116 protein-coding genes, 1 pseudogene and 1 riboswitch (2 of these 118 running past the window's edge) are annotated in these 110,971 nt (G+C 67.0%); of the genes and pseudogenes, 55 read left to right on the top strand and 62 right to left on the bottom strand.

Annotation, left to right across the window (positions count from 1 at the left end; genetic code table 11):
• Window positions 1-968 carry the 3' portion of a GMC family oxidoreductase gene (locus tag QE379_RS06410; protein ID WP_306998952.1) on the top strand. Its footprint begins 715 nt before the window's first position, so 968 of the gene's 1,683 nt are visible here — the last part of the coding sequence; its start codon lies beyond the left edge, outside the window; it ends in the stop codon at window positions 966-968.
• 28 nt (window positions 969-996) lie between these two features.
• Window positions 997-2,046 carry a LacI family DNA-binding transcriptional regulator gene (locus QE379_RS06415; protein ID WP_306998954.1) on the top strand — a complete coding sequence of 350 codons (1,050 nt, stop codon included), beginning with the start codon at window positions 997-999 and terminating at the stop codon, window positions 2,044-2,046.
• Between the two features lie 136 nt (window positions 2,047-2,182).
• Here the strand turns inward: QE379_RS06415 and QE379_RS06420 are convergent, their stop codons facing one another.
• Entirely contained in the window at window positions 2,183-3,202 is a 1,020-nt protein-coding gene (locus QE379_RS06420; RefSeq protein WP_307003107.1) for a class 1 fructose-bisphosphatase, read from the bottom strand.
• 174 nt (window positions 3,203-3,376) lie between these two features.
• On the opposite strand from QE379_RS06420, the gene epsC reads away from it, so the two are divergent.
• The 5 genes from epsC (at window position 3,377) to rnc (ending at window position 7,661) form a co-directional block, all read left to right on the top strand.
• On the top strand, window positions 3,377-4,351 hold the full coding sequence (gene epsC, locus QE379_RS06425; RefSeq protein WP_306998956.1) for a serine O-acetyltransferase EpsC: 975 nt from the start codon (window positions 3,377-3,379) through the stop codon (window positions 4,349-4,351).
• Complete coding sequence (locus QE379_RS06430) at window positions 4,348-5,088, top strand: gamma-glutamyl-gamma-aminobutyrate hydrolase family protein (RefSeq protein ID WP_306998958.1); 741 nt, start codon at window positions 4,348-4,350, stop codon at window positions 5,086-5,088. Before epsC ends, QE379_RS06430 begins: the two co-directional genes overlap by 4 nt.
• 120 nt (window positions 5,089-5,208) lie before the next feature.
• The gene (locus tag QE379_RS06435; protein WP_306998960.1) at window positions 5,209-6,054 is read left to right on the top strand and encodes a fumarylacetoacetate hydrolase family protein; all 846 of its coding nucleotides are present in this window, start codon (window positions 5,209-5,211) and stop codon (window positions 6,052-6,054) included.
• A 150-nt stretch (window positions 6,055-6,204) separates the two neighbouring features.
• Window positions 6,205-6,999 (top strand): signal peptidase I, encoded by a 795-nt coding sequence (gene lepB, locus QE379_RS06440; protein ID WP_306998962.1) that lies wholly within the window; start codon window positions 6,205-6,207, stop codon window positions 6,997-6,999.
• A complete protein-coding gene (rnc, locus tag QE379_RS06445) occupies window positions 6,996-7,661 on the top strand; it encodes a ribonuclease III (RefSeq protein ID WP_306998964.1) in 666 nt (221 codons plus the stop codon). Before lepB ends, rnc begins: the two co-directional genes overlap by 4 nt.
• A 120-nt stretch (window positions 7,662-7,781) precedes the next feature.
• Here the strand turns inward: rnc and QE379_RS06450 are convergent, their stop codons facing one another.
• Entirely contained in the window at window positions 7,782-7,997 is a 216-nt protein-coding gene (locus QE379_RS06450; protein WP_267434418.1) for a hypothetical protein, read from the bottom strand.
• A gap of 138 nt (window positions 7,998-8,135) precedes the next feature.
• On the opposite strand from QE379_RS06450, the gene era reads away from it, so the two are divergent.
• A complete protein-coding gene (era, locus tag QE379_RS06455; protein ID WP_306998966.1) occupies window positions 8,136-9,032 on the top strand; it encodes a GTPase Era in 897 nt (298 codons plus the stop codon).
• Between the two features lie 184 nt (window positions 9,033-9,216).
• Here the strand turns inward: era and queG are convergent, their stop codons facing one another.
• Window positions 9,217-10,266 carry a tRNA epoxyqueuosine(34) reductase QueG gene (gene queG / locus QE379_RS06460; RefSeq protein WP_306998968.1) on the bottom strand — a complete coding sequence of 350 codons (1,050 nt, stop codon included), beginning with the start codon at window positions 10,264-10,266 and terminating at the stop codon, window positions 9,217-9,219.
• 40 nt (window positions 10,267-10,306) lie between these two features.
• Here queG and QE379_RS06465 point away from each other — a divergent pair, with 40 nt between their 5' ends.
• The 3 genes from QE379_RS06465 (at window position 10,307) to msrB (ending at window position 13,015) form a co-directional block, all read left to right on the top strand.
• Window positions 10,307-11,224 carry an ABC transporter ATP-binding protein gene (locus tag QE379_RS06465; protein ID WP_306998970.1) on the top strand — a complete coding sequence of 306 codons (918 nt, stop codon included), beginning with the start codon at window positions 10,307-10,309 and terminating at the stop codon, window positions 11,222-11,224.
• Complete coding sequence (locus QE379_RS06470) at window positions 11,221-12,447, top strand: ABC transporter permease (protein WP_306998972.1); 1,227 nt, start codon at window positions 11,221-11,223, stop codon at window positions 12,445-12,447. Before QE379_RS06465 ends, QE379_RS06470 begins: the two co-directional genes overlap by 4 nt.
• A gap of 73 nt (window positions 12,448-12,520) precedes the next feature.
• Window positions 12,521-13,015 (top strand): peptide-methionine (R)-S-oxide reductase MsrB, encoded by a 495-nt coding sequence (gene msrB, locus QE379_RS06475; protein ID WP_373461737.1) that lies wholly within the window; start codon window positions 12,521-12,523, stop codon window positions 13,013-13,015.
• A 146-nt stretch (window positions 13,016-13,161) separates the two neighbouring features.
• On the opposite strand, the gene QE379_RS06480 is transcribed toward msrB, so the two are convergent.
• Both QE379_RS06480 and QE379_RS06485 read right to left on the bottom strand, forming a co-directional pair.
• A complete protein-coding gene (locus tag QE379_RS06480; RefSeq protein ID WP_306998974.1) occupies window positions 13,162-13,656 on the bottom strand; it encodes a CHAP domain-containing protein in 495 nt (164 codons plus the stop codon).
• A gap of 224 nt (window positions 13,657-13,880) precedes the next feature.
• A complete protein-coding gene (locus QE379_RS06485; RefSeq protein WP_306998977.1) occupies window positions 13,881-15,743 on the bottom strand; it encodes a M1 family metallopeptidase in 1,863 nt (620 codons plus the stop codon).
• 99 nt (window positions 15,744-15,842) lie between these two features.
• On the opposite strand from QE379_RS06485, the gene QE379_RS06490 reads away from it, so the two are divergent.
• The gene (locus QE379_RS06490; RefSeq protein ID WP_306998979.1) at window positions 15,843-16,253 is read left to right on the top strand and encodes an HIRAN domain-containing protein; all 411 of its coding nucleotides are present in this window, start codon (window positions 15,843-15,845) and stop codon (window positions 16,251-16,253) included.
• A gap of 111 nt (window positions 16,254-16,364) precedes the next feature.
• Here the strand turns inward: QE379_RS06490 and QE379_RS06495 are convergent, their stop codons facing one another.
• The 3 genes from QE379_RS06495 to QE379_RS06505 all read right to left on the bottom strand — a co-directional run bounded on the left by QE379_RS06495 (window position 16,365) and on the right by QE379_RS06505 (window position 17,902).
• A complete protein-coding gene (locus QE379_RS06495; RefSeq protein WP_267434425.1) occupies window positions 16,365-16,601 on the bottom strand; it encodes a hypothetical protein in 237 nt (78 codons plus the stop codon).
• A gap of 246 nt (window positions 16,602-16,847) precedes the next feature.
• Window positions 16,848-17,228 (bottom strand): hypothetical protein, encoded by a 381-nt coding sequence (locus QE379_RS06500; protein WP_267434426.1) that lies wholly within the window; start codon window positions 17,226-17,228, stop codon window positions 16,848-16,850.
• Entirely contained in the window at window positions 17,225-17,902 is a 678-nt protein-coding gene (locus QE379_RS06505; protein WP_306998981.1) for an EI24 domain-containing protein, read from the bottom strand. Before QE379_RS06505 ends, QE379_RS06500 begins: the two co-directional genes overlap by 4 nt.
• 141 nt (window positions 17,903-18,043) lie before the next feature.
• Here QE379_RS06505 and QE379_RS06510 point away from each other — a divergent pair, with 141 nt between their 5' ends.
• The gene (locus QE379_RS06510) at window positions 18,044-19,036 is read left to right on the top strand and encodes an adenosine kinase (RefSeq protein ID WP_306998983.1); all 993 of its coding nucleotides are present in this window, start codon (window positions 18,044-18,046) and stop codon (window positions 19,034-19,036) included.
• A 128-nt stretch (window positions 19,037-19,164) separates the two neighbouring features.
• Here QE379_RS06510 and QE379_RS06515 read toward each other — a convergent pair whose 3' ends face one another.
• From QE379_RS06515 to hisB, 8 genes are all read right to left on the bottom strand, one after another.
• A complete protein-coding gene (locus tag QE379_RS06515) occupies window positions 19,165-20,787 on the bottom strand; it encodes an amino acid permease (protein WP_306998986.1) in 1,623 nt (540 codons plus the stop codon).
• A gap of 280 nt (window positions 20,788-21,067) precedes the next feature.
• Window positions 21,068-21,445 (bottom strand): histidine triad nucleotide-binding protein, encoded by a 378-nt coding sequence (locus QE379_RS06520; RefSeq protein WP_306998989.1) that lies wholly within the window; start codon window positions 21,443-21,445, stop codon window positions 21,068-21,070.
• A gap of 18 nt (window positions 21,446-21,463) precedes the next feature.
• Window positions 21,464-21,778, bottom strand: a complete 315-nt coding sequence (locus tag QE379_RS06525; protein WP_306998992.1) for a phosphoribosyl-ATP diphosphatase — start codon at window positions 21,776-21,778, stop codon at window positions 21,464-21,466.
• Window positions 21,779-21,809: 31 nt separating this feature from the next.
• Window positions 21,810-21,965: a hypothetical protein gene (locus QE379_RS06530; protein ID WP_306998994.1), complete on the bottom strand. Its 156-nt coding sequence runs from the start codon at window positions 21,963-21,965 to the stop codon at window positions 21,810-21,812.
• A 375-nt stretch (window positions 21,966-22,340) separates the two neighbouring features.
• Window positions 22,341-23,102 (bottom strand): imidazole glycerol phosphate synthase subunit HisF, encoded by a 762-nt coding sequence (gene hisF, locus QE379_RS06535; RefSeq protein WP_306998996.1) that lies wholly within the window; start codon window positions 23,100-23,102, stop codon window positions 22,341-22,343.
• Complete coding sequence (gene hisA, locus QE379_RS06540) at window positions 23,099-23,833, bottom strand: 1-(5-phosphoribosyl)-5-[(5-phosphoribosylamino)methylideneamino]imidazole-4-carboxamide isomerase (protein WP_306998998.1); 735 nt, start codon at window positions 23,831-23,833, stop codon at window positions 23,099-23,101. Before hisA ends, hisF begins: the two co-directional genes overlap by 4 nt.
• Complete coding sequence (gene hisH / locus QE379_RS06545; protein WP_306999000.1) at window positions 23,830-24,435, bottom strand: imidazole glycerol phosphate synthase subunit HisH; 606 nt, start codon at window positions 24,433-24,435, stop codon at window positions 23,830-23,832. The genes hisA and hisH overlap by 4 nt, the downstream gene beginning before the upstream one ends.
• Window positions 24,432-25,019 carry an imidazoleglycerol-phosphate dehydratase HisB gene (gene hisB, locus QE379_RS06550; protein ID WP_306999002.1) on the bottom strand — a complete coding sequence of 196 codons (588 nt, stop codon included), beginning with the start codon at window positions 25,017-25,019 and terminating at the stop codon, window positions 24,432-24,434. Before hisB ends, hisH begins: the two co-directional genes overlap by 4 nt.
• Window positions 25,020-25,090: 71 nt before the next feature.
• Here hisB and QE379_RS06555 point away from each other — a divergent pair, with 71 nt between their 5' ends.
• A complete protein-coding gene (locus QE379_RS06555) occupies window positions 25,091-25,576 on the top strand; it encodes an SspB family protein (RefSeq protein WP_306999004.1) in 486 nt (161 codons plus the stop codon).
• 356 nt (window positions 25,577-25,932) lie between these two features.
• Entirely contained in the window at window positions 25,933-27,324 is a 1,392-nt protein-coding gene (gene fumC / locus QE379_RS06560; RefSeq protein WP_306999006.1) for a class II fumarate hydratase, read from the top strand.
• A gap of 141 nt (window positions 27,325-27,465) precedes the next feature.
• Here fumC and QE379_RS06565 read toward each other — a convergent pair whose 3' ends face one another.
• Complete coding sequence (locus tag QE379_RS06565) at window positions 27,466-28,104, bottom strand: trimeric intracellular cation channel family protein (protein WP_306999009.1); 639 nt, start codon at window positions 28,102-28,104, stop codon at window positions 27,466-27,468.
• 136 nt (window positions 28,105-28,240) lie between these two features.
• Here QE379_RS06565 and QE379_RS06570 point away from each other — a divergent pair, with 136 nt between their 5' ends.
• Together QE379_RS06570 and QE379_RS06575 are read left to right on the top strand one after the other, a co-directional pair.
• Window positions 28,241-28,549 (top strand): glycine zipper 2TM domain-containing protein, encoded by a 309-nt coding sequence (locus QE379_RS06570; protein WP_306999011.1) that lies wholly within the window; start codon window positions 28,241-28,243, stop codon window positions 28,547-28,549.
• Window positions 28,550-28,729: 180 nt separating this feature from the next.
• Window positions 28,730-29,233 (top strand): glycine zipper 2TM domain-containing protein, encoded by a 504-nt coding sequence (locus QE379_RS06575; protein WP_306999013.1) that lies wholly within the window; start codon window positions 28,730-28,732, stop codon window positions 29,231-29,233.
• Between the two features lie 59 nt (window positions 29,234-29,292).
• Here QE379_RS06575 and QE379_RS06580 read toward each other — a convergent pair whose 3' ends face one another.
• Window positions 29,293-29,514, bottom strand: coding sequence for a hypothetical protein (locus QE379_RS06580; RefSeq protein WP_267434441.1), 222 nt, complete (start codon window positions 29,512-29,514; stop codon window positions 29,293-29,295).
• Window positions 29,515-29,652: 138 nt separating this feature from the next.
• Here QE379_RS06580 and QE379_RS06585 point away from each other — a divergent pair, with 138 nt between their 5' ends.
• The 3 genes from QE379_RS06585 (at window position 29,653) to QE379_RS06595 (ending at window position 31,960) form a co-directional block, all read left to right on the top strand.
• Window positions 29,653-30,378: a hypothetical protein gene (locus QE379_RS06585; RefSeq protein ID WP_306999015.1), complete on the top strand. Its 726-nt coding sequence runs from the start codon at window positions 29,653-29,655 to the stop codon at window positions 30,376-30,378.
• A gap of 116 nt (window positions 30,379-30,494) precedes the next feature.
• Window positions 30,495-30,869: a fluoride efflux transporter CrcB gene (crcB, locus tag QE379_RS06590; protein WP_306999017.1), complete on the top strand. Its 375-nt coding sequence runs from the start codon at window positions 30,495-30,497 to the stop codon at window positions 30,867-30,869.
• Window positions 30,866-31,960, top strand: coding sequence for an RluA family pseudouridine synthase (locus QE379_RS06595; protein WP_306999019.1), 1,095 nt, complete (start codon window positions 30,866-30,868; stop codon window positions 31,958-31,960). The genes crcB and QE379_RS06595 overlap by 4 nt, the downstream gene beginning before the upstream one ends.
• Before the next feature lie 133 nt (window positions 31,961-32,093).
• Here QE379_RS06595 and QE379_RS06600 read toward each other — a convergent pair whose 3' ends face one another.
• The 3 genes from QE379_RS06600 to QE379_RS06610 form a co-directional block, all read right to left on the bottom strand.
• Complete coding sequence (locus QE379_RS06600; protein ID WP_306999020.1) at window positions 32,094-32,660, bottom strand: hypothetical protein; 567 nt, start codon at window positions 32,658-32,660, stop codon at window positions 32,094-32,096.
• A complete protein-coding gene (locus tag QE379_RS06605; RefSeq protein WP_306999022.1) occupies window positions 32,657-32,992 on the bottom strand; it encodes a PadR family transcriptional regulator in 336 nt (111 codons plus the stop codon). Before QE379_RS06605 ends, QE379_RS06600 begins: the two co-directional genes overlap by 4 nt.
• 155 nt (window positions 32,993-33,147) lie before the next feature.
• Window positions 33,148-33,537: a glycine zipper 2TM domain-containing protein gene (locus tag QE379_RS06610; RefSeq protein ID WP_230481276.1), complete on the bottom strand. Its 390-nt coding sequence runs from the start codon at window positions 33,535-33,537 to the stop codon at window positions 33,148-33,150.
• Window positions 33,538-33,701: 164 nt separating this feature from the next.
• Between QE379_RS06610 and QE379_RS06615 the strand changes: the two genes are divergently transcribed.
• Genes QE379_RS06615 through QE379_RS06625 form a run of 3 tightly spaced genes read left to right on the top strand, consistent with a single transcriptional unit; the run spans window position 33,702 to window position 35,265 of the window.
• Window positions 33,702-34,367 carry an HAD-IA family hydrolase gene (locus QE379_RS06615; RefSeq protein ID WP_306999025.1) on the top strand — a complete coding sequence of 222 codons (666 nt, stop codon included), beginning with the start codon at window positions 33,702-33,704 and terminating at the stop codon, window positions 34,365-34,367.
• The gene (locus QE379_RS06620; RefSeq protein ID WP_267434449.1) at window positions 34,364-34,582 is read left to right on the top strand and encodes a hypothetical protein; all 219 of its coding nucleotides are present in this window, start codon (window positions 34,364-34,366) and stop codon (window positions 34,580-34,582) included. Before QE379_RS06615 ends, QE379_RS06620 begins: the two co-directional genes overlap by 4 nt.
• The gene (locus QE379_RS06625; protein ID WP_306999027.1) at window positions 34,579-35,265 is read left to right on the top strand and encodes an ATP12 family chaperone protein; all 687 of its coding nucleotides are present in this window, start codon (window positions 34,579-34,581) and stop codon (window positions 35,263-35,265) included. Before QE379_RS06620 ends, QE379_RS06625 begins: the two co-directional genes overlap by 4 nt.
• A gap of 155 nt (window positions 35,266-35,420) precedes the next feature.
• On the opposite strand, the gene gmk is transcribed toward QE379_RS06625, so the two are convergent.
• The 7 genes from gmk to rsmI form a co-directional block, all read right to left on the bottom strand.
• Entirely contained in the window at window positions 35,421-36,080 is a 660-nt protein-coding gene (gmk, locus tag QE379_RS06630; RefSeq protein WP_306999030.1) for a guanylate kinase, read from the bottom strand.
• A gap of 81 nt (window positions 36,081-36,161) precedes the next feature.
• On the bottom strand, window positions 36,162-36,371 hold the full coding sequence (locus tag QE379_RS06635) for a hypothetical protein (RefSeq protein WP_267434452.1): 210 nt from the start codon (window positions 36,369-36,371) through the stop codon (window positions 36,162-36,164).
• Window positions 36,368-36,577 (bottom strand): hypothetical protein, encoded by a 210-nt coding sequence (locus tag QE379_RS06640; RefSeq protein ID WP_306999032.1) that lies wholly within the window; start codon window positions 36,575-36,577, stop codon window positions 36,368-36,370. The genes QE379_RS06635 and QE379_RS06640 overlap by 4 nt, the downstream gene beginning before the upstream one ends.
• 201 nt (window positions 36,578-36,778) lie before the next feature.
• Entirely contained in the window at window positions 36,779-37,741 is a 963-nt protein-coding gene (gene gshB, locus QE379_RS06645; RefSeq protein WP_306999034.1) for a glutathione synthase, read from the bottom strand.
• A gap of 63 nt (window positions 37,742-37,804) precedes the next feature.
• Window positions 37,805-38,242 carry a YraN family protein gene (locus QE379_RS06650; RefSeq protein ID WP_306999036.1) on the bottom strand — a complete coding sequence of 146 codons (438 nt, stop codon included), beginning with the start codon at window positions 38,240-38,242 and terminating at the stop codon, window positions 37,805-37,807.
• 64 nt (window positions 38,243-38,306) lie between these two features.
• Complete coding sequence (locus QE379_RS06655; RefSeq protein WP_306999038.1) at window positions 38,307-38,675, bottom strand: STAS/SEC14 domain-containing protein; 369 nt, start codon at window positions 38,673-38,675, stop codon at window positions 38,307-38,309.
• 62 nt (window positions 38,676-38,737) lie between these two features.
• The gene (gene rsmI / locus QE379_RS06660; RefSeq protein WP_306999040.1) at window positions 38,738-39,607 is read right to left on the bottom strand and encodes a 16S rRNA (cytidine(1402)-2'-O)-methyltransferase; all 870 of its coding nucleotides are present in this window, start codon (window positions 39,605-39,607) and stop codon (window positions 38,738-38,740) included.
• 55 nt (window positions 39,608-39,662) lie between these two features.
• On the opposite strand from rsmI, the gene QE379_RS06665 reads away from it, so the two are divergent.
• Both QE379_RS06665 and cutA read left to right on the top strand, forming a co-directional pair.
• The gene (locus tag QE379_RS06665; RefSeq protein WP_307003111.1) at window positions 39,663-40,838 is read left to right on the top strand and encodes a penicillin-binding protein activator; all 1,176 of its coding nucleotides are present in this window, start codon (window positions 39,663-39,665) and stop codon (window positions 40,836-40,838) included.
• Window positions 40,835-41,155: a divalent-cation tolerance protein CutA gene (gene cutA, locus QE379_RS06670; protein ID WP_306999042.1), complete on the top strand. Its 321-nt coding sequence runs from the start codon at window positions 40,835-40,837 to the stop codon at window positions 41,153-41,155. The genes QE379_RS06665 and cutA overlap by 4 nt, the downstream gene beginning before the upstream one ends.
• 58 nt (window positions 41,156-41,213) lie before the next feature.
• On the opposite strand, the gene hemW is transcribed toward cutA, so the two are convergent.
• Window positions 41,214-42,395: a radical SAM family heme chaperone HemW gene (hemW, locus tag QE379_RS06675; RefSeq protein ID WP_306999044.1), complete on the bottom strand. Its 1,182-nt coding sequence runs from the start codon at window positions 42,393-42,395 to the stop codon at window positions 41,214-41,216.
• Between hemW and QE379_RS06680 the strand changes: the two genes are divergently transcribed.
• Together QE379_RS06680 and QE379_RS06685 are read left to right on the top strand one after the other, a co-directional pair.
• Entirely contained in the window at window positions 42,394-43,029 is a 636-nt protein-coding gene (locus QE379_RS06680; RefSeq protein WP_306999046.1) for a CAP domain-containing protein, read from the top strand. The two genes, hemW and QE379_RS06680, sit on opposite strands and share 2 nt — an antisense overlap.
• Before the next feature lie 31 nt (window positions 43,030-43,060).
• A complete protein-coding gene (locus tag QE379_RS06685) occupies window positions 43,061-43,447 on the top strand; it encodes a hypothetical protein (RefSeq protein WP_306999048.1) in 387 nt (128 codons plus the stop codon).
• A gap of 136 nt (window positions 43,448-43,583) precedes the next feature.
• Here QE379_RS06685 and rdgB read toward each other — a convergent pair whose 3' ends face one another.
• Both rdgB and rph read right to left on the bottom strand, forming a co-directional pair.
• The gene (gene rdgB, locus QE379_RS06690) at window positions 43,584-44,210 is read right to left on the bottom strand and encodes an RdgB/HAM1 family non-canonical purine NTP pyrophosphatase (RefSeq protein WP_306999050.1); all 627 of its coding nucleotides are present in this window, start codon (window positions 44,208-44,210) and stop codon (window positions 43,584-43,586) included.
• Window positions 44,207-44,923: a ribonuclease PH gene (gene rph, locus QE379_RS06695; RefSeq protein WP_306999052.1), complete on the bottom strand. Its 717-nt coding sequence runs from the start codon at window positions 44,921-44,923 to the stop codon at window positions 44,207-44,209. The genes rdgB and rph overlap by 4 nt, the downstream gene beginning before the upstream one ends.
• Before the next feature lie 293 nt (window positions 44,924-45,216).
• Here rph and hrcA point away from each other — a divergent pair.
• Window positions 45,217-46,258: pseudogene (gene hrcA, locus QE379_RS06700) on the top strand (heat-inducible transcriptional repressor HrcA).
• 12 nt (window positions 46,259-46,270) lie between these two features.
• Window positions 46,271-46,816, top strand: coding sequence for a nucleotide exchange factor GrpE (grpE, locus tag QE379_RS06705; protein WP_307003112.1), 546 nt, complete (start codon window positions 46,271-46,273; stop codon window positions 46,814-46,816).
• 85 nt (window positions 46,817-46,901) lie between these two features.
• Here the strand turns inward: grpE and QE379_RS06710 are convergent, their stop codons facing one another.
• Window positions 46,902-47,360 (bottom strand): vgr related protein, encoded by a 459-nt coding sequence (locus tag QE379_RS06710; RefSeq protein WP_306999054.1) that lies wholly within the window; start codon window positions 47,358-47,360, stop codon window positions 46,902-46,904.
• The gene (locus QE379_RS06715; protein WP_306999056.1) at window positions 47,357-47,797 is read right to left on the bottom strand and encodes a copper chaperone PCu(A)C; all 441 of its coding nucleotides are present in this window, start codon (window positions 47,795-47,797) and stop codon (window positions 47,357-47,359) included. The genes QE379_RS06710 and QE379_RS06715 overlap by 4 nt, the downstream gene beginning before the upstream one ends.
• 179 nt (window positions 47,798-47,976) lie before the next feature.
• On the opposite strand from QE379_RS06715, the gene dnaK reads away from it, so the two are divergent.
• The 4 genes from dnaK to QE379_RS06735 all read left to right on the top strand — a co-directional run bounded on the left by dnaK (window position 47,977) and on the right by QE379_RS06735 (window position 52,850).
• Window positions 47,977-49,875, top strand: coding sequence for a molecular chaperone DnaK (gene dnaK, locus QE379_RS06720; RefSeq protein ID WP_306999058.1), 1,899 nt, complete (start codon window positions 47,977-47,979; stop codon window positions 49,873-49,875).
• Window positions 49,876-50,041: 166 nt separating this feature from the next.
• Entirely contained in the window at window positions 50,042-51,172 is a 1,131-nt protein-coding gene (gene dnaJ, locus QE379_RS06725) for a molecular chaperone DnaJ (protein WP_306999060.1), read from the top strand.
• Window positions 51,173-51,282: 110 nt separating this feature from the next.
• Complete coding sequence (locus QE379_RS06730) at window positions 51,283-52,266, top strand: hypothetical protein (RefSeq protein ID WP_306999062.1); 984 nt, start codon at window positions 51,283-51,285, stop codon at window positions 52,264-52,266.
• A 71-nt stretch (window positions 52,267-52,337) separates the two neighbouring features.
• The gene (locus tag QE379_RS06735) at window positions 52,338-52,850 is read left to right on the top strand and encodes a thioredoxin family protein (protein ID WP_306999064.1); all 513 of its coding nucleotides are present in this window, start codon (window positions 52,338-52,340) and stop codon (window positions 52,848-52,850) included.
• A 187-nt stretch (window positions 52,851-53,037) separates the two neighbouring features.
• Here the strand turns inward: QE379_RS06735 and purB are convergent, their stop codons facing one another.
• Window positions 53,038-54,351, bottom strand: coding sequence for an adenylosuccinate lyase (gene purB, locus QE379_RS06740; RefSeq protein ID WP_306999066.1), 1,314 nt, complete (start codon window positions 54,349-54,351; stop codon window positions 53,038-53,040).
• Between the two features lie 243 nt (window positions 54,352-54,594).
• On the opposite strand from purB, the gene QE379_RS06745 reads away from it, so the two are divergent.
• On the top strand, window positions 54,595-55,014 hold the full coding sequence (locus tag QE379_RS06745; RefSeq protein WP_306999068.1) for an EF-hand domain-containing protein: 420 nt from the start codon (window positions 54,595-54,597) through the stop codon (window positions 55,012-55,014).
• Window positions 55,015-55,227: 213 nt separating this feature from the next.
• Here QE379_RS06745 and QE379_RS06750 read toward each other — a convergent pair whose 3' ends face one another.
• The 5 genes from QE379_RS06750 to QE379_RS06770 all read right to left on the bottom strand — a co-directional run bounded on the left by QE379_RS06750 (window position 55,228) and on the right by QE379_RS06770 (window position 58,099).
• On the bottom strand, window positions 55,228-55,830 hold the full coding sequence (locus QE379_RS06750) for a 50S ribosomal protein L25/general stress protein Ctc (protein WP_306999070.1): 603 nt from the start codon (window positions 55,828-55,830) through the stop codon (window positions 55,228-55,230).
• 136 nt (window positions 55,831-55,966) lie between these two features.
• Window positions 55,967-56,854, bottom strand: coding sequence for a TraB/GumN family protein (locus tag QE379_RS06755; RefSeq protein ID WP_373461738.1), 888 nt, complete (start codon window positions 56,852-56,854; stop codon window positions 55,967-55,969).
• Window positions 56,855-56,906: 52 nt separating this feature from the next.
• On the bottom strand, window positions 56,907-57,344 hold the full coding sequence (locus QE379_RS06760) for a hypothetical protein (protein WP_306999075.1): 438 nt from the start codon (window positions 57,342-57,344) through the stop codon (window positions 56,907-56,909).
• 172 nt (window positions 57,345-57,516) lie between these two features.
• Window positions 57,517-57,918, bottom strand: a complete 402-nt coding sequence (locus QE379_RS06765) for a hypothetical protein (protein WP_306999077.1) — start codon at window positions 57,916-57,918, stop codon at window positions 57,517-57,519.
• Window positions 57,896-58,099 (bottom strand): helix-turn-helix transcriptional regulator, encoded by a 204-nt coding sequence (locus QE379_RS06770; RefSeq protein ID WP_076709757.1) that lies wholly within the window; start codon window positions 58,097-58,099, stop codon window positions 57,896-57,898. The genes QE379_RS06765 and QE379_RS06770 overlap by 23 nt, the downstream gene beginning before the upstream one ends.
• Window positions 58,100-58,346: 247 nt before the next feature.
• Between QE379_RS06770 and QE379_RS06775 the strand changes: the two genes are divergently transcribed.
• The 3 genes from QE379_RS06775 to ppdK all read left to right on the top strand — a co-directional run bounded on the left by QE379_RS06775 (window position 58,347) and on the right by ppdK (window position 64,307).
• Window positions 58,347-59,186, top strand: a complete 840-nt coding sequence (locus QE379_RS06775) for a glycine--tRNA ligase subunit alpha (RefSeq protein ID WP_294310866.1) — start codon at window positions 58,347-58,349, stop codon at window positions 59,184-59,186.
• 160 nt (window positions 59,187-59,346) lie between these two features.
• Complete coding sequence (glyS, locus tag QE379_RS06780; protein WP_307003114.1) at window positions 59,347-61,521, top strand: glycine--tRNA ligase subunit beta; 2,175 nt, start codon at window positions 59,347-59,349, stop codon at window positions 61,519-61,521.
• Window positions 61,522-61,646: 125 nt separating this feature from the next.
• On the top strand, window positions 61,647-64,307 hold the full coding sequence (gene ppdK, locus QE379_RS06785; protein WP_306999083.1) for a pyruvate, phosphate dikinase: 2,661 nt from the start codon (window positions 61,647-61,649) through the stop codon (window positions 64,305-64,307).
• A gap of 260 nt (window positions 64,308-64,567) precedes the next feature.
• Here the strand turns inward: ppdK and QE379_RS06790 are convergent, their stop codons facing one another.
• The 8 genes from QE379_RS06790 to QE379_RS06825 form a co-directional block, all read right to left on the bottom strand.
• Window positions 64,568-64,930 carry a hypothetical protein gene (locus tag QE379_RS06790; protein ID WP_306999085.1) on the bottom strand — a complete coding sequence of 121 codons (363 nt, stop codon included), beginning with the start codon at window positions 64,928-64,930 and terminating at the stop codon, window positions 64,568-64,570.
• Between the two features lie 67 nt (window positions 64,931-64,997).
• Window positions 64,998-65,990 (bottom strand): type II secretion system F family protein, encoded by a 993-nt coding sequence (locus QE379_RS06795; protein ID WP_306999087.1) that lies wholly within the window; start codon window positions 65,988-65,990, stop codon window positions 64,998-65,000.
• Window positions 65,991-66,974, bottom strand: coding sequence for a type II secretion system F family protein (locus QE379_RS06800; RefSeq protein ID WP_306999091.1), 984 nt, complete (start codon window positions 66,972-66,974; stop codon window positions 65,991-65,993).
• Between the two features lie 4 nt (window positions 66,975-66,978).
• Window positions 66,979-68,244 carry a pilus assembly protein CpaE gene (locus QE379_RS06805; protein WP_306999093.1) on the bottom strand — a complete coding sequence of 422 codons (1,266 nt, stop codon included), beginning with the start codon at window positions 68,242-68,244 and terminating at the stop codon, window positions 66,979-66,981.
• A complete protein-coding gene (locus tag QE379_RS06810; protein ID WP_306999095.1) occupies window positions 68,241-68,912 on the bottom strand; it encodes a CpaD family pilus assembly lipoprotein in 672 nt (223 codons plus the stop codon). The genes QE379_RS06805 and QE379_RS06810 overlap by 4 nt, the downstream gene beginning before the upstream one ends.
• Before the next feature lie 26 nt (window positions 68,913-68,938).
• Window positions 68,939-70,480: a type II and III secretion system protein family protein gene (locus QE379_RS06815; protein WP_306999097.1), complete on the bottom strand. Its 1,542-nt coding sequence runs from the start codon at window positions 70,478-70,480 to the stop codon at window positions 68,939-68,941.
• An 8-nt stretch (window positions 70,481-70,488) separates the two neighbouring features.
• Window positions 70,489-71,478, bottom strand: coding sequence for a Flp pilus assembly protein CpaB (cpaB, locus tag QE379_RS06820; protein ID WP_306999099.1), 990 nt, complete (start codon window positions 71,476-71,478; stop codon window positions 70,489-70,491).
• 51 nt (window positions 71,479-71,529) lie between these two features.
• Window positions 71,530-72,024, bottom strand: a complete 495-nt coding sequence (locus QE379_RS06825; RefSeq protein WP_306999101.1) for a prepilin peptidase — start codon at window positions 72,022-72,024, stop codon at window positions 71,530-71,532.
• Window positions 72,025-72,074: 50 nt separating this feature from the next.
• On the opposite strand from QE379_RS06825, the gene QE379_RS06830 reads away from it, so the two are divergent.
• Both QE379_RS06830 and QE379_RS06835 read left to right on the top strand, forming a co-directional pair.
• Window positions 72,075-73,010, top strand: coding sequence for an alpha/beta fold hydrolase (locus tag QE379_RS06830; RefSeq protein WP_306999103.1), 936 nt, complete (start codon window positions 72,075-72,077; stop codon window positions 73,008-73,010).
• On the top strand, window positions 73,007-74,086 hold the full coding sequence (locus QE379_RS06835; protein ID WP_306999105.1) for an FAD-binding oxidoreductase: 1,080 nt from the start codon (window positions 73,007-73,009) through the stop codon (window positions 74,084-74,086). The genes QE379_RS06830 and QE379_RS06835 overlap by 4 nt, the downstream gene beginning before the upstream one ends.
• An 87-nt stretch (window positions 74,087-74,173) precedes the next feature.
• Here QE379_RS06835 and QE379_RS06840 read toward each other — a convergent pair whose 3' ends face one another.
• From QE379_RS06840 to ispH, 4 genes are all read right to left on the bottom strand, one after another.
• Window positions 74,174-74,605, bottom strand: a complete 432-nt coding sequence (locus QE379_RS06840; protein ID WP_306999107.1) for a hypothetical protein — start codon at window positions 74,603-74,605, stop codon at window positions 74,174-74,176.
• Window positions 74,606-74,880: 275 nt separating this feature from the next.
• Window positions 74,881-75,318, bottom strand: a complete 438-nt coding sequence (gene rnhA, locus QE379_RS06845; protein WP_306999109.1) for a ribonuclease HI — start codon at window positions 75,316-75,318, stop codon at window positions 74,881-74,883.
• A complete protein-coding gene (gene thrB, locus QE379_RS06850; RefSeq protein WP_306999111.1) occupies window positions 75,315-76,268 on the bottom strand; it encodes a homoserine kinase in 954 nt (317 codons plus the stop codon). The genes rnhA and thrB overlap by 4 nt, the downstream gene beginning before the upstream one ends.
• A 3-nt stretch (window positions 76,269-76,271) precedes the next feature.
• Window positions 76,272-77,228 (bottom strand): 4-hydroxy-3-methylbut-2-enyl diphosphate reductase, encoded by a 957-nt coding sequence (ispH, locus tag QE379_RS06855; RefSeq protein ID WP_306999113.1) that lies wholly within the window; start codon window positions 77,226-77,228, stop codon window positions 76,272-76,274.
• Between the two features lie 102 nt (window positions 77,229-77,330).
• Here ispH and QE379_RS06860 point away from each other — a divergent pair, with 102 nt between their 5' ends.
• From QE379_RS06860 to gcvPB, 5 genes are all read left to right on the top strand, one after another.
• Window positions 77,331-77,969, top strand: coding sequence for a hypothetical protein (locus QE379_RS06860; RefSeq protein WP_306999115.1), 639 nt, complete (start codon window positions 77,331-77,333; stop codon window positions 77,967-77,969).
• 249 nt (window positions 77,970-78,218) lie between these two features.
• A riboswitch (glycine riboswitch) is annotated at window positions 78,219-78,326 on the top strand.
• A 162-nt stretch (window positions 78,327-78,488) separates the two neighbouring features.
• Window positions 78,489-79,664 (top strand): glycine cleavage system aminomethyltransferase GcvT, encoded by a 1,176-nt coding sequence (gcvT, locus tag QE379_RS06865; RefSeq protein WP_306999117.1) that lies wholly within the window; start codon window positions 78,489-78,491, stop codon window positions 79,662-79,664.
• Window positions 79,665-79,666: 2 nt separating this feature from the next.
• A complete protein-coding gene (gene gcvH / locus QE379_RS06870; protein ID WP_306999119.1) occupies window positions 79,667-80,038 on the top strand; it encodes a glycine cleavage system protein GcvH in 372 nt (123 codons plus the stop codon).
• A 207-nt stretch (window positions 80,039-80,245) separates the two neighbouring features.
• Window positions 80,246-81,604, top strand: coding sequence for an aminomethyl-transferring glycine dehydrogenase subunit GcvPA (gene gcvPA, locus QE379_RS06875; protein WP_306999121.1), 1,359 nt, complete (start codon window positions 80,246-80,248; stop codon window positions 81,602-81,604).
• Window positions 81,601-83,157: an aminomethyl-transferring glycine dehydrogenase subunit GcvPB gene (gene gcvPB, locus QE379_RS06880; RefSeq protein ID WP_306999124.1), complete on the top strand. Its 1,557-nt coding sequence runs from the start codon at window positions 81,601-81,603 to the stop codon at window positions 83,155-83,157. Before gcvPA ends, gcvPB begins: the two co-directional genes overlap by 4 nt.
• Before the next feature lie 131 nt (window positions 83,158-83,288).
• Here the strand turns inward: gcvPB and QE379_RS06885 are convergent, their stop codons facing one another.
• Window positions 83,289-83,528 (bottom strand): SemiSWEET family transporter, encoded by a 240-nt coding sequence (locus tag QE379_RS06885; protein WP_373461848.1) that lies wholly within the window; start codon window positions 83,526-83,528, stop codon window positions 83,289-83,291.
• 117 nt (window positions 83,529-83,645) lie between these two features.
• On the opposite strand from QE379_RS06885, the gene bluB reads away from it, so the two are divergent.
• On the top strand, window positions 83,646-84,269 hold the full coding sequence (gene bluB / locus QE379_RS06890; RefSeq protein WP_306999129.1) for a 5,6-dimethylbenzimidazole synthase: 624 nt from the start codon (window positions 83,646-83,648) through the stop codon (window positions 84,267-84,269).
• 93 nt (window positions 84,270-84,362) lie between these two features.
• On the opposite strand, the gene QE379_RS06895 is transcribed toward bluB, so the two are convergent.
• Window positions 84,363-85,259: a DMT family transporter gene (locus tag QE379_RS06895; protein WP_306999130.1), complete on the bottom strand. Its 897-nt coding sequence runs from the start codon at window positions 85,257-85,259 to the stop codon at window positions 84,363-84,365.
• A 92-nt stretch (window positions 85,260-85,351) separates the two neighbouring features.
• On the opposite strand from QE379_RS06895, the gene proS reads away from it, so the two are divergent.
• Window positions 85,352-86,884: a proline--tRNA ligase gene (proS, locus tag QE379_RS06900; protein ID WP_306999134.1), complete on the top strand. Its 1,533-nt coding sequence runs from the start codon at window positions 85,352-85,354 to the stop codon at window positions 86,882-86,884.
• A gap of 111 nt (window positions 86,885-86,995) precedes the next feature.
• Here proS and QE379_RS06905 read toward each other — a convergent pair whose 3' ends face one another.
• Both QE379_RS06905 and rnr read right to left on the bottom strand, forming a co-directional pair.
• Entirely contained in the window at window positions 86,996-87,973 is a 978-nt protein-coding gene (locus QE379_RS06905) for a glutathione S-transferase family protein (RefSeq protein ID WP_306999136.1), read from the bottom strand.
• Window positions 87,974-88,152: 179 nt separating this feature from the next.
• Window positions 88,153-90,351 (bottom strand): ribonuclease R, encoded by a 2,199-nt coding sequence (rnr, locus tag QE379_RS06910; protein WP_306999138.1) that lies wholly within the window; start codon window positions 90,349-90,351, stop codon window positions 88,153-88,155.
• Between the two features lie 206 nt (window positions 90,352-90,557).
• On the opposite strand from rnr, the gene QE379_RS06915 reads away from it, so the two are divergent.
• Window positions 90,558-91,592: a carbohydate-binding domain-containing protein gene (locus QE379_RS06915; RefSeq protein ID WP_306999141.1), complete on the top strand. Its 1,035-nt coding sequence runs from the start codon at window positions 90,558-90,560 to the stop codon at window positions 91,590-91,592.
• Window positions 91,528-93,060: a family 20 glycosylhydrolase gene (locus QE379_RS06920; protein ID WP_306999143.1), complete on the top strand. Its 1,533-nt coding sequence runs from the start codon at window positions 91,528-91,530 to the stop codon at window positions 93,058-93,060. The genes QE379_RS06915 and QE379_RS06920 overlap by 65 nt, the downstream gene beginning before the upstream one ends.
• On the opposite strand, the gene QE379_RS06925 is transcribed toward QE379_RS06920, so the two are convergent.
• The gene (locus QE379_RS06925; RefSeq protein ID WP_306999145.1) at window positions 93,044-94,990 is read right to left on the bottom strand and encodes a beta-N-acetylglucosaminidase domain-containing protein; all 1,947 of its coding nucleotides are present in this window, start codon (window positions 94,988-94,990) and stop codon (window positions 93,044-93,046) included. The two genes, QE379_RS06920 and QE379_RS06925, sit on opposite strands and share 17 nt — an antisense overlap.
• Before the next feature lie 313 nt (window positions 94,991-95,303).
• Window positions 95,304-97,088 carry an ABC transporter transmembrane domain-containing protein gene (locus tag QE379_RS06930; protein WP_306999147.1) on the bottom strand — a complete coding sequence of 595 codons (1,785 nt, stop codon included), beginning with the start codon at window positions 97,086-97,088 and terminating at the stop codon, window positions 95,304-95,306.
• 208 nt (window positions 97,089-97,296) lie between these two features.
• On the opposite strand from QE379_RS06930, the gene QE379_RS06935 reads away from it, so the two are divergent.
• Window positions 97,297-98,514: a polyhydroxyalkanoate depolymerase gene (locus QE379_RS06935; protein WP_306999149.1), complete on the top strand. Its 1,218-nt coding sequence runs from the start codon at window positions 97,297-97,299 to the stop codon at window positions 98,512-98,514.
• A 189-nt stretch (window positions 98,515-98,703) separates the two neighbouring features.
• Here the strand turns inward: QE379_RS06935 and QE379_RS06940 are convergent, their stop codons facing one another.
• Window positions 98,704-99,183: a pyridoxamine 5'-phosphate oxidase family protein gene (locus tag QE379_RS06940; RefSeq protein ID WP_306999153.1), complete on the bottom strand. Its 480-nt coding sequence runs from the start codon at window positions 99,181-99,183 to the stop codon at window positions 98,704-98,706.
• A gap of 569 nt (window positions 99,184-99,752) precedes the next feature.
• Between QE379_RS06940 and QE379_RS06945 the strand changes: the two genes are divergently transcribed.
• Window positions 99,753-102,683 (top strand): L-glutamate gamma-semialdehyde dehydrogenase, encoded by a 2,931-nt coding sequence (locus QE379_RS06945; RefSeq protein ID WP_306999155.1) that lies wholly within the window; start codon window positions 99,753-99,755, stop codon window positions 102,681-102,683.
• A gap of 45 nt (window positions 102,684-102,728) precedes the next feature.
• Window positions 102,729-103,772 carry a DUF2167 domain-containing protein gene (locus tag QE379_RS06950; RefSeq protein WP_306999157.1) on the top strand — a complete coding sequence of 348 codons (1,044 nt, stop codon included), beginning with the start codon at window positions 102,729-102,731 and terminating at the stop codon, window positions 103,770-103,772.
• On the opposite strand, the gene QE379_RS06955 is transcribed toward QE379_RS06950, so the two are convergent.
• Together QE379_RS06955 and QE379_RS06960 are read right to left on the bottom strand one after the other, a co-directional pair.
• Entirely contained in the window at window positions 103,754-104,932 is a 1,179-nt protein-coding gene (locus QE379_RS06955) for a mechanosensitive ion channel family protein (RefSeq protein WP_306999159.1), read from the bottom strand. The genes QE379_RS06950 and QE379_RS06955 overlap by 19 nt on opposite strands.
• Before the next feature lie 24 nt (window positions 104,933-104,956).
• Entirely contained in the window at window positions 104,957-105,958 is a 1,002-nt protein-coding gene (locus QE379_RS06960; protein WP_306999161.1) for a DNA topoisomerase IB, read from the bottom strand.
• A gap of 121 nt (window positions 105,959-106,079) precedes the next feature.
• On the opposite strand from QE379_RS06960, the gene QE379_RS06965 reads away from it, so the two are divergent.
• On the top strand, window positions 106,080-106,652 hold the full coding sequence (locus tag QE379_RS06965) for a type 1 glutamine amidotransferase domain-containing protein (RefSeq protein WP_306999163.1): 573 nt from the start codon (window positions 106,080-106,082) through the stop codon (window positions 106,650-106,652).
• A 250-nt stretch (window positions 106,653-106,902) separates the two neighbouring features.
• Window positions 106,903-107,829, top strand: coding sequence for a right-handed parallel beta-helix repeat-containing protein (locus QE379_RS06970; protein WP_306999165.1), 927 nt, complete (start codon window positions 106,903-106,905; stop codon window positions 107,827-107,829).
• Here QE379_RS06970 and QE379_RS06975 read toward each other — a convergent pair.
• Window positions 107,804-109,180 carry a putative O-glycosylation ligase, exosortase A system-associated gene (locus QE379_RS06975; RefSeq protein WP_306999167.1) on the bottom strand — a complete coding sequence of 459 codons (1,377 nt, stop codon included), beginning with the start codon at window positions 109,178-109,180 and terminating at the stop codon, window positions 107,804-107,806. The two genes, QE379_RS06970 and QE379_RS06975, sit on opposite strands and share 26 nt — an antisense overlap.
• Window positions 109,173-109,325, bottom strand: a complete 153-nt coding sequence (locus tag QE379_RS06980; protein ID WP_306999169.1) for a hypothetical protein — start codon at window positions 109,323-109,325, stop codon at window positions 109,173-109,175. The genes QE379_RS06975 and QE379_RS06980 overlap by 8 nt, the downstream gene beginning before the upstream one ends.
• Before the next feature lie 96 nt (window positions 109,326-109,421).
• Between QE379_RS06980 and QE379_RS06985 the strand changes: the two genes are divergently transcribed.
• Window positions 109,422-110,645, top strand: coding sequence for a TIGR04063 family PEP-CTERM/XrtA system glycosyltransferase (locus QE379_RS06985; RefSeq protein WP_306999171.1), 1,224 nt, complete (start codon window positions 109,422-109,424; stop codon window positions 110,643-110,645).
• Window positions 110,642-110,971: the beginning of a hypothetical protein gene (locus QE379_RS06990; protein WP_306999173.1), read on the top strand. It continues 369 nt past the right edge of the window; only the first 330 of its 699 coding nucleotides appear in the window; it begins with the start codon at window positions 110,642-110,644; its stop codon lies off the right edge, out of view. Before QE379_RS06985 ends, QE379_RS06990 begins: the two co-directional genes overlap by 4 nt.

Consider the following 110,971-nt stretch of genomic DNA (forward strand, 5'->3'; position numbering starts at 1 on the left):
ATTTCTCGACCCAGGCGGTGACGCTGCCCGCCGCGCGCGCGACCGGGCGGCTGACGCTCCAGTCGGATGCGGTGGTGACGGGGATCGATTACGATCCTGCCAAGAAGAAGGTCACCGGCGTCCGCTATATCGACGCGAGGACGGGGCAGGCACAGACGGTGGCGGCGAACCTGGTCTTCGTCTGTGCCTCGGCCATGGCGTCGGTGCAGATCCTGATGAACTCGCGCGCGCCGGGCTCGGAGCGGAGCCATTTCGACTCGAGCGGAACATTGGGTCGTTACGTCATGGACCATATCTTCCGCGTCGGCGTGTCCGGCGAGATTCCGGGCATGGACGACCTGATCGAATATGGCCGCCGTCCGGGCGGGGTCTATGTGCCGCGCTTTCGCAATCTGAAGGGCGACGAAGGGCTGGGGTTCAAGCGCGGCTATGGCTATCAGGGGTCTGCCTATCGCAACGCCGCCAAGCCGGTCGGCTTCGGCGCGGAGATGAAGCACGGGATGCGCCGCTATGGCCCATGGCAGTTCAGCATGGGCGCGTTCGGCGAGTGCCTGCCCTATGAAGACAATCGCATCTCACTCCACAGCAGCAAGGCCGATCGTTTCGGGGTGCCGTTGCTGAAGTTCGACGTCACCTTCCGCGACAATGAGCTGAAGATGATGGCCGATGCCCGGCGCGAGGGCGAGGCGATGCTGCGCGCGGCGGGGCTGAAGAACGTGACCAGCGGCGAGCAGGAGCATGTGCCCGGCGACGCGATCCATGAAATGGGCGGCGCGCGCATGGGCGCGGACCCGCGCCAGTCGGTGCTCAACAAATGGAGCCAGGCGCATGACGCCTCCAACCTCTATGTCACCGATGGCGCACAGATGGCGTCGGTGTCGTGCGTCAACCCGTCGCTGACCTTCATGGCGCTGACCGCGCGTGCGGCCGATCATGCGGTCAAGGGGTTGAAGGCGGGGGCGGTCTGACGCGCGGTTCGACGGGTGGTGGCGGGTGATGGAAAAGCCCGCTACCGCATCCCCCGCCATGACCATCCGCAAGCCCGAAGGCGTCACCATCCGCGCGGTCGCCGAGCGTGCGGGTGTGTCGGCGATGACCGTGTCCAACGTCATCAACGGCACGGGCAAGGTCGGTCCCGTGACCCGCGCGACGGTGCTCGCGGCGATCGAGGAACTGGGATACCGGCCCAATATCGCCGCGCGGCGACTGGCCAAGGCGCGGGCGACGACGCTGGGGCTGGTCTATAGCGACCGGCGGACGCCGTTCATCGACTCGGTGTTGCTCGGCGCATTGCGCGCGACCAATGCGCGGGGCCTGCAATTCATCGCCCAGGCTGAGGAAGGGCTGACCCGCGAGGCGGCGGAAGCGGCGGTGCGCGCGCTGGTGCAGAGCGGCGCGGCGGCGGTGCTCCTCGTCCCGCCCTTTGCCGAATTGCTCAGCGGGTCGGGGCTGTTCGAAAAACTGGGCGTCGCGGCGGCGGCGATCGCGACGGGGCGGGGGCTGCCCGACATCTCGACCGTGCGGGTCGACAACCGCGTGGCGATGGCGGCGATGACAGCGCATGTCGTGGACCGGGGGCATCGCCGCATCGGCTTTCTGGCGGGGCCGACCAGCTTTTCCGTCGCGGACGAGCGGCTGGCCGGGTTTCGCGAGGGCATGGCGGCGAATGGATTGCCGGTCGATCCCGCGCTGGTCATTCGGGGCGGTTTCGACCCGGCTTCGGGCGCGGAGGCTGGGCGTGCCCTGTTGTCGCTCCCCGACCGGCCGACCGCGATTCTGTGCAGCAGCGACGACATGGCCGCCGGATTGATCGGCGAGGCGCATCGTATGGGGCTGCGACTGCCGCAGGATCTGGCGGTGACGGGGTTCGACGATACCGCGATCGCGGCGCGACTCTGGCCACCGCTGACGGTGATCCGCCAGCCGGTCGGCGACATGGCGTTTCGCGCGGTCGAGCAGGTGCTGGCCAGCCTGCGGTCGCGGCAAGTGGAGGACCGCGTGGTGGAATTTGAGCTGGTCACCCGGGAGTCCGTGGCGGGGGGGTAGTTTTGCGAATCCCGTGGCCTTCGACTTCGCTCAGGCTGAACGGAGGTTGGGATTGGGGTTCACGCCATCCAGCCCGTTCGCACTGAGCGAAGTCGAAGTGCACGTGCCAGCATCGCCACAAACCCCCGCCTTTGCATCACCCCATCCGCCCATATTCCGCGACCAGCGCCACCTGGTCCGCATCGCCCAACACCACGCCGACCCGCTGGTGCAGGCCGATCGCCTCCACGTCCATGATCCGGATCGCGCCATCGATCGACGCGCCGCCCGCCTGTTCGATCAGGAAGCTCATCGGGTTCGCTTCGTACAACAGCCGCAACTTGGCCTTGCCCGGCTGGCGGTGGTCGCCGGGGTAGAGGAACACGCCGCCCCGCTTCAGGATACGGTGGATGTCCGCCACCATCGAGGCGGTCCAGCGCATATTGTAATCCTCGCCGCACGGACCCTCGGTCCCCAGAATCCGCTCTTCGATATAGCGCGCGATGCCGGGCGACCATTGGCGGCGGCGGGCCATGTTGATCGCGAATTCGCGCGTCCCCGCCGGGATGCGCATCGGCCCGTCGGTCAGCCGCCACGATCCCAGTTCGCGGTCGAGGGTGAATTCATACACCCCCTCGCCGACGGTCAGTACCAGCAAGGTCTGCGGCCCATAGATCGCATAGCCCGCCGCGACTTGCGCCCGACCGGGCTGGAGGAAGTCCGCCTCGGTCACCTCGCGGCCCGCGCAATCCTCCGGCGCGCGAAGCACCGAGAAGATCGTGCCGACCGACAGGTCGACATCGACATTGCTCGACCCGTCGATGGGATCGAACAGCAACAGATATTCGCCCCTGGGATAGCGGTTGGGGATGCGGTGGATCGTCTCCATCTCCTCCGACGCCATCGCCGCCAAGTGTCCGCCCCATTCATTGGCGTCGAGCAGCAGGTCGTTGGCGATCACATCCAGCTTCTTCTGGACCTCGCCCTGCACATTCTCGCTGCCCAGACTGCCCAGCACATCGCCCAGCGCGCCCTTGGAAATCGCCTGGTTCACCGCCTTGCACGCCCGCGCGACCGTCTCGATCAGCAGGCGGAGTTCGGGCGGGCAGGTTTCCGGCGATCGGCGTTGCTGCTCGATCAGGAAACGCGTCAAGGTCGTCTGGCGCGGGGTGATCATCGTCATATCGCTCCGGAGGGTGGCGGGGCCGAGCCAGGATGGCGGCGCGGACCATGCCCCGGCCCCCGACCCCGTGCAACCGCCCGTTAAGGCAAGCGGGTGCTTTATGGCGGCGTAGCTTTTCTGTTATATCCCATTGTCCAAGTGGGATATGATGAGGGTCGGAGGATCGTGATGACGACCAGCAAGCTGACCGCCGCCCCCCGCAACGGGGAAGATGCCGCCACCGGGATCGACGGTATCGTCTCCGCGCTGCGCCTCGCCCGCCATGGCTGGCGTCAGCGGCAGGATGCGGGACGTGATGTCGAGCGTTTCCCCTCGCGCGCCGGGGTGGAGGATGTCGTCGCGCTGGTCGCCGCCGCGCTCTATCCGCGCCGTCTGGGCCATTTCCGGGGAATGCCCGTCGAGGAGGACCGCTTCGTCACCGCCAAGCTGCTCGCCGCGCTGACCGCGCTGGAGCGGGAGGTCGGGGCCGAACTCGCTTACTGGCAGAAGGATGCTGATACGGCCTTCCCGCCCGAACAGGCGGCGCTGATCGCCCGGCTGTTCGGCGCGACCCTGCCGCATGTGCGCGAGATGATCGACAGCGATGTCGAGGCGGCGTTCCTGGCCGATCCGGCGGCGCGCAGCGTCGATGAGATATTGCTCTGCTATCCGGGGGCCGTCGCCAGCCTGCATCACCGGATCGCGCATGAGCTGAACGGGCTGGGGGCGCCGATCGTCGCGCGGATGATCTCCGAACTCGCCAATGAGCGGACCGGGATCGACATCCACCCGGCCGCGACCATCGGGCGGCATTTCTTCATCGACCATGGCACCGGCGTCGTCATCGGCGAGACCGCGATCGTGGGTGAGCGGGTGCGCGTCTATCAGCATGTGACGCTGGGCGCGCGCTCCGCGCTGGGCACCGCGCCGCGTTCGCCGCGCGACCGCTTCGCCCGGCATCCGATCGTCGAGGACGACGTCATCATCTATGCTGGCGCGACGGTGCTGGGTCGGGTTACGATCGGCGCGCGCTCGGTGATCGGGGGCAATGTCTGGCTGCTGAGCGACGTCGCGCCGGATAGCGTCCTCGTCCAGCCCGAGGCGCGGGCCTTGCAGCGGGCGGAGGGGCGCGCGCTGCGACAGGAGCTGGAGGGTATGGCATGACGCGAACACGCAAGCCCATCGTCGGACTGATGTGCGGGAACGAGGTCGCCGGTCGCTCCATCCAGGCGGTGGCCACCCGCTTCATCGAGCCGGTGGTGCGGCTGTGCGGGGCGAGCGTGGTGATGGTCCCCGCCGTGCGCGAGGCGGTCGATCCGGCGGCGATGGCGGACATGCTCGACGGCCTGTTGCTGACCGGCGGGCGATCGCATGTCGAGCCCGCGCAATATGACGATCGCGGCCGTCTCGCCCGCCATCTCTGCGACCCGGAGCGGGACAGCGTCGCATTGTCGCTGGCCGGCCGGATGATCGAGCGGGGCAAGCCGGTCTATGGCATCTGCCGGGGGATGCAGGAGATCAACGTGTTGTTCGGCGGCACCTTGACCTGTCTGGGCGGGTTGCCGCGCCACCATCGCGGATCGTGGGACGAGGATTACGAGGCGCTGTTCGGCCATCATCATCCCGTCGATCTGGCGGCGGGTGGCGTGCTGGCGGGGCGCAGCGGGCATCGGCGGCTGGAGGTCAATTCGGTGCACCAGCAGGGCGTCGACCGGCTGGGCTATGGCCTGGTGGTCGAGGCGCGCGACAGCGAGGACGGGCTGATCGAGGCGTTTCGCGCGCCCGGCTGCGGCGCGGATGTGCTGGCGGTGCAGTGGCATCCCGAATGGGACGGCGCGCAGTGCAGCGTGGCGCACAGCTTCTTCACCTTGCTGGGCGAATCCATGCAGGGCCGCGCCTGATCCTCATGGGAAAAATTGCACTATCATATTTGCAAGTGGAATCGCGCGGCGGCCATCGGTAAGGGGGGCGGAGCGAGGGAAGGGCGCGCGAGGCGACCCGTAGGAGAAGGAGCCCGATCGATGAAGCTGCTGCGTTATGGTGAACCGGGACGGGAACGCGCGGGACTTCTGGATGCCGATGGTCGCATTCGCGCGCTGCCCGAGGCACTGGGCGACCTGGCCGCCGAACGGCTGAGCCCCGCCGGTCTCGCCGAGATCGCCGCGCTCGATCCCGCTTCGCTGCCGCTGGTCGAGGGTGAACCGCGCCTGGGCTCGTGCGTGGCACGGCCGGGCAAGTTCATCTGCATCGGTCTCAACTATCGCCTTCATGCCGCCGAGAGCAATCTGCCGATCCCGGCCGAGCCGGTGGTGTTCGGCAAATGGTCCAGCGCGGTCGTCGGCCCGAACGACGATGTGGAAATCCCGCGCGGCTCGGAAAAGACCGATTGGGAAGTCGAACTGGGCGTCGTGATCGGCACCCGCGCGCGCTATGTCGACCGGGCATCGGCGCTGGACCATGTCGCGGGCTATTGCGTCATCAACGATGTCAGCGAGCGCGCCTATCAACTCGAACGCGGCGGCACCTGGGACAAGGGCAAGGGCTGCGACACCTTCGGCCCGACCGGCCCGTGGCTGGTGACGGCGGACGAGGTCGCCGATCCGCAGGCGCTTCATCTTTGGCTGGAGGTCGACGGCCATCGCTATCAGGACGGCAACACCAGCGACATGATCTTCACGGTCGCGGAGATCGTTTCCTATCTCAGCCAGTTCTGCACGCTGGAGCCGGGCGATATCATCTCGACCGGCACGCCCAAGGGCGTCGGCATGGGCCAGAAGCCGCAAACCTATCTGCGCGCGGGCCAGACGGTGCGGCTCGGCATCGAGGGCTTGGGCGAACAGACTCAGCGCTTCGTCGCGGCGGCCTGACGCGACTGCATTTGTTTTCCTCTCCCCGGTGCAGGGGAGAGGTCGGATCGGCATTCAAGCGGAATGCGTGAATGTCGACCGGTCACGACGAGCATCGGAAAGAGCCAAGCCCGCTTGACGGAACCAGCGGGTTGCGCGAACCCGCTGACCATGGCCGATACACCTCAAAAATCGGAGACGAAGGACACGCTGCGCTTCTTCCTGAAGCTGGCGCTGTTCGTCTTCATCCTGCGCAGCTTCATCGTGACGTCGTTCGTCATCCCGTCGGAATCGATGCTGCCGCGTCTGCTGATCGGCGATTATCTGTTCGTGACCAAGTGGAATTACGGCTATTCGCGCTGGTCGCTGCCCTTCGGCCTGCCGCTGCTGCCCGGCCATATCCTGGCCCGTGCGCCCGTGCGCGGCGATGTGGTGGTGTTCCGCTCGCCGGGCCCGGACGATCATGACGTCATCAAGCGAGTGATCGGCCTGCCGGGCGATACGATCCAGGTGACGAACGGCCAGGTCATCCTGAACGGTCGCCCGATCCCCAAGCAGCGGATCGCCGATTTCGTCCTGCCGCTCACTCCCAATTTCGATGCCGACAGATGCGGTCCCTTCCTCGACACGGTCGCCGGGAAACCCGTCTGCCGGTATCCGCGGTTCCGCGAGACGCTGCCCAACGGCAAGAGCTATGAAGTGCTCGACCAGGGCAATCTGCCCGACCGCGACGACACGGTGGTCTACACGGTTCCGGCAGACAATGTCTTCCTGATGGGGGACAATCGCGACGATTCGGCGGATAGCCGTTTCGCGCCGCCCATGGGCATGGGCTATATTCCGATGAACCGGCTGGAGGGCCGCGCGGCGGTGACCTTCTTCTCGACCGACGGCACGGCGGAGTGGATCAAGCCCTGGACCTGGGTGACGGCGGCCCGCTGGAATCGGATCGGAGAAGGGTTTTGAGCGCTCTTGAACCCTGGCTGGCCGAGATATTCGGTCGCGCACCCGCCGACACCGCGCCCTTCCAGCGCGCGCTGACCCATGGCAGCCAGGCGGCGGAGAATTACGAGCGGCTGGAATTCCTGGGCGACCGGGTGCTGGGCCTCATCATGGCCGAATGGCTGTGGGAACAGTTCCCGAACGAGCCCGAGGGGCAATTGTCGCGGCGTTTGAATACGTTGGTGACGGGAGCGGTCTGTGCCGATGTCGCGCGCGACCTGGGCGTGCGCGATCATCTGCGGCTGGGCAAGCAGGCGCGCGACGATGGCGCGTCGGACAGCGACAATGTGCTGGGCGATGTGATGGAGGCGCTGATCGGCGCCTGGTATCGCGAGGCGGGGCTGGAGGCGGCGCGGGGCTTCGTCCGCAAGGCCTGGGGCGACCGGGTGCATTCGCAGGGGAAGGCGCCGCAGCATCCCAAGTCGGCGCTTCAGGAATGGGCCGCCGCGCATAACCGCAAGGCCCCGGAATATGTGGTGACGGACCGCTCGGGTCCGCATCATGCGCCGCGCTTCACCGTGACGGTGCGGATCAACCGGTCGGGCGAGGCGACGGCCACGGGGGCCAACAAGCAGGAGGCGGAAACCGCTGCGGCGAAGGCGTTGCTGGTGAAGTTGAAGGAATAAGGACAGGCTTCGACTTCACTCAGCCCGAACGGGGGGTGTACGGGAGGTCCGTTCCCAACCTCCGTTCAGCCTGAGCGAAGTCGAAGGCCACGCAACCCCGCTCGAACCGATCCCCGCGCCTCAGTGCTTGGCCGCCGCGTCCTTCTTCGCCTGAACCTTCGCCCGGTGATGCCCGATCGCGCAGCCCGCCGCCGCGCCCAGCACGGCATGGCCCTTGCCGACGAAATGCCCGCCGACTCCGCCGACCGCCGCGCCCTTCAGGCAACCCTTGGCCGAGGCGGGGCCCGCGACGGTCAGCAGCGCGGCGGCCGACAAGGCGGTGAGAAGGGTCTTCATGGCGTCTCTCCTGACTCTCAAATCGAGGCGCGAAGAATGCGCGCGTCGCCGTGGCCGTTCCGTGATGGGCCCATTACATCGCGTCCATGCGGGCTTTCCCTTGCCGGGAAGGGGGCTTGGCCTGTACCGCTGCTAGCCATGACTGAACAACGTTGCGGCCTTGTCGCCGTCGTCGGCGCGCCCAATGCCGGCAAATCCACCCTCGTCAACGCGCTGGTCGGCCAGAAGGTCGCCATCGTCAGCCCCAAGGCGCAGACGACCCGTGCCAAGCTGCTGGGCGTCGCGATCGAGGGGGATGCGCAGATCCTGCTGGTCGATACCCCCGGCATCTTCGAGCCCAAGCGCCGCTTGGACCGCGCGATGGTGGCCGCCGCCTGGGAAGGGGCGGAGGGCGCCGATATCCTGGCGCTCGTCGTCGACGGAAAGGGCGGCATCGGCCCCAAGGTCACCGCCATCGCCGAGGCGATCGCCCACCGGCCCGAGCCCAAGCACCTGATCCTCAACAAGGTCGATATCGCCGACAAGGCGCGGTTGCTCGGCCATGCCGAAAAGCTGAACGAGGTCGTCAAGTTCGACGAAATCTGGTTCGTCTCGGCCCAGACCGGCGACGGCCTGCCCGAACTCAAGGCGCATTTCGCCAGGCTGATGCCCGAGGGGCCGTGGCATTACCCCGAGGACCAGGTGTCCGACGCCACCGAACGCGCGCTGGCGGCCGAGGTGACGCGCGAGCAGATCTATCTGCAACTCCACGCCGAACTCCCCTATGCCAGTGCGGTCGAGACCGAGGCGTATAAGGAGCGCGAGGACGGATCGGTCGAGATCCACCAGCAGATCCTGGTCGAACGCCCGACCCAGCGCGCCATCGTGCTGGGCAAGAACGGGGTGCGGATCAAGGAGATCGGGGCCAAGGCCCGCGAGGAACTGGCGCGGATCCTGGGACATAAGGTGCATCTCTATCTGCACGTCAAGGTGAAGCCGGGTTGGGATGAAGACCGGTCGGTGTACCGGGATATCGGGTTGGACTGGGTGGATTGATTTCTTGGGGTGGGGGCTCGGTGAGACACTTTTGCCCTCCCCCATCCCCTCCCGCCTGCGGGAGGGGTGCGCTGCCTGGCGAATGTCGCGCATAAGCCAAAGACGTTTCGCTCGCTGAAGCGCTTACGGGAGCCGCTTGGCACGCCCCTCCCGCAGGCGGGAGGGGATGGGGGAGGGTTGGTGGCTAGGCGACCGACTCGCCCAGCCGCCCCAATGCCCACTCCGCCGCCTCCACCACCACCGGATCGTCATCCCCCAGCAACCCCCGCAGCACCGGCACCAACTCCGCCGCCCCGCTATTCCCCGCCGCGATCGCCGCGTTGCGTATCATCCGGTTGCGCCCGATCCGCTTGATCGGCGAGCCCGAGAAGACCTGCCGGAACCCGGCATCGTCCAGCGACAGCAAATCCCCCAATTCCGGCGCGGTCAGTTCCGCGCGGGGGTGAAAGGCCATGTTCGCCTGCGCCGCCGCCGCGAACTTGTTCCACGGGCACACCGCCAGGCAATCGTCGCAGCCATAGATGCGGTTGCCGATCGCCGCCCGGAATTCCTCCGGGATCGGCCCGGCATGTTCGATCGTCAGATAGGAGATGCACCGCCGCGCATCGATTTGATAGGGGGCGGGAAAGGCATCGGTCGGGCAGGCTCGCTGGCACGCGTCGCACCGCCCGCACGTATCGCGCGCCACCGCATCGGGCTCCAGTTCCAGCGTGGTGTAGATCGCCCCCAGGAACAGCCAGCTACCATGATCGCGGCTGACCAGATTGGTGTGCTTGCCCTGCCAGCCGAGTCCCGCCGCTTCGGCCAGCGGCTTTTCCATCACCGGCGCGGTGTCGACGAAGACCTTGAGGTCGCAACCCGCTTCCTGCGCCAGCCAGCGGCCCAGCGCCTTCAACTGGCGCTTCACCACGTCATGATAGTCGGCCCCCTGCGCATAGACCGAGATGCGCCCGATCCGCCCCTGATCCGCCAGCCGCATCGGGTCTTCGGCGGGGGCATAGCTGACGCCCAATGAGATAACCGACTTCACCTCCGGCCATAGGCTGGCCGGGCTTTGGCGCTGGTGCGCGCGGTCCGCCATCCAGATCATCGATCCGTGCCGCCCCTCGGCCAGCCATTGGTGGAGGCGCTCGACCGTCTTCGGCGCGGCATCGGCATGGGTGATGCCGATCGCGGCAAAGCCCAGTTCCGCCGCCTTCGCCTTGATCCGGGTTTCCAGCTTGTCTTGCGCCACGTCCGCCCGCTACCACAGCCGTTCAGGGAGGAACAGTTGCGTGGATAATCAGTGGGCGGTCAGCGCCTCGGGCCTCGCCAAGCGATTTGGCGACCGGCGTGTGGTGGACGGCGTCGACATCGCGGTTCCGACCGGCGCGGTTTACGGTGTTCTGGGCCCCAACGGCGCGGGCAAGACGACGACGCTGCGGATGCTGCTGGGCATTATCGAGCCCGACGAGGGCCGGCGCACGTTGCTTGGCCATGACCATCCGCGCGAGGCCAGCGATCTGGTCGGCTATCTGCCCGAGGAGCGAGGGCTCTATCCCGCGATGAAGGCGCGCGAGGCGATCGCCTTCATGGGGGCGCTGCGCGGACTCGATTGGGCGACCGGACGGGCACGCGCGGTCGAACTGCTCGACCAGGCCGGGCTGGGCCATGCCGCCGATACCAAGATCCGCAAATTGTCCAAGGGCATGGCGCAGTTGGTGCAGTTGCTCGGCTCGGTCGTCCACCGGCCCCGGCTGCTCGTGTTGGACGAACCCTTTTCGGGGCTCGATCCGGTCAATCAGGAACGGCTGGAGGCGTTGATCCTGGGCGAGCGGGACCGGGGCGCGACCATCCTGTTCTCCACCCATGTCATGGCCCATGCCGAGCGACTGTGCGATCGCCTCGCCATCATCGCGGGCGGGCAGCGGCGGTTCGAGGGGACGGTGGACGAGGCGCGCGGCACGCTGCGTTCGCGGGTCCGCTATCGCCCGCGCGACCCGGAGCGGGCGTCCCCCGACCTGCTTCCCGCCGACGCGGTGCGGGAAGGGGAGGATTGGCGCTTCGTCCTGCCCGATGAGGGGATCGAACCGGTGCTGGGGCGGCTGCTGGCGGCGGGAGCGGGGATTATGAACCTGTCGATCGAGCGGCCCAGCCTGCACGAGGCCTTTGTCCGCATCGTCGGCGAGCCGGTCGAGGAGAAGGCGGCATGAGCCGGACACGTCGATTGCTCCGCCAGACCATGACGATCGCACGCCGCGATTTCGTCGCGACCGTCTTCACGCCGATCTTCCTGCTGTTCCTGTTCGCACCGCTGATCATGGTGGCGTTCAGCACCATCGGCGCGATGGGCGCGGCGCAGGCGGCGGATCACGGTGCCGACCATGTGCGCATCGTCGCGATCGTGCCCAACGCGGTGGCGGGCGCCTTTGTCGAGGCGGACAAGCGCGCGCGCATCGTCTTCCGCCGCGACGAGGAACCGCCCGCGCTGGCGATCCTAACCCCCTCGGGCGAGCCTGGGGTCCAGGCGCGCAAGGCGTTCGAATCCGGCGACTATGACGCGACGGCCATACTCTATGGTCCGCTCAACCGGCCGACCATCCTGTATGGCCCGCGCGGCACGCGGGCGGCGGACTATCTGACGGTGCTGGCGAGCAGCGCGCTGTCGGCCGAGCGGCTGGGCGGCGAACTACCCCGGGTCGAGGCCACCAAGGTGCCGTTCAGCCGCCAGCGCGCGACGCTGGGCGGCCAGAACCAGACCGCCTTTTTGGCGGTGTTCGGCGTCTTCTTCCTGACCCTGTTCCTTGCGGGGCAGGTCGTCGGCACCATGGCGGAGGAGCGGTCGAACAAGGTGATCGAGGTGCTGGCCGCCGCCGTGCCGCTGGAGGCGGTGTTCCTGGGCAAGCTGCTGGGCATGTTCGGGGTGGCGGTGCTGTTCATCGGCTTCTGGGGCACGGTGCTGGGCCAGGTGACCAGCCTGCTGCCGCCTGCGTTCGGCGGCATGGTGGGCGAACTGTCCCCGGCGGTCGGCCTGCCGATGTTCACCCTGTTGTTCGTGACCTATTTCACCATGGCCTATCTGCTGCTCGGATCGGTGTTCCTGACGATCGGGGCGCAGGCCTCGACCATGCGCGAGATCCAGATGCTGTCGCTGCCGATCACCATCGTGCAGGTGGGTATGTTCACCCTGACGCTTAGCGGCCTGTCCAGCCCCGATAGCTGGCTGGCGGTGATCGCCGAAGTGTTCCCGCTTTCCTCGCCCTTCGCCATGGCGGGGATGGCGGCGGCGAGCGACTCGCTTTGGCCGCATGCGGTGGCGTTGGCCTGGCAGGCGCTGTGGGTGGCGATCTTCGTGACGCTGGGCGCGCGGCTGTTCCGGCGGGGCGTGTTGCAGTCGGGCAGCGTGCGGCCGTTCTGGCGGCGCAAGGGGGCGTGATCCGGCCCTCTTGATCTTCGATGGGGGATTAGGGGCCCTTATCCCGAGCGGAGCCCCTTCCTATCTTGGGTTCATGACCGCATCTCCTTCCGATCGCCGCGCTTTTCTGTCGCTGATGGGGCTGGGTGCCCTGGGTGCGGGCCTGTCCGCCTGCGGGCGGGAAGCCGAGGCGGCGGAGCGCTTTCCGGTTGCGATGAGCGACGCGGCCTGGCGGCAGAAGCTGGGCCCGGCGGCCTATAATGTGCTGCGTCGGGAGGGAACCGAGCGTCCCTATTCCAGTCCGCTCAATGACGAGCATCGCAGCGGCGTCTTCGCCTGCAAGGGATGCGCGCAGCCGGTCTTTTCGTCCAAGACCAAGTTCGAGAGCGGCACCGGCTGGCCGAGCTTCTGGGCGCCATTGCCCCGGGCCGTGGGGACGCGCAGTGATCGATCGCTGATGATGGCGCGGGTGGAGGTGCATTGCAGCCGCTGTGGCGGGCATCTCGGCCATGTCTTCGACGATGGGCCGAAGCCGACGGGGAAGCGCTATTGCATGAACGGCGTGGCGATGACGTTCCGGGCGGCTTGATTCGCGCGGGGATTCCCCGTGGCCTTCGACTTCGCTCAGGCTGAACGGGTGTCAGGAGTGTTGAACCGGCCCCTTGCCGGAATACGAAACCCACAGCCGTTCGCGCTTGCGGCTGGGCGGGGCCATCTGCCCCAAAAGCAGGAAGTTTACTCGACCGGAGCGGCGAAGGTCAGGATGCCGCTGACACGGCCATTGTCGCGCGAGGCGATCTGGGTGGCGGGGAGGTCGGCGACGTTGCTCTTGTGGCCGGAATAGATGAAGCCCTTGGTCGGATAGGCGGAGGTGCCCAGGTCGCCATTGGGGCCGTACCAGACCTTGACCATCGACCAGTCGTTGTTCGGCGAGACGTCGATCGCGCGGACGTCGCGCTCGATGCCGCCGCGGCGCGACCAGTTGGCATGGGTGAGGAGGACTTCGCGGTCGCTGACGACCTTGCTGACCATCGCGACATGGCCGACGCGCATCCGGCGGGTGGCGTCGAAGGCGAGGACCGAGCCCGGCTGCGGGGTGTGGCCACGCTCGTAGCGGCCCTCGGCCTGGCCCCACCAGGTGTTGGCGTTGCCGTGAAGATCGATGCCTGAAATCTCGCGGGCATAGGGTGCACACTGCCAGAACTGCGCGGCAGCAGGGGTGGCCATCATCAGGCCGCACGATGCCATCAGCGCGAATCGCACTGCAAATGCCTTGAACTTCACAGGACCCCCCGGTCGGAATGTCGGTGTGAGTGTCGATTAACCGGGGCCAAACGGCTTGGAAAGGCGGGCTGGAACCATATCCGGTGAACGGTGTTTCGGCGGCGGTGACCTGAAAATCCGGCGGCGAAACGAAAATTTCGTTCCTCGTTTCGCCGTCAAAGATACTCGGTTCATCGTCCGAGCAGGCGATCCACGGTAACCTGTGTGACCGAATGATAACCGGGACGCGCCTTGTCGTAGATTCGCTTGGCGAGCGCCTGTCCCCATTCGCCCTGTCCCTGAAGCTGCTGGAACAGCGGCGCGACGAACTTGCGGCGGCCCTGCGAGGTCAGGAACTGCTCGGCGGACGCCTCGGCGGGCGCGTAGCGATTGGCGAGCGCCAGCCGCAGCCAGGCGAAGCGGATCTCGCTATTGCCCGTCTCGTTCCAATGAAAGCGTCCATCCAGCGCGGCGAGCCGGTCGGCGGAAAGCTGGCGCGGCAACTGGTCGAGGAAGCGGACATATTCCTGAGTCGTGACCTTGTCGGGCAGCGCCGCCACCGGACCGCCCGCCGCAAAGGCCTTCGCCGCCGCATCGATCGCGGGGAAGGCGTCGGAGCGGACATGGACCGCATTGGCGGGAATGCCGGGCTGATAGACCCAGGCATCGACGCCGATCCTCTCCGCCTCACCGGGCTTGAGCAGGTTCGCCTTCAGGTCGGCGAGGAAGCCCGCGCTGGTCTGCGGCTGAAAGGCGTGGCGATCGAAATAGCCGCGCAAGTAAGTGTCCCAGCGTGCACGGCCGACTACCGACTCGATGGTGCGCAGGAAGGTCGCGCCCTTGTCATAGGCGATCTGGGTCATGCCGTCGTCGGGATCGCGCTTCGCATCGAGATCAAGATGCAGCTTGGTATCGGGCGAGGCGGGCCCACCGGCTTCCTTCACCGCATTCTGCATGTCGGTCCAGGCCAGGTCCGCCTCCATCGCGGCACGGCGCTTGCCGTACATCGACTCCATGATCCGGTTCTCGAAATAGCTGGTGAAGCCCTCGTTCAGCCAGAAATCGTCCCAGGTCGCATTGGTCACGAGGTTGCCCGACCAGCTATGCGCCAGTTCATGCGCGATCAGGCTGACCAGGCTCCGGTCGCCCGCCAGCACGGTCGGCGTGGCGAAGGTGAGCATGGGGTTCTCCATGCCGCCGAACGGGAAGCTGGGCGGCAGGACCAGCACGTCGTAGCGGCCCCAGCGATACGGACCGTAAAGCCCCTCGGCAGCGGTCACGAACGTGTCGAGACCGGCGAATTCCCACGCCGCCTTGTCGAGCATCGCGGGTTCGGTCCAGATGCCGGTATTGCGGCTGAGCGGGCGGAATTGCAGGTCGCCGATCGCCAGCGCGATCAGATAGGGGGCGACCGGCTTGTCCATGCGATAGCTGGCGGTGTGGCGGCCATCCTCGCACGGGGATTTGGCGACCCGCTCACCGCTCATCACCACGGTCAGGTCGCAGGGCGCATTGACGGTGGCGTCCCAGGTCTGGCGGATGCCGGGCGAATCCTGCGTCGGGATCCAGCTGCGGTTGAGGATCGCCTCGCCCTGGCTGAACAGATAGGGGTGTTTCTTGCCCGCCGTCTGTTCGGGCGACAGCCATTGCAGCGCCTTGGCGCCCGGCGCGGAGGCATAGGCGATCCGCACAATGCGCTGCCCGTTCAGCGTGATGGTCAGCGGCGCGCCGTGCACCGCATCGCCCTTGCCGATGCTATAGGGCAGGGGGCGGTTCTGCGCATCGGTGACGGTGACGATGCGCAGGCCGTTGTCGTCGACGACCAGCGTCTTGGCATTCGGCTTGGCATCGACCGACAGGGTCGCGATGCCGCGCATCACATGGCTGTCGAAATCGGCATAGAGGTTGAGCGAGACATGGGTGACCCGCGCCTCCAGCGGGCGGGCGAAGCTGTGCACGTCACGCGCGTCGGCGCTGGTCAGTACGGGCGCGGTCTGCGGGGCGGCGGCGGGAGTTTGAACGGCGAGCAACATCGCCAGGGCGGCCAGGGACATGGGCACTCCGAATGGGACAGGATGATTGCACCATAGCCGGATTGTCCGGGAATGTTAGAGCTCTGGACGGATGGACTTCGGCGCACCAGCTAAAGGCGCATGGACGAGATGACGCTGGCGGTGGTGGGGATCGACTTTCCCAATGAGGACAAGGCACGGAGCAACCGGCGTTTCGAATGGCTGGCATCCGCGATCGGCGATCCGGTGACGCTGCGCCCCGAGCCGCGCAACCGGCATGATCCCCATGCGGTGGCGGTGTTCAGCCAGCGCGAGGTGCAGCTCGGCTATCTCTCCGCCGAACGCGCGCCGCTGATCGGGGCGCGATTGCGGCGCGGGGAAGAGGTGAGCGCCATCTATCAGGGGCTGAGGGGATCGGTCGCCTATATCCGCGTCCGTTTCGGCGGCGGCGCGCCTACCTTGCCGTCGGAGCGTGAACCAGTCGATCCCGTCGCGCCGCTCGGGGACGATGGCTTCTATCCCGATCCGGACGGTCCCGAATGGGGGGCGTGATCCGCGTTCCGGCGATCGCCCAACGAAAAAGGGAGCCGAAAACGGCTCCCTTCCACCGCATGGTTCCCCATGCGCCAATGGTCCGGGCGGGGTTTCCGCCGCCCGCGACGATCAGTTGCTGTCCGCGTCGTCGTCCTTGACGATCGCGACAACGCCGATGGCAACGACGCCAGCAGCGATGATCGCAGCCAGGATGCCCGCACCGGCCAGCTTGTTGTTCTTGGCGGTCGGAGCCGACGCGCGGACCGACTTCGAAACCGACAGGCTGGCGGCCGGGTTCGTCGGAGCAGCAGCAACCGGAGCAGCGACCAGAGCGGTGGCGGCAACAGCAGACAGGAACTTCATCATACTCAATCTCCCATGGCGAACTACCGCCAAGACGCGGTGGTGTTCATCGTCCCGATAGCGCATACGCGCGCCACAGTAAATTTGTTCCTGCACCGCACCAATTTTTTTGCAACTGCGGGGAACATTTTCGAAGTCTGAAATCCTGTTAACTATAGTGTCAGGAAAAATTGTTCCATTACGGATGGATCGCCGCTCCGCTGATTGCCGAGGTCGTGGGGGCGAAGGCGATTCACAGGTCGGGCGGCATCAGCGTCCGCCGTCGCGCCGGGTCAGCGCCGCGACGCAACTCGCCCGGTCGATAGCGCTGCCATCGGGCTCGCGCGCGTCGAGATAGGTGACGCGCGGCTCCGACCCGTCCTTGGGATAGAGATAGGCGTCGAGCACGCAGAAGCTGCCCTGGAACTGCAACTTGCGCGCGGCCCCTTCGCGGACATCGGCATCGGGATTGCCGAACAGCTTGGTCAGCCCGGCGGCGTCCTGGCCCAGCACGCGCTCCAGCCCGACGCTGGTATAGGGCACCGCCACCGGGGCCATGCCGGTGCTGCGAACCGGGGCGGCGGTTTGCGGCACGGTACAGCCGGCTAGCAGGATCAGGGGGAGCAGCAGCGGCGCGGGGAACCGGATCATGGCTGTCGTCTCTTGTGAAAGAAATGGGTCGCCATGCTCGCCCCCAGGACGGGCGCGAGCAGGTTCAGCCCCGGAACCACGAACAGGGCGGCGGCGGCAAGTCCCAACAGGAAGCGGGCAGGCCCGGTCGCCTTGCGCCAGCGACGCATGGCGGGGCCGTCCATATGCCGCGCCGCCACCATGTCGCCCAGGTCGCGCGACAACAGCCAGGCATTGACCAGCAGGAACGCCGCCGCCGTCCCCACGCCGGTCGCGAGCAGCACGATGTAGAGCGGCAGGAGCAACAGGTTGATCGCAATCACCCGGAGCGCCGATCCCAGGCCCATGGCCATGCCCCGCGCCAGCGCCACCGGCCGCGCGCTCGCCAGCGCCTGGGGATAGTGCCTGGCCTCCACCGCCGCGACGATGTCGTCGGCGAAGATACCGACGACCGCCACCGCGACCGCGCGAAAGGCGAGCCATAGGGCCAGCAGCTCGACCACCAGGGTCAGCGCCGCCGACCATCCGCCCGCCTGCGCGCCCAGCCACCCGGTCAGGGCCGCACGGACGCCCCACCACATCGCCACCCCGGCGGCGGCGAACAGCGCGAAGGTGACCGCCAGCGAACGGACCAGCACCCGGCGGATGGCCGGATCGCCCAATTGGGCCAGCGACAGGAAAAAGGCGCGGAACATGCCGCCGGGATGGCGCGGCGTGGGCCCTCAAGTCAATGCGGCGCCGGGATGGTCGCCACGGTGCGGCGCCGTGGCTTGCGCGGGGGGTAGGCCCTGACTAGGGCGGCTCCATCCAACTGCTTTATCTCCGGAGTCCGTTACTTGACCAAGCCCACTTACGACGTGGTGGCGATCGGCAATGCCATCGTCGACATCCTCGCCTCCGCCGAGGATGAGTTCATCGCCGAGCAGGGCATGACCAAGGGCGCAATGCAACTGGTCTTCTCGACCGAGGAAGCCGATGCGCTCTATGCCAAGATGGGGCCGGGACGCGAGATTTCGGGCGGATCGGCGGCGAACACGCTGGCGGGCATCGCGGCCCTGGGCGGCAAGACCGCGTTCATCGGCCAGGTCGCCGACGATCAGCTTGGCGAGGTCTTCGCGCACGATATCCGCGCCGCCGGTGTCCGCTACGACACGCCGGTCCGCGCGGGGCAGCCGACCACGGGTCGCTGCATGATCTTCGTCAGCCCCGATGGGCAGCGGACGATGAACACCTTCCTGGGGGCCTCGCACTATCTGCCCGCCAGCGCGCTGGACCGCTCGCTGATCGAGGATGCGGCCTATCTCTATATCGAGGGCTATCTCTGGGATCCGGAAGAACCGCGCGCCGCGATGCGCGCCGCGATCGACGTCGCGCGGGCGGCGGGCCGCAAGGTCGCCTTCACCGCCTCGGCCGAGTTCGTGATCGACCGCCACCGTGCCGATTTCCATGCGCTGATCGATGGCGGCATGATCGACGTGATCTTTGCCAACGAGACCGAGATCGTCGCGCTGACCGAGGCCGCCGATGTCGAGGCGGCGATCGCGTCGCTGAAGGACAAGGTCGAAACTCTGGTCGTGACGCTGGCCGAAAAGGGTGCGCTGGCGCAGCGTGGGCCCGAGCGGGTGACGGTGCCAGCCCATCCGGTCGACAAGGTGATCGATACGACGGGCGCGGGCGATCTGTTCGCGGCGGGCTTCCTCCATGCCCAGACGCAGGGGCAGGACCTGAAGGCCTCGCTGACCCTGGGCGCGGCCTGTGCCGCCGAGATCATCAGCCATTTCGGCGCGCGGCCCCAGGTCGACCTGAAGGCCCTGGCCGCCGGTCTGTAACCCAATCCTCCCCAAGCTGTGCTTGGGGAGGGGGACCATCCGAAGGATGGTGGAGGGGCAACGGCCCCCAAAGCAAAGGGCCCGGAGGATCGCTCCTCCGGGCCCTTTTTAATGCCTGCCGAAACCGATCAGCGATCGAGCGGCTTGGCGATTTCCGGCTGCATCGCGGGATCGTCCACGACATCGACGATGCCACGACCGACATGGCTGCGGCTGCGGCTGTAGAGGAAGTAGATGACCAGCCCGATCGCGCCCCAGATCGGCAGGACCAGCTTGGCGGTCAGCGGCAGCGACAGATACAGGACGACGCAGCCGATGATCGCCATCGGCGCGACGATATAGACGGCGGGCGTGCGGAACGGCCGATGACGTGACGGATCGGTCCGACGCAGCACCATCACCGACGTCGCCACCATGAAGAAGGCGAACAACGTGCCCGCGTTCGAATAGTCGGCCAGCTTGCCCACCGGCAGGATCGCCGCGGCGATCCCGGCGGCAAGCCCGGTCAGCAGCGTGACGACGTGCGGCGTGTGGAACCGCGGATGGACCGAGGCCAGCTTGGCGGGCAGCAGCCCGTCGCGCGCCATGGTGAAGAAGATGCGCGTCTGGCCGAACATCATCATCAGGACGACCGAGGGCAGCGCCAGGACGGCGGCCAGGCCGACCAGGCGACCGATCATCGGCCAGTTGATGGTGTCGAGCACATGGACCAGCGCTTCCTTCGAGCAGACCAGCGGCTCGATGGCTCCCGAGGCCACGATCGCGGCGCAGCGGCCCGCGATCTCGGGGGTGCCCGGCGACAGCACCCGCCCCGCCAGCGACGCGACCGGCTGTGCCCCGATCGCCCCGATCGCGCCCCCGGCGACCATCAGATAGAAGATGGTGCAGATCGTCAGGCTGGCGATCAGGCCGATCGGCACGTTGCGTTGCGGATTCTTGGTTTCCTCCGCCGCCGTCGACACGGCGTCGAACCCGACATAGGCGAAGAAGATCGACGCCGCCGCGCCCAGCACGCCGAGCCCCGACGAGCTGAACGGGTTGCCGATGCCGGTCGGCAGGAACGGGTTGAAATTGTCCGCGTTGATGACAGGAATGGTGAGCGCGACAAAGGCGGTCAGCGCGGTGATCTTGATCGCGACCAGAATCGCGTTGACACGTGCGCTCTCGGTGGTGCCGATGATGAGCAGCCACGTCACGAACGACACGACGATCACGGCGGGCACGTTGACCCAGCCGCCAACCGCCATCGCCTGGGTCAGGTCCGCGCTGGGGGGCGCACCAAAGGCGATATACATATGCGCCATCAGCGCATCGGCGTTGCTGATCGCGGCGGGGACATGGACCCCGATGCCGTTGAGCAGCCCGACGGCATGGTTGGACCAGCCCACGGCGACCGCGCTCGCGCCGACCGCATATTCGAGGATCAGCGCCCAGCCGACCATCCAGGCCAATATCTCGCCCGTCACGGCATAGGTGTAGGTATAGGCCGACCCGGCGACCGGCACCATCGATGCCAGTTCCGAATAGCAGAGCGCCGCGACGGCACAGATGAAGCCTGCGACGATGAAGCTGAGCATCATCCCCGGCCCCGCCTTTTGCGCGGCTTCGGAGGTCAGAACGAAGATGCCCGTGCCGATGACGGCGCCGATACCCAGCATGGTGAGCTGGAACGCGCCTAGCGATCGTTGCAGCCCCTTCTTCTCGGCGGTCGCCAATATGGCGTCCAGAGGCTTAACGCGCCCGAAAATCATGAATGTCCTATCCCCCCAAGGGAAGGGCGGCCCCATTCGGAACGCCCCCGGTGTTTGGTGAATGATCCGGAAGGTTAGCTGCAATTTTATTGCGTGCAATCCCTAAGACGCTGGGGATGCGGCCAGGGGAGGGGAAAGGGGGTGTTGCCAGCCCATCTTTAAGCCCCTCCCGCAGGCGGGAGGGGTTTGGGGAGGGCAGGGGTCTCACCGAGAATAACGCCCGTGGCTTGCCCTCCCCCATCCCCTCCCGCCTGCGGGAGGGGCGTGGCGAGCCGGTCTGTCAGCGCGCGAGCATCGGGCCGAGCGGCCTGCCCGCCAGGATGTGGACATGGAGATGCGGCACTTCCTGTCCCGCATCCGGCCCGATATTGGCGAGCAACCGGTATCCCGGCCCGACCGCCCCGGCTTCCCGCGCGACATGGCCGACCGCCCGGACGAAGCCGGCGATCTCCGCCTCGCTGGCGCGCGCCGAGAAATCGTCCCACGACACATAGGGGCCGCGTGGGATCACCAGGATATGGGTCGGCGCGTGCGGTGCGATATCATGGAAAGCGATCGCCCATTCGTCCTCATAGACCCGCTTGGAAGGAATTTCGTCGCGCAGGATCCTGGCGAAGATATTCTGGTCGTCATAGGGCAGGGTGGCGTCGATCGGCATCGAAATTCTCCGTCAGATTCAGCGCGGCCGCGCGGCCTTTTCGTCATGCCCCGACACGCCCTCGCGCCGCGCCAGTTCGGCCCTGACATCGTCCAGCGAATGGCCGGTATCGGTCAGCAGCACGATCAGGTGGAACATCAGGTCGGCGGCTTCGGACACGATCTTGTCGGGCTGCGCCATCGCCGCGATGACGGTTTCCACCGCCTCCTCGCCCAGCTTCTGCGCGATCTTGGGTCGCCCCTTGGCGAACAGGCTGGCGGCATAGGAGGTGGCGGCGTCGCCCGCATCGCGGCGCGCGCGGATCGTGGCTTCGAGGCGGTCGAACATGTCCATGACGGCTGGGTGGCGTGGGGAGCGGCCCGCGTCAATCCTTGCGGTTGCGGCGGCGCATGGCGCGGCGCAGGAACCAGATCGCGCCGATCGCGAAGACGAACAGCGCGATGTCCGACCATTCGGGGTGGGTGCGGACGTTGATGACATCGCTGTGGCTGTTAGCGGCGGTCATGATGGTGAGGGGCATGGGGGGAGTTTAGCAGCGTGTTCGGCGGCGGTCATCGGGGGGATTTGGTTCACGCGAAGACGCGAAGGTTTTTTGGTTCGCGCGGAGGCGCGGAGGCGCGGAGAGTTTGGTTTCGGGGCGAGTGTACGGAAAAATCCAGATGCGCTTTCGTCTACCGATCGCTGGCTTCATCCCAACCTCCGTTCGCGCTGAGCGACGTCGAAGCGCACGCCCCGTCATCCGTCGCGTGGGATGTCCATGGCCCTCGACTTCGCTCAGGCCGAACGGGGTTAAGGGGCAACCGCTATCGATCGGCAGACCTTCCCATCCCCGCGAGGCGGGAAAAGCGCTACCCCGAAACCAAAGTCTCCGCGCCTCCGCGTCTCCGCGCGAACCTCAATGCGCCCGAACCGGTATCCCTGCCGCCGCCAGTGCGCGATGCGCATCCGCGATCGACGCATCGCCGAAATGGAAGATCGACGCCGCCAGCACCGCCGAGGCATGGCCGTCACGCACCCCCGCGACCAGATCGTCCAGCCCGCCGACCCCGCCCGACGCCACCACCGGCACGCTGGTCCGGTCGGCGATGGTGCGGATCAATTCCAGGTCATAGCCGCCTCGCGTACCGTCCCGGTCCATCGAGGTGACCAGCAACTCGCCCGCACCGAGTTCGGCCAGTCGCAGCGCGTGTGCGACCGCGTCGATCCCGGTCGCGCGCCGCCCGCCATGGGTGAACACCTCCCAGCCATTGGCTGTCCGGCGCGCATCCACGCTGGCGACGCAGCACTGGCTGCCGAATCGCTCGGCGATGTCGGAGACGACTTCGGGGCGGCTGACGGCGGCGGAGTTGACCGCGACCTTGTCCGCGCCCGCCAGCAGCAGCGCGCGGGCATCCTCCGCCGTGCGCACCCCGCCGCCGACGGTCAGCGGCATGAAGCACACCGCCGCCGTTCGCCGCACCACGTCCAATATGGTGCCGCGCGCCTCATGGCTGGCGGTGATGTCGAGGAAACAGAGTTCGTCCGCCCCCGCCGCGTCATAGGCGCGCGCCTGTTCGACCGGATCGCCCGCATCGATCAGGTCGACGAAGTTGACGCCCTTGACCACGCGCCCATTGGCGACGTCCAGGCAGGGGATGACGCGCGCCCGGACGGTCATGCGGCCGCCGCCACCGACAGCGCCGCCGCCAGATCGAGCCGCCCGTCATAGAGCGCGCGGCCGGTGATGACGCCCTCGACCCCGTCCTGATGGTGGAGCGCCAGCATATGGATGTCGCCGATCCCCGCCACGCCGCCGCTGGCGATCACCGGGATGCGCACCGCGCGGGCCAGATCGACGGTCGCGGGCACGTTGCAGCCCTTGAGCAGACCGTCGCGGCCCACATCCGTAAACAGCAGCGACGCGACGCCCGCATCCTCGAACCGCCGCGCCAGATCCTCGACCGACACGTCCGACACGTCCGCCCAGCCGCGCGTGGCGACCATGCCGTCCTTGGCGTCGACCGCGACGACGATGCCGCCCGGATAGGTCTTGGCCATGTCGCGCACGAAGTCAGGATTCTCCAGCGCCGCAGTGCCGATCACCACGCGCGAGACGCCCAGGTCGAACCAGCGCTCGACATTCTCGGCTTTGCGGATGCCGCCACCCAGCTGGACGTGACCGGGAAAGGCTTTGACGATGGCCTGCACCGCCTCGCCATTGACCGACTCGCCCGCAAAGGCGCCGTCGAGATCGACGACGTGCAGATGCTGCGCGCCCGCTTCGGCGAACAGCATCGCCTGATGGGTGGGATCGTCGCCATAGACGGTCGCGCGGTCCATATCGCCCTCGGCCAGACGCACCACTTGGCCGCCCTTCAGGTCGATGGCGGGGAAGACGATCAGGCTCACGGATGCCACTCCAGGAAACGGGTGAGGAAGGAGAGGCCATAACGCTGGCTCTTCTCGGGGTGGAATTGCGCGCCGACCACCGTGTCGCGACCGATCGCGGCGGTGACGGGGCCTGCGTGGTCGGTGGTCGCCAGCACATGCTCGCCGGTAAAGGCAAAACTGTGGAGGAAATAGGCCTCGCCCGGCATGATCAGCGGGTGGTCGCGCGTCGGGCGGACATCGTTCCAGCCCATATGCGGGACCTTCGTCGCCGGGTCGGGGGGGGTGAGTCGCGCGACCCGGCCGGGAATCCAGCCCAGGCCGCGATGCTCGCCCATCTCCTCGCCGGTGTCGGCGAGCAGCTGCATGCCCACGCAAATGCCCAGAAAGGGGCGGGCACGGGTGAGGGCCGCCTCGCGCAGCGCCTCTTCCAGCCCGTCGACGGCGCGCAGATTGGCCGCGCACGCGCCGAATGCGCCGACGCCCGGCAACACGATCCGGTTGGCCTTGGCGATCACATCGGGGTCGGCGGTAATGACGACATCGCTCGCCCCCGCCGCGCGCAGGGCATTGTCGACCGAGTGGAGATTGCCCGACTCGATGTCGATCAGCGCCAACGTCACAGCATGCCCTTGGTCGAGGGGATGGCGTCGGCCTTGCGCGGGTCGATCTCGACCGCCATCCGCAGGGCGCGCGCCAGGCCCTTGAAGACGCTCTCGGCGATGTGATGATTGTTGTGGCCGTGGAGCAGTTCGACGTGCAGCGTGATCCCGGCTTCTTGCGCGAAACTGTGGAACCAGTGCTCGATCATCTCGGTCTGGAGCGTGCCCAGCATGGGGTTGGTGAACGGCACCTTCCACACCAGCCAGGGCCGCCCCGAAATGTCGAGCGCGGTGCGTGTCAGCACCTCGTCCATCGGCGACAGCGCCTCGCCGTAACGGCGGATGCCGCGCTTGTCGCCCAGCGCCTTGGCCAAGGCCTGTCCGATCGCCAGCGCGCTGTCCTCGGTCGTGTGGTGCCCGTCGATATGCAGGTCGCCCTCGACCTTGACCGACAGGTCGATCAGCGAATGCCGTGACAACTGGTCCAGCATATGGTCGAGAAACCCGATGCCGGTGGCGTTCTGATAGACGCCGGTGCCGTCGAGATTGACGGTGACGTCGATGACGGTTTCCGCGGTGGCGCGGTGGACGGAGGCGGTGCGCATGGCCTTCCCATAAACACCTATCCGTCCCATGCAATCTTGACCCGCGATCAAAGGCCGCTAGTCCAAGGGATATGACCGAAGGATTGCCCGACAGCCTCATCCCCTATGACGAAATCGTGCAGGAGGCCCTGCGCACGGTGGTGGGGCGTGTGCTCGGCCCGGTGGCGGAGACGGGGCACCTGCCCGGCACGCACCATTTCTATATCACTTTCAAGACCCAGGCGCCCGGCGTGGACATTCCGCAGCGGCTGATCGAGCGATTCCCGGACGAGATGACCATCGTCCTGCAGAATCGATTCTGGGACCTGACGGTGGATGAAAATCGCTTTTCGGTCGGCCTCAGCTTCAACCAGGTGCCGTCGAAGCTGGTCATTCCCTATTCGGCGATCACCCGCTTCCACGACCCGGAAGTGCAGTTCGAACTGGGCTTCCAGGTCGCCGACGATCCCGAAGGCGAACCCGATCCGCATGATTCGGCCGAAAATGACGAACCCGTCGGCAAGCCCGTCGAAGACGGCAGCAACGTCGTCGCGGTGGATTTCAAGCGGAAGAAGTAACGAAGATTGGGTTCGCGCGAAGGCGCGGAGAACGCGGAGAAGATGCGCTTCGTGGCGTCTATGGATCTGCTCCAATAGACCTGGGTGGGGCAGGATGCGGTGGCCAAATGCCAGACACCTCCGCGTTCTCCGCGCCTCCGCGCGAACCAAAAATTCCTTGTTCCCCGGCGAAGGCCGGGGCCCGGTTCTTCTGACGCGGATGGCAAAGAACGTCATCGCGTGAGAGGCGAACGCCAAGCGCTATCGATGGTTTGCAGCGACTGGACCCCGGCCTTCGCCGGGGTAGGACCTTTATATGCCGGGACCAGCATGATTAGATGGGGAACCCAATCCCCATGCGGTGAGTCCCTGTTGCCATGACCCAGACCCGTACCGAAACCGACTCGATCGGCCCGATCGAAGTCCCCGGAGACGCCTATTGGGGCGCGCAGACCGAGCGGAGCCTCGAAAACTTCCCCTTCGGCGCGCGCGAGCAGATGCCCATCGGCATCGTCCATGCGCTGGCCATCGTCAAAAAGGCCGCCGCGCGAATCAATCGTGGCCATGGCCTTGCCCCCGAAAAGGCCGACGCCATCGAATCGGCGGCGCAGGAGGTGATCGACGGGCGGCATGACGACCAGTTCCCGCTGGTGATCTGGCAGACCGGCTCTGGCACCCAATCCAATATGAACGCCAATGAGGTGATCGCGGGCCGCGCCAACGAAATCCTCACCGGCACACGCGGCGGTAAGTCGCCTGTCCACCCCAATGACGATGTGAATCGCGGCCAGTCGTCCAACGACACCTTCCCGACCGCACTCCACGTCGCCGCCGCGCTGGCGGTGACGAAGCAGCTTTTTCCTGCTCTCGACCGGCTTCATGCCGCGCTGGATGCCAAGGCGAAGGAATGGGATACGATCGTCAAGATCGGCCGCACCCATTTGCAGGATGCGACCCCGTTGACGCTGGGTCAGGAATTTTCGGGTTACGTCCAGCAACTCGCCAATGCCCGCGACCGGATCGAGGGGACGCTCCACCGCAATATCCTGCCGCTCGCACAGGGCGGGACGGCGGTCGGCACCGGCCTCAACGCGCCCAACGGCTTTGCCGAGGCGATCGCGGCGGAGATCGCGGAGGCGACCGGGCTCGATTTCGTCACCGCGCCCAACAAGTTCGAGGCGCTGGCCAGCAATGACGGGCTGGTCGACCTGCACGGCACGCTCAACGTCCTGGCGGTGGCGCTGACCAAGATCGCCAACGACATCCGTTTGCTCGGCTCCGGCCCGCGTTCGGGGCTAGGCGAGTTGGAACTGCCCGCCAATGAACCGGGCAGCTCGATCATGCCGGGCAAGGTCAACCCGACCCAGTGCGAGATGCTGACCATGGTGGCCGCACAGGTGATCGGCAACAATGCCGCCGTCACGGTGGGCGGGTTGCAGGGGCATCTGGAACTCAACGTGTTCAAGCCGTTGATCGGTGCGAATGTGCTGCGGTCGATCCATCTGCTGGCGGTCGGGATGGAAAGCTTCGCGGAACGCACGGTCGAGGGGATGACGGTCAATCGCGACCGGATCACCGAATTGCTCGACCGCTCGCTGATGCTGGTGACCGCGCTGGCACCCGAGATCGGTTATGACAATGCCGCGAAGATCGCCAAACACGCGCATCACAAGGGGCAGACGCTGAAGGAGGCCGGGCTGGAACTGGGGCTGGTCGACGAGGCGACCTTCGACCGGGTGGTGCGGCCGGAGTTGATGCTGGGGCGGTGATCGCCGGGGTTTGGTGAACCAGATATCCGTTCAGCCTGAGCGAAGTCGAAGGCCAAGGGACTCCGCCGGCCAAGCCGCTATGGCAAAGCGTGCGCTTCGACTTCGCTCAGCGCGAACGGAAGGTGGGGTATCCCGGCGGGCTTACTCCCGATCCCATCCTTTGGCCGGATAGGCGGGCAGGGCGATTCGATAATGGATCGCCGCCCCGCGCAGCACGAACCCGGCCAGCGCCGCGATCGGCCCGGCCAGCGGCACGCCCAAGAACGTCAGGATGACATAACTGGTCGACGCCAGCGCGGCGGCGGTGACGTAGAGTTCGGGACGCATCAGGATGGACGGCTCGCCCGCGATCACGTCGCGGATGATCCCGCCGACACAGGCCGACACCACCCCCAGCATCGCCGCCGGGATGGGCGAGATCCCATAGCCGCTCGCCTTGGCCGCGCCGTACACGGCATAGGCCGCCAAGCCCACCGCATCGAACCAGTCGAGCGCGCTCCCCCGCCACCAGCGCTCGGGCGTCGCCCACACCGCGATCGCCGCCATCAGGCAGACCAGCGGCACGCGCGGATCATGCACCCAGAAGACCGGCGCATCGATCAACAGGTCGCGCAACGTCCCCCCGCCGACCCCGGTGATCAGCGCGAAGAAGACCAGCGTCACCATCGTCTGGCGATGCTTGGCGGCGACCAGCGCGCCCGAAACGGCGAACACCGCCAGCCCGGCAAGGTCGAGCCAGGGCATCACGGCGGGCAGCATGGCGGTCGGTTCGGGCAGCATCGCCACCGACCCTATAGCCCCTGTCCCGCACCGGAAAGGCCGTCCGCAAGATGAATGCGACGTTATCTCGCGTTCATGCAACGGACAGTAGAATATGGACGTTACGGCGTCAGATCATTTTGAAAGGAACAATGTCATGCGGAAATTGATGCTCGCCCTGGGTTGTACCGCGATGGTCGTCCCCTCGCTGGTGCTGCCGGCTACTGCCGCCGATGCGCAGCGTCGCTACAAGTATCGCGAATGGCGCGACGATCGCGGTCGCGTCCGCTGCCGCAAGCCCGATGGCACGACCGGTCTGGTCGTCGGCGGCGTCGCGGGTGCGCTGCTGGGGCGCACGATCGATACGCGCGGCGACCGGACGCTGGGCACGCTGGGCGGTGCCGCCGTCGGCGCGCTGGCGGGTCGCGAAGTCGAGCGCGGCACCAGCAACCGTCGCTGCCGCTAAATATCCACAGGCCGGTTTGACGGAAGACAAAAAGGACGTCGCCTTCGGGTGGCGTCCTTTTCTTTTGAAGGGAAGCAACTGTTGACGCTGTCCCGATCGTGAACGGCACGTAGTTTTCGGTTCACGCAACAGGCCGACAAAGATGCGCGTTTCATCCGCATCATCATCGGGAGTCCAGTCATGCATATCGCTCTCTTGTCGGCGACGATTGCCGCCACTGCCTTTGCCGCCATGCCCGTCGCTGCCCAGCGCAACGGATGGGAAGCACGCCAGGAATATCGCGAGGACGTTCGCGATGCCCGCCGCGAATATCGTGAAGATATCCGCGACGCGCGCAAGGATTATCGTCGCGATACGCGCAATGCCCGCTGGCGCAATTACGACTATAACCGGTTCGAGCCGGGCCAGCGCGGCTATGACCCCCAACGCTATTATCGTGATGGCCGTTTCTATCAGCCCCGCACACTGGGACGGAACGACCGCATCTATCGCGGGATGAACGGTCGCTATTATTGCCGCCGCAACGACGGCACCACGGGGCTGGTGATCGGCGGTCTGGCGGGCGGTGCGCTGGGCAACATCATCGCGGGCGGCGGTTCGCGCCTTCTGGGTACGGTGATCGGCGCGGGCGGCGGCGCGCTACTGGGCCAGCAGGTCGATCGCGGTCAGGTGCGCTGCCGCTGATCCGGCAGGCCGGACGATCGGGACGGCCCGGCGGGGAGACTCGCCGGGCCGTTGCTCGTTCAGATCAGGCCGCCACCCAGCATCAGGCGAAGGCCGAAGATCAGGATCAGGATCAGGTTGAGATTGCGCCCGCTGTTCCGCGACGACAGCGCGCCCACCGCCGCGCCGACGATCGCGATGGGGATGACGAACCAATAGCCCCAGGCGAAAAAGGGCAGGAACGGCACGATGCCGAGCATAAGCGCGACAAAGCCGATAAGGATCGAGAACAGGTTCAGCATGGCGGCAAGATGGCGTCGCTCTCGCCGATGCACAAGCGGCGGGCGGACGATCCCGCACCGGGACGCCGGGTTGGCAATGGGCGATTCGCCGTTAGGGATCGCGTGCCGACCTCATGCTAGGGAGAGGGGATGATGGCCATGTCGCGACGAGTCCTTGTTCCCCTGGGGTGTCTCCTGCTCGCGGGTTGCGGAAGCGGGCAGGATGACGATGCGCAACTCAACGCGCTCGACAAGGAACTGGCTGCGATGAACGACGGCAGTCCGATGCGCGACCCGCAACTGCGCGAGGCGCTGGCGGGGCAGATCATGGTCGATCCGGGCCTGACCCAAAGCGCCAACGCCAATGCGGTGCGCCCGCCGAACCAGCCCGTCAGCGACATGCTGCCCTCGCTGCCGCTGCCCGCCGATCCGGTCGATGCCAAGACGCTGAAATCCGCGCCGCTGGCCGCGCGCGACTGCCCCGAATGTCGCGCGTCCGCCGGAGCCTTCACGCTCGCCGCGAAGGCGGGACAGCAGGCGGGCAATGCCGCTTGCGTGGGCGGCCTGCGCTATTCGGCGGGCTGGGCGGGGCGTCTGCCCGCCGCGTTCGCCGTCTATCCGGGCGGTCAGGTGGCGGAGGCGGCGGGCAATGACGCACAGGGCTGTGCCTTGCGGATCGTCAGCATCCGCACCTCCGCCCCGGCGGCCAAGGTCATCGACTATTATTACACCCGCGCCTCGGGTGCGGGCTATTCCGCCGAGCACAAGATGGACGGCGCGCAGCATGTGCTGGGCGGCACGCGGGGGGATGCGGCCTATATGATCTACGCCATCGCGCGCACCGGGGGCGGCACCGATGTCGATCTGGTGGTGAAGGGCGGGTAGGGCACGACCTTGTTCCTCCCCTTGCAGGGGAGGAAAGAGGGGCCGTCGACGGCCGCTACGGCCCAAAACGCTTGTCCTTTGCGCCGAACGCGCGGTTGCGCTAGGGGAGCGGGATTATGTCACCGCTTCTACTCGTGATGCTGGGCGGCGCGCTGGGCTCGGGGGGACGGTATTGGACGGGGCGGGTGCTGACCGATGCACTCGGCGCCGGCTTTCCGTTCGGTACGCTGGCGGTCAACTGGATCGGCTGTCTCGCCATGGGCCTGCTCGCAGGCACGCTGGCGCGGATCGGTGGGCATGAGGGGTGGCGGCTGTTCATCGGCGTCGGGGTGCTGGGGGGCTATACGACCTTCTCCGCCTTTTCGCTGGACACCATCACGCTGATCGAGCGGGGGCAGGGGGCGGTGGCGCTCGCTTACGTCGCGCTGTCTGTATTGGGTTCGCTGGCCGCTTTGTGGGCCGGGCTTTCGTTGACGAGGATTTTCGCATGACGGACTCTGTCCGCCAATTCACGGTCGGCTATGACGATGACGGCATTCGGCTGGATCGCTGGTTCAAGCGGCATCTGCCCGAAACCAGCTTCACGACGGTCGCCAAATGGGCCCGCACCGGGCAGTTGCGCGTCGACGGCGCGCGCGCGACGCCGGGCGACCGCATCATCGCGGGCCAGGTGCTGCGCGTGCCCCCCGCCGAGCCCGCCCTGGTCGAGAACAGCAAGCCGACGATGCGCCCGCGCAACATCCTGTCCGAGGATGAAGAGGCGTTCGCGCGCGAGATGGTGATCCACAAGGATCGCGACGCGCTGGTCCTCAACAAGCCGCCGGGCCTGGCGACGCAGGGGGGGACCAAGACGACCACCCATGTCGACGGGCTGCTCGACGCGCTGCAATTCGAGGCGGAGGGGCGGCCCAAGCTGGTCCATCGGCTTGACAAGGACACCTCGGGCGCGCTGCTCGTCGCGCGCAATGCGCGGGCGGCGGCGTTCTTCGCCAAGGCCTTTTCGGGGCGCACCGCCAAGAAGATCTACTGGGCGCTGGTCGTCGGCGTCCCCTCGATCGAGGACGGCACGATCGAACTGCCGATCGGCAAGCAGCCGGGCACCGGCGGCGAGAAGATGCATGTCGACGAGGAGAACGGCCAGGCGGCGCGCTCGCGCTACCGGGTGATCGAGCGGGCGGGCAATCGCTGCTGCTGGGTCGAGTTGCAGCCCTTCACGGGCCGCACCCATCAGTTGCGCGTGCACATGGCGGCGATCGGCCATCCGATCGTCGGCGACGGCAAATATGGCGGGGCGGCGGCGTTCCTGACCGGCGGGATCAGCCGCAAGATGCACCTGCATGCGCGCCGCATCCGGGTCGATCACCCGGATGGCGGGCGGATCGACCAGACCGCCGAACTGCCCAGCCACTTCGCCGAGTCGATGAACCAGCTCGGCTTCGACGAGATTCGCGGCGATGTCCTGCCCCATGACGAGGATCGCGGTCCGCCGCCCAAGGATGTGCTGAAGCAGCGGGCCAAGGCGCATGCCAAACAATATCGCAAGGAACGCCGCGGCGAACGGCGGGGCCGGGGCGCGCGCTGATTCAATACTCCCCGGTACGGGGAGGGGACCATGCGAAGCATGGTGGAGGGGGCGAGCCGCAAGGGGACGCCCTGTGTGGAATCCCCCTCCGTCAGGGCTTCGCCCTGCCACCTCCCCGTGCCGGGGAGGATCGTCAGGCGGCCCGCCCCAACAGATGCCGCCCGGTGCCGCGCAGCACCAGCGTCGCCAGCGCATAGCAACCCAGCGCCCCGGCCAACGCGACCGGCAGGATCCACAGGCCCATGACGTCCGGTGCGGCGGGCGGGTCGGTCAGGATGCCGAAGGCTCTGCCCTGGGGTAGCGACCACAGTCCGACATGGGCGGGGAATAGCGGCTTCGTCACCGCGACGGCGGCGAAGCAGAAGGCGAACAGATACAGCAGCATCGCCGCCAGCACCGCACCGAATGCCGCCACGCTGCGCCCCGACCGGACCAGCATCGCGCGGAGCAGGGGCGCGGGGCGATCCTCCGCCAAAGCACCCGCCAGCCGATATTCCTGAACGAACCGCGCCGCCAGCGCGTGCGGCGATCCCAACGCCGACAGGCTTGTCTCCAGCCTCTCCGGTCCGGCGGCAAGGCTGTCGGTCAGATGGCTCTCGATCTCGCGGACGATACCGGTCCGATCCTCGGCGGGGATCGCCTGGAGCGACCAGCGGAGACGGCGCACATAGTCGGCGATGGTTCGGGCGGGCTCGGTCATGGCTGATCCTCCACTAGGGTCGTGATGGTGGTGCGAAAGTCGATCCAGGCGGCGCGCATCGCAGTGGCGAGCGCGGCCCCTTCCGCGGTCAGGCGATAATATTTGCGCGGATTGCCGCCCTCGGCGGGCAATTCCCAGCGCGCGGCGATGCGGCCCGATTTCTCCAACCGGCTGAGCAGCGGATAGAGGGTGCCCTCGCTCACCAGGTCACCGCCTTCGCGGATACGTGCGAGGATTTCGACGCCATACGCCTCTCCACGTGCGAGCACGCAGAGCAGTACCAGCTCGGCCGCCCCTTTGCGCAATTGTGACTGCCAACCCGCGATATCCATGCGCCATGATATAATGCCATACACCTTGCTATGCAAGGTTGGGTATTGCTAATGGGTCTTCGTAGGTAACGGACACGGAAAGCCCCGCCGACCAGAAGGTCGACGGGGCTCCGACGAAACCGGGGGGAGGGGGCCAACCCCCTGAAATCAGGGTGTTAGCGGCAATAGCCGGGGTTGTTCGACTTTTCGATCGCATGACCGGCCAGCGCACCGGCGCCACCGCCCAGGATCGTGCCGAGGGTGCGGTCACCCCGGGTGTCGATGGTGCGGCCGAGCAGGCCACCGGCGATCGCGCCGACGATGGTGCCCGTGGTGCCGCTGTTGCAGCGCTGCGGGCCGCGATTGTAATAGCCGCGATCATAACCGCCGCGACGGTCATAATAGCCACGATCATAGCCCGGGCCACGGTTGTAACCGTCCGAATAGGCCCCGCCATAGGCGCGGTCATAGCGGTCGTAATAACGCTGCGCCGAAGCGGCGGTGGGAACCATGGCCGTGGCGCCGACGGCAAGGGCGGCAGCAGCGAGCGAGAGCTTCTTGAACATCACAATCTCCCTTGATCTTCGATCCGGCGGCGGCGGGGCTTCCCGTCGTCGTTGATGCTCTTCTGCCCGATTCGCGGTGATGGGATGCTGAATGCGTTTGTTAGCATTCGTTCATCGAACGTGGGCGCTTCCCCCGCACCCGGCTTGCCGATAGGAGAGGGCGGATGACGCGACCGCGCCTTGCCCTGTTCGATTGCGACGGCACCCTTGTCGATAGCCAGGCCAATATCTGCCTCGCCGCCGTGGAGGCGTTCACCCTGTCCGGCCTGACTCCGCCGCCCCCCCCGGCGATCCGCCGCATCGTCGGCCTGAGCCTGGTCGAGGCGATGCGCGTGCTCGCCCCCGACCAGCCGGAGGCGGCGCACCATCGCCTCGCCGCCGACTATAAGGCCGCCTTTTTCCGGCTGCGGACCGAGGGCGCGATGGAGCCCGAGCCCTTGTTCGAGGGGATCGTGGCGCTGCTCGACCATCTGGCCGAACAGGGCTGGCTGATGGGCGTGGCGACCGGCAAGTCCGATCGCGGGCTGGCGCGGGTGCTGGCCGAACATGGGCTGGCGCATCATTTCGTCACGTTGCAGACTGCCGACCGTCACCCGTCCAAGCCCGACCCGTCGATGGTCCTTGCCGCCATGGCCGAAACCGGGGTGGCCGCCGAAGACGTGGCGATGATCGGGGATACGAGCTTCGACATGGCGATGGGCAAGGCGGCGGGCGCCTTCGCGGTCGGTGTCGCCTGGGGCTATCATGACGTGCACGAACTGGTGAAGGCAGGGGCCGAGGTCGTCGCGCAAGAGGTGGCCGACCTGCCAGCCCTGCTGGTGCGGCCATGAGCGAGGATATCGCACGCGCCCGGCGGCGCTGGCTGGTCATCGTCGCGGTACGACTGATCGGCGTGGCGGGTGCGGTGTTCGGCATCGTCCTGGCCTCGCGCGGGGTGGCCTGGCCGCACAAGGTGCTGGGCGTGGCGATCGTCCTGTCGGCACTGGCGATGATCGCGATCGTGCCCGCCGGGCTGGCGCATCGCTGGCGGAGTGGTGGCGAGTGAAGCGTTTCTGGAAGCAGGTCGACGTCGATGCCGATCGCGTCGTGCGGCTGGACGATCGCCCGGTGCGGACGCCGGGCCGTACCCCGCTGGCCCTGCCCACGTCGGCGCTGGCCGAGGCGGTGGCCGGGGAGTGGCGCTCGGTCGGCGAGACGGTCGATCCGCGGGCGATGCCGCTGACCGGGCTGGCCAATGCCGCGATCGACCGGATCGCGGTCGATCCGGCCCCCTTCGCCGCCGGGCTGGCGCGCTATGCCGAAAGCGATCTGCTCTGTTACCGCGCGGATTCGCCGCCGGAGCTGATCGTGCGGCAGGATGCGGTGTGGAACCCGCTGCTCGACTGGGCGCGCGACCGCTATGACGTTCAATTCACGCTGGTGACGGGAATCATGCACCAGCCGCAGCCCGAGGCGACCGTCGCGCGGCTGTCGCAGGCGGTGGCGGCGCTGGGGGCGTTTCAACTGGCCGCGCTGTCACCGGTGGTGACGATCAGCGGGTCATTGATCCTGGCGTTGGCGTTGCTGGAGGGGGCGGCGGACGCCGATACCGTGTGGACGGCGGCGCATGTCGACGAGGATTTCCAGGCCGAGCAATGGGGTGAGGATTATCTCGCGGTCGAAGCGCGGGAGGCGAAGCGTCGGGAGTTCGATGCGGCGGTCGGATTCTTGAAGGCGCTCGGGGGGTGATCTGCCTGCACGGAGCGTGCCGGGCTTTTGATCGATCCCGCCCTCCGTTCGCGTTCTGCAACTCCGGTCGGAACGTCTCGACCCGCCCACTCCTCCGTTCGCGCTGAGCGAAGTCGAAGTGCACGCGACACCGCCGCCCCGAAGCGACGAACCCCTTACTTCGTCGTCAGCTTCCGGATGAATCCGATCAGCCCGGTCTGGCGCGAACGCTTCAGCCGTTCGGCCTGGAGGATGGTCTTCACCCCCTGGAAGCATTGCTCCACATCGTCGTTGACCAGAACATAGTCGTACCCGTCCCAGTGACTGACCTCGTTCGCGGCGCGGGCCATGCGGGCGTCGATCACCTCGACCGAATCGGTCGCACGGCGCTCCAGCCGCTGGCGGAGTTCCTCCATCGAGGGGGGGAAGATGAACACGCGCACCACGTCGCCGCCCGCGATCTGGAAAAGCTGCTGCGCACCCTGCCAGTCGATGTCGAACAGAACGTCCTTGCCCGCCGCCAGCATCGCCTCGACCTGTGCGCGCGGGGTGCCATAGCGATTGTCGAAGACATGCGCCCATTCGAGGAATTCGTCATTCGCCACCATCCGGCGAAACTCTTCCAGATCGACGAAGTGATAGTCCTTCCCATCGACCTCGCCGGGCCGCATTTCGCGCGTCGTCGCCGACACCGACATTTGCAGGCCGTCATCATCGGCCAGCAGCTTGCGCGCGATGGTCGACTTGCCCGCGCCCGAGGGAGAGGACAGCACGAACAGCATGCCGCGGCGCTTCAGCTTGTGGGGATCGTCGGGATGGGCAGGCGAATTGGACATGCCTGCCTTTGACGCACGCGGTCGCAGCGCGTCAAGACATGCTTGACGCGCTGCGACAAGTGGAGCGGGACGAAACCGCCCTTAGTAGCGGTCGCCCGCGATTTTGCTGGCTTTGTGCCGGTCATAGGCCTTCTTGGCCGCATAGCCGCCGCCGAGCAGCAGGCCGAGCGGACCCAGGCGCCGCATTCCGCCGACCGCCAGCGCGCCCAGCGCCGCGCCCTTCAGGCCGCTATTGCCGTCGCGGCGGCTGACTTCGCGCCCGACCAGCGCTCCCACGATCCGTCCGATCATTGCACCTCTCCGAAAACACGGTCCTTGAGTTCACCCGCGCCGCGCAGCACCGCCCATCCCACCGCATAGGTGATGGCGAGCGGCAGCACGATCTTCAGGACATTGGCGGTCACCGCGCCGATGATCGCGCCATCGGCGACGCCATCGTCACCCGACATGCCATCGATCGCGGAGCCGACCAGCGCTCCGATTGTCGTTGCACCCATGCTCATGCCCTTCGTTGCTTGGGACAGGAAAAGCATGGGACGGGGGATGGGTTCCGTGGGGGCTAATCCTCCCCGGTACGGGGAGGTGGCAGGCCGAAGGCCTGACGGAGGGGGGCTTCCACACAAGACGTCCCTGGCGGCGAGCCCCCTCCACCATGCTTCGCATGGTCCCCCTCCCCGTGCCGGGGAGGATTGATGGGATTAACCCTTCGCCGCGACCTTGGCCTCGATCGCGTCCCAGATCAGCGCGGCGACATCGGTGCCGTCGAATTTCTCGATCGCGACGATGCCCGTGGGGGAGGTGACGTTGATCTCGGTCAGCCATTCGCCGCCGATCACGTCGATCCCGACGAACAGCAGCCCGCGCCGCTTGAGTTCCGGCCCGAGCACCGCGCAGATCTCGCGCTCGCGCTCCGTCAGCTCGGTCTTCTGCGCCGAACCGCCGACCGCCAGGTTGGAGCGAATCTCGCCTTCGCCCGGCAGGCGGTTGATCGCGCCCGCCACTTCGCCGTCGATCAGGACGATGCGCTTGTCGCCCTTGGCCACGGCGGGGAGGAACGCCTGGACCATGTGCGGCTCGCGATAGGCGGTGTTGAACACCTCGATCAGCGCGGACAGGTTCGCGCCGTCGCGCCCGACCTTGAAGATCGCCTTGCCGCCATTGCCGTGGAGAGGCTTGATGACGATCTCGCCATGCTGGGCCAGGAACGCACGCGCTTCGTCGAGCGAGCGGGTGACCAGCGTCGGCGGCATGAACTGCGGATAGTCGAGGACGAAGACCTTTTCCGGCGCGTTGCGCACGCTGCGCGGATTGTTGACCACCAGCGTCTTCTCGGCGACCCGCTCCAGCAAATGGGTCGCGGTGATATAGCCCAGGTCGAAGGGCGGGTCCTGCCGCATCAGCACGACATCGGCCTCATCGCCCAGATCGAGTTTTACGGGATCGCCGAAGTCGTAATGGTCGCCCGCGACCCGCTGGACGGTGACGGGGTGAGCCCTGGTCCAGAGATGCCCGTCCGACCAGTTGAGGTCGCCCGCATCGTAATGAAACAGCCTGTGCCCACGCGTCTGGGCGGAGAGCATCAGCGCGAAGGTCGAATCGCCCGCGATGTTGATCTGGTCCATCGGGTCCATCTGGACGGCGACGGTCAGTGGCTTGGACATGGGGACGTTCCTTCGTTCGGGCGGGTCTTTCGGGAGGGGAGGTAATCCTTCGCTCGTCCGCTGTCACCCGCACCAGGCATTTTCGATGTGACGCGGCCGGGTGCCCGGCGCGAGCAGGATCACGTCGACCCGGATATCGTCGCCTGGCCCGGCGTAAGTCGGCATCAGCACCTCGGCGGCGGCGGCCACCCGCGCGAGCCGCCGCTCGTCGATCGCGAAGTCCAGTTCTGCGGCGGTCTTGCGCGTCTTCACCTCCACGAACGCGACCAGCGACCCGCGCCGCGCGATCAGGTCGACCTCGCCCGCAGGCGTGCGAACGCGGCGGGCGAGGATGGTCCAGCCCTTCAGGCGCAACCACCAGGCGGCGAGGCGTTCACCGCGTCGGCCTGCTGCTTCGGCACGCTGGCGTTCGGGTGTCGGTCCTTTGGAGATGGAACGCCCGCCCTCGCTCGCTGTCAGAGAACGGATACGGGGTCGTATGCGGACATGATCGGATGCCATGCCATATGGTGCGAAGCGGAATCGATGGGCGCAAGCCCGTATCGATCCGGTTTCGTTTCGGCCCTCAAGCCGCCACTTCCTCCGGCCCGGTCAGCCACGCCAAGCTGTCCTCGGTGGGATCGAACACCCGGAGATAGGGCTGGGTCATCAGTCGCCGGATCTGCTGGCGCCCGATCGCGCTGCCGTTGATCATCGCGATCCGGCTGGCACGGGGGAAGTCGCGCAGCGCTTCGTGCACCGTCATGATCGCATCCTTGGGCTGGACGTTGATCGCCGACATGTCGATGCGCAGCCGATAGCCGGGGCGGAAACCGCTGCGCCGGAAGGCGTCCAGCAATTCCCGGGCATAGCGCATGGCGATCTCGGGCGTGAAATGCCCGGTCCACTGGATGTCGAGCAGGTTGAGGTCGTGACGAAATTGGAAGGCGTACATGGGGAGCGGCTCCTGATCTCTCCCTGCGCGACCGATCCTTGCCGAATCGCTAATGCCGGACCCTAATCGCCTGAATTGTCGTCCTTCATCGCCAGTGCGCGGGCATAGAGCGTCTTGCGGTCGAGCCCCAGCGCCTTGGCCACCTCGCTTGCCGCGCGACCGACGGGCAGGCGGGTCAGCGCTTCTGCCAGCGCGGCGTCGGCGTCCTGTTCGGTGGCGGGGGGCGCTTCGCCCGGCGGTGCGACGACGATCGCGATCTCGCCCTTGGGGCCCCCTTCGGCATAGCGGGCGGCGAGGGTGGAGAGGGTGCCGGTCACCGCCTCCTCGAACTTCTTGGTGATCTCGCGCGTCACCGCCGCCTCGCGGTCGCCCAATCCTTCCGCCAGCGCGGTCAGCGTCGCGGCGAGGCGGGGCCCCGATTCGTAGAGGACCAGCGTCGCCCGGATGCCCGCGATCTCGGCAATGGCGTCGGCGCGCGCCTTTTCCTTGGGCGGCAGGAAGCCCGCGAACAGGAACCGGTCGGTCGGCAGGCCCGCCAGCGTCAGCGCGGCGATGGCGGCGCAGGGGCCGGGGATCGTCACGACCATGTGGCCCGCCGCGCGCGCATCGCGGACCAGCTTGTAGCCGGGGTCGGAGATCAGCGGCGTGCCCGCGTCGGAAACCAGCGCCACCGCCTGGGTCGCCATGCGGGCGATCAGGCCGGGGCGGACATGCTCGGCATTATGGTCATGATAGGGCTGCATGGGCCGTTTGATGCCGATATGGCGGAGCAGCCCGGCGGTCACGCGGCTGTCCTCCACCGCGATGACATCGGCCTTTGTCAATATGTTGGCCGCGCGGGGGGACAGATCGCCGAGATTGCCGATAGGGGTCGCGACGATGTACAGGCCGGGTTCGAGAATAGGTTCGGATTGGGTCACGGGGATCGTCATGACAGAGGCAGGGCTGTTCGTACAACCGGGGGCCGTCATTCCGCGCTCCGGAAAAATGGGGGCGGGGCGGCTGGGCCGCGCGGTGGCGCTGGCCGCGACGCTGTTTCTGGCGGCATGTCAGACGATCGTGCCGCGCGGGCCGGTCGAACAACCCCCGGCGCGCCCCGAACAGACCAGCCCGCGCCCCTCGACCGAGGTCGAGCCCGGCCTGCCGCGCGATACGGCGCGGCACCGCATCGCGCTGCTCGTACCGTTATCGGGCAGCAATGCCGGGGTGGGCCAGTCGATCGCCAATGCGACGATGATGGCGCTGCTCGACGCGCAGGCCGACACGATCCGAATCACCAATTACGACACCACGCCCGGCGCGGCGGCGGCGGCGCAAAAGGCGATCGCGGAGGGCGCGCAACTGATCCTGGGGCCTTTGCTGTCCGAGGATGTCCGCGCGGTCGCCCCCGTCGCGCGGGCGGCGAAGGTGCCGGTCATCAGCTTCTCCAACGATGCGGGCGTGGCCGGGAACGGCACCTATCTGATGGGCTATACCCCCGCCCAGTCGATCGACCGGGTGGTCGATTATGCGCGCGGGCGGGGCGTCACCAGCTTTGCGGGGCTGGTGCCCAACGGCCTTTATGGCGAGCGCGCCTCGACCGCCTTTCTTCGCGCGGTCGAAGGGGCGGGGGGACAGGTCGTCTCGCTCCAGCCCTATGGCCGGGTCGCGGGCGGCATCGCGGGGGCGGCGCAGCGGCTGAGCGCCAAGGCGCCCTATGACGCGGTGCTGATCGCCGATGGCGGCGCGGCGGCGGCGGCGGCGGCGCCGATCCTGAAGCGTGGGTCGGGCGCGACGACGCGGCTGCTGGGCACCGAATTGTGGAATTCCGAATCGGGTATCGCCGCGCGCGCGCCGCTGAACGGGGCATGGTTCGCCAGCGTGTCGAACAACCTCTACCGCCAATATGCCGCCAAATATCGCGCCCGGTTCAAGGCCGCGCCCTATCGCCTGTCGAGCCTGGGCTATGACGCGGTGCTGCTGACCGTGCGGATCGCGCGCGACTGGAAGGTCAACGCGGCCTTCCCCGAAGCCAGGCTGCGCGCGGCGGATGGTTTTTCCGGGATCGACGGCGCCTTCCGCTTCGGCCGCGACGGCGTGGCCGAGCGCGCGCTGGAGGTGCAGGAGATCCGCGGCGGCACGGCGGTGACGGTGTCGCCCGCGCCGACCGGGTTCGGGGATTGAGCGACGACGCCATCGTCGTGATGTGCGCGGCGGCCTCCCGCGAAGAGGCCGCCGTCATCGCCCAGGCGCTGGTGGAAGGGCGGCTGGCCGCCTGTGTTCAGATGATGCCGATTGAAAGCTGGTATCGCTGGAACGGCGCGGTGCAGCACGAGCCGGAGGTGATGCTGCACATCAAGACGCTTCGGAGCCGCTTCGCCCCATTGTGCGAGGCGATCGAGGCGCTGCACAGCTATGACGTGCCGGAGATCGTCGCCGTGCCGATCACCGACGCCTCGCCGCGCTATCTGGCGTGGTTGCGGGATGAAACGCGGCCCTGAGCTTTCCCCTGCAATTAGAGGAATGGACTGAGGATCGATCCGAACCGGTCGCCACGGATCACGAAACCGATTCGGTCACCACCACTTCGCGCAGGATCGCATCGAGCAGCAACGCGCCCGCATCGGTGACGATCAGCCGCTCGGCCTCCATCCGCACCAGCCCTTGCCGCGACAGCAGGGCCACCGCATCCCGGTCCACCATATAGCGTCCCCCGGCCAGCGTCGTCACGCGCGCCAGGTCCACGCCCTCGGTCAGGCGTAGCCCCATGACCAGCGCCTCGGTCGCGCGGGTGATGGGGGGGAGGGTTTCCTCCACCTCGATGCCATGGCCGTTGCGCTCAACCGCCGTCATCCAGTTTTCGGGTTTCTTGCGGCGCACCGTCGCCACGCCCTCGCGTCGGCCATGTGCGCCGGGGCCGATCCCGGCATAGTCGCCATAGCGCCAATAGGTCAGGTTATGGCGGCTCTCCGCCCCGATCCGGGCATGATTGGAGGTTTCATAGGCGGGCAACCCGGCGGCGGCGGTGATCGCGCGCGTCGTCTCGAACAGGTCGGCGGCGGCATCGCCGTCGGGGATGGTCAGCCGCCCCGCCGCCGCCTCGGTATGGAAGCGAGTGCCGGGCTCGATCGTCAGTTGGTACAGCGACAGATGCTCGGTGCCATAGCCGATCGCACGGGTCAGCTCGGCCTCCCAGTCGGGCAAAGGCTGGCCGGGGCGGGCATAGATCAGGTCGAAGCTGACCCGACCGAACAATCCTTGTGCCGTCTGGAGTGCGCGCAGCGCCTCGTCCACGCCGTGTGCGCGGCCTAGGAAATGCAGCGCCTCGTCATCCAGCGCCTGCACGCCCAGCGAGGCGCGGTTCACCCCGGCGGCGGCGAGATCGGCGAAGCGGGCCGCCTCGACCGAAGAGGGATTGGCCTCCAGCGTGATCTCGATCCCCTCGGCAAAGCCCCAATGGCGCTCGGCGGCGTCCAGGATCGCGGCGACGGTGGCGGGCGGCATCAGCGAGGGGGTGCCACCGCCGAAGAAGATCGACGTCAACCGCCGCCCCGGCAACGCCGCCGCCTCATGCGCCAGGTCGGCGAGCAGCGCCTTGGCCCACGCCGCCTGGTCCACCGATTCGCGGACATGGCTGTTGAAGTCGCAATAGGGGCATTTGGAGACGCAGAAGGGCCAATGGACATAAAGCGCCAGCGGGGCGGGGGCCAAAGGCGAAACGGTCGATATTGCGGAGGACATGATGCGCCCCGATATGGCGGCGATGGTCGCACTTCGCCATCTCTTATCGCTGCCCGTCCTTGCCGCCTTGCTGGCGGGATGCGGGCCCATGGTGTCCGCGCCCAAGATGTCCGCTCAGGGCGGCTCGACCGAGCGCGCCCCGGCGCGGGTAGTCGAGCAACGCCCCTCCGACACACCCGCCGCACGCGGGGCGGGTCTGCTCCGTCAGGCGATGCTGGACGGCCACCGCGCGGCGCGGGCCGAGGTCGGGCTGCCACCGCTGGTCTGGGACGACCGGCTGGCGGCGAGTGCCTTGGCCTATGCGCAGGAGATGGCGCGGACCGGGCGCTTCCAGCATGCCGAGCAGCCGATGGGGCCGACCCGACAGGGCGAGAATCTGTGGACCGGCACGCGCGGCGCCTATCGCTATGACGAGATGATGGGGCATTGGGTGGCGGAGAAGCGCGATTTCGTGAACCTGCCCATCCCCCAGGCCAGCCGCACCGGTCAGTTCGGCGACGTGGCGCATTACACCCAGATCGTCTGGGCCCGATCCACGGCGGTCGGTTGCGCGATGGCGAGCAACAGGCGCGACGACTTCCTCGTTTGCCGCTATAGCCCCACCGGTAACGTCGTCGGCGAGCGGAGCTTCTGACTCGCGCGGAACGGCGGGAAGGCAATATGCAATGGCGAATCCCTATGATCCGATGGCCTGGCTGACCTTCTGGACCGCGCCCGCACGCTTCGCGGTAATGGCGGGCGAATCGATGCTGAGCGCGCAGAGCGTGATGGCGACCCGTATGGGCGCGATGGCGACCGGCACATCCTCGGCGGCGGAAATGACCCTGATGGTCAGTGAGAAGGCGAAGGCCTTCGACCAGTCGGCCAAGGTCTGGAACCGCGATCAGGCGGCCCTGTCGCGGCTGTCCCGACACGACCCGCGCGGCGGGATGCTGGATGCCTGGGAAACGATGGCGCGCGCCATGCTGATCGGCGCGTCGATGCCGGTCCAGGCGATGGCGCCGGTGCACCGCGCGGTGACCGCCAACCAGAAGCGGCTGGCCAAGGGTTAACTTCATCCTCCCCGGCACGGGGAGGGGGACCATCCGAAGGATGGTGGAGGGGGGATCGCCGTAAAGGGCATCCTTTGCGGAAGCCCCCCTCCGTCAGGCCTTCGGCCTGCCACCTCCCCGTGCCGGGGAGGATTGTTTAGAATACCGCCTTCACCAACTGGCCGAACGCATCGGCGCGGTGGCTGATGCGGTTCTTTTCGTCCTGGTCCATCTCGGCGAAGGTTTCGGTATAGCCGATCGGCTGGAAAATCGGGTCATAGCCATGGCCCTTGTCGCCGCGCGGTGGCCACACGATCGTGCCGTCGACGCGCCCCTCGAACCATTCGACATGGCCGTCGGGCCAGCCAACCGCCAGCGCGCAGACGAAATGCGCCGCGCGGCTCATGTCCGGTTCCTCGTTCAGCCGATCCTCGACCGCGCGCATGGCCATCGCGAAATCCTTGGTCGGCCCCGCCCAGCGCGCCGAGAACAGGCCCGGATCGCCGCCCAGCGCATCGACGCACAAGCCGCTGTCGTCGGACAGCGCGGGAAGCCCCGACAGGTCCGCCGCCGCCAGCGCCTTCAATTCGGCATTGGCGACGAAGGTGGTGCCGGTCTCCTCCGGTTCGGGCAGGTCCAGATCGCCCGCCGCGATCACCTCGACGCCGTAAGGGGCGAGCAGTTCGCGAAATTCGACGATCTTGCCCTTGTTGTGGCTGGCCAGCACCAGCTTGCCGGGTTCGAGCTTGCGGATCGCCTGACGGCCGTTTCCTTCGCCGCTCATGCGCGGATCGCCCGGTCCTGCGCGGCGAAGATCTCGGTACAGCCCATGCGCGCCAGGCGGAGCAGACGGAGCAGCGCCTCTTCGTCATAGGTGGCGTGTTCGGCGGTCGCCTGGACCTCGGCGATATGGCCGTTCTCGATCAGCACGAAGTTCGCGTCGGCATCGGCACCCGAATCCTCGATATAGTCGAGGTCGAGCACGGGCGTGCCCTGATGGATGCCGCAGGACACGGCGGCGACCTTGTGGCGGATCGGATCGCTGGTCAGCTTGCCCTCGGCGAGGAGCTTGTTGACCGCCATGCGCAGTGCGACCCATGCGCCCGAAATGGCGGCGGTGCGGGTGCCGCCATCGGCCTGGATCACGTCGCAGTCGAGCGTGATCTGCCGCTCGCCCAGCGCCTTCAGGTCGCAGACGGCGCGCAAGGATCGGCCGATCAGCCGCTGGATTTCCTGGGTGCGGCCCGACTGCTTGCCCTTGGCCGCCTCGCGACTGCCGCGCGTGTGGGTGGCGCGGGGGAGCATGCCATATTCGGCCGTGACCCAGCCTTCGCCCTTGCCGCGCAGGAAGGGGGGGACGCGCTCCTCGACGCTGGCGGTGACGAGCACCTTGGTATCGCCGAACCCGATCAGCACCGATCCTTCGGCGTGGCGGGTGAAATTCGGCTCGATGGTGATGGGACGCATCTGGTCGGGCATCCGGCCGGACGGGCGCATAGTCTTCTCCTTGTTCCTTGACCCCAGCCCTAACCGCCCCCCGCGAATAGCGCCAGAGAGGACGGCGGCGATCGGAAGACACTCTATCTTCTCTGCGCCCTCTGCGCCTCTGCGCGACAAAATGGTTCACGCGAAGCCGCGAAGGCGCGAAGAGGGGACTGAAAATCTTCGTGCCTTCGCGGCTTCGCGTGAACACTCTCTTTTTTGCGCGCAGAGGCGCAGAGGGCGCAGAGAAGATAGAGTGTCTTCCGATCGCGGTTGAGTGGCGCGCCGCGCGTGCCTACATTTCCGTCATGGTCACCCTACCGATCACCGAGCTGACCGACCGGGCGCGCGATATTTTCCGCGTGGTGGTCGACAGCTATCTGACCAGCGGCCAGCCCGTGGGGTCGAAGACGATCGCGCTGTCGGGGATCAACCTGTCGCCTGCCTCGATCCGCAACGTGTTGCAGGAACTGGAGGAGCGCGGGCTGCTCGCCGCGCCGCATACCAGTGCGGGGCGGATGCCGACCGATATGGGACTGCGGCTGTTCGTCGACGGCATGATGCACGCGATGGAGCCCAGTATCGAGGAGCGTACCGCGATCGAGGCGCGCGCCGCGCGCTCCGGCCCGGTCGAGGAAGCACTGGCCGCCACGACGGCGGTTCTGTCCGGGCTGTCGGCCTGTGCGGGCCTCGTCATGGTGCCCAAGCGAGAGATGAAGTTGCGTTCGATCGGCTTCGTCCCGCTTTCGCCGACCCAGGCGCTGGCCGTGCTGGTGGCGGAGGATGGCGCGGTCGAGAACCGGGTTCTCGAACTGCCGCCCGGCATGACAGGGTCTGCACTGATCGAGGCGGGCAACTACCTGTCCGCCACCCTCGCCGGGCTGACGCTGGGCCAGGCGCGTGAGCGGCTGGAGCGGGAACTGGCGGCTGGCCGCGCGGCGCTGGACGGCGCGGCGCGGGCGCTGGTCGAACAGGGGCTGGCCGTCTGGAGCGAGGATGGCGAACGCCGTCCCATCCTGATCGTGCGCGGGCAGGGGCGGCTGATCGATGCCGCCGCCGCCGCCGATCTGGAACGGGTGCGCGACCTGCTCGACGATCTGGAAGGCAAGCAGGAGATCGCGCATCTGCTCGATTCCGCGCGCGGCCGGGGATTCGACACGGATCTTCATCGGCGCGGAGAACAAATTGTTCGCGCTGTCGGGATCGTCGGTGATCGCGCGGCCGTTTCGCGGGCTGGACGGCCAGGTGGTCGGTGTGGTCGGCGTAATTGGCCCCACGCGGTTGAACTATGCCCGCGTCGTGCCCATGGTGGATTTCACGGCGGCAACGCTTGCCCGGATGATGGGCTGAACAGGGATTATGATGAGCGACAACAAGACGAACGAAACCCAGACCGATCTTCGCGATGAAACGGCGGAGGCCGCGCCCGAAGTGGCGGGGCAGGACCGTCTGGCCGAGCTGGAGAACCAGTTGGCCGAGGCCAAGCAGCAATATCTCTATGCCCAGGCTGAGATTCAGAATGTCCGCCGCCGCGCCGAAAAGGAATCGGCGGACGCGCGCAACTATGCCGCGACGTCCTTCGCGCGCGACATCCTGTCGGTTGCCGACAACCTCCAGCGCGCCCTGGCGACCATCCCCGCCGACCTGCGCGAGGATGACAAGTGGAAGGGGCTGGTGACCGGCCTCGATGCGACGGGCCGCGAGATGGACAGCGTGCTGGGCCGCCACGGCATCACCAAGATCGACGCGATGGGCCAGCCTCTGGACCCCAACAGGCATCAGGCGATGATCGAAATGCCCTCCGACCAGGAGCCGGGCACGATCGTGCAGGAGATGCAGTCGGGCTACATGATCAAGGACCGCCTGCTGCGCCCCGCGTTGGTGGCGGTGGCGAAGAAGCCGGACTGATCCGGTCCTTGCGTGATGCGTGATGGAAGGGCGGGCCTGTGGGTCCGCCCTTTTTTGTATCGGAGTGCGGGGCTTTCCCTCCTCGCTAAGCCCCCCGAAACGGCACCAGCGTCTCATACTGAGCCACCGGCGGCGCGCCCGCCACCACCGCGCCCCGCCGCAACAGAAAGGCATGGCGCACGATCTCCGCCTGCTGCTCGATGCCATAGCGGGTGAACGCCTGCCCCGGCTTCAGCGCATAGTCGTACCGGCAGAAGGGATGGCGCTTCAGCGGCAGGAAGATGCCCCGCTGATGCTGCCAGATATGCACCATCTCATGCACGAACAGCCCCTGTTCATGCAGCGGGCAGGCGCCGAAATCCTCGCGCCACAGTCCGCCCTCGGGGTGGAAATGGATGCAGCCGGTCGGCGCCATCACCGTGTTGCGCGGTTGGAAGAACGCCCATTTGGTCGGGGACAGCCGCACCCGGTCATAATCGATCGCGTCGCCGAAGACGCTTCGCGCCAGCGCTTCCTCCGCGGGAGTGAGGGGACGTTTCGTCACGAACCCTGCGGTGCCGGATCGGCCGCGCCGATCACCCGTGCCCCCTGGCGCAGCCGGGTGCCGTCCGAAAAGGTCAGGAGCAGCGACAGGATGCGCCCCGGCTTCACACCCGGATTCATGTCGTACAACATCACATGCCGCCCGCCCGGCTGAAAGGCGACCGTGCCGCCCGCCGGGATCGACACCTTGTCGACCTTCTTCATCGCCATTCCACCTTCGTGCATCTCGGACGTGATGGCGACATCGCTGCTGACCGAGATGAGGTCGAGGGGCTTCGGCCCGCCATGGACGATGAAATAGGCCGCCGCCGGGCGGCCCGGCACGGCGGCGAGGCGGACCCAGCCCTCCTCGGCATAAAGCTCGGGCTTTTGCGAGCATCCGGTCAGCGCCGCCGTCCCGACCAGTGCCGAAAGCCCCAGAAAAATGGCGCGACGCATGACAAACCCTCCCGTTTCGGCAAATCCTGACGCGACCCTAGGTTCCATCCAATCTTGCGGCAACGGATCGCCCACCTATATCCGCCCAGTGAACGGGGTTTTCGGGTTGCCGCGATCGGGACCGGACGACCCCGGCATCGAACTTTCAGACTATGTTCTCGAGGGGCATTTAGAGACTTATGGCAAAAGTGATCGGCATCGACCTCGGCACCACCAACAGCTGCGTCGCTGTCATGGAGGGCGGCAAGCCCAAGGTCATCGAAAACGCGGAAGGCGCGCGCACCACGCCGTCGATCGTCGCCTTCGCCAAGGATGGCGAGCGCCTGATCGGCCAGCCCGCCAAGCGCCAGGCGGTGACCAACCCCGACAACACCATCTTCGCGGTGAAGCGCCTGATCGGTCGCCGCTTCGACGATCCCGTCACCAAGAAGGACACCGAGCTGGTCCCGTACGCCATCGCGCGCGGTCCGAACGGCGACGCGTGGGTCAATGCGGGCGGCAAGGATTACAGCCCGTCGCAGATTTCGGCCTTCACGCTCCAGAAGATGAAGGAAACCGCCGAAAGCTATCTCGGCGAGACGGTGACCCAGGCGGTCATCACGGTTCCCGCCTACTTCAACGACGCGCAGCGCCAGGCGACCAAGGATGCCGGCCAGATCGCGGGCCTGGAAGTGCTGCGCATCATCAACGAGCCGACCGCGGCTGCGCTGGCGTACGGCCTGGAGAAGCAGGACGGCAAGACGATCGCGGTCTATGACCTTGGCGGCGGCACCTTCGACATCTCGATCCTCGAGATCGGCGACGGCGTGTTCGAGGTGAAGGCGACCAACGGCGATACCTTCCTGGGTGGCGAGGACTTCGACAACAAGATCGTCGATTTCCTGGCATCGGGCTTCCAGAAGGACGAGGGCATCGACCTCACCAAGGACAAGCTGGCGCTCCAGCGTCTGAAGGAAGCCGCCGAAAAGGCGAAGATCGAGCTGTCCTCGGCCCAGTCGACCGAGGTCAACCTGCCCTTCATCACCGCCGACCAGAACGGCCCGAAGCACCTCGTCAAGTCGATCACCCGCGCCGATCTGGAGCGTCTGGTCGAAGACCTGATCCAGCGCACGCTGGAGCCGTGCAAGAAGGCGCTGGCCGATGCGGGCATGAAGGCCGACGAGATCGCCGACGTGGTGCTGGTGGGCGGCATGACCCGCATGCCGCGCGTCCGTGAGGTCGTGAAGAACTTCTTCGGCAAGGACCCGCACACCGGCGTGAACCCGGACGAAGTCGTCGCCATGGGCGCGGCGATCCAGGCGGGCGTGCTCCAGGGCGACGTCAAGGACGTGCTGCTGCTCGACGTGACCCCGCTGTCGCTGGGTATCGAGACGCTGGGCGGCATCATGACCAAGATGATCGACCGCAACACGACGATCCCGACCAAGAAGAGCCAGGTCTATTCGACCGCCGACGACAACCAGAATGCGGTGACGATCCGGGTCTTCCAGGGCGAGCGCGAAATGGCGCAGGACAATAAGCTGCTGGGTCAGTTCGACCTGGTCGGCATCCCGCCCGCGCCGCGCGGCGTGCCGCAGATCGAGGTCACGTTCGACATCGACGCCAACGGCATCGTCAACGTCTCGGCCAAGGACAAGGGCACCGGCAAGGAGCAGCAGATCCGCATCCAGGCGTCGGGCGGCCTGTCGGACAGCGATATCGACCAGATGGTCCGTGACGCGGAGAAGTTCGCCGAAGAGGACAAGAAGCGTCGTGCCGAGGCCGAGGCGAAGAACAACGCCGAATCGCTGATCCACACCACCGAGCGTCAGCTTGCCGACAATGGCGACAAGGTCGATGCCTCGCTCAAGTCCGAGATCGAGGCGGCGATCGCCGAGGCCAAGACCGCGGTCGAGGGTGGCAATCCCGACACGATGAACGAGAAGGCGCAGGCGCTCGCTCAGGTCGCGATGAAGCTGGGCCAGGCGATCTACGAGAAGCAGCAGCAGGCCGACGCCTCGCCTGCCGCCGATGCGGGCGCGGCCAAGCAGGACGATGTCGTCGACGCCGAATTCTCGGAAGTCGACGAGACCAAGTAAGGCCGTCGGCCCGGCCTGCCTACGGGTGGGTCGGGCCTTCGGTTCCGATGTGAGAATACCGCCTTTCGGGGCATGAAGTGGCGAAGCGCTTGGGCGATCGCTCCGTCCGGCCTGACGGCATGGTCGGTCGGCGGGCCACGCACAGGCGGACGGGGCGAGACCGGGCATGAGCACGACGATCGACTATTATGAACTGCTCGAATGCGAGCGCACGGCGGACGATGCGACGATCAAGTCGCGTTACCGCAAGCTGGCCATGCAATATCACCCGGATCGCAATGCGGGCTGCAAGGAATCCGAGGCCAAGTTCAAGGCGATCAGCGAAGCCTATGACTGTCTGAAAGACCCCCAGAAGCGGGCGGCTTATGACCGTTATGGCCATGCCGCGTTCCAGCAGGGCATGGGCGGCGGCGGTGGCGGCGGCGCGCAGGATTTCGGCGCCTTTTCCGACATTTTCGAAAGCGTCTTCGGTGAGTTCATGGGCGGGGGACGCGGCGGCGGGCGGCAAAGCCCCCGGCGTGGCGCGGACCTGCGCTACGATATGGAGATCACGCTCGAGGAAGCGTTCCACGGCAAGCAGACCGAGATCACGGTCGATGTCTCGGCCACGTGCGACACATGCGACGGCTCTGGCGCGAAGGCCGGGACCAGTGCCAAGACCTGTCAGCAATGCGGCGGGCACGGCAAGGTGCGCGCGCAGCAGGGCTTCTTCGTGGTCGAGCGGACCTGCCCGGTCTGTCAGGGCGCGGGCCAGATCATCGCCGATCCCTGTCCCGATTGTCGCGGCGATGGCCGTGTGGAAAAGACCAAGACGCTGGCGGTGAATATCCCGGCGGGCGTGGACGAAGGCACCCGCATCCGCCTGTCCGGCGAGGGCGAGGCGGGTGCGCGCGGTGCGCCGGCGGGCGACCTCTACATCTTCCTCCATGTGAAGCGGCACGCGATCTTTGAGCGCGAGGGCACCACCCTGTTCGCGCGCGCGCCGATCAGCTTCACCACGGCGGCGCTGGGCGGCTCGCTGTCCATCCCCGGCCTCGACGGCCGCACGCACGAGATCAAGATCCCGGCGGGCATCCAGTCGGGCAAGCAACTCCGCCAGCGCGGCGCGGGTATGCCCGTCTTGCAGGGACGCGGCACCGGCGATCTGGTCATTCAGATCGAGGTGGAGACCCCGACCCGGTTGTCGACCCGCCAGCGCGAATTGCTCGAACTCTTCCGCGAAACCGAGACGGGCGACGAATGCCCCGAGAGCCAGGGCTTCTTCGCCAAGTTGAAGAGTGTCTTCGCGGGGGAGTAATGTCCCCAAAGCGGGACAGGTCCGTCAAGACTGGTTCTCGACTCTCCAGCCGTCTGCGTTAGTCAGGACATGACCGTACTCCCTCCGGCGTTCTTAAACTGGGGGGAATCATGTCCGATATTGTTGAGGCAATACCGCCTGCGTCGCGGTTCGCGACCACGCTGGACCGTATCGAACGCTTATATCTGTTGTTGTTGAGAACCGCGATCCTGGTCATCGCCACGGGCGTCCTGATTTGGGCGGCGTGGCTGGCGGTATCGGCGACGGTCCGGATCATGCGGTCGCCCGAATCCGTCGTCGAGCAGCCGGTGTCGGTCGCGGCATCGGAATTGCCGTCGGCCATCGCACCGGAAGCGGTGAAGGCCGCCGCCAAGCGGAACGACGGCCCGTCGCTCAAAGCGGAACGGCAATTCTACAGCCGCTTCGTCGACCAATATCATTCGCTCTACCAGACCCGGTTCGAGCCGTTTCGCCGGGCCGAGGACAAGCGCCTCAATCGCGACGAGTTCGACGACAATTTCGTAAAGTCGGGCGAGCGGCTGGCGGCGCTGGCGCGCGGCGACGGCGATTTCGCGAAGGATCGCGCCGATCTCGAGGAATTGCTCCAGGCCATGACCCAGGCGTCGACGCTGCCCGAAACGATGGCGCGGCTGAAGCAATATAAGGAGGCCGTCAAAAAGCCTGTCCGACGCCAGGTCGAGCGTTTCCGGATCGAGTCCCGGCGGGGTTGGGACAGCCTGAGCACCAATTGCGAAAGCTGGTACGAGGCGCCCATTGGCTGTGCGGTCACGCGGCAGGTCAGCGTGCCCTATACGCAGACGGTCACGTCCATGGCGCTGCCCGACGGATTACTGTCCCATACGCAGATTTTCCGGGGGATGCAGGACCGCTATTTCACGTTGCTGACTGAACGACGCGAGCGGGAAGCGGCGTCCGTCACCGCCAAGCGCGCCGATATTGCAGAGGGCCAAAGTATCGGTTGGGGCTCGCTGCACCTCATGTTGTACGTGCTGGCGGGATTCCTGATCCTGATGTTCTTCTTCCTGTTGATTGCCATCGAGCGGCATCAGCGCCGCGTCAACGCCCGCGTCTGAGGCCGGGGGAGGGGCGCTTGCCAGTAAGGGCTGCGCTCCTCCATGATGGCGGTAAGATAAGGAGATTGCCGATGCGTAGAGTGATGACGTGCGTGGCCATGATGACGGCCGCGATGATGCTTCCCGCTGCGGCGCCCGTATCGGCTCCGCGCGTCGGGATCGCCAGTTTCGAGGCGTTGGCCAAGCCCTTGCCGCTTCCCTATCATGCCGGGGATGCCAAGGCGGAGATCGCCGCTGCACGAGTACAGGCGGTCAAGGCGCATAAGCGCTTGCTGATCGATCTGGGGGGCAATTGGTGCCTCGACTGCCGGTTGCTGGCGGGCGTGATGGAAACGCCGCAGATGCGGCCCTTCGTCGCCAGGCATTTCGAGGTGGTGACGGTCGATGTCGGCCGGTTCGACCAGAATATGGATATTCCGGCGTCCTACGGCATCCAGGGACGGCTAAAGGGTGTGCCCGCCGTCCTGATCGTCGATCCGAAGACCAACAAGCTGGTCAATGCAGGGCGGGAAACGGCGCTGGCCGATGCGCGGGCGATGACGCCGCAGGCGGTGGCGGATTGGGTGGCGCAGTGGGTGGGGTGAGGGGGCTCGGCGGTCGCCGGGCTCGATAACAGCGGGCGTTCCTTCCTCTATCCCCTCCCGCTTGCGGGAGGGGAGTGGTTACGGGCAGGCGTTTCCCCAAAACAACTCCCCTCCCGCAAGCGGGAGGGGCTGGGGGAGGGGAGTCCCTTTCCCGGCGTCACTCCGCCGGTGGAACTCCCCCAACTCATCACTCGCCGAACACCCGTGCGAAGATCGTGTCGACATTCTTATAGTGATAATTGAGGTCGAACCGCGCCTCGATCTCCTCTGGCGACAGCGCCGCCGTCACGTCCGCGTCAGCCTTGAGCAGTTCCATCAGCGACAATTCGCCGTCCGACTCCCACACCTTCATCGCGTTGCGCTGGACGAGGCGATAGCTGTCCTCGCGGCTCACGCCCGCCTGGGTCAGCGCCAGCAGCACGCGCTGCGAATGGACGAGGCCACCCATCTTGTTGAGGTTCTTCTCCATCCGCGCCGGATAGACGACCAGCTTGTCGATCACGCCGGTCAGGCGGGCCAGCGCGAAGTCCAGGGTGATGGTCGCATCGGGGCCGATGTACCGCTCGACCGAGGAGTGGCTGATATCGCGCTCATGCCACAGCGCGACATTCTCAAGCGCCGGGGTCACATAGCCGCGCACCATGCGGGCCAGACCGGTCAGATTCTCGGTCAGCACCGGGTTGCGCTTGTGCGGCATCGCCGACGAGCCCTTCTGACCGGGCGAGAAATATTCCTCGGCTTCCAGAACCTCGGTACGCTGGAGATGGCGGACTTCGGTGGCCAGTCGCTCGATCGAACTGGCGATGACGCCCAAAGTCGCGAAGAACATCGCATGGCGATCGCGAGGGATGACCTGGGTCGAGACGGGCTCGACGGTCAGGCCCATCTTCTCGGCGACATGGGCTTCGACACGTGGGTCGATATTGGCGAAGGTGCCGACCGCGCCCGAAATGGCGCAGGTGGCGATATCGGCGCGCGCGGCGACCAGGCGGGCGCGGTTGCGGTCGAACTCGGCATAGGCCTGGGCCAGCTTCAGGCCGAAGGTAACCGGCTCGGCATGGATGCCGTGGCTGCGCCCGATGGTCGGGGTCAGCTTGTGCTCGTATGCGCGGCGCTTGATGACGGCGAGCAGCGCGTCCAGATCCTCGATCAGGATGTCCGAGGCGCGGGCAAGCTGCACCGCCAGGCAGGTGTCGAGCACGTCCGACGAGGTCATGCCCTGGTGCAGGAAGCGCGCTTCCGGCCCGGTCCGCTCGGCGACATGGGTCAGGAAGGCGATGACGTCGTGCTTGGTCTCCGCCTCGATCGCGTCGATGCGCGCGATGTCGAAATCGCCCGCCGCCTTGTCGGCTTCCCAGATGCGCGCGGCGGCTTCCTTGGGCACGACGCCCAGTTCGGCGAGCGCGTCGGTGGCGTGCGCCTCGATCTCGAACCAGATGCGGAAACGGGTCTGCGGATCCCAGATCCGGGTCATGGGGGCACGGGAATAACGCGGAATCATGGGATACCTCTGGTCGTGGAATCGGCACGGGCGACCGTGCACTTCCTCTCGGAATCACGGTGTGTCGTGCCGTTAGCAGGGACGAGCCGAGCCTTCAAATCCGAAGGTGTGATACCCATATGGCAAAATGCGGATCGGGAACGTATCTCTAACGATGAAGATGCTTTTCCGGTCTTCATAATCATCGATCGAACCAGCGTAAGGAGAGACGAGATGATGAAATATGCTTTTCTTGTCGGTGCCATGATGGCGTCTGCCCCTGTGTTTGCGCAGGACACGACCGCGTCCGGTCAGACCTCACCCGCCCCGGCCCAGACCGCGCCCGCTACAGCGGCTGATCCAACGCAGGCCGCGCAGCCCGCGACCGATCCGGCTGCCACGACCCCGGCACAGGGTCAGGTTCAGGCGACCGGCGACCAGATCGCGCAGGTCGTGGACACCCAGTTTCCGACCTATGACAAGGACGGCGACGGCAAGTTGAACAGGGCCGAGTTCGGCCAGTGGATGGTCGCACTGAAATCGCAGACCGATCCGTCGACCAAGGCGGATGCGCCCGCGACCAGGAAGTGGATCGGCACCGCCTTCGCCCAGGCCGATACCGACAAGGACAAGACGGTGTCGAAGACCGAACTGACCGGCTTTCTGAGCCAGGGTCAGGGCTAAGGCCGAATCGGAACATCCCCTCCGTTCCGACATGATCCCTGGGCGGGGATAAGCGGGGCCGCCGGACCTTCGGGTTCGGCGGCCTTATTCATCCTTCCAAATTCTCCCCAAGCGAACTTGGGGAGGATTTGAGCGGGCACGAAAAAGGGCAGGGGCGTCGCCGCCACCTGCCCTGATTTCGTTCGCTTACTCGTGAGAGAAAGCGAGGCCGGATCAGGCCTCTTCCGAACCTTCGGCCGCTGCCGCTTCGTCCGTGGCGGTCGGAACCGTCGGCGGCACGATCGTCGCGATCGCGAAGTCGCGGTCGTCGATGGCGGGCTCTGCGCCCTTGGGCAGCTTCACGTCCGAGATATGGATCGAGTCGCCCACGGCCACACCCTTCAGCGAGACGGTGATCTCGGTCGGGATATTGGCGGCGTCGACCACCAGCTCGATCTCGTGACGGGTGACGTTCAGGACGCCGCCCTGCTTCACGCCGCTCTGGTCTTCGTCGGTGAACACGACGGGCACGGCGACCGTGACGGTTTCATGCTCGCCGATGCGCAGGAAGTCGACGTGCAGCGGGCGGTCGGTGACCGGATGGAACGCGACGTCCTTCGCCAGCGTGCGCTGGCCGTCCACCATGATGACCGAGGTGAAGAAATGGCCGGTCATCAGCGCCTTGACGAGGGCCTTCTCTTCGAGATGGATCGACGCGGCGGCCTGGTTGCGGCCATAGATCACGGCGGGGACGCGGCCTTCACGACGCAGCGAACGGGAGGCTCCCTTGCCAACCTGATCGCGCGTCTCGGCGGCGAGCGTAAGGGTGTCGCTCATTCCAGTAACTCCGAAACAAAATGGATATAGGCTTCCGACCACGCCTCCAGGGATGACCATGACCGGAAGCGGCGGCGCATAGCGGGGATGGGGCGGAAAGGCAAGGCGCCTGCCCCCCGCATCGCAATAGGCATCGTCAATAGGCGATGCGCTGCGCCGTGATCCCCTGCCTGGCGAGTTGCGCCTGGACGCTGTCGTCACCGGCCAGATGGCCCGCGCCGACCGCGATGAAGAGGGTGCCGGGCTTGGCCATCCGATCCTTGATCCAGGTCGCCCAGCGGGCGTTGCGATCGGTAAGCAGGGTCTTGGCGACCTCGGGCGAGTCCTTCAGGCTTTCGTTCATGTCGCGGGCCAGCGCGTCGGGGTCGCCATGGGCCCATTCGTCCACCATCTTGGCCATTTCCTCGCCCGCCTTGGGCATGTCCTCGACGGTGGAGGTCAGGAATTCGATCTGCGCCTTTTGCGACAGGCCGTTGAAATAGCTGATCTGCTGCTCGGCGGTCTCCAGTCCGGCCACCGGCTTGCCCGACGCCTTGGCCGCGTCGGCCAGCACCGTTTCCGGGCCGTTCTTCGGATCGTAACCCAGCTTCTGGATCGGCACGAGCGACAGGGTGACGCCCGCCAGCCACGGCTTCATCCGGTCGAACGCCTGGGGCGGCAGACCCGCATCGGTCATCGCCTTCAGATAGGCCCCGCGCTTGTCCGCGGGCAGTTGCTCGGTCAGCGTCGGGCCGGTCATGACCAGGCCGTTCTTCACGACGATCTGTTGCATGGTGGCCGGATCGGGCTGCACCATTTCGAGGACGAGTTGATCGGACTTGTCGAAGGCGGTCTTCACCGCCTCGTCGAACCAGCTCAGGCCCGGCTTCAGCACATGGATGGTGCCGAACAGATAGATGGTGGTGTCGGCATCCTTGACCACCCACAAGGCGGGGTCGGCATCGTTGGCGTCTTTCGCGGGCGTGCTCTGCGCACAGGCCGGGAGCGCCAGTATCAGCGCGAGCGAGGTGAGGGCGGCTTTCATGATCGTCTTCATGGGATCGGGCTTTCGATAAGAAAAGGGGAGGTGCAGCGGATCAGGCATATTTGCGGTAGAGCCAGACCAGCCCGCCGACCGCCATCATCGCGAAATAGACCCATTCGATCCGAACCGGTGGCAGTGCGCCGCCGCGCCACAGAAACCACCAGACCGGTACGCCCAGCCCGACGGTATAGAAGCTGGCGACCGCACCGTCGCGATAGGCCTGGCGTTCATGCTCATCGACCACACGGTGCCAGCGCCACGAAATGACCGGCACGACCACGCCCCAGATCAGCGCCATGAGTATGCCGAACCAGAGCGGCAACGGCGAGGACCACAGATCCGGTCGGGCATCGCCGCCCGGCGTTTGGCGCAGGACCACGATGGCGGTCGACAGCCCGGCGATACCGCCGATGCCGCCACACAGGGCAAGCAGCCGGTGATTGGCGCGCTCGCTGGGGCCTTTGATGGGGCGAGGAGATTGGGTCGTCATGGTCGTACCTCAATCGAAAGCTGAACGGAGACATGGGGGAGTGGGGCCCCGATTGCGGCGAGGGTGCCGGGCACGATGGCGTGGCCAGCGACTTCACCTGAGCGCCCGGCGCTCCAAGCGAACAGCGACAGGGCGATGCCTGCGCCGATGGCCGCATGGGTCAGGCGGCGTCTCATGATCGATATCGCACGAGATAGGCCACCGCGCCACTCGCGGCGAAGAGTAGCAACATGATAACAGCCATGCCGTAGCCGGACGTCATCATGGCTGGTCCCCGCCCGCCGATCAGCGGGACTGCGATCAGTCCCGCGGCGAGCCCGGCGCTCAACCGCGCGCTCCACCACCATAGCCGGACGGTCATGGTCATGCCGACCATCGCCAGGCCCAAGGCGACAAGCGCATAGGTCATGGCATAGGGTCGGCCCGCCATGTCCGGGACATGGCCACCGATGATCGGCAGCCCGATCAGACCCGTGGCCAGCCCGGCGCAAAGCTGGGCCTGTCCGCGCCACAGCCGCCCGATCAGGCCGGGGTGTGCGGGAAGGGTCGCGTCATTCACCATCATGTTCGTCATCGAAAATCTCCTCGATCGGCATTGCGAACAGTCGTCCGATGCGGAAGGCGAGCGGCAGCGAGGGGTCGTATTTCCCCGTCTCGATGGCGTTGACGGCCTGGCGCGACACGTCGAGCCGCCCGGCCAACTCCGCCTGGCTCCAGTTGCGTTCGGCGCGCAGTACCTTGAGGCGATTTTTCATCTCCACCTCCTCTGGCATGGCTGGCCTCCCTTGTCATCACACCATGACCTAATGTCAGGTGACCATGACAAAGTGACAGTGAGTCGCGACAATGTCAACAACGCCTGACAAAATATCATGTGTAGCTGACTGCATGGGCAGGGGTGGCCTCGGCTCGCCTTGACCGCGAAGGGGCCTTCCGCCAAAGCCTGCGCCCATTATGCAGACCCGGAACGGACCCCCGGAAGGACCATTGTCCTTCCAGCGCATGATCCTCACCCTCCATGACTATTGGAGCGAGCGGGGATGCGTGATCCTGCAACCCTATGACATGGAGATGGGGGCGGGCACCTTTCACCCCGCGACCACGCTGCGGGCGCTGGGGCCGGATTCGTGGAACGCCGCCTTCGTCCAGCCGTGCCGCCGCCCGACCGACGGCCGCTATGGCGAGAACCCCAACCGGCTCCAGCATTATTACCAGTATCAGGTGATCCTGAAGCCCTCGCCCGCCGATTTGCAGGACCTGTATCTGGGCAGTCTCGCCGCGATCGGCGTGGACATGGCCAAGCATGATATCCGCTTCGTCGAGGACGATTGGGAAAGCCCGACGCTGGGCGCCTGGGGCCTGGGCTGGGAGGTCTGGTGCGACGGGATGGAGGTGACGCAGTTCACCTATTTCCAGCAGATGGGCGGATACGACATGAAGCCGGTCGCGGGCGAACTGACCTACGGACTCGAGCGTCTGGCCATGTATATCCAGGACGTCGACAATGTGTACGACCTGCGCTTCAACGATGCGGGCGTGAGTTACGGCGACGTGTTTCTCGAAAACGAGAAGCAGATGTCGACCTGGAATTTCGAGGTCGCCGACACCGACACGCTGTTCGACGCCTTCCGCAAGGCGGCGGCCGAGTGCGAGCGCTGTCTGGAGGCCAAGCTGCCCATCCCCGCCTATGAACAGGCGATCAAGGCCAGCCATACCTTCAACCTGCTGCAAGCACGCGGCGTGATCTCGGTGGCGGAGCGCCAGGCCTATATGGGCCGCGTCCGCGATCTGGCGAAGGGCGCATGCGGCGCCTGGATGGACAAGAACGGATGGGCCGCGTGACCCCGCATCCCATTCCTCCCCAAGCCAAGCTTGGGGAGGGGGACCATCACGCCAGTGATGGTGGAGGGGTCGCCGCGTCAGCGGCGGATGCCCGCCGCCCCCTCCACCGGCTGCGCCGGTCCCCCTCCCCATCAGAGATGGGGAGGATTTGAGAGTGACCATGACCGATTTCCTGCTCGAACTCCGCTCCGAAGAAATCCCCGCCCGGATGCAGGCGGGCGCGCGCGAGAATCTCGCCAAGCTGTTCACCGCCGAACTCGCCAAGGCCGGGCTGTCGGCGGGCGAGATCGTCACCTATGCTGGCCCGCGCCGTCTGGCGTTGATCGCCAAGGGCTTGCCCGCCGCGACCGAGGCCGTGTCCGAGGAGGTGAAGGGCCCGCGCGCCTCCGCCCCGCCCCAGGCCCTGGAGGGCTTTCTCCGCAAGACCGGGCTGACCCGCGAGCAATTGACCGAGCGCGACGGCGTGCTGTTCGCCATCACCGAAAAGCCCGGCCGCGCGACGGCGCAAGTGCTGGCCGAGGCGATCCCCGCGATCATCCGCGCCTTCCCCTGGCCCAAGTCGATGCGCTGGGGCGCGGAGTCCGCCTCGACCGAGTCGATGCGCTGGGTCCGTCCGCTGCACGCCATCGTCGCGCTGTTCGGGGCAGAGGTGGTGCCGTTCGAGATCGCGGGGATCACCAGCGGCAACACGACGCGAGGGCATCGTTTCCATGCGCCCGCCGAGATCGTGCTGACCGGCGCGGATGCTTATGTCGAGCAGTTGCGCGGGGCCAAGGTGCTGGTCGATCAGGACGAGCGCGCCGCGATCATCCGTGACCATGCGTCGGTGCTGGCCGCCGAGGCCGGGCTTGAACTGGTCGAGGACGAAGGGCTGGTCGCGGAGAATGCCGGGCTGACCGAATGGCCGGTGCCGCTGCTCGGGCGCTTCGACGAAGCGTTCCTGGACGTGCCGCCGGAGGTCATCCAGCTGACCGCGCGGGTGAACCAGAAATATTTCGTCTGCCGCTCCGCCGACGGCAAGCTGGCCAACGCCTTCGTCTGCACCGCCAATATCCAGGCGACCGACGGCGGCGCGAAAATCGTCGAGGGCAATGGTAAGGTGCTCGCCGCCCGCCTGTCCGACGCGCGCTTCTTCTATGAGACGGACCTGAAGACCAGGCTCGACGATCTGCGGCCCAAGCTGGAAAAGATCGTCTTCCACGAAAAGCTCGGCACCGTCGCCGACAAGGTCGAGCGGGTGGCCAAGCTCGCCCGCTGGTTGGTGGAAGAGGGGATCGTGACCGAATCCCCCTCCCGCAGGCGGGAGGGGCTAGGGGAGGGCAGTGCCTCGGACGACGTCGCCAGCGGAACCGTCCCCCCCCCATCCCCCCCCGCAAGCGGAGGGGGAGCACTTGCCGATCTGGCGGAGCGCGCCGCGTATCTGGCGAAGGCCGATCTCGTCACGGGCATGGTCGGCGAGTTCCCCGAATTGCAGGGCCTGATGGGTGGCTATTACGCCGCCGCACAGGGCGAAGACCCGCGCGTGGCCGAGGCGATACGCGATCACTACAAGCCGGTCGGGCAGGGCGATGATGTCCCCACCGCGCCGGTGACGGTGGCCGTGGCGCTGGCGGAGCGTCTTCACACCCTCGCCGCATTTTTTGAAGCGGGGATTGAACCGACTGGGTCAAAAGACCCGTTCGCACTTCGCCGGGCGGCACTCGGAATTCTTCAGCTAATTTTGACAAATAGCTTGCGGTTCGGACTTCGCTCTGGGTTCGAGAATGTGTTGGCTAATAATCGGTATGGGCAGACCTATCTTACCGAAGAGCCGACGCTTGGAAAGCTGCTCGACTTCTTCGCCGACCGCCTCAAGGTCCAGCAGCGCGAAGCGGGCGTGCGGCACGACCTGATCGACGCCGTATTCGCGCTCGGTGGTGAGGACGACCTCGTCCGCCTGCTCGCCCGTGTCCGCGCGTTGCAAGCCTTCGTCACCACCGATGACGGCACCAACCTGCTCGCCGGCTACAAGCGCGCCGCGAATATCCTGAAGAAGGAAGGCGTCAAGGGCGACCAGCCCTGGACCGCGCCGACCTACACGCCCGAACCCGCCGAGGCCGAACTGATCGCCGCGCTCGACGCGGCCGAGCCCAAGGCGGCCGAGGCGGTGAAGGCCGAGGATTTTGAAGCCGCCATGGCCGCGCTTGCCTCGCTGCGTGCGCCGATCGACCGGTTCTTCGACGATGTGACCGTCAACGACGCCGATCCGGCCAAGCGCGCCGCGCGCCTCGCGCTGCTCGCCCGTGTCCGGGCCGCCGTCCACACGGTAGCCGATTTCTCGAGGATCGAGGGATGACTAAGCGCCGGATCGGGAAACGGAATCTGACGTTCCTGTCTTCCCCTTCGGCAATATCGCCTTATTAACACCGACGCCTGTGTCCCCAAGGCGTCGGACGATACGACCAGAAGAGGATCGAACCGATGACCTATGTGTACCGTTTCGGCGGCGGCGTTTCGGACGGCGGCAAGGGGGACAAGAATCTGCTCGGCGGCAAGGGCGCGAACCTGGCCGAAATGGCTTCGATCGGCCTACCGGTGCCGCCGGGCTTCACCATCTCCACCGCGATGTGCACCCGCTATTATGAGGATGGCGAGCAGTTTCCGCAGGAACTGCGCGACGAGGTCGCACAGGGCATCGCGCATATCGAGGCGGTGACGGAAAAGCGCTTCGGCGATCCTGAAAATCCGCTCCTCGTCTCCGTCCGCTCGGGCGCGCGGGTGTCGATGCCGGGCATGATGGACACGGTGCTCAACCTGGGCCTGAACGACCGGACGGTCGAGGGACTGGCGAAGAAGGCGGGCGACGAGCGTTTCGCCTGGGACAGCTATCGCCGCTTCATCCAGATGTATGCCGATGTCGTGCTGGAACTGGATCACGGCGCGTTCGAGGAAGCGCTGGAGATCGCCAAGGAGGATAACGGCTTCACCCTCGATACCGAGATGTCGGCCGCCGACTGGAAGGCGCTCGTCACGACCTATAAGGGTCTGGTCGAGGAGCAATGGGGCAAGCCCTTCCCGCAGGATGTGCAGGACCAGCTCTGGGGCGCGGTCGGCGCGGTGTTCGGGTCGTGGCAGTCGGAGCGCGCGAAGGTCTATCGCCGCCTGAACGACATTCCCGCCGACTGGGGCACCGCCGTTAATGTGCAGGCGATGGTCTTCGGCAATATGGGCGATACCTCGGCGACCGGCGTGGCCTTCACGCGCGATCCGTCCAAGGGCGACCGTGCCTATTATGGCGAGTTCCTGATCAACGCGCAGGGTGAGGATGTGGTCGCGGGCATCCGCACGCCGCAGTACCTGACCAAGGCCGCGCGCGAGGAAGCGGGGGCCAAGCCCGCCTCGATGGAAGAGGCGATGCCCGAGGTCTATGCCGAACTGGCCGCCGTGTTCGACCGGCTCGAAAACCATTATCGCGACATGCAGGACATCGAGTTCACGGTCGAACAGGCCAAGCTCTGGATGCTCCAGACCCGCTCGGGCAAGCGCACCGCCAAGGCGGCGTTGAAGATCGCGGTCGACATGGCGAATGAGGGCCTGATCACCCGCGAGGAAGCGATTGCGCGCGTGGATCCTGCGGCGCTCGACCAGTTGCTCCACCCGACGCTCGATCCCAACGCCAGGCGCGACGTGCTGACCAAGGGGCTGCCCGCCTCGCCGGGCGCGGCGTCGGGCAAGGTGGTGTTCGACGCCGATGCCGCCGAGCGTGCGGCGGCGGCGGGCGAGGCGGTGATCCTCGTTCGTGTCGAAACCTCGCCCGAAGACATTCACGGCATGCACGCGGCCAAGGGCATCCTGACGGCGCGCGGCGGCATGACCAGCCATGCGGCGGTCGTGGCGCGCGGCATGGGGCGTCCTTGCGTCTCGGGCGCAGGCAGCCTGTCGATCGACAACAAGGCCAAGCTGCTGCGCGTCGGTTCGCGTGAAGTGCGCGAAGGCGACATCCTGACGCTCGACGGTTCGACCGGCGAGGTGATGGTCGGCGCTGTCGCGACCGTGCAGCCCGAACTGGCGGGGGACTTCGGCACGCTGATGGAATGGGCGGATCAGGTCCGTCGGTTGAAGGTGCGTGCCAACGCCGAAACCCCGCTCGACTGCCGCACCGCGCGCGAGTTCGGCGCGGAGGGCGTCGGCCTGTGCCGGACCGAGCATATGTTCTTCGACGCCGCGCGGATCACGGCGGTGCGCCAGATGATCCTGGCCTCGGACGAAGCGGGCCGCCGCGCCGCGCTCGCCAAGTTGCTGCCCGAACAGCGCGCCGACTTCACCGCGATCTTCGAGGTGATGGCGGGCCTGCCGGTGACGGTGCGCCTGCTCGACCCGCCGCTGCACGAGTTCCTGCCGCAGCAGGAGGCCGAGTTCGCCGAGGTCGCCACCGCGGCGGGCGTCGATGTCGACACGCTGAAGCGCCGGGCGAACGAACTGCACGAGTTCAACCCGATGCTCGGCCATCGCGGATGTCGTCTGGGCGTGACCTATCCCGAAATATACGAGATCCAGGCGCGGGCGATCTTCGAGGCGGCGCTGGACGTCGCGGAGAAATCGGGTGAGGCCCCGATTCCCGAGGTCATGATCCCGCTGGTCGCCACCCGCCGCGAACTGGAACTGATGAAGGCGGTGGTCGACAAGGCGGCGCAGGCGGTCTTCGCCGAGCGGGGCAGGACGGTCGAATATCTGGTCGGCACGATGATCGAACTGCCGCGCGCCGCGCTCAAGGCGGGCGAGATCGCCGAAGTGGGCGAGTTCTTCTCCTTCGGCACCAACGACCTGACCCAGACGACCCTGGGCGTCAGCCGTGACGATGCCGCGCGCTTCCTGGGCGTCTATGTCGAGAAGGGCATCTACGCCAAGGACCCGTTTGTCAGCCTGGACGTGGATGGCGTCGGCGAACTGGTAAGCCTGGCCGCCGAGCGGGGCCGGGCGACGCGGCCGGGGATCAAGCTGGGCATTTGCGGTGAGCATGGCGGCGATCCGGCATCGATCGCCTTCTGCGAGCAGGTCGGGCTGGATTACGTGTCCGCCAGCCCCTACCGCGTGCCGATCGCGCGGTTGGCCGCGGCGCAGGCGGCGTTGAAGGCCAAGTAAGGGGGCGTTCTTCTCCCCTCTTGCTTGCGGGAGGGGAGTCTCATTGAGGTCTTCGCCAGCGGCTTTCCCTCCCCTATCCCCTCCCGCTTGCGGGAGGGGCGTGCCTGGGGGAGCCCGATTGCGCCATCTGCTGGTCCATCCCCTTTGGGTGGTGGAGGGACGACACGTCGCCCCACACCGCTCCCCTCCCGCAGGCGGGAGGGGATGGGGGAGGGCAGCGGGGTCTCACCGAGACCGGCACCGGCGGGGATACGACGACCTTACCCGTTGGTTGAAACGCGATTCCCGAAATCGAACCAGCCGCGACGTTCTCCAGCCGGATAGGCCGGACGCGCGGCGCTGGTCGCCACGGGGCGGTATGGTGCCCGCTCCACCACGGGAGCCGCCGCGACCGGTTGCGCGCTCGCCAGCCGCTGATTCTCGCGTTCCAGTTCGGCGATGCGGGTCTGAGCGGCAGCCAGCTTGGTTTCGGTATCCTTCACCTGTGCCGCATGGGCATCGCGCTCCGTGGCGTAGCGGGTCCGCCATTTGCGCCCGCCGGGATGGCTCGCCAGCCCGAAAAGCCATCCGGCGATGAGGACCAGCCCCAGCACGGCGAATTGGGTCGTCGAAGTGAACAACATCGCGGTCGATCCCTGTCTGTTACGACCGGTCAACGACCAAGCGGCCCGGCGGTTGCCAAACGCCGCTTTACTGCCCCGCCATCAGCGTGTCCTTGATCGAGCAGGCGGCGGGGCCCAGGATCACGACGAACAGCGTCGGCAGGATGAACAGGATCAGCGGCACCGTCATGATGGCGGGGAGCCGGGCGGCCTTTTCCTCGGCGCGCATCATGCGCTCGTTGCGGAACTCCGCCGACAGGACGCGCAGCGCACTGGCGAGCGGCGTGCCGTATTTCTCGGTCTGGACCATGGTCGTGACCACGCTGCGCAGCGCGTCCAGATTGACCCGGATGGACAGATTTTCCAGCGCCTGCCGCCGATCGGTCAGGAAGCCCAGCTCGACCGAGGTCAGTTGGAACTCGTCGCCCAGCTCGGGATAGGCGCGGCGCAGTTCGCGGGCGACGCGGGCGAAGGCGGCATCGACGGTCAACCCGGCCTCGGCGCAGATGACCATCAGGTCCAGCGCATCGGGCAGGCCCTTGCGGATCGCGGCGGTCCGCTTGTCGATTCGGTTCTTCAGCGCGAGGTCGGGCGCCTTGTAGGACAGGACCAGTGTCCCCGCGACCAGCATATAGCAGCTCAGGCCGCTCCAGTCGGAAAAACTGTCGGTGCCATAGACCCACAAGGCCATGCCGCCGCCCAGCACGATGGGCAGCGCCAGCCGTCCGAAGATCACCGCGACGGCCAGTTCCTTCGACCGGATACCCGCCTGAAGCAGGCGAAGCTGGATCGATTTGACCTGTTCGTCCTGGAGCATCTTCAGCGCGCTCAGCACCGATCGCATCCGCTCCAGCATGTCGGCGCGATCGACCCATTGGGTGCGGCGCTTGGGCGGCGCGGCGATCCCGGCCTTGAGCAGTTCGCGCCGTTCGTTGAGCGCGCGCACCCGGCGCGTCATCGGATCGCGCGTGCCGATCAGCAGATAGCCCGCGACCAGCAGGGCGAAGACGCACACCCCCCACAACAGGGCGGCGGCGGAGGCGGGCTCAAGGCCCAGGACGGTGTCGGCGGGGCTGGTCATTCAAATCTCGAAACTGATCATGCGCGACATGATGAAGGCCCCCAGGCCCAGCCAGATGAAGCCCAGCACCCCGATCAGCATCAGTCGCGGATCGGAGAAGAAGCGCGCCATATAGGACTGGTTGATCGTATAGATGATCGCGAACACGAAGAAGGGCAGCGACCCGACGATATAGGCGGACGCCTTGGGCTCGGACGACATCGCCCTGATCTTCAGCTTCATCTGCGCGCGCTTGCGCAGCACATCGGCCAGGTTGGACAGCGTCTCGGCCAGGTTGCCGCCCGTCTCGCGCTGGATGGCGATGGCGATGACGAAGAACTGGAATTCGGGAATATCCAGCCGGTCGGCGGTTTCCTGAAGCGCGGCGTCCATGGTGCGGCCGATCCGCATCCGGTCCGCGACGGCGCGGAATTCCTCGCCCACCGGCCCCGGTATCTCGTGCGCGACGACCGCCATGGTCTCGGCGATGGGCAGGCCGGAGCGCAGGCCGCGCACCAGCAGTTCGATGGCATCGGGGAAGCGCGCGATGAACTTGCCGACCCGGCGGGCGATCAACCGCTTGACCACCATATGCGGCACCCACAGCCCGGCGACCATGCCGATCACCAGCGCGAGGAACAGCGAGAGCCCCAGTACCAGCAACAGGATCATGGTGCCGAGCGCCAGCCCTGCGCTGGCCATGCCATATTGCCCGACGGTCCAGTCGTAGCCCGTCCGGTCCAGCATCTTGCCCAGCCGTGCCGGATTGGGCAGCAGGCGACCGAACGCCTTGTCCATCCGCGTGTCGCCCGCCAGTGCGATGCCGCGCGACGCGGCGATCGCGGCCTGGGCGGGCCGGTCGAGGTCGAGCGCGACGCGGTCCCGCAACCCCGCCAGCCGCCGGGCCTGCCCCCGCGATGTGGCGGGGGCGGAAAAGGCCGCCATCGCCAGCACCAGCGTCAGGAAGACGCCCAGGGCCAGGATCAGGGTCGCCGTCATGCCCATCGCGTCAGTTCGCCCGTGTCCGCTTGGCGAGCAGCGCCTTCAGGTCGAACCGGTCGAGCAGCCCGCGCCGGTTGGACGCGAGCGGATCGGGCCCCTCGGACGAGGCGCAGATACGCTGCGACAATTCGACCAGGGGCGCGATGGTGCGCGAGGTGCGACCCAGTTCGGCGATCGGCTTGCCGACCTTGGCGGCTTGGACGACCAGCTTCGGGTCATAGGGGACCAGGAAGTCGAGCGGGCGTTCGATCGACCCCTCGAAATCGCTTTGCGCGATCTCGCTCTGCCCGGTCGGCAGGACGCGGTTGGCGACCGTCAGCACGCTGGTCTGCGGCGCATGCGTCTTCAGCCAGGAAAGGATGCGGATGGTGTCGCGCGCGGCGGCCAGGGTGAGTTCGGTCACCAGCACCAGAGTCTGCGCGCTCGTCACCAGTATCGGCTGCTGGATCAGCAGGTTGCGGGGCAGGTCGACGATCGTCGTCTCGAAATTGATCCGCATTTCGTCCTGCAACTGCGCGAAGGCGAGGCCGTCATGGACGATAGGCGCGCTGATCGGCGCTTCGGCGGACAGGATGGCGAGCTTGGGCGTCGCCTTGACCATGGCGCGTTCCAGGAACAGCCCGTCGATCCGCCCCGGATTGTCGATGGCATCGACCAGCCCGCGTCCCGGCTCCAGATCGAGCGCGAGCGCGGCGGTGCCGAAATGCACGTCGAGGTCGAGGATCGCGGTCGTCCGGTCGAGCCGCTCCGCCATCAGCCAGCCGAGCGAGGTCGCGACGGTCGAGGTGCCCACGCCGCCGCGCACGCCGACGACGGCGACGTTGCACGGGGCCTTTTCGGGGGCCGTGTCCATCGCGCGCGGGGCGTGCAGGATCGTTCGCGCCTGCCCGATCGCGTCGCGCAACATGTCGGCGTTGATCGGCTTGAGCAGATAGTCGTGCAGCCCGCTGGCCATCAGCATGCGGTACAGTCGCACGTCGTTGACCTGGCCGACCGCGATGACGATCGTGCCGGGCTCGCACACTTCGGCCAGATTGTTGATCTCGCTGGTCGGGTCGGGCGTGTCGCTGAGATCGACCAGCAGAATTTGCGGGCTCGCGCTGACCGACAGTGCCTGGATCGCGCCGCGCAGCCCGCCCTTCAGCACCTTGTCCGGCGACCAACCATGCTCGACGATGATCGGCCGGATCGCCTCGGCGGTCCAGTCGTCGCAGACATAGGCCTGGATCGCGTCGCGCTGAGTCATCAAATGGGGAGTCCAGGGGGCGTTCATTGCGCGCCTCCGCCGCTCGCACTCGCGCCGCCCCCGCCGGCACTGGCATTGCGCAGGGCAGTGCCGCCATTGCCGGTGGGCGCGGCGGCGCGCAGGGCGTTGACCGCCCGGCTTCCCATCGCCGGATCGGCGGTAGCCGGACCATCGACGCCGCGAACCAGATCGTTGGGATTGGCGACCATCGCCGCCAGATTGCGATTGACCGCACAGCCATGGTTGGACGCGGTCTGCCCCGACCAGTCGGCGGGGGCCGCGTCGCTGCTCGCATCCGGGCAACCGGGGACCGAGGCCTGCGCCCGCGTCACGACGACGCGGATGGTGTCGGGCGCAACCGGGCTGCGCGTGATGGCGGAGGCCTGGCCGATCAACAGGCCATAGCGCCCCACGACCTCCGCCACCGCGCGATACGCGCCGGGTGCGTCGCCCGCCGGGTCTTCGACCGTCACCCGGTCGCCATAACCAAGCCGCAGATTATGCGCCCAGCCGTCCAGTCGCCGGTCCTCATCGGCGGCGAGGCGTCCCCCCGAAACGGCGAGATCGAGCGCATAGTCGGTGCGGCCGACGACCGGCTGATGGCTGGTTTCCAACTGTGGCTGGCCGGTGCCCATGCACCCGCCGGTCATCAGCATCAGGCCGAGCGGCATCAGGGATAGCGAGGCGCGACGCATGGGGCGGGACATCCTTGGACGGGCGGTCATTCGTAGAAACCGGGAGTGGGCGCGCCCTTGCGAGCGGCGGCGGGGGGCGTGGTTCGCGCCGGAGCGACCGGCACTGGAGCGGCGACCCCCGCGGTCGGGCGCCCCTGAACGGGAGCGGCCATGGTCGGGACCGGGCGCGGCTGGTTGGTCGCCGCACCGATCTGGCCCAGCAGGACGCGCTCGGCGTCGTTGGGCGCACGCTGGCCATCGGTGGGCAGCGCGATGTCGGAGGGCGAACTGACCGGCTTGACCAGATAGGGGGTGATGATGATCACCAACTCGGTCTCGCTCCGCTTGAAGGCGTTCGACCGGAACAGCGATCCGATCAGCGGCAGGTCGCCCAGCCACGGCGTCTTCTCGATCGAATTGTCGCGGCTGTTGGACAGCAGCCCGCCGATCATCATGCTCTGGCCAGACCCCAGTTCCAGCGTGGTCTCGGCGCGCCGCGTGGTCAAAGCGGGGATCGAGGTCCCCCCGACCGTCACCGCGCCCACCGACGAGATCTGCGACACTTCGGGCCGGACGCGCAGCGAGATGCGCCCGTCCGCCAGCACGGTCGGGGTGTAGGACAGGCTGACGCCATATTGCTTATACTCGACCGACACCGCACCGAAGCCGGTGGCGAGCGGGATCGGAATCTCGCCGCCGGCCAGGAAGGTCGCGGTTTCGCCCGACAAGGCGGTCAGGTTGGGATTGGCGAGCGTCGAGACCTGGCCCAGCGTCTCGCCCAGATCGATCGCGCCGAGCAGGTCCATGCCCAGCACGCGTCCGGCGAGACCCAGGGTCGTGCCCGAGCCCGCGCCGCGATTGAACGTATATTGGGTGACCGGCTGTCCGGCGGGATTGGTGACGGTGGTGATCGATCCCGCATTGCTGCGGCCCGTGCCGATGCCGAATATGAAGCCGCCGCTATTGTCGCGGTTGAGCAGGTTGACGCCGATCGACTTCACGAAATTGCGGTTCACCTCGGCGATGCGCACCTGGAGGTTCACCTGCAACGGCGTCGCGGTCTTCAAGCGGCTGATGATCCGGGTGTCCTTGCCGACATAGGCCTGGACCAGGCGTTCGGCCTCCGCCCCGTCATCGGGGGCCGCGACCGTGCCGGTCAGCAGGATCAGCCCGTTCATCGGCGTCGCGGTGATCGTCGCCTCGGGCATGGCGAGCTTCAGCATCCGACCGATCGAATCGAGATTGTTGCCGACCCGCACCGTCGTCGCATAGACGACCGCGCCGCCGCGCCCCGTAGCGGAAATGCTGGTCTCCCCCGGTTTCTTGCCGAAGATATAGAGCTGGGTCGGGGAGCGGACCTGCACGTCGGCGATGCTGTCGTCCGCGACGAACAGGTCGGTCATCGGACGGGGCAGGGTGATCAGGCGGGCGCGGCCCGTATTGATCTCCAGCGCGCCCGAACCGTCACGCGCGACGGTGGACCCGTCGGGGTCGGCGGCGGCCCTGGCGGGGGCGGGCGCGAAGAGCAAGGGCGCGAGTATCAGCGCGAAGGCCGCCCCCCGCACCGAGCCCGAGAGTCTGGATCGCATCGCCATCGTCAATTCTTCCCCGCATTGGATGCGTCGCCGGAAGTCCCGGAGGAACTGCCGCGCATCACCCGCACCCCGGCATTTTGCGCGACCGTCTGGACACCGGCGGCGGGCGCGGCACTGGGCGCACCGAGCATGCCGCCTTGGTTCGGCGCGGCGTTCGACTGAAGCCCCGGCACGGTCCGGCGCTGATAGCGCGACACGTCGCCGCCGGTCGCGAAGGAGGCGCGGTCGATCACCGGCTGCGCGATCGCATCCGAACGGCCGTCCGCCATCTCGTCGGGACGCTCGGCCAGCGCGCGCAGCGACAGCGAAAGGGTGCCGACCGTCTGCGCGACCGCCAGTTGCTCGGCCATTTTCGGCGTCGCCTCTACCGTGACGGTGGTGAAGGTGTGGACCGGGGTCTTGCCGTCGTCACCCGCCTGGTTGTCGGTGCGCTGGTCGGTCGCCAGCACGCGGACGTTGCGCAGGATGGTTTCGGACACCTTCAGCGGCGGGCCGTCGCCGCCGCCCGCGACGTCCTGGGTCAACACCATGTCGATCCGGTCGCCGGGAAAGACGAAGCCCGCCACCGCCGTCTGGGCGGAGACGGGAACGGTGACGGCGCGCATGCCGGGCGTCAGCGCGGCGGCCAGAAAGCCCCGATCGCCCGGACGCACCACGGCCCCCTGGGTCAGCGGCTGTCCGGCGGTGATCGCATAGCGCAGCACCGTGCCCTGCAGCTTCGCGACATCGGCCTGGCCCTTCACATAATAGGCACCGGCGACCATGTCCTTGGGCCAGGGCTGGAATTTCAAGGCGGTCGTGTCGATGATCGTGCCCACCGGCAGGGTGCGGGTGGCGACCAGGACTTCGGCCTGCGGCACGGCGGGGGCGGGGATGACGGCGGCCTCGGCCGGCGGCGCGCTGTTGCCCGACGTGATCGCCCGCGCGAATAGGGCGGTCACCCCCGCGATCAGCAGGGCCCCCACCAGCAGCAAGACTTTACGACTGTCCATCCTGTCTCTTCGGCCTCGGTGCCGAGCCCGTTGCTCGGCCTGTATGTGACGTTAAGTATGTTGGAAGGGGTTAAATATCGGTTCCCGCAGGATCAGCAGCGCGGCGACCGCGATGGCGACGCCATAGGGCACCTCGATCGCGCGGGCCTCGCCGGTCGCTCCTCCACGGCGCAGGCGGTGGTCGACCAGCATCGCCAGGGTGATCGCCCCGCCCGCGATCGACATGATCAGCAGCATCCGGAACAGCGACGGCAGCGGCAGCCACAGCGCGATCGCCGCGATCATCTTCACATCGCCGCCGCCCATCATGCCGATGCGAAAGGCTTGCGCGAACAGCAGGAAGACGCCGACCGCCACGGCCAGCCGCAACGCCATGTCGGGCCACAGGGGCAGGCCGCTTGCCCACCACCATAGCGGCGCCAGCAACGCGATCGCGATGTTCTTGCGGTCCGCGATCTCACGCGTCCGCGCATCCTCTATCCCCGCCGACAGCAGCAGCAGCACCAGCGCGACGAGCAGGGTGATGCGGACAATGGTCCATTCCATGGCACAACGCCCTAGACGGCAGGGCTTTCAAAACCGTAACCGGGAAACGGATGATCGACAGCCTTTCCCTTCGCCGAACCTTTCCCGCCGATGCGTGGGTGACGCGGTGGATCGCGCCCGACGGATGGGATCACCGGCGCTTCCACTGGGCGGCGGCGCGGCCCGTCGGGCGGCTGCTGTTCCAGACCGGTCGGGCCGATGTCATCGAGAAATATCTGGAGGTGTTCGCGCATCTGGTCGCGGGCGGGTGGAGCATCACCGCGTTTGACTGGCGCGGGCAGGGGGGATCGGGGCGGCTGCTCGCCGATCGCCATGTCGGGCATGTCGGCGAATTCTCGGTGCTGGTCGAGGATCTTCGCGCCTTCTGGACCGAGTGGCGGGCGGAGGGGGACGGCGCGGGGCGCCATGTCCTGCTCGGCCATTCGATGGGCGGGCATCTGGCGCTGCGGGCGGCGGTCGAGGGAGCGGTCGCGCCCGATGCGCTGATCCTGGTCGCGCCGATGCTGGGGCTTCGCCTGCCCACCGGGCCGCTGCTGGGCACGGGGATCATCGGCCTGATGAACGCGCTGGGCCGGGGCGAGCGCGCGATCTGGCGGGCGGGGGAGGAGCCCGGCCTCCACACCCGCCAGCGCAACCTGACCCATGATGTCGAGCGGTTCGAGGATGAAGCCTATTGGTATGGGCGATCCCCCGACCTGGCGCTGGGCCCGCCGAGCTGGGGTTGGCTGCGTTCGGCGTCGCGATCGATGCGGGCGCTGCTGCGTGATCCCCGACTCGACCGGCTGTCGATCCCGATCCTGATGCTGATCGCCGAGGCGGACCGGCTGGTCGATCCGGGCTGTTCGCTGCGGGTCGCCGCTCGGATCGGTGCGCAGGTCGAGCGTTTCGGGCCCGAGGCGGCGCATGAACTGTTGCGTGAGGTCGATCCGGTCCGGTTGCGGGCATTGGCGGCGATCGATTCGTTCCTGAGCGGGATCGCGGCGTGACCTATGACATCGCGATCGTCGGGGCGGGGATGGCCGGGGCGAGTCTGGCCGCCGCGATCGGACGGCGCGCGCGGGTCGTGCTAATCGAGGCGGAGGACATGCCCGGTCGCCACGCGACGGGGCGCTCGGCGGCCTTCTGGTCGGAAACCTATGGCGGCCCGGCGGTGCAGCCGCTGACCACCGCTTCCGGCCCGGCACTGCATGAGGGCGGGTATCTGACCCCGCTGGGCTCGCTGCACATCGGGCGGGCGGAGGATGCGGATCGGGTCGAGCGGTTGCTGTCCGATTTCGCCGGCACAGGCGTGGCGCTGTCGCGGGTCGATCCCGCCGCTCATGTTCCCGGCCTGCGCTCGGAATGGCGGTTAGGCGTGTGGGAGCCGAGTTGCGCCTATATCGACGTCGCCGCCCTGCATGCCGATTATCTGGCGGCGGCGAAGACGGCGGGGGCGGTGGTGATGACCGACGCCGCGCTGCTGCATGCCGAGCGGCGCGACGGGGCATGGCGGCTGGACACCCGCGCGGGGCCGGTTGCGGCGACGCTGCTGGTCGACGCCGCCGGAGCCTGGGCGGATCGGGTCGCCGAGCTGGCGGGCGTCGCGCCCATCGGCATCACCCCCTATCGCCGCACCATGGTGCAACTGCGCACCGACCCGCCCGCGCCCGCCGGTCTGCCGCATGTCGTGGACATAGCGGGCCGCTTCTATTTCAAGCCCGAGGCCGGGGGGCGGCTCTGGCTGACCCCGCATGACGAGACGCCGAGCGCCCCCTGCGACATCGCGCCGGAGGAATGGGACGTGGCGGTGGCGATCGACCGGCTGGAGAAGGTGGTCGACTGGCGCGTCGCGGCGGTCGAGCGCCGCTGGGCGGGTCTGCGCAGCTTCGCCCCCGACCGGGCACCCGTATACGGCTATGATGCGAAGGTGCCGGGCTTCTTCTGGTGCGCGGGGCAGGGTGGCTTCGGCATCCAGACGGCTCCTGCGGCGGCGGCCATGGCGGCGGCTTTGTTATTGGGCGACGGGGACGTGCCGGGGGGTGTCGATGCCGGGCGTTATGGGGTCGGGCGGTTCTCGACTTAGGCCCGGATCGACATTCCGATATGACCTTCTTCCCTTGCCCTCGCGGAGGGGAGAGGGAAGAAGGAGTAGCATGAATGTCGAACCATTTTAAAAAGGCAGCGGAGCGATATCCGGCTCTACCCAATCCCGGCGGGCCGGGACGCTGAACAGACATTTGCGGCTCCAATAGGCGAACAGCCAATTCGGATCGCCGAAGCGGGATGCCATCAAGGCGGAATGCACGACATGGAGGGGCGCATTTTCGGGGTGGCTCGTAAGATGGTCGGCTGCTCCGCGCATCGAAGCCAGGGTGATCGTGTGATGATAGCCGCCCGTGTCGGTGTTCGCGGTCCCGGTCGCCTCGTTGTAGCGGCAGATGAGCCCACGTATCGCGCTCGCTTCGGTGAGGTCGCGGCGATGGCGGCAGAGCCAGAGTGCCGCCGCGAAATGACCCGCATGGGTCCATTCGCTCTTGGGTAAGGTGCGATCGATCACGCCCGACGCGATGCGTTCGATGGCGGCTTCGTCCCGGTAATACATGGCCCGGTTGTCCTTATGATCAGGCCCAACCGGCATGAAAAACCCCGCCGATTGGGCGGGGTGGTCAGCATCAAGTCGAGGGATAAGGTCTTCAGCTATCCCATGAACCATGCGCGCGCACAAACACCGCCGTCCGATTGCGGCATTGTTGTTGGATGCGGGCGGTCACACGGATCATGCGCGTTTCGTACCATCGCTCCATTTGGCGCTCAAACCGATTTTCTTTCCAGGCTTCCTCGGCACGAAACCGACCGCATGGACCGATCCGGTTTCCGCTATTTCCGAAACGTCTCCGCCGCATCGCTGGCCAGCCTGTCGGCGCGCTCATTGTCCGGGTGGCCCGCATGGCCCTTGACCCATTTCCATTCGATCTGGTGGCGCTCGGCGGCGGCGAGCAGCGCCTGCCAGAGTTCGGCATTCTTGACTGGCTTCTTGTCCGCCGTGCGCCAGCCATTGCGCTTCCAGCCGTGGATCCACTTGGTCAGGCCGTCCATCACATAACGGCTGTCGGTCGACAGCGTCACCGCGCAGGGACGCTTCAAGGCGTTCAGCGCCTCGATCGCGGCCATCAACTCCATGCGGTTGTTGGTGGTCAGCGGCTCGCCGCCGGACAGTTCCTTTTCATGCGCGCCCGATCGGATCAGCGCGCCCCAGCCGCCGGGGCCGGGATTGCCCTTGCATGCGCCGTCGGTGGCGATCTCCACGGGCGTCACAGTCCGGCCTTTCCGTCGCGATAGGCGATATAGCGCCGCCAGTAAGCGAGCGGGTCCTTGCGCGTCACTAGCGCGTCGGCGGGGGTGTTGAGCCAGTCCCAGGCCCGCGACAAAGCGAAGCGGATGCATGCGCCCATCGCCAGCCGCGCGAAGGCCGCGCGCTCCGCCTCGGACAGCGGGAAGTGGCGCCGATATCCCTCGACCAGCGCCGCGCCGATCTCCGGCGCATAGGTTTCGCCGCTGGCGTCGAAACTCCAGGCCGAGTGCATGATGGCGAGATCGTAGATGCGGAAATCGGTGCAGGCGAAATAGAAGTCGATCAGCCCGGTCACCCGGTCGCCGAGCACCAGCACATTGTCGGGAAACAGATCGGCATGGATTACGCAGGCATCGAGCGTCTGGCTTTCCCAACCGGGCAGCACCGTATCGAGCGCCTCGGCCATCGCATCGTGCAGGCTCGGCTCGATCCGATCGAGGTCACGCCCGCATTGCTCGAACAGAGGCCGCCAACTGGCATGACCCATCGAATTGGGTCGGTTCAGCGGGAAATCCGCGACCGCGCGGTGCATCGCCCCCATCGCATCCGCCGCCGCCAGCGCCTGTGCCGGGGTGGGGTGCGACAGCGATACGCCGGTCAGGAACTGGATCAGGCAGGCGGGGCGACCGGCCAGCTCCTGAATTTCCACGCCCTGACGGTCCTTGATCGCGGGCGGTACGGCCAGCCCCTTGGCCGCGAGATGGTCGAGCAGCGCGAGGAAGAAGGGCAGGTCGCCCGATGCCACCCGCTTTTCGTACAGCGTCAGGATGAACCGAGCGGCGGTGGTGTCGACCAGATAATTACTGTTCTCTACCCCCTCCGCGATCCCTTTCGCCGAGATCAGTTCGCCAGCGTCATAGCGCCCCAGAAACGCCGACAGCGCCTCCGCCGAAACCTGCGTATAGACGGCCATGGTTCAGGCGGCCGCTTCCAGCCCGCGCGGCAGCTTGAACGCGATGGTTTCGCGCGTCGTCTCTTCCTCGCGTTCGGTGACGGTGAAGCGCTCCGACAGGCGATCGACCAGTTCGCGGACCAGCAGTTCGGGCGCGGAGGCGCCTGCGGTCAGACCCAGGGTCTTCACACCATTCAGGAATGCCCAGTCGAGATCGGCGGCGCGCTGGATCAGCATGGCGCGCTTGCCTGCCCGCTCGGCGACCTCGACCAGCCGCAGCGAATTGGAGGAATTGGGCGCGCCGATCACCAGCACCGCGTCGCATTCGGCGGCGATCGCCTTGACGGCGGCCTGGCGGTTGGAGGTGGCGTAGCAGATATCCTCGCCGCGTGGTGCCAGGATGCTGGGGAAACGACGCTGCAACGCCTCGATGGTGGCGGCGGTGTCGTCGACCGACAGGGTGGTCTGGGTCAGGAATGCCAGATTATCCGGGTCGGCGGGGGTGAAGGCTTCCACATCCGCGACCGTCTCGACCAGCGACATGGAGCCTTGCGGCACCTGGCCGAAGGTGCCGATGACCTCCGGGTGGCCCGCATGGCCGATGAAGACGATGTGGCGACCCATCTCGACCAGCCGCTCGGCCTGACGATGGACCTTGGAAACCAGCGGGCAGGTGGCGTCGAAATAGGCGAGGCCGCGATTCTCGGCATCGGCGGGCACCGACTTGGGCACGCCATGCGCGGAGAAGACGACATGCGCGTTGGCGGGGACCTCGTCCAGTTCCTCGACGAAGATCGCGCCCTTGGCCTTCAGGCTGTCGACCACGAACCTGTTGTGGACGATCTCGTGCCGCACATAGACCGGCGCACCGTGCTTTTCGAGCGCGAGCTCGACGATGCGGATGGCACGGTCCACTCCGGCGCAAAATCCGCGCGGTGCGGCGATCAACAGGTCGAGGGGCGGCTTGGGGCTGTCGGTCATGGTGTCGGCTCTACGCCATTGCTTGCGCGCGTCCAACCCGGTTCCTATGCTGGCGACCAAACCGGCATCCTGCTTCGGCATCCAGAATAGGCGTTTCGACCTGTGAAAGCATCGTTTCTCGCTCCCGTCGCCCTTGCGCTCGTTCTCGGGGGCTGCGCCCGTACCGGTGAGATCGACGCCTCGGGCGGCATCACCGCTGTCCGCTCGGCCTGTCCGATTGTGGGGGTCGCGGCGGGAACCGGCGACGTGACCCTGTTCAAGACGCCGGGCGCGACGGATGAGCGGTCGATCGATCTGGTCGCCAACATGACCAATGTCCGCGGCAATTGCGCGGATTCGGGCACCGACATCGTCACCAGCGTGACCTTCAATGTCGAGGCGCGGCGGACCGACACCACGACGGCGCGCGATGTCGTCCTGCCCTATTATATTGCGATCGTGCGCGGCGGCACCAATGTCGTCGCCAAGCGGATCAGCCGGGTCAACATCCACTTCGACGCGGGCCAGGCGCGCGGGCAGGTCGCCGGGGAGGCATCGGCCACCGTCGCACGCTCGGCGGCGACCCTGCCCGACGATGTGCGCGAAAAGCTGACCCGCCGTCGCAAGGCCGGGGACGAGGATGCGGCGGTCGATCCGCTGACCAACCCCGAAGTCCGCCAGGCGGTGGCGAGCGCCAGCTTCGAGGCGCTGGTCGGGTTCCAACTGACCGACGCGCAGTTGAAATATAACGCGACTCGGTAATCCGGCGAGGTTGCCGCCCCTCCACCACGCCCTGCGGGCGCGGTCCCCCTCCCCAAGCTTACTTGGGGAGGAATGGGGTCTTCCAATCCTCCCCATCTCCGATGGGGAGGGGGACCGCCGCGAAGCGGTGGTGGAGGGGGATGGCCCCCAGCTATCCACATCTTTACGCGCACCGGCCATCGTTCCCCAATTGACTCGGAACCACTCGCCCGGCAGAGGGCGCGGCGTCGATGTCGGACATGTCCGACATAGGCGCGCGCGGGAGAGCGTCGGGTTCATCTTTCAGGTGACGAAACCCGGCCGCCGAAGGAGCAACCACCCCGGAATCTCTCAGGCAAATGGGACCGCGCGATCGCCATCGACACTCTGGAAAGCGCGCTTCGGCCTCGGGCCGCGGCGCCACCGAAGGGGTAAGCCGGATTTCCGGCGAAAGCTCTCAGGTTCCGTGACAGAGGGGGATCGGATCGGGTAAGGACAGGTACGTCCCTAGCCGACACCCTTTTGACGGAGACCGGCCCCGTGAGCGACGCAACCGACCTGAACGTAGAAGACGCCCCCGAGGGTCAGGAGATCATCCAGACGCTGCCGCTGGACGCCTGGCATCGTGCGCGCGGTGGCCGGATGGTCCCGTTCGCGGGCTATCACATGCCCGTCCAGTATGAAGGCATCATGGCCGAGCATCTCTGGACCCGCGAATCGGCCGGGCTGTTCGACGTCAGCCATATGGGCCAGGTGGTCTTCACCGGTGAGAATGGCCTAGCGCCGGTCATCACCGCGCTGGAAAAGGTCCTGCCGGGCGACATCACCGGGCTGGGTGACCGGAAGAACCGCTATTCGCTGCTGCTGAACGAAGAGGGCGGCATCCTCGACGACCTGATGGTGACGAAGCGCACCCTCGACGGCGCGGACGAACTCTACATGGTCGTCAACGGTGCGACCAAATATGACGACATCGCCTATCTGCTCGACTTCATCCCCGATGATGCGACGCTGAACCTGCTCGACGAGCAGGCGCTGCTGGCGCTCCAGGGGCCGAAGGCGGTCGACGCGCTGGCGCGGATCGTGCCGGGCGTCGAGGACTTGGTGTTCATGACCGCCGCCGATTTCGTGTGGCACGACGTGCCGCTGTGGATCAGCCGCTCGGGCTATACCGGCGAGGACGGTTATGAAATCTCGATCCCGGCGGACCATGCGGCCGCCTTTGCCGACCTGCTCTGCGAACAGGCGGAAGTGAAGCCGATCGGCCTGGGCGCGCGCGACTCGCTGCGTCTGGAGGCGGGGCTGCCGCTCTACGGCCATGACCTCGACCCCGAGACGACGCCGGTGATGGCCGATCTGGGCTTCGCGCTCGCCAAGAAGCGCCGCGAGGCCGCCGATTTCCTGGGGGCCGGGCGTATCCTCGCCGAGCGTGAGAACGGCCCCGCCGTCAAGCGCGTCGGCCTGACCGTCGCGGGTCGCCAGCCGGTGCGCGAGGGCGCGTCGGTGGTCGCCGAGGACGGCTCGGTCATCGGTCGGGTCACCAGCGGCGGCTTCGCCCCCTCGCTCGGTGCGCCGATCGCCATGGCCTATGTGCCGACCGATCTGGCCGCCCCCGGCACGGCGGTGAAACTTCTTCAGCGCGGCAAGACCCATGACGCCACCGTCACGGCAATGCCCTTCGTCCCCCATCGTTACGTTCGTTCAGGAGCCAAGTGACCATGAGCCGCTATTTCACCGAAGATCATGAGTGGATCGACGTCGACGGTGATGTCGGCACGGTCGGCATCTCCGATTACGCGCAAGGAGCCCTGGGCGACATCGTGTTCGTCGATGTGCCCGAGGAAGGCCGCGAACTGACCAAGGGCGACGAAGCCGCGGTGGTCGAGTCGGTCAAGGCCGCGTCGGACGTGTACGCGCCGGTGTCGGGCACCGTCATCGAGGGCAATGCCCAGTTGTCGGACGAGCCTGCGCTGGTCAACAGCGACCCCGAGGGCGAGGGCTGGTTCTTCAAGATCACGCTGTCGGATGCGTCCGAACTGGAAGCGCTAATGGACGAAACCGCCTACGCCGCGTTCGTCGCGAAACTCTGATCTGACGCCCCTCCCTGCATAGGGGAGGGGCCTTCTTCCTCCCCTCCCGCAGGCGGGAGGGGCCGGGGGAGGGGAGTCGTTCTCCCCAAGCGATACGCCTGCCGAAGCCGGGTGCCCTCCCCCGGCCCCTCCCGCCTGCGGGAGGGGAGAAGAAGAGCCTTTCCGCCCGGCGGAGGGGATGCAGAGGAGGGCGGAGAAATGGAACGCATGCGCTACTTGCCCCTTACCTCTTCCGATCGGGCCGAGATGCTCTCGGTCATCGGTGCCGGATCGGTCGACGACCTGTTCGTCGATGTGCCCGAATCCGCCCGCCTGTCCGGCCCCATCGAGGGGTTGCCCGGCCACGCCTCCGAACTGGCGGTCGAGCGGCACATGACCGCGCTCGCCCGCAAGAACATGGTCGCGGGCGACGTGCCCTTCTTCCTGGGCTGCGGCGCGTATCGCCATCATGTCCCCGCCAGCGTCGATCACCTGATCCAGCGCGGCGAGTTCCTGACCGCCTATACGCCCTATCAGCCGGAAATCGCGCAGGGCACGCTCCAGATGCTGTTCGAGTTCCAGACGCAGGTCGCGCGTCTGCTCGGCACCGATGTCGCCAACGCCTCCATGTATGACGGCTCGACCGCCTGCTGGGAAGCGATCGGCATGGCGCGGCGCATCACCAGGAAGTCCAAGGCTATCCTGTCCTCGGGCCTGCACCCGCATTATGTCTCGGTCGCCAAGACGATGGCGAAGTACACCGGCGACACGCTGGAAACCGGCGCGCCGGTCCTGACCGCCGAGACCGACATCGACCAGATGATCGCGGCGATCGACGCCGATACCTCGTGCGTCGTCGTCCAGTACCCGGACATTCTGGGCCGCATCGCCGACCTCACCCCGCTGGCCGAGGCGTGCCATGCGAAGAAGGCGCTGCTGATCGCCGTCGTGACCGAGCCGGTCGCGCTGGGCGCGATCCGCTCGCCGGGCGAGATGGATGCCGACATCGTCGTCGGCGAAGGCCAGTCGCTGGGCGTCGGGCTCCAGTTCGGCGGACCCTATGTCGGCCTGATGGGCTGCAAGGATAAGTATATTCGCCAGATGCCGGGCCGCTTCTGCGGCGAGACGGTGGACGCGGACGGCAAGCGCGGCTTCGTGCTGACGCTCTCGACCCGCGAGCAGCATATCCGCCGCGAAAAGGCGACGTCGAACATCTGCACCAATTCGGGGCTGTGCGCGCTCGCCTTCTCGATCCACATGACGCTGCTGGGCGAGGCAGGCCTGCGCCGGATGGCGGGGATCAACCACGCGAACGCCTGCCGCGCGGCGGACCGTCTGGCGAAGGTGCCGGGCGTCAAGCTGGTCAACGACGTGTTCTTCAACGAGTTCACGCTCGATCTGGGTCACGAGGCGCGTCCGATCGTGCGGACGCTCGCCGAGCGCGGCGTGCTGGCGGGCGTGTCGCTCGGGCGGCTCTATCCGGGTGAAGATGCGCTCGCGAACGGACTGGTGGTGGCGGTCACCGAAACGGTGACGGCGGAGGATATCGAGACGCTTGCCCAAGCGCTTGAGGAGGTGCTGGCATGACGATCAACCAGAGCGGCTGGAAGCCCACGAGCCCCGAAGCCAAGGACGGCGAAGTGTCCGCAACTTTCACCGGCAATCGTGCGCTGATGCTGGAAGAAAAGCTGATCTTCGAGATCGGTGACGCGCATACGACCGGCGTCGATTTCGCCGAGGGCGATGTCGCGGGTTCGCGACTGGGCGACCTGTCGCGCAAGGCCCCGATCGGCCTGCCCGGCCTGTCGGAGCCGGAGACGGTCCGCCACTATACCCGCCTGTCGCGTCAGAATTACGCGATCGACCTGGGGCTGTTCCCGCTCGGCTCGTGCACGATGAAGCACAATCCGCGCCTGAACGAGAAGATGGCGCGGCTGCCGGGGTTCAGCGACGTTCACCCGCTCCAGCCCGTCGACACGGTGCAGGGCGCGCTGGAGGTCATTCACCAGCTGGCGCACTGGCTGGTGACGCTGACCGGCATGGCGTCGGTCGCGATGAGCCCCAAGGCGGGCGCGCATGGCGAACTGTGCGGCATCCTGGCGATCAAGGCGGCGCTGGAAAAGCGCGGCGAGGGCCATCGCAAGGTCATCCTGGTCCCCGAGTCGGCGCATGGCACCAACCCGGCGACGGCGGCGTTCGCGGGCTTCTCGGTCGAGAATATTCCCGCGACCGACGAGGGTCGAGTCGATACCGCGGCACTCAAGGCGCGGCTGGGGCCGGACGTGGCGGGCGTGATGATCACCAACCCGAACACCTGCGGCCTGTTCGAGCGTGACCTGAAGGACATTTCCGACGCGGTCCACGGCGTGGGCGGCTATGTCTATTGCGACGGCGCGAACTTCAACGCGATCGTGGGCCGTGTGCGTCCGGGCGATCTGGGCGTCGATGCGATGCACATCAACCTGCACAAGACCTTCTCGACCCCGCATGGCGGCGGCGGACCGGGTTCGGGGCCGGTGGTGTTCTCCGACGCGCTGACGCCCTTCGCGCCTTTGCCCTTCGTCGAGAAGACCGGCGAGGGCTTCCGGCTGGTCGAGGAAGAGAATGCCGACGACCATCACGCCGATAGCTTCGGCCGCATGGTCGCCTTCCACGGCCAGATGGGCATGTTCACCCGCGCGCTGACCTATATCCTCAGCCACGGCGCGGACGGTTTGCGCCAGGTCGCCGAGGATGCGGTGCTCAACGCCAACTATGTCCTGCGGTCGCTGGAAGACACGCTGGACGCGCCCTTCGCCAAGAGCGGGCCGTGCATGCACGAAGCGATTTTCTCGGACGAAAATCTGGCCGAGGGCTTCTCGACGATCGACGTCGCCAAGGCGCTGATCGACGAGGGTTTCCACCCGATGACCATGTATTTCCCGCTGGTCGTTCACGGCGCGATGCTGATCGAGCCGACCGAGACCGAGTCGAAGGCGGCGCTCGACCAGTTCATCGGCGCGCTGGCGTCGGTGGCGGAGCGGGCCAAGGCGGGCGATCCCTCGCTCAAGACCGCGCCGCACTTCGCACCCCGCGCGCGCCTCGACGAAACACTGGCCGCGCGCAAGCCCGTACTGGTGTGGAAGGACAAGGCGGCCTGATCGGTTGCGCCGCCCCCCGCGCTGTCTATGAGGGTGGCGCGGGGGGTACCCTCATCCCAGCGAAGGCTGGGATCTCTGGCGATCGATAGCATGTCGTCGCCAAAGGCCCCAGCCTCCGCTGGGGCGACGGGTCAAAGCGCCGTGAACAACGAAATCCCGCCCAGTATCACCCCGGGCGCATTGGCGAACACGATCGGCCAGTCCCGCTTCTCGCGTAGGAAGCCATAGGCGACCCACAGCGAACAATTCACCATCGTCGCCAATGGCTGGATGGTGGACCCTTTCTGCCCCGCCAGGTTAAGCTGTATCTGATCGATATAGGACAGGTACATGGCCACCGCCGTCGCGGTGGCGATCCAGCCGAGCAGCATGAGTTTCCGTTCGCTCACAGGCCTTTGGTCTCCCTTTCATGGCACGTAAATCGATTGAAGCGTGGACATGGGACGCGCAAGCGGAGCGGGATGTTCCGAGCGGCGAAAAGGACGAGCATGCGCTTTGACGAAACCCAGGCCGAGACGCTGGAGACGATCCTGCGCTGGCGGCGCGATGTCCGACACTTCCGCAACGACCCGGTCGATGAGGCGGTGCTGGCGCGTCTGGCGGAGGCGATGGCTCTTGCGCCGTCGGTCGGCAATGCGCGGCCATGGCGGGTGATCCGGGTGGAGGATTCCGCGCTCCGCGCCGCCGTTCGCGCCGATTTCCAGCGCTGCGATGCGGAGGCGGCGGCGGACTATGCCGACGAACGGGCCGCCGCTTACCGTGCGTTGAAGCTGGCCGGGCTGGACGCGGCGCCGGTGCAACTCGCGGTCTTCACCCATATCGATCCGGCGGAGGGGCACGGCCTGGGCCGCCGCACCATGCCGGAGACACTGCGCCAGTCGACCGCGATGGCGATCCATACGCTGTGGCTGGCGGCGCGGGCGGCCAATCTGGGGATGGGGATGGTGTCGATCCTCGATCCCGCCGCGATGGAGCGGCTGTTCGATGTGGCCGAGGATTGGGTCTTCACCGCCTATCTCTGCCTGGGTCATGCCGAGTGGGACGACGACACGCCGCTGCTCCACCGGGCTGGCTGGCAGGAGAATGGCCCGACCCGGTGGGCGGTTCAGTAAGCCGTCGCCCCAGCGCAGGCTGGGGCCTTTCTCCGCGAATGCATCATCGTGCGGCACGAGATCCCAGCTTTCGCTGGGATGACGGACGAAAACTCAATCCTCCGGCGCGGTGGTCAGTGTCTGCTGCTTGCCCAGCCTTTGCTCGCGCCAGACGATGAACAACCCGCTCGCGATGATGATCGGCGCGCCCATCCAGGTGGTCGAGGCGGGCAGCACCCCGAAGATCAGCCAGCCATAGACGGTCGCCCAGATCAGCCCGGAATAGTCCATCGGCACCACCGCCGCGACCGGGGCCAGTCGCGATGCGCCGGTCAGCGCGATCTGTCCCACGCCGCCGACCAGTCCGATCGAGATCAGGATCGCCCAGGTCAGCGCGTCATGCCCGTGGATGTTGAAGCTATAGGGAATGGCGATGAAGGGCAGGGTCAGCGTCGAGAAATAGAAGACCGTCGTCCCCGAAGGCTCGTCGCGCAACTGGCGCAGCAGGATCGCCACGATCGCGACGAATAGCGCCGCCAGCAGCCCCACGCCCGCGCCGAACAGCGACATGTCGTTCGCCCCCGGCCGCACCACGATCAGCACGCCCGCGAAACCGACCAGCACCGCGCTCCACCGCTGGATGCCGGTCCGCTCGCCCAGCACCAGCGCGCCGAGCAGCGTCGCGAAGATCGGCACGGTGAACTGGAACGTCGTCGCCTCCGCCAGCGGCAACAGCAGCACCGCGCCGAAGGTGAAGACCATCCCCACCAGCCCGACCATCGAGCGTGCCAGATGCCCCTTGAACCGCGTCGTGCGCAGCGACTTCAACCCCGGCCCCGCCATCACGAAGCCCAGCACCACCGGCAGCGCGCAGGCCTGTCGCCAGAACATGGTTTCGAACAGGGTCGCCCCGCGCGATTCCGCCAGCTTGATGAGCGCCGACATGGTCGACAGGAAGAAGATGGCGATCAGGCGCAGGCCGATGCCCTGGAGCACGCGGTCGCCGGTCATGGGACTGTCCCTAACCGCTGGTCGCCTGCGAAGAAACCCCGGACGCGGCCAGCCTCTTGGCGAACCGACCCCTTTGCCGCTATCGGGCGGGCATGAAGCACGCTCTGTCCGTCACCCGCGACGCGGATTTCTCCGCCTGGTATCAGTCCGTCATCGCCGAGGGCGATCTGGCCGAGGAATCGGGCGTCCGTGGCTGCATGGTCATCCGCCCCTGGGGTTACGGTATCTGGGAGCGTATCCAGCGGCTGCTCGACGATCGCATCAAGGCGACCGGCCACGAGAATTGCTATTTCCCGCTGTTCATCCCGCTCAGCTATTTCGAGAAGGAGGCCGAGCATGTCGACGGCTTCGCCAAGGAAATGGCGGTCGTCACGCATCACCGGCTGATCGCCGATGGCAAGGGCGGGCTGGTGCCCGATCCCGAGGCCAAGCTCGAGGAGCCCCTGGTCGTGCGCCCGACCTCGGAGACGGTGATCGGCACCGCCTTTGCCCGCTGGGTCCAGTCGTGGCGCGACCTGCCGGTCCTTATCAACCAATGGGCCAATGTCGTCCGCTGGGAAATGCGCACCCGCATGTTCCTGCGCACCGCCGAGTTCCTGTGGCAGGAGGGGCATACCGCCCATGCCACGGTCGACGAGGCGCGGGCCGAGACGATCCAGATGCTGGAAGTCTATCGCAGCTTCGCCGAAGATTGCCTCGCCATGCACGTCATCGCGGGCGAGAAGCCCGAGAATGAGCGTTTCCCCGGCGCGGTCGAGACCTATTCGATCGAGGCGATGATGCAGGACGGCAAGGCGCTGCAAGCCGGCACCAGTCACTTCCTGGGAGATAATTTCGCGCGAGCTCAGAATATCCGCTTCCAGAATGCCGAGGGCGGACTGGACTATGCGCAGACGACCAGCTGGGGCGTGTCGACCCGGATGATCGGCGGCATGATCATGGTGCACGGCGACGATGACGGGATGCGCGTGCCGCCCAAGGTCGCGCCGTGGCAGGTGGTGATCGTGCCGATGCTGCGCGACCAGCCCGAGGACGAGGCGCTGCTCGCCTATTGCCGGGACTTGCAGAAGGAACTGGTCGGCCAGTCCGCGCTGGGCGAGCCGATCCGCGCGATGGTCGATGCGCGGGCGCAAAAGGCCGCGACCAAGCGCTGGGGCTGGGTCAAGAAGGGCGCGCCTGTGGTGATCGAGGTCGGCGGGCGCGACATGGCGGGCGGCAACGTCTCGGTGATCCGCCGCGACCGGTTGTACCGCGAGGACGGCAAGCTGGACTCGGTCGTCCAGCCGCGCGGTGATTTCGTGTCGGGCGTCGAGGCGCTGCTGGCCGACATCCAGGGCGAACTCCACCGCCAGTCGGCCGAGCGGCTGAAGGCGCAGATCGTGCCCGTGGACGACTGGGCCGCTGTCGAGGCGCATTTCGCGGACGGTGTGAAGAACCCCGGCTGGGTCGATGTCCGCTGGGCCAAGCCGACCGGCGAGGAACTGGAGCAGGTGGTCGAGAAGCTGAAGGCCTTGAAGCTGACCATCCGCAACGCGCCGATGGGGCAGACCGGGTGCGACGACGGCCCCTGCATCTTCACCGGCCGCGCGGCGGTGGAGCGGGTGCTGATCGGCCGGGCGTACTAAAATGCTCCCCCTCCCGCTTGCGGGAGGGGGCTGGGGGGAGGGCAGGCCGCGAGCGACGGTCTCAATGAGACTCCTTTCCCTCCCCAAACCCCTCCCGCCTGCGGGAGGGGCTTAAGAATAAGAAGGCCGCACCAACCCGGCCCAGGGCAAATCCGGCCCGGCGGGCACGATCCCGGTCGGGTTCAGTTCCAGATGGCTGGCATAATAATGCGTCTTGATGTGATCCAGATGCACCGTGTCCGCGATCGCCGGAATGGCCAGCATCCGCTCCAGCAAGCCCTCCAGCGCCGGATAATCCTGCACCCGCCGGACATTGCATTTGAAATGGCCGTGATAGACCGCGTCGAAGCGGACAAGGCTGGTGAACAGCCGGATATCCGCCTCGGTCATCCGGTCGCCCACCAGCCATTCGCGACCCGTCAGCCGCTCGTCCAGCCGGTCGAGTTCGGCGAATAATGGGGCGACGGCTTCGTCATAGGCCGCTTGCGTCTTCGCGAAGCCGCATTTGTAGACGCCGTTGTTCACCCGGTCATAGACGGTGGCGTTGACCGCATCGATCTCGTGGCGAAGGTCGGCGGGATAATAATCCCCGTCCAGCGCGCCCAAGCCGTCGAACGCGCTGTTGAACATGCGAATGATCTCGGCGGACTCGTTGCTGACGATCGTGTCGCGCGCCGTGTCCCACAGCACCGGCACCGTGACCTTGCCGGTATAGCCCTCCCGCGCGCGGGCGTAGAGTTGCCACAGATAGTCTGATCCGTGGAGCGGATCGCCGGTGCCGCCCCGCTCCGTCGCGAAGGTCCAGCCATCGTCGCGCATCAGCGGATCGACCACCGACAGGTCGATCATCGACTCCAGCCCCTTGAGCGCCCGGACGATCATCGTGCGATGCGCCCAGGGGCAGGCATAGGAGACATAGAGGTGATAACGGCCCCCCTCGGCACGGTGGCCCGTCTGGCCGTCCGGGCCGGGCTCGCCGTCCGCCGTCACCCAGTCGCGGAAGCCCGAATCGGGGCGCTGGAAGCCGCCCTTTTCGTCGGACTTGAACAGCCCTTCGGCGTGCCAGACGCCGTCCACCATATTGCCCATGCGTGCTCTCCTTTGGGGAGGTTACGCATGGGGAAGGGGAGCGATCCCGATCCTCCCCGGCACGGGGAGGGGGACCGCCGCGAAGCGGTGGTGGAGGGGGCGTGCCGCGAAGGACGTCCGTTTCCGAAGCCCCCCTCCGTCAGCGCTGGCGCGCTGCCACCTCCCCGTGCCGGGGAGGATTACCGCCGCTTGCCGTTGTGGCGGATGTTCGCGGGCCGCCCGCGCCGTTTCAGGACTCTGCGTGGCTCGGGAGCCGCGCCCTTGCCGTCGGGCAATTCGAAGCGCAGCGCTCCCGACACCGGGTTCGCCTCGGCCAGGCGCAGCGGCAGGCGCTGGCCCAGCTTGTAGATTTCGCGGCTCTTCTCGCCCAGCAACTGCTGCGAGGCTTCGTCATAATGGAAATAGTCGCCGCCCAGATCGCGGATCGGCATCAGGCCGTCGCCACCCACGCCATCGACCGTGGCGAAGAAGCCGAAATTGGTGACGCCGGTGATCCGCGTCTCGACCACCTGCCCGACATGCTCGGACAGGTATGCGGCGACATAGCGGTCGATGGTTTCGCGCTCGGCCTCCATCGCGCGCCGCTCATATTGGCTGATCGAGGTGCCCAGCCGCTCCATCTCCTCGCCTTCGGGCAGCAGTCCGCCGTCACCCAGCTTGTACGCCCCCACCAGCGCGCGGTGGACGACCAGATCGGCATAGCGCCGGATCGGTGAGGTGAAATGCGCATAGGAGCCGAGCGACAGGCCGAAATGCCCCTGATTGACCGGTGCATAATAGGCTTGCGTCTGCGAGCGCAGGATCTGCTCCATCACCTGCGGGCGGAAATCGGCGTCGCCCACCTTGTCGACGATCCGGTTGAAGGTCGCCGGACGGATCACCTGTCCCATCGCGAAGGGGATGTCGAAGGTTTCAAGATACTCTTTGAGCGCGACCAGCTTGGTGCGGCTGGGCACCTCGTGCACGCGGTACATGACGGTGGCCTTTTTCGCCTCCAGCGCCTTGGCGGCGGCGACATTGGCGGCGATCATGTAATCCTCGATCAGCCGGTGTGCATCCAGCCGCGCGCGCGGCGCGACCGACAGGATGCGGCCATTCTGGTCGAGCACCACCCGCCGCTCCGGCAAGTCGAGGTCGAGTGGCTCGCGGTCGTCGCGCGCCTTGGCGAGCGCGGCCCAGCAGTCCCAGAGCGGGCGCAGTGCCGTCTCGGTCAACGGGTGCGGCAGCTCGCCGTCGATGGCGGCCTGCGCATCCTCGTACGCGATGTTCGCCGCCAGCCGCACGACCGCGCGGGTGAAGCGGAAGCCCTTGAGCTTGCCGTCCTTCGTCACCTGCAAATGACAGGCGAGCGCCGCGCGGTCCTCGCCCTCCTTGAGCGAACACACATCCGCCGACAGGATTTCGGGCAGCATCGGCACCACCCGGTCGGGGAAATAGACCGAATTGCCCCGCCGCCGCGCATCCTTGTCGATCGCCGAGCCGGGGCGGACATAGAAGCTGACATCCGCGATCGCGACGATGGCGCGCCAGCCTTCGGGGTTGGCGGGATCGTCGTCGGGCGCGGCCCAGACCGCATCGTCATGGTCGCGCGCGTCGACCGGATCGATCGCGACGATCGGCAAATCGCGCAAATCCTCGCGGTCCTCGCCCAGCGGCTGGCGCGCGACGCGCTCGGCCTCCTCCAGCGTTTCGGGCTGGAAGCGGTCGGGGATTTCGAACTTGTGGATCGCGATCAGCGAGAAGCTGCGCGGGGCGAAGGGATCGCCCAGCCGCTCGACGACCTTCGCGGTGATGCGTGGCGGACGGCCCGCCTTCTCGGCCAGCACCAGATCGCCCGCTTCCGCGCCGCCGGTGTCCGACACCATCATCTCGCGCCGGTCCTTCTTGTCGACGGATGTCAGCCAGAAGCGGCCCGCCTCCTCGCGCAGCACGCCCAGCACCTGTTCGGAGGCGGGCGCGATCGTCTTCATGACATGCGCGATCCAGCCGCCGCCCGCTTCCTCGGTCCGCGCCAGCACGCGCTGGCCGATGCCGAGGCTCCCGCGCTTGCGCTCGCGGATGCGCAGCCGGGGGATGGGGATGCCATCGGCTTCCCAGCGTTCGGGCTGGCCCCAGACATTGCCGCCATCATCGACATCGACGACACGCAGCACCGTCACCTTGGGCAGGCCGCCCATCTTGTGAAAGGCGCGGCCCGGCGCACTGTCGATCAGCCCTTCGTCGGCCATGTCCTTGAGCAGCGCCTTAAGCCCGATCTTCTCCTGCGCGGACAGGCCAAAGGCGCGCGCGATCTCGCGCTTGCCAGCGGGCTGGTCCGACTGTTCGATGAAGGCGAGGATTTGCTCACGGGTCGGCAGACCCGGTTGGGGTTTCTTCATGGACCCGAGATAGGGGGTGGCGAGGGCGGCGTCACCCCCGCATGGCAGCGACATCCGCCATCCCAGCGAAGGCTGGGATCTCGGGCGCTATGCCCTCGATCGCGAAAGGCGTCAGCTTGCCCTGGGGCGACCATCATATCGGGTTGCGCCATAGGCCCAGCCATGGTCCAATATAGGACCAGTGAGTTTGGCGGGACGGGTGCAAGATGATGACGTTATGGGCTTTTCCCGCAGTCCTGGCCGCCATGCCGGTTGGCGGTGCACAGGCCGATCTGGACCGGATGGCGGCGACCATGGGTTATCGCTATACCATCCTGACCAACCGCCCGGCGTCATGCCCGACCGCCACCCCGCGCTGTTTCGATGCCGATATCGCGATCACCATGCCCGACGCGGTGCCGGGCGTGCCGTTCGAGATCCGCTACAGCCTGGTCAATCCGGTCCTGAGGATCGACAGCGATCTGTTCGACAACCGGATGGTCAATGGCGACCTGAACATCCTGACGGTGAAGCCCGGCCAGAGCCTCAAGCCCGGCCAGACCTATCATATCAAACTGACGGCGGTGGGCGCGTTCTTCTCACGCAACCACATGATGCCCCATGCGATGCTGGCTGCGCCCGGACTGGTCCCACGCGTGATCGCCGCCACCCGGACGGGGACCGATGCCGAGACGGGACTGGAAACCTTGCCCTTCGTCGCGCCCATGACCGACGAAGCGGCACTCGCCCGCAGCGCGCCCGACGACCGGACCGTGTGGCGGACGCCCGAGCGCGCCTTCGCGCTTTATGCCGAGCGAGGCGCGGCCACGCCCGTCGATGTGGCGATCCTGCCCCGGCCCATGACGGTCGTGCGACCGGCAGGCGCGCCGGTCGACCTGTCCAAGGGGCTGCGTGTGACGATGCAGGGCTTTGCCCGCGCCGCCATTGCGCCCGCGCTGGCCGGATTGCCGATGGGCACGGTGCCGCTGACCATCCGGAAGCAGGCCGGGATCGCTCCCGAAGGCTATCGCCTGACGGTCGCCGACGGGCGGGTGACCATCATGGCGGCGGATGCGGCGGGGGCGTCCTATGCCCTTCGCTCGCTGACCCAGCAAATGGCGGGGGAGGGCCGCACCTTGCGCCCGCTGACCGTCGAGGATGCCCCGCGATACGGCTTCCGGGGGCTTCACATCGATCTTGCCCGCAATTTCCACGGCAAGGCCCGAAATCCTGAAGCTGATCGAGCAGATGGCGGCCTATAAGCTCAACAGGTTGCATCTGCATCTGGGGGATGACGAGGGCTGGCGGTTGCAGATCGCCAGCCTGCCAGAACTGACCGAGGTGGGCGCCTATCGCTGCGCCGACCTGTCCGAAAAGACCTGTCTCCAGCCGCAACTCGGCGCGGACCCGGCGCGGGACGCGGCCACCAACGGCTATCTGACCGCCGCCGATTATTCGGACATCCTGCACGCCGCCGCCGCGCGGCAGATCGAGGTGATCCCCTCCTTCGACATGCCGGGCCATTCGCGTGCGGCGATCCGGTCGATGGAGGTGCGCTATCAGCGGCTGATGGCCAAGGGCGACCGTGCGGGCGCGGAACGCTACCGGCTGGTCGAGCCGGGCGACACCACCCGCTATTCCAGTGTCCAGCATTATGACGACAACACGCTGAACGTCTGTATCGATAGTACCTATCGCTTCATCGACCGGGTGATCGACGACATCGCCGCGCTTCACAAGGCGGCGGGGGTGCCGCTGACCACCTATCATATCGGCGCGGACGAGACGGCGGGGGCGTGGAAGGACTCGCCCGCCTGCAAGGTGACGATGGCGCGCGAGGGGCTCCAGCCCCGGCAACTGGGTGCCCGCTTCATCGAACGGGTGGCGGCCGATCTCGCCAAGCGCGGCATCGCCGTTGCGGGCTGGAGCGACGGGCTGGGCCATACGGACCCGGCGCGGATGCCGACCGCGGTCCAGACCAATATCTGGTCGGGCCTGCACGGCGGCGGCGTGGCGGAGACGCATGGCCAGGCCAATCGCGGGTGGAAGACGGTGCTGTCGATCCCCGATCTGGGCTATTTCGACATGCCCTATGCCGCCGATCCGAACGAAACCGGCTATGACTGGGCATCGCGCGGGGTGGACAGTTTCCAGGTGTTCGGATTCATGCCGGGCAATCTGGCCGCCAATGCCGCGCTGATTCCCAATATCCTCGCCCAGCCCAAGCCGATCGCCGACACGGTGCCGCTGCAATCGGGACGTGCGATCGCGGGTATCCAGGCGCAATTGTGGAGCGAAACGGTCCGTCGTGACAGCCAGGTCGATTACATGCTCTTCCCCCGCCTGCTGGCGCTCGCCGAGCGGGCATGGCGCAAGCCGGAATGGGAGCCCGCCTATGTTGCGGGGGTGGGCTATATGCCGGGCGATGTGCGGGTGGATCGCGCCCGGCTGCTGGCGGGCTGGCGCGATTTCGCGGGCCGCATGGGGGTACAGATGCGGATGCTCGACCGGGCGGGGGTGACCTATCGCCTCGCCCCGCCGGGCGCGCGGATCGTCGGCGGCACGCTGGAGGCGAACGCCGAATTCCCCGGCACACCGATCGAGTATCGGACCGGCGGCACCGCCTGGCGGCGCTATGACGGGCCGGTCGCGGTAATGGGGGCGGTGGATCTCCGCACCCGCACCCCCGATGGCCGCCGCGCCAGCCGGACGGTTACGGTTTCGCCGTAACCGCGATCAGGCCGGGCGCGTCGGCGATGAACCGGTCGAGCACGCCATCGGCGATCTTGATCGGCCCGTCGAAGCGCACCGCGCCGGGAATGCTCTGCACCGCGGCGGCCTGGGCGGCGATCCGCCCGGCATCGGCGAAATAGCGGCTCGCGGCTGGATTGCCCCGCTCGGCGGCGTCGAGCCCGGCGGCGGTCAGTCGCAGCGAGCGTCCCCAAAGCTGCATCGCATCCAGCCAGGGGCGCGACTGTTCGGCAAAGGCAGGATCGACCACGCCCGCGCGGATCGTATCGGGGGCGTCGGCGATGGCATCGGCCTTGCGGGTCAGTTCGGCGATGGCCTCGCGCCTTTCGGCTTCGTCACCATGGGCCAGCGCCTCGCGGACATGGTCGAGCAGCGCCTTCAACCGGGGTGCCTGTTCCTGCCAGGGCTGGCTGCCGAAGGTAGGGGCGAGATGCTGGGTGTCGAAGAGTTCGAGCAGCGCCGCCGTCGCCCGCGCATCGTCCCCCGCGAGATCGCGCGCCGCGAAATGCCAGGTGCGATCCGCGTCATAGCCCTTGTCGTTCCACCCGAAGGCCAACACTCCCGCCACCGCGACACGGCTGGGCGCTTCCTGGTTCATCGGGTTGGACAATATGCCGGTCAGCTCGCTCGACAGCCCCGCCTCGCGCTTGGCATAGGGGGCGAGCAGCAGCCGCCCGGCCGAACTGGCATAGTCGTTGACCGGATAATTGTCCCACAACAGCGTCTTGCGCCCGAATGCCTTGGTCGCCGCCTTGGCATCGGGAACCGAGATGGCGGGCGGCACGACGTCGGTGCCGGTCCACTGCACGACGATGCGCGGGTCGAGATTGGCGCGCAGCGCGGCCTTATAGGGGCTTTCCTTGGCGTCATAATATTCGGTCGGCACCATGATCAGCGGCTTCGCGGCGGGGTCGCGCTTTGCCAGATCGGCCTGCACCGCGTTCAACAGCTTGGACTGGGCAACCCCGGCGGCCTGTGCGCCAGAGGGGCCGAAGGCGGCTTTGTCCGCGTCGCAATTCCACTTCTGATATTCGATGTCATCCAGCGCGACATAGAAGCTGTGCACGCCGATTCCGCGCAGCGCCTCGAACTTGCGCAGCAGCGTCTGCTCGTCCGCTGGATCGGAGAAGCAGATCGAGGGGCCGGGCGAGATCGCGTAGACGAAGTTCACATGATTGGTCCGCGCGGTGGCGACCAGTGTGCCCAGCGCCGACAGCGTCGCCGCCGGATAGGGCTCCCGCCACTTGTCGCGCGCATAGGGGTCGTCCTTGGGGCTGTAGACATAGGTGTTGGCCTTCATCTGCCCGAGGAAATTCAGATGCCTGGTCCGGTCCTCCATCGACCAGGGCTTGCCGTAAAAGCCCTCGATCGTGCCGCGCATCGGCATGGCGGGGTGGTCGCGGATCACCAGCGCGGGGATTTGGGGGCGGGCGACGAGCTGACGCAGCGTCTGGGCGGCGTGGAACAGGCCGTCGCCATCATGCCCCGCCAGCGTGATCAGGCCGCCATGACCCGAAGCGAGAGCGGCGAGGGTATAGCCCTCCGCCTGATCGTCGGCGCTTGCCCCGCTGCGGGTCAGCGCGTCGCGGACGATCGCGGCCCCGTCCGGGCCGATGACGATGGTCGGGCGGTCGGGCGCGGCGGGGATGCGGCTGGCGGTCGTGATCTCGGTCACGCCCGCCTTCGCCAGAATGTCGCGGACGAGCGCGACCGTGGCGGGCTCGGTACCGGGCGCGGCGATCAGCACGACCGATCGGCCCAGCGTCACCGTGCCGTCGCCCAGCGTCAGGGCGGTAGGAGCGGGGAAGATCTCGGGCCGCGTCGCGGGCAGCGCCATCGCGGCGGGGGAAGCTCCGGCCAGTGCGACGGCGGCGATCAGGCTGCCCTTCCATTTGGCTACTCGCTGCATGATCCTCACTCCCGGTATTACAATGGTATTGTCAGAGCCTAGGGGAGAGGGGCCGGCGTCGCAAGCGCCTTTGATGATAGGGAAGTGGCGGGATTTCAGGGTGTTGAGAGCGGGTATCCCTTATGCTTCGACTTCGCTCAGCGTGATCGGAGGGTGGGATGAAGGTAAGAAGATAGGAAGGATAAGGGCAGGGGACACAATACCCAACCCCCGTTCAGCCTGAGCGAAGTCGAAGGCCACGTTCCACCCTGCCCCCAAGCCCCGACTTCCACCGGGGAATGGGCAAATCGAAATTGGTCCTAAACCGGCCTCATCACTCGTGGAATTGCAGGCTCGCCAACCGCGCATAAAGCCCGCCGCGTGCCATCAATTCCCCGTGGCGCCCCTGTTCGACGATGCGCCCGCCGTCCATCACCACGATCCGCTCCGCCGCGCGCACGGTGGCGAGGCGGTGGGCGATGACCAAAGTGGTCCGGTGCGCCATCAGCCGCTCCAGCGCCTGCTGCACCAGTTGCTCGCTCTCGGCATCGAGCGCGCTGGTCGCCTCGTCGAGCAACAGGATCGGCGCATCGCGGAGCAACGCGCGGGCGATGGTGATCCGCTGCCGCTGACCACCCGACAGCCGCGCGCCACCTTCGCCCAGGAAGGTGTCCAGCCCCTGTGGCAGCGCGCGCAGAAAGTCGGCGGCGTTGGCGGCTTCGGCGGCGGCCCAGAGTTCGTCGTCGCCCGCCTCCCACCGGCCATAGCGCAGATTGTCGCGCGCCGACGCGCCGAAGATCACCGTCTCCTGCGGCACCATCGCGATGCGCGCCCGGATCGCCGCCGGATCGGCATCGCGCAGATCGACGCCGTCGAGCGAAATCCGCCCTCCTTGAGGATCGTAGAAACGCTCCGCCAGTTGGAACAGCGTCGATTTGCCCGCACCGGAGGGGCCGACCACCGCCACCGTCTCGCCGGGGCGAATGTCGAGCGAGAAGCCGTCGAGCGCCGCCACTTCGGGCCGGGTGGGGTAGTGGAACACCACGTCCTCGAACCGAAGCGCGCCCATCGGCACGACCGGCAGGACGGCGGGGGCGGGGGGCGGCGCGATTTCGGGCTGTTCGGCGAGCAATTCGGCCAGCCGCTGTGCCGCACCCGATGCGCGCAGGATATCCCCCCACACCTCGGTCAGCGCCTGGAACGAGCCCGCCACCAGCATCCCCGTCACGACGAACGCGGTCAGCGACCCGCCCGACAGTCGTCCGCTGGCGACGTCCGCCACCGCTTCCCACAGGAGCAGCGTCAGCCCGCCGAAGAACAGGCCGATCACCATCGCCGTCATCACCGCGCGGAGCAGGAAGCGCTTGCGCGATGTGGCGAAGCCGTTGCTGACCGCCAGTTCGAACCGCTCGGCCTCGCGCCGCTCCTGGCCGAACGCCTGCACGACCTTCATCGCGCCCAGCGTCTCGACGGCGGTCGATCCGATATCGGCCAGCCGATCCTGGCTGTCGCGCGAATAGCTGCGCACCTTCTTGCCCAGCAGCACGATGGGCAGCACGACCAGCGGGATGCAGATCAGCAGCGACAGGGTCAGCTTGGGCGACAGCGCGAAGAGATAGATGGTGCCGCCGATCCCGATCACCACGTTGCGCAGCGCGATCGAGACGGTCGAGCCGACCACCTGTTCGATGATCGCGGTGTCGGCGGTCAGGCGACTGGCGATCTCCGAGGGGCGGTTCTCCTCGAAATAGCGGGGGGCGAGGCGGAGCAGATTGGCCTGCACCGCGACTCGGATGTCGGCAACGGTCCGCTCGCCCAGCCACGACACGAAATAGAATCGGAACGCCGTGGCGAAGGCGAGCACCAGCACCACCGCCAACAGCCCCTGAAAATAGGGGGCGATATTGCCCGTATCGACCGCGCGGCCGAAGCCATGGTCGATCACCTTCTGAAAGGTGCGCGGGATGAACAGCGTCGCCCCCGCCGCGACCAGCAGCGACAGCGCGGCGGCGGCCAGATGGGCCGGATATCGCAGCGTAAAGCGCCATACCATCTTGAGATTGCTCAACCGGCGGCTGGGCGGAATGGCGGGCTTGGGGGAAGCGGCGGATTTGGCCATGATCGCGCTCGCCTAGCAGCGTGCGGGCACGGGCTCAACGGCGCGCCGGCCCTGCACGCATCGTTCATGGGCCTTCATGCGTTATCTTGGGGAAGGGATCACGGGCAATATGACGGGACGGCCATATTATGGTCATCTTGCGCAAACGGTTTTGTGATAGATGAGATGCGATCATGGCTCCGCTTCGGGGAGCGCGAGGGACTCGACGATGCTGTACGACGCCTATGAAATGCAACGCTCGATGCTGGCGGGGGCGAGCGCGCTGGCCAATTTCGGCGCGGGGCTGCTCCAGAACCCGGCCAACCCCTTCGCCTATTTCGGCGGCGGCGCGATCATGGGATCGGCGCTGGAGGTCTTCGCCCATGCCTCCGCGCCGCGCGGCAAGCCCGCCTTCGGCCTGACGAAGACGGAGATCGACGGGCGCGAGGTGGCGGTCCATGAGGAGATCGTGGCGCGCAAGCCCTTCGGCCAGCTCAAGCGGTTCCGCCGCGAGGGCGTCGAGGACAGCCCCAGGCTGCTGATCGTCGCGCCCATGTCGGGCCATTACGCCACGCTGTTGCGCGGTACGGTCGAGCGGATGTTGCCGAGTTGCGAGGTCTATATCACCGACTGGCGCGACGCGAAGCTGGTGCCCCTGTCCGAGGGTCGGTTCGATTTCGATGATTATGTCGATTACATCATCGACTTCCTGACCGAGATCGGCCCCAATGCGCATATGCTGGCGGTGTGCCAGCCCTCGGTCCCCTGCTATGTCGCGGCTTGTGTGATGAGCGCGGACAAGCATCCCTGCACCCCGCGCACCCTGACCCTGATGGGCGGGCCGGTCGACACGCGCGAGGCGCCGACCGCGGTCAACCTGCTGGCGACCGAGCGTCCCCATGCCTGGTTCGAGCAGAATGCGATCGCGACCGTGCCGATGACCTATCCGGGTGCCGGACGGCGGGTTTATCCGGGGTTCCTGCAACTCGCCGGGTTCATGTCGATGAATCTCGGCAACCACATGATTTCGCACTGGGAGATGTTCAAGCATCTGGTCCAGGGCGACGACGAGAGCGCCGAGGCGACCAAGCGCTTCTACGACGAATATCGCGCGGTGTGCGACATGACGGCGGAATTCTATCTCCAGACCGTCGAACTGGTGTTCCAGCGCCATGCGCTGCCCAAGGGCGAGATGCTGCACCGTGGCAAGCCGGTCGATCCGGGTGCGATCACCGATATCGGCATCCTGGCGATCGAGGGCGAGCGGGACGATATCTCGGGGCTGGGCCAGACCCGTGCGTCGTTGACGCTGGCGACCCATCTCCCGGATGCGAAGAAGCGCTATTTCATGGCCGAGAATGTCGGCCATTACGGTATCTTCAACGGCTCGAAATGGCGCAACCGCATCGCGCCGGTGGTTGAGGAGTGGATCAAGGCGAACGGATAAGGGGGCGGGCTCCCTACCCCCCGTTCAGCCTGAGCGAAGTCGAAGGCCAAGGGAAAACATCAGCCATGCAGCCGGCAAAGGGCATCGCTTGGCCTTCGACTTCGCTCAGGCTGAACGGGGTGAGTGGTAGAATAGAAAACGCCCGGAAGCCGCATGGCCTCCGGGCGTTTTGCGTTCCGGTGGAGCGGTTTACGCGACCGAGCCCACCACCGCATGGCTGGACGACTCATCCGATCGGATGGTTCCGCCGAACAGCATCTTTACCCGGCCCGACAGCGAGATGTCGGTTTCCCACAACTCGGCCGAATGGATGTCGAAGCGCAGCAGCGTCAGGTTCGGGTCCGACTTGCCCTGCGGGAACCAGGCCTCGACCTGCTTATTCCACAGCTTGTCGATCTGCGCCGGATCATTGTCCTTCGACACATGGCCCGACAGGCAGGCGAAGAAGTCATGTCCCTTGCCGACGAACTGCGCCATCGCCTGACCACCGCCGGCGATCCGGTTGTCGCGACCGGCGAAGAAGAACAGCGTGTTGGGCTGATCGTCGTCGATCTGCGCGGTCATCGGTTCGGAATGCTGGCCATCGTTCAGGCCGATCATCACGAACGGGCTGTCCTTCAGCTTGTCGAGGAACTTGGCGGCGATTTCCTGGGGGCTGTCATCGGCCATCTTGGCTCTCCTGTCCTTGAGGGTTTGACGGCAGAACGATGCGGAGGCAGGGATGGTTGCGGGAAAGGACGCGAGACTTTCCCGCTGACAAACGGCGCGCATCTTGAAAGAAGGTTCGCGACGGCAATTCCGCCGTCACTCACAGAAAGGACCACGGATGTCCGTTGCCGATCTGTGCCTGATCCTGGGCGTCATCATCGCCTTCGCGACCTTGGTCGTGAAGATCGTTGACGTTCGCAACAGGTAAGGTGCCCGGCGGGGCTCGGGTAGCAGCCTGGGCCCCAAAGGGATTTGAGCCCCGGCCGTAGCAGCGACCGGGGCTCTACAGAAAGGCGGATGTCCTTCGCCTGCGATCCCTATACGCCAGGATCGTCAAAATTTCAATTCCGATGGGAATGGCGAACCGCGCTTCGTATCGTATCAAACGATACCCATTCCCGCGATTTCCCGCTAAGCGCTGGTCCATCACAGCCTAGCCATGCGGCCCTCAAGCGCGTCAACCGCGCCGGGTCGCTCGACCGGAACTTGGACCTATGACCTCTGCCGTAACCGCCGACGCGCGCAAGACCATGAAATCGCTGTATCGCGCGCCCGAACCCGATGTCCTGAAGCCGCTGCTCGACCGCGCCGCCGCGACCCCGGAAGCGCGCGAGCGGATCATGGGCCATGCCTCGGGTCTGCTGGCCGATCTGCGGGCGGCGCAGAATCGCGGCTGGGTGAACCAGTTCCTTCAAGAGTATCGCCTCAACTCGTCCGAGGGCGTGGCGCTCCTCAGTCTCGCCGAAGCGTTCCTCCGCGTCCCCGATCCTGAGACCGCCGATCTCCTCATCGCCGACAAGCTGGGCGAGGCGGACTGGCGCGCGCATACCGGGCGCTCGGCGTCGAAGCTGGTCAACTCCGCCACCTGGGGGCTGGTCGTCGGCCGCGCGCTGGTGGGCGAGGGCGAGGCGGGGCCGCTCAAGCGGCTGCTGTCGCGCGCGGGCGAGCCGTTCGTCCGCCAAGCGGTCGGGGCCGCGATGCGGATGATGGGCGAGATCTTCGTGATGGGTCGCACCATTGAGGAAGCCATGCGCCGCATGAAGAAGCCCGAGAACAAGGGCTTCACCGCCAGCTTCGACATGCTGGGCGAGGCGGCGCGGACGCATGAGGATGCCGAGCGCTATTTCCAGGCCTATGTGAAGGCGATCGATGCGGTGGGTTCGAACCCGGCGGCAGGCCATTCGGTGTCGGTCAAGCTGTCGGCGCTCCACCCGCGCTACGAACTGCCGCGTGCCTATGAGTGCGTGCCCGCGCTGACCGACATGCTGGCGCAACTCGCGCGGCAGGCGGCGGACAAGGGCATCGCGCTGACCGTCGATGCCGAGGAGTCCGAGCGGCTGGAGATGAGCCTCGACATTATCGGCGGCGTCGCGGCGCTACCCGCGCTCAAAGGCTGGGACGGGTTCGGCATGGCGGTGCAGGCCTATGGCAAGCGCGCGCGTTCGGTCATCGCCTGGGCGAACGGGCTCGACCGGATCATGAACGTCCGTCTGGTCAAGGGTGCCTATTGGGACAGCGAGATCAAGCGGACCCAGGTCGAGGGCCTTAACGATTATCCGCTCTTCACCCGCAAGGCGGCGACCGACGTGTCCTATCTGGCGGTCGCCAAGGACATGCTGGCGGCCGAGAATATCCGCCCCGCCTTTGCCAGCCACAATGCGCTGACCGTTGCGACCATTTTGGAATGGGCGGGCAATTCCCACGACTTCGAGTTCCAGCGGCTGCACGGCATGGGCGATGGTCTGTACGAGCGGCTGGTGCGCGAGCATGGCCATAAGTGCCGCATCTATGCCCCGGTCGGCGGGCACCGCGACCTGCTGGCCTATCTGGTCCGGCGTCTGCTGGAGAATGGCGCGAATTCCAGCTTCGTCCATCAGCTCGCCGATGCGCGGCTGACCGAGGCGGAGATCCTCGCCGATCCGGTCGCCAAGATCGCCGCCGTGGGCGGGGCGCGGCACCCGAGCATTCCGCTGCCCATCGACCTGTTCGCGCCGGGGCATCGCAACTCGACCGGCATCGACCTCAGCGACATCGCGACGCTCGATGCGACGGTGAAGGCGGTGGCCGCCCCCGCCGTGACGCCGGTGGCCGCGACGGCGGACGTGGCGTCGCTGGTCGCGCGCGCCGATGCGGCCTTCCCGGCCTGGAACGCGACGCCGCTCGACACCCGTGCCGCCGTGCTGGAGAAGCTGGCCGACCTGTTGGAGCAGGACCGCGAGCGGCTGATGGCGATTCTGGTGCAGGAGGCGTCCAAGACCATCCCCGACGCGATCGGCGAGGTCCGCGAGGCCGCCGATTTCTGCCGTTATTATGCGCAACAGGCGCGCGCGCGGCTCGGTTCGGTCGAACTGCCCGGACCGACGGGCGAGCGCAACACGCTGCACCTCGAAGGGCGCGGCGTCTGGGCGACGGTCGCGCCGTGGAACTTCCCACTGGCGATCTTCCTGGGCCAGACGGTGGCGGCGCTCGTCACCGGCAATACCGTCGTCGCCAAGCCCGCGCCGCAGACGCCCGCCATCGCGGCGGCGGCGGTCGAACTGGCCTACCGCGCGGGCGTGCCGCGCGACGCGCTGCTGCTCGCGGTCGGCGGGCCGGACGTGGGCCAGCAATTGACCGAGGATCACCGGATCGCGGGTGTCGCCTTCACCGGATCGACCGCCACCGCCAAGCGGATCGCGCGGACGCTGGTGGCGGATGACGACCGTCCGATCGTGCCGCTGATCGCGGAGACGGGCGGCATCAACGCGATGATCGTCGATTCGACCGCGCTGCCCGAACAGGTGGTGGCGGACGTCATCACCTCGTCCTTCCGCTCGGCGGGGCAGCGTTGCTCGGCGTTGCGGCTGTTGCTGGTGCAGGCGGATGTCGCCGACAATGTCATCGAAATGCTGAAGGGCGCGATGGAGACGCTGGTGCTGGGCGCGACCGGCAATCCGGCGACCGATGTCGGCCCGGTGATCGACCGTGCCGCTTACGACAAGCTGATGGCGTACCGCGCGGCGATGGCGAGCAAGACGATCAAGACGCTCGACGCGCCTGCCGAAGGCCTGTTCGTGCCGCCGACGCTGATCCGGCTCGACCGCGTCGAGGATCTGAACCAGGAATGGTTCGGCCCGATCCTGCACGTCGCGACCTGGGAAGCGGGTACGCTGTCCGAGACGATCGCGAAGGTGAATGCCAAGGGTTACGGCCTGACCATGGGCCTGCACAGCCGTATCGCCCGCGCCGGTGAGGTGGCGGAGAGCGAGGCGGCGGTCGGCAACCTCTATATCAACCGCTCGATGATCGGTGCGGTGGTGGGCAGCCAGCCCTTTGGCGGCGAGGGCCTGTCGGGCACCGGGCCGAAGGCGGGTGGGCCGCATTACCTCTACCGATTCTGCGCGGAACGGGCGGTGTCGGTGGACACGACGTCGGCGGGTGGCAATGCCACGCTGTTGTCGCTGGACGAAGGCGGGATCTGACGATTATCCTCCCTCGTCCGCCACGGGAGGGCGGGCGAGGGGGGAATGATGAATTTGCGGGGAACGCGCGCCATTGCGGTGGCGCTGATGCTGACGGTCGGGTGCTGGTCGGGTGGGGCGCTGGCCGCCGATCCGACGCCGGCGGCAGACAATGCCGAGGCGCAGATCCGCGCTTTTGAACACGGGCTGCACAAACAGACCGGCGATGTCGTGGTGGGCCCGGCCAAGGCGACGCTGCATCTGGGCGACCGTTATTATTTCCTGCCCGCAGAAGACGCGAAGAAGGTGCTGACTCAGATTTGGGGCAACCCGGCCGATGCGGTCAGCGATGTGCTGGGTCTCGTCCTGCCGACCGGGACCACGGCGTCGGACAATGTCTGGGGCGCGGTGGTGACCTATGAAGACACCGGCTATGTCAGCGACAAGGACGCGCACGACCAGGATTACGACAAGGTCCTGTCCGACATGCGCGAGGGTGCGGCGGAACGGAACGAGGAGCGCCGGAAGCAGGGCTTTCCGACGGTCCAGATCGTCGGCTGGGCGCAGCCGCCCTCCTATAATGCGCAGGACCATTCGCTGGTCTGGGCAAGGCAGCTCAAGTTCGACGACAGCAAGGGGCCGGATTCGCTCAATTACGATGTGCGGCTGCTCGGGCGGCGGGGTGTGTTGAGCCTCAACATGGTGTCCGACATGGGCCATCTGGACGAGGTGCGGGCGGCGGCGGCCGATTTCGGACGCGCGGCCAGCTTCGATCGCGGCGAAACCTATGCCGATTATGACGCCTCGACCGACAAGACCGCCGAATATGGCCTGGCGGGGCTGGTCGCGGCAGGTGTCGGCGTGGCGGCGGCGAAGAAGCTGGGCCTGATCGCGATCATTCTCGCATTCGGCAAGAAGTTCATTGCGCTGATCGTCGTGGCAGGGCTGGCCTTGGTCCGCTGGGGCAAGCGGCTGCTGGGCCGCAAGGACGTCGAGCCGGATGTCGGGGGCGAGCCGGCTTATGCGGCCGAACCCGAGCATCCGGCCGAACCCGAGCCGGATGCGTCGCCCGCCGCCAAGCCCGCCGGGGATCAGCCCCCGGCGGTGTGATGCACCTCGACCGGCTGGACCTGGGGATAGGGCATGACCAGCGTCCCGTCCGGCGCGGCGGTGAAGGTCGTCTGCGTCGGATAGGGAATGGAAATCCCCTCCGCCGCGAAGCGCTTCATGAGTGTCACCAGCACCCGGTTGCGCAGGTCGTGCGCGGTGGCCCAGTCGTCGCCGGGCACGTCGAATTGCAGCGCGAAGTCCAGGCTCGACGCGCCGAAATTCTCGAACCCGGCGCGCGCGACCTTGCCGCCTTCGCCCTCGACGATGTCCGTCAGCAGTTGCGGCACGCGCGCCAGCGTGTCGGGCGGGGTTTCGTAGGCGACGCCGATCATGAACGACAGGCGGACATGGTCGCGCACCGTGGTGTTCTGGATTTCCTTGTCGAGCAGTTGCCGGTTCGAGATGATCCGAAGCTCGCCGGTAAAGGCGCGGATGCGGGTGGATTTCAGGCCGATCGACTCGATCACGCCGCTGGTGGTGCCATAGCTGATCTTGTCGCCGCGCCGGAACGGCCGGTCGAAGATGATGGCGAGCGCGGCGAACAGGTCGCCGAAGATGCCCTGCGCCGCCAGCCCGATGGCGATGCCGCCGACGCCCAGACCGGCGACCAGGCCGGTGACGTTGACGCCCAGATTGTCGAGCACCACGACCAGCGCGATGGCGAACAGCACCGCCGTCACCAGTAGCCGGATCAGCCCCATGGCGGAGAGCAGCGCCTCGCCCGAATAATGCTCTGACTGGGTGCGGTGCTCGATGGTGCCGAGGATCAGTTCGCGCGCCCAGATCGCCGCCTGGAAGACACTGGCGACGGTGAACAGGAAGTTGATCGTCTTGGCGACTTCGCCCGGTGCGCCCGCATAGCCCGACACGAGTTGCGCGGCGAGCGTGACGATGAAGAACATGTTGGTCCGCGCGATCGCATGGCCCAGGATCACGCCCCAGCCGCCCGCGAAACCCGGACGGCTGCAAAGCCTGTCGCCCAGCTTGCGTACCCAGAGCAGCGCCAGCACGATGACCGCGCCGAAGCCGATCGCGATCAGCACCTTGAGCCAGTAATCCTGCACCCATTGATAGGTCGCGTTGACGATGCCCCCGACCTGATCGGGGATGCGGGAGCCGTCGAAGATCGGTGCCTCGGGCGAGGTATTGTTCGTCGCCATGGGGACTCCTGAATGGATGGGCGGTCAGGCCGCCTTGCTGGCCGGGGTTCCGGCTTCGAGAAACGCGATCAGCCCGCATTCGACGCGGGACAGCCCGGCACGGGCACGCGGCAGGCGGAGAGCCTGGCGGAAATCGGCCTGCCCCTCCTTCACCAGCGCGATCAGCGAGGGGTGGACATAGGATTTGCGCGCGATGGCGGGGGTGTTGCCCAGCTTCTCCACGACCGGCTCCAGCATCGCCTTCAGGCTGAGGTCCGCCTCGGCCAGCGCCAGCGCCTCGAACGCGGCGACGCTGGCGGCCCAGGTACGGAAATGCTTGGCGGTGAAGTCGCAGCCGGTCGCCTCGCGGATATAGCAATTCACGTCGGAGGAGGTGACCGGGTTCGCCTCGCCCTCCTCGTCCACCCAGGCGAAGAGATGCTGTTCGTCCAGATCCTGGCACCGCTTGACGAAGCTGGCCAGCGACCGGTCGGTCAGGGTCATGTCGCGCATCTTGCCCGACTTGCCCCGATAGCGGAGACGCAGGGTGGCGCCCTTCACCTGCCCGTGGCGCTTGCGCAGGGTGGTCGCGCCGAAACTCTTGTTGGTCGCGGCATAGGCCTCGTTCCCGACGCGGATATGGCCGTTGTCGAGCAGCCGGACGACGGCGGCGACCGCGCGTTCCTTGCACAGCCCGCGCTTCTTCAGATCCGCCTCGACGCGCTTGCGGAGCCGGGGCAGCGCATGGCCGAACGCGGCGCAGCGTTCATATTTGGCCGCTTCCTGCGCCTCGCGAAAATCGGCGTGATAGCGATATTGCTTGCGGCCCTTCTCGTCCCAGCCGACCGCCTGGATATGGCCATTGGCGCGCGGACAGAACCAGGCGTCCTTGTACGCGGGGGGCAGGCCAATGCGGTTCAGCCGGTCGATCTCTCGCGCGTCGGTGATCCGCTCGCCCTTGGGGCTCCAATAGGCCCAATGCCCGCGGACCTTGGTCCGGGTGATGCCGGGCTTGCTGTCGTCGCAATAGACTAATCGGGTCGCCATCGCTCTCTCTCGGGTCGTCTTTGCAAATGCGCCGCCGGTCGCTTCGTTCCGGAACGGCCGATGCGGTCGCGGGTTCTGGAGGAGCCTTTCCCCCGAGGCGTTTCCCGACAGGAGTTTTCCCATGGCCGATCTTTCCCAGGCACGTGTCCTGATGCTCGCCGCCGATGGTTTCGAGACCGTCGAACTGTTCAAGCCCCGCCAGGCACTGGAGGAAGCGGGCGCGACGGTGACGCTCGCCTCGCTCAAGTCCGATCCGATTCAGGGCATGGAAGGCGACATCAACAAGGCCGAAACCGCGACGCCGGACCTGACCGTCGATGAGGTCGATACCGACGATTACGACGCGCTGGTCATTCCCGGCGGCACCTGCAACCCCGACAAGCTGCGCCTGAACGAGCGCGCGGTCGAGATCGTCACCGAGTTCATGGAGGACGACAAGATCGTCGCCGCCATCTGCCACGGCCCGTGGTTGCTGGCCGAGGCGGACGTGATCGATGGCCGCCGCCTGACCAGCTATCCCTCGATCCGCACCGACCTGTCCAATGCGGGCGCGGACGTGGTGGATGAGGAGGTCGTGGTCGACGGCAACCTGATCACCAGCCGCAAGCCCGACGACATCCACGCCTTCAACCAGGCCATCCTGACCGCGCTGGAAGAGGAACTGGCCGAGGAGGACGAAACCGAGGAAGCCTGACACCCAAATCCTCCCCATCTTTGATGGGGAGGGGGACCGCGCTCGAAGAGCGTGGTGGAGGGGCCTTCCGGCGAAGGCGGGAAGGTAGGCGACCGATCCGCCCCTCCACCACCGCTTCGCGGCGGTCCCCCTCCCCAAGCTCGCTTGGGGAGGATTTCGCTCTATCCCACGACGGGACACAGCCGGGCGTCGCATCGCTGCTCAAGGCGTGGCAGGATGCGGCGCCCGCTTGTTATTTCAGGATATGTCGATGCGTCTGCTTCCGTTGCTGCTGATCGGTCTGACCTCCGGCGTCGCGCTGGCTCAGGGAAGCGCGCAGCCCTTCACGGTCGGCGGGCGCGGCTTTCCGACGCTCCAGGCGGCGGTCGCGGCGATCGGCGATGGCGAGGGCACGATCCGCATCGCGCCGGGCACCTACCGCGAATGCGCGGTGCAGGGGGCGGGGCGCATCGCCTATGTCGCCGCCGAACCGGGCAAGGTGATCTTCACCCGGATCGCCTGCGAGGGGAAAGCGGCGCTGGTCCTGCGGGGGCGCGGCGCGACGGTCGAGGGCATCGTGTTCAGTCATATCGAGGTCGGTGACGGCAATGGTGCGGGCATTCGAATCGAGAAGGGCCCGCTGACCGTCAGCAATGCGATGTTCCTCGACAGCCAGTCGGGCATATTGTCCGCCGAGGATCCCAACAGCGGCGTCACCGTCGATCATTCGACCTTCTCCGGACTGGGCAACGATCCCACCGGCAATGGCGCGCATGGCATTTATCTGGGCCGCTACAAGAGCTTGCGCGTCACCGCCTGCCGGTTCGAGCGCGGGCAGGGCGGCCATTATGTCAAGACCCGCGCGCCCTATGTCGAAGTGCTGGACAGCAGCTTCGACGACAGCCACGGCCATTCGACCAACTACATGATCGACCTGTCCAACGGCGCGAAGGGGCGGATCGCGGGCAATGAGTTCGTGTTCGGCCGTGACAAGGACAATCACTCGACCCTGATCACCGTCGCGCCGGAGGGGGCGAAGAACGACTCGTCCGGCCTGGTGGTCGAGAACAACCGCGCGCGGCTGGCGCCGGGGGCGGATTTCAAGCCGGTCTTCGTCGGCAACTGGTCGGGCGAGCCGCTGGTGATCCGGGGCAATATCCTGGGCGCGGGGATCACGCCGACGGCGCGGAAATGGTAGGCGTTCCGGGCCGGGCGCGGCGAAGGTCGGGCCGGGCCCGCGCCTCGCGCGACTTGCGCGACAAATAGGTGTCGAGCCCGATCTGGGCGGCGATCAACTGATAGAGGAAGGGATTGAACGCGATCCCGACGAACGCCCCGCCCAGCAGATAGATCAGATGCGCATGCTGGAGCGCGCCCGCCAGTTGCCCGCCCCAGTGCAGCGGATCGTCCGCCTTGCGATAGCGACGGCGCAGCGACTCCATCCGCAACAGCCCGGCGATATTGATGCCCAGCCACAGGAACAGGCCCGGCCAACCCTGCTCGCCCAGCATTTCGAAATAGCTGGAATGATAGGCGCGGGCACGGTCGGTGGTGACCTTCTGCTCCACCTTGCTGTCATGCGCCGATCCCCGGACGGTCGTGATGTCATAGCGCAGGCTGTTCTGGAGATAGGCGTTGAACCCCCCGCCGAACGGATTGGAGCTGACATAGTCGAGCGTCCATTTCCACACCGCCAGCCGGGTCGAGGCGGACTCGTCCCCCTGATAGGTGCGGATGGTGTTCATCCGTTCGGTATAGGAGGCGGGGAGCAGCGGCACGACCGCCACCCCCGCGACCGCCAGCGCGCCGATATAGAGCAGGCGGCGCTTCACATCGCGCAGCATCAGGACCGCCAGCAGGCCGATGCACAACAACCCCGTCCGTGCCGAAGTGCCGACCGGGATCAGCAGGCAGGCGAAGATCAGCCCCAGGCCGAACGCCCGCACCCGCCAGTCGGGCGGGAAGATGGTACCATGCTTCATCAGCCACAGGATGACCGGGATGGCCGCCACCGCGACCGCCGAGATGATGCTGCCCTCGTACAATCCGGTATTGTTGACCACCATCAGGTTCAGCTCGCCATAGCCGCCCCCGGTGAACAGCGTCTTGATCCCCCCGACGATGACGATCGAGGACAGCGACAGGATCATGAACAGCAGCAGCGCCTCGACCCGCAATCGCGTTCGCAGGGTCAGGGGCAGGAAGACGGCGAAGGCCAGCGCCTTCCACACCCAGTCCCATTTGTCCCTGGCCTCGACCGGAAAGTCCGCGCCGAAATAGGTGGTGATCGCGCAATAGATCAGCAGCAGCAGGATCGCCCCCTGCCGCGCGGTGAAGCGGCTGTCGCGCTTGTCGTCCGCCAGCGCCCATCCCCCCAGCGCGGCGACCACCGCGATCAGCGAGATCGGCACCGTGTTCAGCAGATAATAGGTCAGCCGCTGGGGCGAGACGATATCGATATAGATATAGGCCAGCACCATCAGGAACGGGCGTCGCAGCCCCATGGCGAACAGGCTGAACAGGAATCCGATCAGGAACAGGTCACGCATCGGGGCGCCGCCCCTGTGCACGGAGCCGATCGACGCGGGAAGGGCGCTCCTCCCCCTCCTGGTCCAGATCGCGTCGGCCGAGCAGCCGCCATGCCGCGATCAGCATCAGGCCATGGGTGAGCAAAAGGGCAAAACTGTCGATCATTGCCCTTCTTTCCGTCCCAAAGCCGTCAACGTCCCCAGACGCTTATAAGCCGCCGGTTGACGCGGCGTTAAGGGGTGGCATGACAGGCAAAACGTCATGCGTATCCTGCATATTCTCGATCATGGCCTGCCGCTGCAAAGCGGGTACAGCTTTCGCACCCGCGCGATCCTGAAGGCTCAGGAGGCGGCGGGGATGACCGTCGCCGCCGTCACCGGGCCGCGCCAGGGGGCGGGGAAGGGCGGTGTCGAGACAGTCGACGGCCTGACCTTCCACCGCACGCCGGTCCAGGGCGGCGGCGCGGGGCGGCGCGGGGTGATCGGCGAGGGCGCCGGGCTGGCGGCGCAGGTCCGCGCGATCGATTCGGCGGTGAAGGCGTTTCGCCCCGACATCCTCCATGCCCATTCGCCGGTCCTCGACGCGCTGGCCGGATGGGCGGTGGCGCGGCGGCGCGGCCTGCCGCTGGTCTATGAGATTCGCGCCTTTTGGGAGGATGCGGCGGTCGGCAACGGCACCGGGGTGGAGGGAAGCGCGCGCTACCGCGTCACCCGCGCCGTGGAAAGCTGGGCCTGTGCCCGCGCCGATGCGGTGGCGGTGATTTGCGAGGGGCTTCGCGGCGACCTGGTCGCGCGGGGGATCGGGGCGGACAAGATCATCGTCTCGCCCAACGGCGTCGACCTGACCCTGTTCGGCCATCCCGTGCCGCGCGACGCAGCGCTGGCGGCGGAGTGGGGGCTGGAGGAGGCCGAGGTGATCGGCTTCATCGGCAGCTTCTATGATTATGAGGGGCTGGACGACCTGATCGCCGCCATGACGCGCCTGGTCGCGGCGCGGCCCAAGGCACGACTGCTGCTGGTTGGCGGAGGACCCATGGAGGCGGCATTGCGCGCGCAGGCGGAAGCCTCGCCAGTGGCGGATGCGATCCGCTTCGTCGGCCGCGTGCCGCATCAGGAGGTCGAGCGTTATTACGGCCTGGTCGATGTGCTCGCCTATCCGCGCAAGAAGATGCGGCTGACCGATCTGGTCACCCCGCTCAAGCCGCTGGAGGCGATGGCGCAGGGACGACTCGTGGCGGCGTCGGATGTCGGTGGCCATCGCGAGCTGATCCGCGACGGGGTGACGGGCACGCTGTTCCCACCCGACGACCCGGCGGCGCTGGCCGATGCGCTGGCGGATCTGCTGGGCGATCGCGCGATCTGGGACGCCCGGCGGGCGGCGGGGCGGGCATTTGTCGAAAAGGAACGCGATTGGGCCTCGAATATTCGCCATTACGAACCTGTTTACCAGCGGCTATTACACAGGGCGTCGACGAACAGCCTATGACCTTCACCGCCACGCCCTCTCCCTATCGCTTCGCCCCCGCCCTGATCGGTGGGGCCGTCGGTGTGTTCCTCGCCCTTCTGGTGCTGATCGCGCCGGGCTGGCGGCTGGAGATGCTGGTGGCGCAACTGGGGCTGGCCGACCTCGTCTCCGCCGCGCAGCCGCCGCTGGGGATCAAGGCCCGGTTGCTGCTGGCCGGTGTCGCCGGGGTCGGCGGTGGTGCGGTGGTCTGGGCGATCGCCTATCTGCTCTGGGGGCCGGGCGGTCTGCTGGCGCGCAAGGCCCCGGTCGAGCGCGAGGATGACGAGGATTATGTGCCCTCGGTCCGC

This window comes from Sphingomonas sp. SORGH_AS_0879 (assembly GCF_030819175.1).
Classification (GTDB): domain Bacteria; phylum Pseudomonadota; class Alphaproteobacteria; order Sphingomonadales; family Sphingomonadaceae; genus Sphingomonas.

Coding starts and splice junctions, on each gene's coding strand:
- QE379_RS06980 (WP_306999169.1), bottom strand. CDS start 109,325: ATGATCGACAGTTTTGCCCTTTTGCTCACCCATGGCCTGATGCTGATC.
- QE379_RS06760 (WP_306999075.1), bottom strand. CDS start 57,344: ATGACGACCCAATCTCCTCGCCCCATCAAAGGCCCCAGCGAGCGCGCC.
- QE379_RS06815 (WP_306999097.1), bottom strand. CDS start 70,480: ATGCGATCCAGACTCTCGGGCTCGGTGCGGGGGGCGGCCTTCGCGCTG.
- bluB (WP_306999129.1), top strand. CDS start 83,646: ATGCGCTTTGACGAAACCCAGGCCGAGACGCTGGAGACGATCCTGCGC.
- QE379_RS06505 (WP_306998981.1), bottom strand. CDS start 17,902: ATGTTCCGCGCCTTTTTCCTGTCGCTGGCCCAATTGGGCGATCCGGCC.
- QE379_RS06965 (WP_306999163.1), top strand. CDS start 106,080: ATGGCCGATCTTTCCCAGGCACGTGTCCTGATGCTCGCCGCCGATGGT.
- QE379_RS06610 (WP_230481276.1), bottom strand. CDS start 33,537: ATGTTCAAGAAGCTCTCGCTCGCTGCTGCCGCCCTTGCCGTCGGCGCC.
- QE379_RS06570 (WP_306999011.1), top strand. CDS start 28,241: ATGCGGAAATTGATGCTCGCCCTGGGTTGTACCGCGATGGTCGTCCCC.
- hisF (WP_306998996.1), bottom strand. CDS start 23,102: ATGACCGTCCGGGCGCGCGTCATCCCCTGCCTGGACGTCGCCAATGGG.
- msrB (WP_373461737.1), top strand. CDS start 12,521: ATGACCGCATCTCCTTCCGATCGCCGCGCTTTTCTGTCGCTGATGGGG.
- QE379_RS06650 (WP_306999036.1), bottom strand. CDS start 38,242: ATGGCATCCGATCATGTCCGCATACGACCCCGTATCCGTTCTCTGACA.
- QE379_RS06770 (WP_076709757.1), bottom strand. CDS start 58,099: ATGAAAAATCGCCTCAAGGTACTGCGCGCCGAACGCAACTGGAGCCAG.
- QE379_RS06415 (WP_306998954.1), top strand. CDS start 997: ATGGAAAAGCCCGCTACCGCATCCCCCGCCATGACCATCCGCAAGCCC.
- gmk (WP_306999030.1), bottom strand. CDS start 36,080: ATGTCCAATTCGCCTGCCCATCCCGACGATCCCCACAAGCTGAAGCGC.
- QE379_RS06520 (WP_306998989.1), bottom strand. CDS start 21,445: ATGCCGATCGACGCCACCCTGCCCTATGACGACCAGAATATCTTCGCC.
- QE379_RS06755 (WP_373461738.1), bottom strand. CDS start 56,854: ATGAAAGCCGCCCTCACCTCGCTCGCGCTGATACTGGCGCTCCCGGCC.
- QE379_RS06800 (WP_306999091.1), bottom strand. CDS start 66,974: ATGGGCATGACGGCGACCCTGATCCTGGCCCTGGGCGTCTTCCTGACG.
- QE379_RS06745 (WP_306999068.1), top strand. CDS start 54,595: ATGATGGCGTCTGCCCCTGTGTTTGCGCAGGACACGACCGCGTCCGGT.
- QE379_RS06500 (WP_267434426.1), bottom strand. CDS start 17,228: ATGATCCGGTTCCCCGCGCCGCTGCTGCTCCCCCTGATCCTGCTAGCC.
- QE379_RS06925 (WP_306999145.1), bottom strand. CDS start 94,990: ATGCAGCGAGTAGCCAAATGGAAGGGCAGCCTGATCGCCGCCGTCGCA.
- QE379_RS06490 (WP_306998979.1), top strand. CDS start 15,843: ATGGACGAGATGACGCTGGCGGTGGTGGGGATCGACTTTCCCAATGAG.
- cpaB (WP_306999099.1), bottom strand. CDS start 71,478: ATGGACAGTCGTAAAGTCTTGCTGCTGGTGGGGGCCCTGCTGATCGCG.
- QE379_RS06470 (WP_306998972.1), top strand. CDS start 11,221: ATGAGCCGGACACGTCGATTGCTCCGCCAGACCATGACGATCGCACGC.
- gshB (WP_306999034.1), bottom strand. CDS start 37,741: ATGTCCAAGCCACTGACCGTCGCCGTCCAGATGGACCCGATGGACCAG.
- QE379_RS06715 (WP_306999056.1), bottom strand. CDS start 47,797: ATGCGTCGCGCCATTTTTCTGGGGCTTTCGGCACTGGTCGGGACGGCG.
- QE379_RS06735 (WP_306999064.1), top strand. CDS start 52,338: ATGCGTAGAGTGATGACGTGCGTGGCCATGATGACGGCCGCGATGATG.
- gcvPB (WP_306999124.1), top strand. CDS start 81,601: ATGACGATCAACCAGAGCGGCTGGAAGCCCACGAGCCCCGAAGCCAAG.
- QE379_RS06775 (WP_294310866.1), top strand. CDS start 58,347: ATGATCCTCACCCTCCATGACTATTGGAGCGAGCGGGGATGCGTGATC.
- glyS (WP_307003114.1), top strand. CDS start 59,347: ATGACCGATTTCCTGCTCGAACTCCGCTCCGAAGAAATCCCCGCCCGG.
- hemW (WP_306999044.1), bottom strand. CDS start 42,395: ATGTCCTCCGCAATATCGACCGTTTCGCCTTTGGCCCCCGCCCCGCTG.
- QE379_RS06640 (WP_306999032.1), bottom strand. CDS start 36,577: ATGGGTGCAACGACAATCGGAGCGCTGGTCGGCTCCGCGATCGATGGC.
- proS (WP_306999134.1), top strand. CDS start 85,352: ATGAAGCACGCTCTGTCCGTCACCCGCGACGCGGATTTCTCCGCCTGG.
- rdgB (WP_306999050.1), bottom strand. CDS start 44,210: ATGAGCGGCGAAGGAAACGGCCGTCAGGCGATCCGCAAGCTCGAACCC.
- epsC (WP_306998956.1), top strand. CDS start 3,377: ATGACGACCAGCAAGCTGACCGCCGCCCCCCGCAACGGGGAAGATGCC.
- QE379_RS06960 (WP_306999161.1), bottom strand. CDS start 105,958: ATGGCGACCCGATTAGTCTATTGCGACGACAGCAAGCCCGGCATCACC.
- QE379_RS06810 (WP_306999095.1), bottom strand. CDS start 68,912: ATGCGTCGCGCCTCGCTATCCCTGATGCCGCTCGGCCTGATGCTGATG.
- gcvH (WP_306999119.1), top strand. CDS start 79,667: ATGAGCCGCTATTTCACCGAAGATCATGAGTGGATCGACGTCGACGGT.
- QE379_RS06530 (WP_306998994.1), bottom strand. CDS start 21,965: ATGCCCCTCACCATCATGACCGCCGCTAACAGCCACAGCGATGTCATC.
- QE379_RS06945 (WP_306999155.1), top strand. CDS start 99,753: ATGAAATCGCTGTATCGCGCGCCCGAACCCGATGTCCTGAAGCCGCTG.
- ispH (WP_306999113.1), bottom strand. CDS start 77,228: ATGACCGACAGCCCCAAGCCGCCCCTCGACCTGTTGATCGCCGCACCG.
- QE379_RS06825 (WP_306999101.1), bottom strand. CDS start 72,024: ATGGAATGGACCATTGTCCGCATCACCCTGCTCGTCGCGCTGGTGCTG.
- QE379_RS06975 (WP_306999167.1), bottom strand. CDS start 109,180: ATGCGTGACCTGTTCCTGATCGGATTCCTGTTCAGCCTGTTCGCCATG.
- QE379_RS06525 (WP_306998992.1), bottom strand. CDS start 21,778: ATGGACATGTTCGACCGCCTCGAAGCCACGATCCGCGCGCGCCGCGAT.
- dnaJ (WP_306999060.1), top strand. CDS start 50,042: ATGAGCACGACGATCGACTATTATGAACTGCTCGAATGCGAGCGCACG.
- QE379_RS06575 (WP_306999013.1), top strand. CDS start 28,730: ATGCATATCGCTCTCTTGTCGGCGACGATTGCCGCCACTGCCTTTGCC.
- QE379_RS06485 (WP_306998977.1), bottom strand. CDS start 15,743: ATGTCCCTGGCCGCCCTGGCGATGTTGCTCGCCGTTCAAACTCCCGCC.
- QE379_RS06750 (WP_306999070.1), bottom strand. CDS start 55,830: ATGAGCGACACCCTTACGCTCGCCGCCGAGACGCGCGATCAGGTTGGC.
- QE379_RS06765 (WP_306999077.1), bottom strand. CDS start 57,918: ATGACGAACATGATGGTGAATGACGCGACCCTTCCCGCACACCCCGGC.
- hisB (WP_306999002.1), bottom strand. CDS start 25,019: ATGCGCACCGCCTCCGTCCACCGCGCCACCGCGGAAACCGTCATCGAC.
- QE379_RS06555 (WP_306999004.1), top strand. CDS start 25,091: ATGACCGAAGGATTGCCCGACAGCCTCATCCCCTATGACGAAATCGTG.
- QE379_RS06985 (WP_306999171.1), top strand. CDS start 109,422: ATGCGTATCCTGCATATTCTCGATCATGGCCTGCCGCTGCAAAGCGGG.
- QE379_RS06595 (WP_306999019.1), top strand. CDS start 30,866: ATGACGGACTCTGTCCGCCAATTCACGGTCGGCTATGACGATGACGGC.
- era (WP_306998966.1), top strand. CDS start 8,136: ATGACTGAACAACGTTGCGGCCTTGTCGCCGTCGTCGGCGCGCCCAAT.
- dnaK (WP_306999058.1), top strand. CDS start 47,977: ATGGCAAAAGTGATCGGCATCGACCTCGGCACCACCAACAGCTGCGTC.
- QE379_RS06830 (WP_306999103.1), top strand. CDS start 72,075: ATGATCGACAGCCTTTCCCTTCGCCGAACCTTTCCCGCCGATGCGTGG.
- QE379_RS06955 (WP_306999159.1), bottom strand. CDS start 104,932: ATGGCGACGAACAATACCTCGCCCGAGGCACCGATCTTCGACGGCTCC.
- QE379_RS06970 (WP_306999165.1), top strand. CDS start 106,903: ATGCGTCTGCTTCCGTTGCTGCTGATCGGTCTGACCTCCGGCGTCGCG.
- QE379_RS06635 (WP_267434452.1), bottom strand. CDS start 36,371: ATGATCGGACGGATCGTGGGAGCGCTGGTCGGGCGCGAAGTCAGCCGC.
- purB (WP_306999066.1), bottom strand. CDS start 54,351: ATGATTCCGCGTTATTCCCGTGCCCCCATGACCCGGATCTGGGATCCG.
- QE379_RS06450 (WP_267434418.1), bottom strand. CDS start 7,997: ATGAAGACCCTTCTCACCGCCTTGTCGGCCGCCGCGCTGCTGACCGTC.
- QE379_RS06620 (WP_267434449.1), top strand. CDS start 34,364: ATGAGCGAGGATATCGCACGCGCCCGGCGGCGCTGGCTGGTCATCGTC.
- QE379_RS06435 (WP_306998960.1), top strand. CDS start 5,209: ATGAAGCTGCTGCGTTATGGTGAACCGGGACGGGAACGCGCGGGACTT.
- QE379_RS06600 (WP_306999020.1), bottom strand. CDS start 32,660: ATGACCGAGCCCGCCCGAACCATCGCCGACTATGTGCGCCGTCTCCGC.
- QE379_RS06655 (WP_306999038.1), bottom strand. CDS start 38,675: ATGTACGCCTTCCAATTTCGTCACGACCTCAACCTGCTCGACATCCAG.
- thrB (WP_306999111.1), bottom strand. CDS start 76,268: ATGGCCGTCTATACGCAGGTTTCGGCGGAGGCGCTGTCGGCGTTTCTG.
- QE379_RS06930 (WP_306999147.1), bottom strand. CDS start 97,088: ATGGCCAAATCCGCCGCTTCCCCCAAGCCCGCCATTCCGCCCAGCCGC.
- QE379_RS06605 (WP_306999022.1), bottom strand. CDS start 32,992: ATGGATATCGCGGGTTGGCAGTCACAATTGCGCAAAGGGGCGGCCGAG.
- rph (WP_306999052.1), bottom strand. CDS start 44,923: ATGCGCCCGTCCGGCCGGATGCCCGACCAGATGCGTCCCATCACCATC.
- QE379_RS06680 (WP_306999046.1), top strand. CDS start 42,394: ATGATGCGCCCCGATATGGCGGCGATGGTCGCACTTCGCCATCTCTTA.
- QE379_RS06840 (WP_306999107.1), bottom strand. CDS start 74,605: ATGTATTACCGGGACGAAGCCGCCATCGAACGCATCGCGTCGGGCGTG.
- QE379_RS06480 (WP_306998974.1), bottom strand. CDS start 13,656: ATGATGGCCACCCCTGCTGCCGCGCAGTTCTGGCAGTGTGCACCCTAT.
- gcvPA (WP_306999121.1), top strand. CDS start 80,246: ATGCGCTACTTGCCCCTTACCTCTTCCGATCGGGCCGAGATGCTCTCG.
- lepB (WP_306998962.1), top strand. CDS start 6,205: ATGGCCGATACACCTCAAAAATCGGAGACGAAGGACACGCTGCGCTTC.
- QE379_RS06565 (WP_306999009.1), bottom strand. CDS start 28,104: ATGCTGCCCGAACCGACCGCCATGCTGCCCGCCGTGATGCCCTGGCTC.
- QE379_RS06430 (WP_306998958.1), top strand. CDS start 4,348: ATGACGCGAACACGCAAGCCCATCGTCGGACTGATGTGCGGGAACGAG.
- QE379_RS06885 (WP_373461848.1), bottom strand. CDS start 83,528: ATGCTGCTCGGCTGGATCGCCACCGCGACGGCGGTGGCCATGTACCTG.
- QE379_RS06795 (WP_306999087.1), bottom strand. CDS start 65,990: ATGACCAGCCCCGCCGACACCGTCCTGGGCCTTGAGCCCGCCTCCGCC.
- QE379_RS06940 (WP_306999153.1), bottom strand. CDS start 99,183: ATGGCCGATGACAGCCCCCAGGAAATCGCCGCCAAGTTCCTCGACAAG.
- QE379_RS06665 (WP_307003111.1), top strand. CDS start 39,663: ATGGGGGCGGGGCGGCTGGGCCGCGCGGTGGCGCTGGCCGCGACGCTG.
- QE379_RS06895 (WP_306999130.1), bottom strand. CDS start 85,259: ATGACCGGCGACCGCGTGCTCCAGGGCATCGGCCTGCGCCTGATCGCC.
- QE379_RS06915 (WP_306999141.1), top strand. CDS start 90,558: ATGATGACGTTATGGGCTTTTCCCGCAGTCCTGGCCGCCATGCCGGTT.
- QE379_RS06935 (WP_306999149.1), top strand. CDS start 97,297: ATGCTGTACGACGCCTATGAAATGCAACGCTCGATGCTGGCGGGGGCG.
- QE379_RS06515 (WP_306998986.1), bottom strand. CDS start 20,787: ATGATTTTCGGGCGCGTTAAGCCTCTGGACGCCATATTGGCGACCGCC.
- grpE (WP_307003112.1), top strand. CDS start 46,271: ATGAGCGACAACAAGACGAACGAAACCCAGACCGATCTTCGCGATGAA.
- QE379_RS06805 (WP_306999093.1), bottom strand. CDS start 68,244: ATGAACGCCCCCTGGACTCCCCATTTGATGACTCAGCGCGACGCGATC.
- QE379_RS06950 (WP_306999157.1), top strand. CDS start 102,729: ATGATGAATTTGCGGGGAACGCGCGCCATTGCGGTGGCGCTGATGCTG.
- QE379_RS06585 (WP_306999015.1), top strand. CDS start 29,653: ATGTCGCGACGAGTCCTTGTTCCCCTGGGGTGTCTCCTGCTCGCGGGT.
- QE379_RS06790 (WP_306999085.1), bottom strand. CDS start 64,930: ATGTTGTTCACTTCGACGACCCAATTCGCCGTGCTGGGGCTGGTCCTC.
- QE379_RS06495 (WP_267434425.1), bottom strand. CDS start 16,601: ATGATGAAGTTCCTGTCTGCTGTTGCCGCCACCGCTCTGGTCGCTGCT.
- ppdK (WP_306999083.1), top strand. CDS start 61,647: ATGACCTATGTGTACCGTTTCGGCGGCGGCGTTTCGGACGGCGGCAAG.
- QE379_RS06730 (WP_306999062.1), top strand. CDS start 51,283: ATGTCCGATATTGTTGAGGCAATACCGCCTGCGTCGCGGTTCGCGACC.
- rsmI (WP_306999040.1), bottom strand. CDS start 39,607: ATGACGATCCCCGTGACCCAATCCGAACCTATTCTCGAACCCGGCCTG.
- crcB (WP_306999017.1), top strand. CDS start 30,495: ATGTCACCGCTTCTACTCGTGATGCTGGGCGGCGCGCTGGGCTCGGGG.
- QE379_RS06580 (WP_267434441.1), bottom strand. CDS start 29,514: ATGCTGAACCTGTTCTCGATCCTTATCGGCTTTGTCGCGCTTATGCTC.
- QE379_RS06420 (WP_307003107.1), bottom strand. CDS start 3,202: ATGATCACCCCGCGCCAGACGACCTTGACGCGTTTCCTGATCGAGCAG.
- QE379_RS06685 (WP_306999048.1), top strand. CDS start 43,061: ATGGCGAATCCCTATGATCCGATGGCCTGGCTGACCTTCTGGACCGCG.
- fumC (WP_306999006.1), top strand. CDS start 25,933: ATGACCCAGACCCGTACCGAAACCGACTCGATCGGCCCGATCGAAGTC.
- QE379_RS06905 (WP_306999136.1), bottom strand. CDS start 87,973: ATGGGCAATATGGTGGACGGCGTCTGGCACGCCGAAGGGCTGTTCAAG.
- rnr (WP_306999138.1), bottom strand. CDS start 90,351: ATGAAGAAACCCCAACCGGGTCTGCCGACCCGTGAGCAAATCCTCGCC.
- QE379_RS06615 (WP_306999025.1), top strand. CDS start 33,702: ATGACGCGACCGCGCCTTGCCCTGTTCGATTGCGACGGCACCCTTGTC.